The sequence below is a fragment of the Acidicapsa ligni genome, from assembly GCF_025685655.1.
Classification (GTDB): Bacteria; Acidobacteriota; Terriglobia; order Terriglobales; family Acidobacteriaceae; genus Acidicapsa; species Acidicapsa ligni.
On record NZ_JAGSYG010000009.1, the window covers coordinates 114,023 to 227,100 of the forward strand.

The following is a 113,078-nucleotide window of genomic DNA, read 5'->3' on the forward strand; positions in this document are numbered from 1 at the left end:
ATCCAGCCGCAGGTTCTCCTACGGCTACCTTGTTACGACTTCACCCCAATCATGAATTACACCTTGGACGGCTGCCTCCTTGCGGTTAGCCCACCGGCTTCTAGTGCAACCCACTTTCGTGATGTGACGGGCGGTGTGTACAAGGCCCGGGAACGTATTCACCGCGGCATTCTGATCCGCGATTACTAGCGATTCCAGCTTCACGCAGTCGAGTTGCAGACTGCGATCCGAACTGAGGCCGGCTTTTTCCGATTAGCTCCCCCTCGCGGGTTTGCAACGGTTTGTACCGACCATTGTAGCACGTGTGTAGCCCTGGACATAAAGGCCATGAGGACTTGACGTCATCCCCACCTTCCTCCCCGTTATCCGAGGCGGTTCCGCCAGAGTGCCCAACTTAATGATGGCAACTGGAGGTAAGGGTTGCGCTCGTTGCGGGACTTAACCCAACATCTCACGACACGAGCTGACGACAGCCATGCAGCACCTATATACAGGTCTCTTGCGAGACGCCAATGTTTCCACTGGATTCCTGTACATTTCGAGCCCAGGTAAGGTTCTTCGCGTTGCGTCGAATTAAACCACATGCTCCACCGCTTGTGCGGGCCCCCGTCAATTCCTTTGAGTTTCAGCCTTGCGACCGTACTCCCCAGGCGGACTGCTTAACGCGTTAGCTACGGCACGGCGGGATTGGGTACCCGCCACACCAAGCAGTCATCGTTTAGGGCTAGGACTACCAGGGTATCTAATCCTGTTTGCTCCCCTAGCTTTCGAGCCTCAGCGTCAGTTATGGTCCAGTGAGCCGCTTTCGCCACAGGTGTTCCTCCTGATATCTACGCATTTCACCGCTACACCAGGAATTCCACTCACCTCTCCCATACTCAAGCCCGGCAGTTTCTAGTGCAGACTTCGGGTTGAGCCCGAAGATTTCACACAAGACTTACCAAACCGCCTACGCTCCCTTTACGCCCAATAATTCCGAACAACGCTTGCCCCCCTCGTATTACCGCGGCTGCTGGCACGAAGTTAGCCGGGGCTTCTTCTTCCGGTACCGTCATAATCGTCCCGATCGAAAGGAGTTTACATCCCAAGGGATTTCATCCTCCACGCGGCGTTGCTGCGTCAGGGTTTCCCCCATTGCGCAAAATTCCCCACTGCTGCCTCCCGTAGGAGTCTGGACCGTGTTTCAGTTCCAGTGTGTCCGTGCGCCCTCTCAGGCCGGATACCGATCACTGTCTTGGTGGGCCATTACCCCGCCAACTAACTAATCGGCCGCGACCCCCTCCCGAAGCGAATTGCTCCTTTGACCCGTAGGTATTATGCGGTATTAGCAAAGGTTTCCCTTTGTTATTCCCCACTCCAGGGTAGGTTAGTCACGTGTTACTCACCCGTGCGCCACTGTACTCAGGACCGAAGCCCCTTTCTCGTTCGACTTGCATGTGTTAGGCACGCCGCCAGCGTTGATTCTGAGCCAGGATCAAACTCTCGTTTGAAGCTGTTCACCAGTCCTAGGCGACGGAGGTCGACCTGGATCTGGCAGCACCATGCATGAATGCATGATGACTTATGTTGTGAGAATGATCAAGCCAAAGCTGCTTGTCATTTCACGACTGGCACGTTCAACCTATTGTCAAAGATCCTTGCGACCCTCCGCCTAAGCGGTGCCGTTTGGATCGAGGCTTAAGAACTAGTCTTAAGTGTCCTCGAACTTGTGCGCCGATTCAGTCCCGATTCGCTTTCGCGTCATCGTTTCGTCCTCGTTAGCGCCTTTCCCAGTTTACCGTTTGTTCATCGTTCTGTCAACCGCTTTGTTTTCACTCGTTTGCGTTTAGCTTTATGCTCGAGCCGCACATCGTCATTGATCGCGGTTGAAACTCGAAAAACTATACGCCCGAGAGAAAACAGAGGGGACCGATGGATCGGCTTCCGTGAAATCGCTACTGCGCAAAAATTTGAAAGATCAACCAGCATTTCGCCCGAGCCAATATTGGCTCGCGAGGATTTCTCCTCGGGTCTTGCAATGGTAATGTTCTCTGGAGGATTCCCTACAGGGGCTCAGGGAATTTACATCACCTGACCCAACGAACCGGCTTTTCAAATCCCTTTCGGGCGGGCATTTAAGCCACTTGAAAAGCTCCACTGCTCATAAGCAACTTTCTGAGATTATCACTACTTGATCTCATTTGCAAGCCCGTGTCCAAACTTTCTGAAACACTCTGTAAACCGCTTGCGTTGCCTTGATTCTTAATTGTCTTACTGACTACTTCCGTTCGCCCTGTCTTGCTTGGCACCCGGTTGCAACTTTCTGAGAATATCAACCAACCCCAGGGAACGCAAGGCTTTTTCTGTTGAAAACCTGGCCTTTAATGTGGAAATACGAGGAACGTTCAATGTTGATAGGGGTTTCCCTAGTTGCATCTAATTTTCATATAGGCATTTATGGCGTCTGATGAGCGATAACACCCAGATCTGTGAGCCCATTTACGAAGAATTGCATAGCCAGGGCCATCAATAGCATGCCCATGATGCGCACGAGGATGCGAATACCTGTCTCCCCCATAAACTTACGCACCCGGCTGGCCCCTGCGAGTACCCAATAGCTGACAAGGGCGGTAAATGCGATACATCCCAGGATTGCGCCCATTTGCCAGATTGTTGTCACCTGGCCAGCCAGAACCATGACGCTTGAAATCGCACCGGGTCCCGCCAGCATCGGAATTCCCAGCGGGACGACGCCTGCGTCCTCTTTGCTGGCAGCCTCTTCCGTATCGCCACTTGCTTCCTGCGTGGGAGAACGCTTGGCCTCCAGCATATCCAGGCCAATCAGCAACAGAATCAGGCCGCCCGCAATTTCAAACGCCGGCAGCGTAATCCCAAACATAGTGAAGATGTATTTCCCGACCAGGGCAAAAGTCGCCAGCACGATGAAGCAGGTGATCGCTCCCTTGCGAGCCATCCGCGTGCGGCGTGCCTGGTCTGCGCCATTTGTAATAGCCAGAAACGACGGAATTGCGGCAAAAGGATCGACCAGGAAGAAGATGGAACTGATGGCCAGCAGTGAGAAGCGGAAATAGGGCGTCGTCCGCAGTTCATTCAACATGCCCGTCGCTCGGTTATCGATGATCACAATTGGAGGCTACCCCAGGGCAGTGGGAAACACCAGCATCCCACCGAAGTGTCTTTACAAAAGTTCCTCAAACGATGCGGCCGCGATATGACCATTCCTGTCCGAAACCGGCTGATTCCCTTCCCGGAGGCTCAGAGCTGCTTGGCAACCGGCTTCACGCGCCGGACCCAGCTCTCGAACTACATCGGAAACGAAAAGAATCTCTCCTGTTTCCACTCCCAGGCAATTCGCAATCACCCGATAACTCTCGGGCGAAGTCTTGGGCCCGCTGCGCGTATCAAAGTAGGCGGAGATATACGGCCTGAGATCTCCTGCGCTCGAATGCCCAAACAACAGTTGCTGAGCTTCAACGCTTCCGGAAGAGTAGATAGCGACCCTGGCCTTCTTGCTCCAGCGCGCGAAAGCAGGCGCTACGTCTGGAAACACCGTCCCGATCAATTCGCCGGACAAAAAGCCGGAGTTCCATACCTGGCCTTGAATTTTCTTCAATAGAGGGTCTTTGACGTCGCGATCCATCAGATCCAGTAGATGATGCATGGCAGTTGCAATCCTCTGTTCGGGGTCGGCATCGGCTTCTCCGAACGCCGCCAGATCTGCCCGCAACCCCGGCTCATCTATATGGGAGCGAAGAAATGACTCTATATGCTTCCGCGCATAGGGAAAAAGCTGCTCATACACCAGGGAAATGGGCGACGTCGTTCCCTCAACATCTAATAGATAGACCTTAGGAGGCGGAAAGCCCATTCACTCGTCCTTTTAAGCGTTGATGGCTCTTTATGCGCTGATGGTCGTGTTTGCGCGAGCCCCAAGGTACTCCGGACCGAAGCAGATGGGCTGATACCCGGCATCGACACCACTCTCCGTATACTCCGGAGTCCAGCCTTTCGTGTCCTGAAACCAACGGATCGCCCGAATGCGCCGGTCGTTGCACAAGGTAAACCAGTGCGCCGTCCCACTCGGCACGCGGATCATATCCCCTGGCCTGACCTCGACCGATAGCACTCGACCATCTTTCGCGTTCAGGAAAAAGACTCCGCTCCCGGCTAGAATGAACCGAACCTCATCCTCAGAGTGCGTATGCTCGCGGTCGAACTTGCTCAGCATCGCATCCAGCCCCGGAGTTTCAGGATTCACATCGATCACGTCCGCCGTCCGATAGCCGCCAGACCGCTTCATGTCATCGATCTCAACCGCATAAGCTGCCAGGACCTCTTCTGCCGAGGCATCTGCCGAGACGCGGGAAAGATCCCAGCGCTCGTAATCCACGCCCACCGTTGCCAGTTCAGCGCGAATGCCCCGTTCATCGTGAATCGACTTGTCTTCAGCGGGAATAAAAACAATAGCCATAGGAAAAATCCTCCACAAGCAGCAGATGCCCTCAAAACTACAACAGATTCATCTGCACGATACAGAAAAGCAGCTCACAAAGAAGGACTCATCAGCCGTCGAGCCTCAACTTCAAAGAGAAATTCGAGCGCATCGAGATGACGCCGAGCCTCTGCGACCGATTCTCCCCAGGTATACAGTCCATGCCGCCGCAACAAAACCCCATGCGTTCCGGGATGCCGCAACAGCACGGCCTCCAGTTCTGCAGCCAGCCCGACATACTCCTGCGAATTCTCCAGAACCGGTACAAGCTCACGATGCTCATGCGTCCTGACGCCGGAAAGCGCCTTGAGCAGCTCGTAACCTTCCAGAGAAACAGTCCCGGCCGCCGCAAACCGATCCGAGAGCAGCGTATTCCAGACAGTATGAACGTGCAGAATGACTCCAGCCTCGGGCCGTTCGCGATAAATCACACCATGCAACAGTGTTTCCGCTGAAGGCTTGCCCGCACCAGCCAGCACATTGCACTCGGCATCCACCTCCAGAAAATCCGAAGGAGTGATTGCGCCCTTGTCCATGCCACTCGCGGTAATGAATATCCGTCCATGCTCGCGAAAGCTGAAATTTCCCGCCGTCGCCGGAACCCAGCTTCGTGCATGGCACTCATGCGCCACGCGACAGAGAGCATGTGCCTGTTGAATCGAGTCGTTCCATTCCACTGCGATCATTGACTACCTTTGCTATTCCACAAAAACTTCTGCGCACATTCTCTCAGACGGAGAGGCATAGCCGCCGAATTCTCCTATACTTGGCCGGAAGCTAATCTGGAGCACCCTCTCATGTTCAAGCGAAAATCCTGCCTTGCTCTCCTTTTTATTTGCCTCATCTGTTTCACAACGAACAACTTAAGAGCCGATCAGAATCCGGACTGGACCACTCCGATGGCTCCTTACCGGATCGCAGGCAATCTGTATTATGTCGGCAGCCGCGATTTGGCCAGCTATCTGGTCACTACGCCACAGGGGCTCATTCTCATCAACAGCAATCTCACCAGCTCTGGCCCGCAGATCCGGAGAAGTGTCGAAAAGCTTGGCTTCCGCTTCAGCGATATCAAAATCCTGCTGATCAGCCATGCCCACTACGACCATTGTGCTGGCAGCTCCGCTATCAAGAAACTTACCGGCGCAAAGTACATGGTCATGGACGCCGACGTTCCGGTAATCGAATCGGGCGGCAAGGGAGATTTCCAGTACGGCGCCCACAAAGAAATGCTCTATCCTGCCACAAAAGTCGATCGCATTCTGCACGATGGCGAGGAAGTTCGTCTGGGTAATGTAGTACTGGTGGCTCATAGAACCGCTGGACACACCAAGGGCTGCACCACGTGGACACTCAAAGTCCTCCAAAACGGCAAAAACGACAGCGGCAAAACCTACAATGTAGTCATCGTCGGCAGCCCCAACGTCAACCCGGGCTATAAATTAGTCAATAATCCCAAATATCCCAAGATGGCTGCCGACTTTGCGCACCAGTTTCGCATCCTGAAAGCTTTACCCTGCGACATCTTTCTCGGGGCTCACGGCAGTTATTACGACATGCTTGCCAAGTACGCTCGCCTTCAGGCTGGAGACGCAATGGCGTTTGTGGACCCCTCTGGCTACCAGGGATTCGTCGCCGAACGTCAGAAGGCCTTTGAAGCAGAACTAGCCAGACAAAAACAAACTGAACGTAAGTGATAGCCGCGAGAAATAAATAGTCGGCAACTATTGAATCTATACCTACTAGTAGGTAGTCTTATTGTCATGCAACCGAATACTGCAGATCGGATTCTACAAACCGCACACTCCCTGATAGCCAACCTAGGTTACTCGGCGTTCAGCTACGCCGACATTTCTGAGGCGGTCGAAATCCGGAAGGCAAGCGTTCATCACCATTTTGCAACCAAAGCCGACCTGGTTGTGGAGGTTCTAAAGGCACATCGCGAACGGCTTGTAGCGGCGACTGAGTTTCTCGATGAACAAATCGAAGATCCTCTGGCTCGTTTGCAGGCATATGTGCAGCACTGGGAGCGCTGTATTTTAGGCAAAACGGAGCCCTTCTGCGTTGCGGCCCTACTTGCTGCTGAACTCCCAGGTCTGCCTCAAGAGGTACGGGAAGAAGTTCATTTGCATTTCGAATGCCTGAGTGCTTGGATACAGCGGACGATGGAAGCTGGTGTAGAAAAGCATGTCCTCAAGCTTCAACAGCCTGCTGAAAATGAGGCGCAAGTATTCATGGCGCTAGTCCACGGAGCCATGCTTTCGGCACGGGTATACGGAACACTTGAGGTTTTTCACACAGTTACGTCGTCAGCCCTGCAACGAATTTCCGCAATTTAACTCTTAGGGATAAGCATCCAGAGCTATTTCCCTGCTACTTTAACCTACCAACTAGAAGATAGAGGAGATATCATGTCTGAATCCATTTCGCCCGACTTGCTCGTTACCCTGCGTTTGCGCAACCTGTACTTCACCCGCACTGCTGTTCAATTGCTCTGGGCTGGCGTCGTCCTGGCCACGGCTGTCACTAACCCTCCCGTGGCTGCGGCACTCCTCATTGCGTACCCACTCTGGGATGTCGCCTGCACCATTCATGATCTGAAGTCCGCTGCCTCAAACGCCAGGACGGTACAGTACCTGAACGTCGCGCTTGGAATCGCTACAGCGATCGGGCTTGGTTTCACCGCGTTTTCGCAGCCAGCTTATGCCGTGGCGATCTTCGGTGGATGGGCGTTGACGGCTGGATTTCTCCAACTCGTGGTCGGTATCCTTCGCAAAAAACAATTTGGAGGACAGTGGGCGATGATTCTGAGCGGAATTCAATCCGCAGTTGCCGGTGTCGCCTTCATCCTGGGCGGTCTGGGCGGCAAGTTGCATATCAAAGACTTGGGGGGATATGCCATCTTCGGCGGCCTTTACTTCCTCATCGCCGGCATTCTACTGAATCGCAAACTTTCTTCCTTCGCGCGGAAGTAGCCCTCGCTTGCGAACTGCTTGCTGCTCTAAAGGAACGATGGGCCACGGACTTCCTTCGGAAGATCGTGGCCTTGTTGTTTCCGAGGGTGACGACCAGCCAGGCGCTCCGCAAATGCCCTAAAATCAAGACTTGCTGACTCCACAACAATGCGAACAGTTGGAAGTAGTTCTCGTCTCCCCGCGTAACCCGCTCAATATTGGCGCAGCAGCGCGGGCCATGGCTAACTTCGGCTTCCGCAGGCTCACTATCGTCGCGCCTTTTGCCACCAACTGGACCGAAGCCAAATCAGCCGTAGGCGCACCCGACCTGCTTCGCGAAGCCCGGGTCCTCGAAACTCTAGCCGAAGCTGTCGCCGACTGCACTTTCGTTCTCGGCACCGGTTCGCTTGATCGCCGCCGTCCGGAGCAAACTATCCTCGGGCTCCCCGACGCAGCAGCGCAGGTTCGGCAGGCGCTTTTTCCGGGGCATACACTTTCCCCAGATCGAAGCAACGGCCGGGTCGCTCTGCTCTTCGGCTCAGAAAAACACGGCCTCACCAGCGAAGACCTTTCCTGGTGCCACGCCATCACCGTTATAGATACCTGCGACACACAGCCCTCGATGAATCTCGGCCAGGCTGTAGCCGTATGCCTCTACGAGATTTCGCGCAGCGGTGAAGCAACACCCGGCAACGTTAATCTGGTGACCGGCGAGAGCGACCGCCATCTGCCCGACTCCGAACAACTCGACCGGCTGGCCAGCCTGATCGAAGAAACTATGGCCAGCGTCAACTACGCAACCCGCGGAATGCGCTCTGCCAATGGCGAAGCCCTGCGGGTTCTGTTGCGCCGCCTGATGCCGAACGACGCCGATCTGCGGCGCATGATGGGTCTTTTTCGCCGCATTCTCTGGCAGCTTCGACACAGTGGCAACAGGAGCTGACAGATTTCCTCGATAAATCACACGGAGATCGCCTAGAACCCTGCTAAAGTTTGGCGCAAGGCCTTTATGCAATTTCTTGCGAAATCATCCCATACCTCCCTTAATAAAGCCGCCGGAACACTCCGGCAAGATCGCCTTCAGTTCCAGGCGTCCACCGTTCTGCTCGGGGTTTTCTTCCTCGGGGTTCTTTTTGTAGTCCCAGTGGCATTTGCCGGACAAGCACCCTCCCCTGCGCCACAGCCCGCTGCCGCACCGGCATCCCAACCAGCAGCTACGCCTGCGCCCCAACCTGCCCAGCCAGTCGCCGAAACACCGGCTACCAACAATCCCAAAGAATCTTCTGCGCTCAGCGAAGAAGAACTCAAGCGCGAACTGGTCGGCAAACCGCTCTTCCTGCGCAATAGCCTTCTCGGCGATTCGCTCAGCTTCAATGAACATGGCGACGTGCTTGGGCATCCGACTGTCGGATCCTTTACACTCAGCGCCGTAGAGATCGAAAAAATCCGCCTGACTAAGCATAAAGTCGAGTTGGAGGGTACGCGCTATGCACTCCACTTTCTCGGAGCAACTCCATACGAAGACGGCTCCAATGCTATCGATCGCGTGAGGATTACTCCGAAAAAGAAAGTCCTGAAGATCACCATCGACCGCGAACAACTGATTAAAGAGAAGAAATCCAAAGAAGAAAAGAAGAAGGGTAAGACGGCAACCGGAACCGTCCAGCCGGGCAGTACTGCACCCGGTGCAGGCCCAGTCGCCTCTTCAGAAACAGACACTGCCGCACCTGAACTCCAGGCAGAAACAGCCACTGCATCGGAAGAGAAGCCTACACCGGAGGCCGAAAAAGCCGCCGACCCGGCCAGCCAGACGAGCACCACCTCGCCAGCCCACGCTGTCCAGGTGCTTCGAGATGCACTGAGTCGCATATTCGCCGCAGAGATCGATCCACAGATGCGCTCGAAAATGCCCCAGTTCTGGCAGCTCTACTACCAGGCCAAGAGCGCTGGCGTCGAATATCGCCCTTCCGATCCGAATGTGCTTCGTTCAAACGCGGTCGATCAGCAAGCTAAAGTCATCACGTTCATCAAGCCAGAGTCGAATGAATTCGCCCAGGCCAACGGCATCGCGGGCAGTGCTCTCTATCGCACTGTCGTAGGCGCAGACGGCAAACCGGCCGAGATCGCCGTAGTTCGCCCCATCGGCTTCGGACTCGATGAAAACGCAGTAGCCGCCATCCGCAAAGCCTCCTTTAACCCTGCAATCAAAGCTGGTCAGCCTGTCGCCGAATCACTCGATCTGGCGGTGATCTTCCGCATATATTCCAAACTCACCTCGGGCACTGCGCCTGAAACCCCAGCGCAGGCGCCGCAGCCAATCAAACCCGGGCCTTATAGTGTTAAACAGCCCTGACGGTTGTCGCGGGCTCTTTAGCAATTCGAGGTTTGGCAGGAATGAGTCAGCAATACCTGAAATGGATTCAACGCGGGGCGTCGGTTGAAGTAGCCGACGCCGTTGTCGCAGACCCCTCGCTCATCACATGGCGAGATGTGCAGGGAGTTTCTGCCCTGATGTGGGCCATCTACAGCGGACAAACGCTGATTCGCGATTACCTGCTCTTCCAACTGGCGCAGGCCGGTGGGTCGTTGGACGTCTTTGAAGCCTCTGCCGTAGGCGAAGCTGAATTGCTGGAAGAAGGGCTCAAACGCTCTCCCGCCCACGCAAATGCCTTGTCCGGCGATGGTTGGACACCGCTGCACCTGGCCGCCGCTTTCGGTACTCCGGAAACCGTCCAGGTATTGCTGGCCAACGGAGCGTCCGTTGCCACCGTCTCGAAGAACGCACAGAAAAATCAGCCACTCCACGCAGCCCTGGCCCTCGGTCGCAATGCCGAAACCGTCCGCCTTCTACTCGAAGCTGGTGCCGATCCAAATGCCACGCAGACCGGCGGCTACACCGCGCTGTTCTCCGCCGCCGGCGCAAATCGCACCGACCTCGTCGAACTTCTTACCGCCCACGGAGCGGACCCGTCCATTCGCAACGACTTCGGTCAATCCCCAGCCGAACTGGCCCGCGAACGCGGCTACAGCGAGTTGGCCGACCGTCTAAGCATTGTGACTGCCGCTACGAAACCTTCGTAAACAACAGTTTCTGGTGAGTGATCGAGGCATCGGGATTGGTGATGGTGTAAACCCACACCCCATCCGTCCCTTTTGCCGACCGCGTAAAGCTGCCCTTGGTGATCGTGCCGTCGGGATCTTTCTGTGTCTCGATCAGGATTCCATTTTCAACCGAGTAGGCGTACGTAGACGCGCTCCCACTCAACTGATGCGGCTGTCCGTCCGCAGGAGCCTTGTAGCCATAGGTTCCCTGCGAACCGCTGTCGTAGGTCACAGTCGCGGTGAACTCGATCAGTTCCGGCGTAGCGCTGGTGAACTTGATGGTCATGTCTCTCAGCTTGGCGCCGTCGCCAAAATCGCTCTTGGCCGCGTTCAGCTTCCATTCGCCAAGTACGGGAAATTGCTGCGTGGTCGCACTCGCTGGCGCGGCTTGAACAGCCTGTCCATTAAGAACCTGAGGCATGGCAGCTGACAGGTGAGTGGCCAGGACCACGCAACTGCATAAAACAATCTTTCTCATGGGGTGACTCCGGAGAGCAACTATAGTCCAATCCGAGCCACTCTGCCGAGAGGATTTTTCAAGCATGTCTGCAATTTTTCAATAGCTGATCGGAACCGCCCTTAAACCGCCTATAGGAATGATTGTCCGTTCCTGTTTTTAAATTCATTTACAAAAACTATACGTCCGTCTCGATAAGCTGCTCCAGAGAAGGCTTGTGCTTGCTCTCGCGGCCCTCCGGTTTGGGCTTATCGTCGAGCACTCGCCCTGGCTTCGGCTGGCCCACCTGTTCGCGTGCGTTTGCCTTTACAGCCTTGGTTACGGAGAACTTCTCGGTTTTTCGTTTCGTCATGACAATGTGAGTATGGAATACTTTTGAGCGGAACGATAGCTGGAATGGAGTTGGAAATGGAAGAACGCGAATTTTTTACTGAAACCAACGAGCAACGGACCCATACGCTCGTCTGTCCTCACTGCGGTCAACCAAGCGACCATAAGATCAACTGGGTCGTCCGGCGCAAACGCGCGCAGTTGCCGCGCAATGCAGATGAACGTGACCGGGCAAAATTCGCCAAAGCACAACCCTACATGGTGCGTAAAGACGATCAGGTCATGTGCGGTAATATTCGCTGCCGCAAGCGCTTTGAAATCACGTCGCTACAGACGCTCGCCTTTTTATAGATCGCGAACAGCCCGTTTTGGGATCAGGTTATGAGACAGGTGCGGGGAGAACAGACAACTTTCAGCCGAAGGAGTTGCAACCAGCCCCCGCACCCCGTTTACAATCACAGTGCAATTACGAACGAACTATTTAGGAGAGATATCGTCCATGGCCAATATGCTGCTGCCCCTGGAAGAACGCAACCTGACCCCCGACCAGGTCGAAGCGTTGGATAAGCGCCGTGACCTGGGGCTGACGCTCCAGGTAGTCGCAGGACAATTTTCCGTGGTCTGTGTCCTGCTTCTTTTGTGGGTTGGCCAGGATCTGACGTACTCTCCGGGCTGGGCGCACCCGATGGCTTTCTACATGGCGATTGCGCTGGGTATCGTCTTTGTCTGCGGACTTACCGGCACACTCATGCGCCGTGGCGTTCCCCAGCTCGACTAGTCCTCGAACTGAATTCAAAACACGCCTGGGATTGCTGTGCCGTAGTCACGCCCAGTCCCAGGGGGTGTAGCAGCGCTGTCGCCAATGCGATAGCCTGATAACAGCAATGGCAACCGTTCCCGAGATCGTTCCCCAAAACATCCCCGGAAATCTTCCGCACGCAACAAGCGCGTCTTCCGCATCCTCGTCGATCGGCCGGCTTCTGGACGGCCACGGCCGCACCATTACCGACCTCCGCGTCTCCATCACTGATCGCTGCAACTACAAATGTGTCTACTGCCGCACCGGCGAAGTGGGCGCGCAATACGCTGAGCTCTCGACCGAAGAATATCTGCGGCTGATCCGCAACTTCGTCTCCCTCGGCATTGAAAAAGTGCGACTCACCGGCGGCGAACCCCTGCTGCGACGCGACCTCACCGAGATGGTGCGCGAACTGGCTACGTGGCGAACTCCCACTGGTCAGCCGCTCGACATTGCAATCACCACCAACGGCCACCTGCTTGAAAAACTAGCCGCGCCCCTCAAAGCTGCCGGCCTCAGCCGCGTCACTGTCAGCATGGACGCAGTCGAACAAGCCACATTCGAGCGGGTGACGCGCGTTCCCGGAAGTTTCCCCGCCGTCGTGCGCGGCATTCGCGCAGCACAAAACGCTGGCCTCGGCCCCGTCAAGATCAACTGCGTTCTACTGCGCGGCTTCAACGATGACCAGGTAGAAGGCTTCGGCCGGTTCGCTCGTGAACAGAACGTCATCGTCCGCTTTATCGAGTTCATGCCTCTCGAAGAGGGCCGCCTGTGGAGCCCTGAAATGGTCATCCCACTCACCGAAATCGTTGCGCGTCTCAACACCGTATTCCCGCTGCAAAGATTAGCCGCCAACGCGCCCAGCGAAACAGCAAGGCGCTTTGGATTCACCGACGGCATCGGCGAAATCGGCATTATCGCTCCAGTCACGCAGGCTTTCTGCGGAGCGTGCAGCCGCATCCGCCTCACCTCCGACGGTAAGATACGCACTTGCCTCTTCTCGCAAGAGGATCACGATCTTTATGGCCAAATGCGCGCCGGTGCATCCGATTTAAACCTGCAAGAATATATTCTTCGTATAGTTCAAAAGAAGGAAGCGCGACATCACATAGGGGAACCCGGTTTCCTCAAGCCATCCAGATCGATGGTTCACATAGGCGGCTAGCTTGCCAATGCGGATGCAAGTTCGCATTCCTGAAGACAAACCTGGCAATGCGATAGCTTTCTCAATCCTTGCCTCAGAAAATAGTTGGACTACGAGAAAGATCAGCCTATCCAGCCCATGCCAAATGAGAATGAAAATCGAGGCCCGCTGAAAGATCTACTGGTCTTTCACGAACTGGCGCGTGCCCTCACCTCAAGCCTCGACCTGAACGCTATTCCATACACCATGCTCGAATACATGGAACGCTTCATCGACGCTGAGCTGTGGGCGCTCCTGATGGTAGACCACGAGCGCCAGGAACTCTACTACGTTACCGCCGCCGGAGATAAACTATCCGGACTACGCGACCTTCGCGTCAAAATCGGCGAAGGCCTTGCCGGTTGGGTCGCGGAGCACGGCGAGACCCTCATCATTCCTGAAGCCGCCTCGGATCAACGCCTCACCGCAGTATCCCAAAGCCATACATTTTCTGTGCATTCAGCTATTGGCATGCCTATCCGCGGACGCAAAGGAACCCACGGCGTACTCGAAATCTTTAACCCCAATCTGGACGAAAACTCCGACTACACCATAGCCTTCCTGCATATCCTGGTGGACTACGCCGCCATCGCTATCGAAAACGCGCAGGAAGTAGCCCGCGCACAGCTCCTCACCATCACTGACGATGTAACCGGCCTCTTCAATGCGCGCCATCTCTACGAAGCATTGGAATCGGAGCTTGCTACCAGCAAACGCGAATCGAGCAGCCTGAGCCTGATGTTCCTCGACCTTGATCGCTTCAAGATGATCAATGACAACTACGGACACCTGGTGGGCAGCAACCTGCTGGGGCGTGTAGGGAAACGTTTGCGAGAACTTTGCCGCATCAACGATATCTGCTTCCGCTATGGCGGAGACGAATTCGTAGTCCTGATGCCCGACACTTCAAAAAACGAAGCAGCAAGACTCGCAAAGGATGTCCACGCAAGCCTGTCCAATAGCCTGTTCGTAATCAAAGAAGGACTCGAACTCAACATCGGCTCCAGCATCGGCGTAGCCACCTATCCAAACGATGGCAAAACCAGCCACGAGATCCTGGGCACAGCAGACAAGCGAATGTACTCGGTAAAAAGCAGCGGCCGCGGCCGCGTCATGGTCTAAACGTTGTAGCCTTCTGCAAAATTGCGATGAAAGCTTGCATGGACTACTCCGTTCGCAGCGCCTTCATTGGATCGATGGACGCGGCGCGACGGGCAGGCAGCCACGCTGCCACTGCGGATACCACACAGAGAAAAAGAGCTGCCGCCGCATAAACGAGCGGATCCTTAGCGCTGCCGCCCATAAGGCTGGCGTGTGTGCCCATGCCGGAATTTGTAAAGGACACACCTGCCAGGGTACGCGCTAACGCCAGAGCCAGCGCTGCTCCGGCAGCGAGACCCATCGCGGTAAGCGCGAGCCCATGACCTATCACCATGCGCAGTACGCTCGCGGGCTGCGCTCCCAAAGCCATGCGCACGCCGATCTCATGAGTTCGCTGCACTACCGAGTAGGCCATGACGCTATAGAGCCCTATCGTTGCCAGCAGAAGAGCCACCACGCCAAGCACTGTCATCAGGCTCGCTGCTACCTTCTGCGGATAAAGCGACGCCCCAATGAATTCCTTGAGCGGAGCAGCATCGAACACCGTTACATTGGGGTCGATAGCACGCGCCTGCGTGCGAAGCGTCGAGAGCATGTCGTCCGGATCGCCTGCGCTGCGTATATAGAAAGCGAGGTTCATATCCTCGCGATATATCTGCCGGAACGGCACATAGAAATAGGGAGTCGCGGGCTCGCCAAGGTAGTGATACTTGCTGTCCGCCACCACACCAACGACGCGAAACCAATCTCCCCATCCGTGAATTTTGTGCCCGATTGGGTCGCGATCCGCAAAGAAATGGCGCGCAAAGGACTGGTTCACGATCATGACTGGTTCGGTAGAGTTCTCATTGTCCTCGTCGGTGAAGTTGCGCCCTTCGAGAATTGGAATATGCATCAACGGTAGATAGCCGGGCGAGACAACATTGCGAAAGATGTTCATGTTTTCGTTCGGGCGCGGTGCGTAGCCGTCAATGCGAAGTTCTTCCCACCAGCTCGGTTCAAAGCCCAGCGGCACGCCATCCGAATAGGCCACGTCGGTGACTCCAGGCGTGCTTCCCATGCGCTCGGCAAGCCTGCGACAGAACTCCTTGCGCTGAGCAAGGCTGTAACCGTTCGTGGAGAGATAGAACTGACTTAGCAATACATGATTCGGGTCGAAGCCTGGCTCGATGCGCAGAGTTTGCTGGAAGCCGCGTGCAAAGAGGCCTGCGCCCACCAGTGCGACCAGAGCCAGTGCCACTTCGGAAGCAACCAGCGCTGAGCGTAGCCGGTTGCGGCTGCGGCCTGCCCCTCCATTACGGCCATTCGCATTGAGCTGGGAGTTCAGTTGCAGCTGGCCTACCTGCAATGCGGGAGCGATGCCTGCCGCTAGTGCTGCCAGCACACAGACTCCTGCGGTGAAAGCCAGAACGGCGAAATTCGGCCGTTGGTCCATCGATACCAGCAGTTGCAAGTTGCCGGGCGGCATGAGGTATTTGAGTGCGTGGCTCAGCCACGGCGTCAGAGCAAGTCCCAGGACGGCGCCGCTTCCGGTGAGCAACAGGCACTCAGTCAACACTTGCCGCGCAAGCCGTACACGTCCAGCACCCAGAGCGATTCGTGCGCTGAACTCCTTCTCTCGCACGGTGGCGCGTGCCAGCAGAAGATTGGCGACGTTGGCACACACAATCAGCAGCACCAGTACGCATACGCCCATGAGGATACGCAGTGGCCCAACCAGCAGGCCCTGCGGCCCATGCGGCGACTTCCACAGCGGCAGCAGGGTTGCGCTCATGCCCTCGCTCACGTCGGCATTCGCCACTGCCATGCGATCGGCCAGCACTTTGAGCTCCTGCCGTGCCTGGTCAAAAGTCACACCTGGCTTTAGCCGCGCGATGCCCAGCATGTTGCGGTTATGACGGTCACGCAGCATCCACTCCTTCACGCCATTGAGCACGGGCTGCTGCATATAGGGAATCCATAGATCAAACGCGGTGACAGGAATCGATCCGTGGAAGGCTGGCTCCACGACACCCACAATCGTCAGCTCATGCTGGTTTATGCGGATCGTCCTGCCCACAACCGATGGGTCGGCTCCGTAATGGGAGCGCCAGTAACGATCGCTCATAACAGCGATGGGAAACTTGCCCGGTGTATCGCTGAATTCGGCGGGGAGAAACAGCCGTCCAATCTCGGGCCTCACGCCCAGCACACTAAAAAAGTTGCCGCTGACCATCTCACCCCATACCCGCTCGGCGTGATCTTCCTTACCCACGCTAAAAGCCGCTATGTGCGTGACAGCAATTCCATCGAAAAGCTTGAGATGATCGCGGAAATCCTGATAGTCAGGATAGGAATTTGGCACCCAGCTTCCATTGGACATAACGGTCTCAACCGTCACCAGGCGGTTCGGGTCTGCAACTCCACCAAGCGGTTGCAGGAGTACGGCGTTGATCCACGTAAAAGCCGTGGTGCTGGCTCCGATACCGATAGCCAGGGTGAGCACCGTTACCGCTGTGAAGGCACGATTCCGCATCATCATCCGGAGGCCGAAGCGCACATCCTGGAGCAGGTGTTCCAGCCACATTGCGCGGCCTCGCAGATTGAAGCGCTCCTGCGCCGCCACGGTATTTCCAAAGGCAACCCGCGCCAATCTCTCCGCCTCTCGCGTGTTCACACCTGAGGCCTCCAGGTCATCCGCTTCAAGTTGAAGATGAGCACGGATTTCTTCCGCGAAGTCTTTTGGGTCACGCCGCCGTCGCCAGATCATTCAGACCTCCTCGTTCACCGGCGAGAGAATCAACTCCATCGCCCTGGTCAATCGATTCCACCATGTAGTTTTTGCGATGAGCTGGGCGCGGCCACGCTCTGTCAGCAAGTAAAACCTCGCCTTGCGATTGTTCTCCGAGACTCCCCATTTCGCACAAATCAAACCGCTGTCTTCAAGCCGCTGAAGTGCCAGGTAGAGCGAGCCGTGATCCACAAAAAATACTTCTTCCGACTGGCGTTGAATAGCCTTGGCAATTCCCTGGCCGTGGCAGGTGCCAAGCAGCAGCACTCTCAGAATCAGCAGATCGAGAGTGCCTTGCAGCAGCGTGATGCGCTCGTTATCGTCCTTTGGGGTCGGCATACGACCTGAGTATCCTACCGTTTGGGTCGGATGTCAACCCAAGTCGCCAACTTCCCTCGAAAAGTTAAATGGCAGAGATTCCAGATCCGCTCCCCTTGACAACTAGGGTTGGTCGCACCTACGCTGATCTTGCCCTCGACATCTAGGGGAACAGCCTATGGCAAAAAACGATCTTCAAGGCGCACTCGATCTTCTGATTCTTAAGAGCCTTTCCCAACTCGGCTCGATGCACGGCTTTGGCATCATCCTCCACATCGAGCGAGTCTCCGATGAGCTGCTTAACGTGGAAGAAGGTTCGCTCTATCCCGCGCTGCACCGCATGGAGCAAAGTGGATGGGTGCGTTCGGAGTGGGCTATGACCGAGAGCAGCCGCAAAGCCAAGTTCTACACCGTGACTGCGGCAGGCGAAAAGCAACTCGCAGCGAGAGAGAAGAACTGGGAGCAGGTAGTCAAAGGTGTTCAGGCAATTCTGCGCTTCGCGTGAGGTGAACTATGGGTATCTTCCGTCGTATTTTGGCCCTGGGCAAGCGTTCAGAACTTGACCGCGAGAATGAGGATGAGCTTCGCGACCACGTACAGATGCGTACCGAAGCCAATCTTGCAAAAGGTATGAGCCTAGAGCAGGCTGCCCGTGCTGCACGCCTTCGATTCGGCAATCCAACCGTGCTGAAAGAGCGTGTCGGGGCGGAGGATGCGGCTCTGAATCTGGAAAGTCTGTTCCGCGATGTACGTTACGCTCTGCGCGGATTCTCCAGGAGTCCCGGCTTCACCACGGTAGCGATTCTCACGCTGGCGCTCGGTATCGGCGCAAATACCGCCGTCTTTCAACTACTGGATGCCGTACGCCTCCGCAGTCTTCCTATCCAGAAGCCGGAGGAACTGGCGGAACTGCGCATTGTCGGCGGGAATAGGGGTATCGGGATCACAGACAGTGCTTATGCGAATTTCACCATTCCTATGTGGCAGGAGATTCGGCTCCATCACGATCCATTTTCCGGCGTTTTTGCATGGCGTCAAGCGGATATGGCAGTCGGTCCGCCCAACGAAGAAAAACACGTAAACGGGCTTGAGGTCAGTAGAGAGTTTTTCAACGTGCTCGGCGTTTTGCCTCTGCAAGGCAGGCTTATCGAGCCGCAGGACGAAGGCGGCTGTGAACTATCGAAAGTCGTCGCCAGTTATCCGTTTTGGAAGACTCAGATGGGCGGCCAGCCGATTACGCCAAGCACGACCATCCTCGTCGAAGGGCACGCGGTCCAGGTGCTCGGGGTAACGCCTCCATCCTTCTTTGGCGTCGTCGTGGGAGACAGGTTCGACCTCGCTTATCCAACATGTACGCCACCGAATCCTCGTCGAGAAGCGTTTAACTTTTCAGTCATGGGGCGGCTCAAGCCGGGCTGGGATATGGATCGAGCTTCAGGATATTTCAACTCCCTCAGTCCTGGCGTCTTCGAGAGCTCTGCTCCCACGAACTACAGCCCGGAGACGATCAAGACTTTTAAATCCTTCCGGCTCGCTGCCTACCCAGCAGGTGCGGGCGTGAGCAGACTACGCGATGCTTATGACTCCTCGCTGCAGTTACTCCTCGCCATCACGGGACTTGTGCTTCTCATTGCCTGCGCCAACCTGGCCAACCTGATGCTCGCTCGCGCCACAGCGCGTCAGCGGGAGATGGCTATTCGTATGGCCCTTGGTGCCTCGCGACGGCGCATGTTGAGGCAGTTGCTGATTGAGAGCAGTCTGCTCGCAATCAGCGGCGCATCGCTCGGTATTGCGCTTGCACAGCCTCTTAGCCGTCTACTCGTTGCATCGCTCGGTACCAGTCAATACTCGATCCATCTGGCGATCAGCACGGACTGGCGGGTACTGCTCTTCGCTGCAGTTGTGGCTGCTCTCACCTGCGTAATATTCGGCACTGTTCCAGCCATGCGTGGCGCGAACGCGGATCCTATCGCCTCACTCAAATCGGGTGAGCGCGGAGTCATTGGCAGCCGCGAACGCTTCTCGATCCAGCGCCTCATGGTCATCATGCAGATCGCGGTCTCCATGGTGCTGCTGGTTGGCGCTCTCCTGTTTGTCCGCAGCTATCGAAATCTGATGACCCTCAACCTTGGCATGCGTGAAAACGGAATCACGATCGCCTATTTCGGTTTTCCAGCATTGAATATCAAGCCGGAGAATCAGGCAGAGTTCAAACGGCAGTTAATGAACGATGTTCGCAGCATCCCTGGCATTCAGGACGCGGCTGCTACCACCAACATCCCGATGAGCGGAACCACCTGGGGTCATGAAGTCCATGTTGGCGCAATCGAGGGTGGAAGCAGATTCACGTATGCCGATCCGCACTATTTCTCCACTATGGGCATTCCGCTTCTCACCGGGCGAGCCTTCACGGATGCGGACACCAACTCTTCTCAGTTTGTCCTGATCGTCAATCAGGCCTTTCTTCGAAAATATCTCTCCACAACCCAACCCCTTGGCCAGCTTGTGCATGTCATGCCTGAGCCGCATTACCCCGAGCGAACGTATCAAATCATCGGCACCATTCCCGACACCCGGTACAGCGAGATGCGCGAAGACTCGCAGCCCATTGCCTACGTTCCGGCTGCTCAGCTTCCATTGGATGCACAGGATCCGAGAGTTTCAGCGATGATTGCTACCAGCATCGGACCGGATGCAATCGTTGCCCTGAGACATAACATCGAGGCCAAATATCCAAACATGAGTTTGCAGTTTTTCGACTTTCAACAGGAGATTCGTGACGGCCTCGTCGGAGACCGCATGATGGCCATGCTCTCCGGATTCTTTGGCGTGCTCGCCGCCCTGCTTGTAGCCGTCGGTCTCTATGGTGTGCTGTCGTACTTCATTACGCGGCGTCGTAACGAGATTGGCATCCGCATTGCGCTCGGCGCCAAACGAGGGCAGGTCATCGCCCTAATTATGCGGGACACAGCAGCCATGCTGCTGGTCGGAATCGTCCTCGGAACGGGACTGGCGCTTCTCGCCGGCCGCGCTGCCACAGCCATGCTCTTTGGCCTTAAGGCCTACGACCTTGCAACCCTGGCCTTCGCCATCGTGCTGCTAGCGTTCATCGCCGTCCTGGCCAGTTGGCTGCCCGCGCTCAAAGCGTCCAACCTGGATCCAGTCGCAGCATTACGTTCCGAGTGATAGAAGGCACTTGCCGAAAGAGTGTGAAGCTCTTAGCTGAGAAACTCGAACAAGAGAGGCGTCCCGAGACGCCTTACTCTTCGGATGGTTCGACATCCTGATCAGCGGCCTCATCAACAGCCTGATCGACAGCTTGCCGGGTCGCCATATCTTCCAACTGCTTCCGCCAATCGAGCGTGTCGATAAATCCGCGCGACTCACGCCAGCCCGGCTCGACAATCACATGCAACTCCAGGTAAACCCGCGTCCCCAGCAACGACTCAATCTCCTTGCGCGCGCTCGTCCCGATAGCCTTGAGCTTCACTCCACCCTTGCCAATCAGAATCGCCTTCTGCCCATCGCGCTCGCAGTAGATCACCGCTGAAATACTCGTCACCGGCAGCTTTACCTCTGCTACACCACCACCCTTGATCGGACGAGGCTTCTTCGCCTTGAGCGGCTGTGGTGGCGGCTCCTCAAACTTCTCAATCACCACCGCCGCAGCATAAGGAACTTCTTCGCCCGTCTCCATCAGGATGCGCTCGCGTATCAGCTCCGCCACCAGAAAACGCTCCGGCTGATCCGTAAACTGCTCCGGCGGAAAATACCTCTCACCTTGCGGCAAAGTCTCGACCAGCTTTTCAACCAGACGATCCAGCCCATCGCGCTTGCGAGCACTGATCGGAAAAACCTCCGCAAAGGAATACTGCTTCATCAGCCGATCGATCAAAGGCAAAAGCTGCTCGCGCTGGATAAGGTCAATCTTGTTAATCACCAGAAAAACAGGGCAATCCAGCTTGCGTACCAGCCCAAAGATGAACTCGTCTTCACTACGCCAGTTAGGCCGATGCTCCGTCTTCTTGGCCGCGTCGACTTCAGCAACCGCTTCACTGGGATCGCCTTCACCATTGGGTTGAAGTGGCAAAACTTCCTCGGCCCTAATTTTGCCCTCAACTTCGCTCTCAAGCTGCAACTCGCGGCTGGCGTCTACCAGGAGCATCACCACGTCGCGCGTCTCAAGCGCATCGTAGACCTCCTGCATCATGCGGCGGTCAAGCTGCGTGCCCGGCTTATGAACACCTGGTGTATCCACAAAAACAATCTGCGCAGCCGGACGCTTCACGCCCTTGCTGCTGCTCGCCGCCACCTCAAGCACACCCGTAATCCGATTGCGCGTAGTCTGCGGCTTGCTCGTGACGATCGCCACTTTTTCGCCAACCAGTGCATTCAACAGCGTGCTTTTACCGGCATTCGGCCGGCCTAAAATTGAAACAAATCCTGAACGCAATTCTTACTCCACTTCTGTTCCGTTACTGCCGTTGCCGTTACTTCTATTGCCAGTTCGTGAGCGAATACTCCGCTCATCATTCTCATCCTCTGCTTGAGCTGCAAACTCATCGGGCGTAACAAAAATGCGCACCTTCTCCACACGGCGATCTGAAGAAGCCACAACCTCAATGCGCACCGAGCCAATCTCTACGACCTCACCTGCGTGAGGAATTCGCCCCTCAGCCTCGCTGACCAACCCGCCAACCGTCTGCGCCTCATAATCCTCTTCTTCAGGATGCCAATCCGGCCCGGCCAGCTCGTCCAGTCGATCTACCGGAAACCCTCCCGGCACTTCCCACACGCCTTCAGAGATGCGCTGCGGATCATCCACCCGCGCATCCTCTTCATCCTCGTGCTCATCGCCAATATTACCCACAATCTGTTCCAGCAAATCTTCAATCGTGACCAACCCAGCCACTTCGCCGTACTCGTCAATCACGATGCGCATATGCTGCTTCTCGCGCTGCATATCGCGTAGCAGTTCATAGCCCTTCTTCGTTTCAGGCACCAGCGCCACCGGACGTCGAATCGTCGCCACCGTGCGAACCCGCGCTTCCTCATCCGTAATCTGCAACAGATCATGCGCAAAAGCGATACCGGTAACGGCATCCAGCGTCCCGGCATAAACAGGTACACGCGAATAATTGTGCTCCCGCAGTTCTTCCAGGAACTCCACCAGCGTAATCGACTCAGGCACTGCGAAAATCTGCGGCCGCGGCGTCATGATATCCCGCACCAGCAAGTCGCCAAACTCCACCGCCGAGCGCACCAACTCGCGGTCGCTCTCTTCCAGAATTCCCTCTTCTTCGCCTGCTTCCAGCAGCGCTTCTACATCGCCTGCCGTCTCTTCCTCCGCCGTAACCGGCTCCTCTGCGAGCGTAGCTATCGACAGCAGAAAACTGATCAGCAGCGTAACAGGAAAAACAACCAGCAACAGCAGCCGCACTGCCCACAAGAGCCGCACAACCCAAAGCCCCTTCGTACGCTGAAAAAGCAAAAACGGCACAACCTGCGTGCAGAAAACCACGATCAAAATAATGATCAGAACAGCTTGAAAAATCTCCTCCGTCGACGGCCTGCCTGCATTTGCCGCACGATCGAACAAAACTCTCCCAAGCTCAAGCGCCAGCATTCCCATCGAGAGATGCATGAGCACGGAAGCAGCCAGCGCTCCCCGTTCCCGTGAGATCCACAATCGGCTCTCAATATGCTCTTCCCATGCATCCAGATTGTCCTGAACCTCACGCGAAAGGATCTTTCCAAATTCGTAATGAACTCGCGTCACATACGCTGCAATCGTCAAAATACCAGCCAGCAAAATGAGAATGCATAACGAACCGATACTCATCGCGTGCTCCCGAATTGAGAGCTGCCTTCGACCCGCTCAATCAATCCCAACGGAAGCTTCAACTTTGCCCGCAGCCTGCGTTCTTTCTTAGCCATCTGCCCCTCATCGACCTCGTGATCGTATCCAGCCAGATGCAACATCCCATGCAACATCAGCACCCGCAGCTCTACTGCCAGCTTGTGCCCCTGCTGCGCAGCCTGCCGCGACGCCGTCTCTACAGAAATGGCCAGATCTCCAGCCGACCCAAATCGCGGGTCATCGACTGGAAACGAAAGCACATCCGTAGCCTTGTTTTTCTTGCGAAACCGTCGGTTCAGATTGCGTATGCCCGTATCTGTAGTCAGCAGAACAGTGACCTCGCCCTTCAAACCCACGGCGGTTTGCGCCTCGCGCAGATAGCGCGTGAGCGTTCTTTGGGATGGAAGCGGATGCCGCGTACGCCGCGTGCTCGCCACCGTAACGGCTGGAGCAAGCTGCGGAAAGCCGTCGGCCGCTTCCGGCTGGTCTGGGTCTAAGAGGATCATCGTGCTCCGGAGCAGCTACCTGAGCTGCCCCGGATAGTTTGATGATACGGTATTCCGAAATTTACTGCGTCTTTACGCGTTTCAGGTTATTGAGGTTTCGTCGAAGACTGCCCCGGAATGCTCGTTCTGGAACCCGGCTTCTGCTCCTGTGCATCCCCCAGCCCAAGCGGCAACTCCCGCTGCTGCGACTTTCCTTCGTACGCGCGAATGATCCGCTGCACCAGGCTATGCCGCACCACATCCCCATCCTCGAAGTGGCAGAACTTGATCCCTTCCACCCCTCCAAGCAGGTTGATCGCCTCCACCAATCCCGATTTCTTCGGATTCGGCAGATCGATCTGCGTAATGTCGCCCGTAATAACCGCCTTTGAATTGTTCCCCAAGCGCGTCAGGAACATCTTCATCTGCTCAGTCGTCGTATTCTGCGCCTCATCCATGATGATGAAAGCATCGCTCAAAGTCCGCCCACGCATAAACGCCAGCGGAGCAACTTCGATGATGTTCTTTTCCAGCATCTTGTCGACCTTTTCCGGCTCGCAAAGGTCATAAAGCGCGTCATACAACGGCCTCAAATACGGATCGACCTTCTCCTGCAAACTGCCAGGCAAAAAACCAAGCCGCTCACCAGCCTCAACCGCAGGCCTCACCAGAATGATGCGGCTGACTTTCTTCGCATTCATCGCGGCAACCGCCATGGCTACAGCAAGATAAGTCTTGCCCGTACCCGCCGGTCCAACGCCGAAGATCATGTCGTTCTGTTCAATCGCCTCGACATACTTCGCCTGGTTGATCGACCTCGGCGTAACCGCCCGCTGAACGCCCGCCTTGACGCCCGTTGTCCGCTGCTTCGCAGAGTCCATCAACGACTTCAACGTCACCGCCGGATCAGCCACCACCAGCTTTAGCATGGCGTGAAGTTCGCCATTGAAAGGATGCACGCCCGCACGGCGCAGCGACTCAAAATCCGAGAAGATGCGCTTAACCCTGCCCACGCTATCCTCCGGCCCTTGTACGTGAACTGCATCGGAGCGCAGATCAATCCGCACGCCGAGCGAATCTTCCATCAGTCTCAGGTTTTCGTCGCGGGTCCCGAACAGGGGCTCAAGGTTGGGCGTAATCTCCAGAGCGATCTTCAATGGATTAGAGAGCCTCCGTGGCTGCAAGCAAAGCCGACAGCGGTTGAGAGTTAGGTTGAGTTGGGATTGAGGTGTTGAGCAAAATGCCGTCGATCAATATGTCATACATGTCAAACAATAAACAGACGCGAAGAGGGCCGCTAACGGCCAGTCTGCGATGCGGGATGGCATAGGCGACCAAATCCTGTATCTGACACAGAGAGTACCCCTACAGGCAGTGGTAGTCAACCCTAATTATGTAAATTTGCACTACCAATATTGATTGGCCATCACTATCCAAAGCTCGCTCCAGATCTTTTTTAATTATGAGATCCATTCAATTCCTGCTAACTCGTTTCTCCTTGCATGTTTTAGCCTGTTAGGGATATCTTCCCTCTGAGTAGCCCCAATACTTAACTATGTGAAAGATAATTTCGCAACTGGAATAGCCGCTTTGCGGCTTCGCCTTGTCTGCACTCTGTTAACGCCCATTCAGGAGCACCGATGCACTTCCGCTGGTCTTCAGCTTTCTCTGCCTTGATTTTCCTCGCCGTACCCGCCTCATTCCAGATGGCGGCTGCTCAGACACCTACCGCAACCCCGAACTTCGGTGGTTTTTACGCAGCTCCAGTCGTGAGTGCAGGATCTACGGAAAGCGCCACAATCGTCACTGGCGACTTCAATAAGGATGGCAAACCGGATTTAGTAACAGTGAACTCCAGCGGACAGCTCGAAATTCTACTGAATAATGGCAGCGGTGGCTTTGAAACGCCTTCCATCATTGCGGCACCAAAACTATCCGGGATCAACTCATACACCCTCAATGCAGCGATAGCCCTGGATCTAAATGGAGATGGCTACTCAGATCTTGTTCTGGGAACGTCACCCAATTCGTCTTTGCATCCGGCCCTCGTTGTTCTTCTTAATCAAAAGAACGGCTCCTTCGGAGCCCCTGTAACCTTGTCGTTGCCAAATCCAACGGGGTATCCAATCGATACCTATTCCTATGGCCTCGCTCAAACAACGACCTCTGGTCATAACGATATTGTTGCAGTCGAGTGGCTCAACACTGACCAAATATTGCTGCAAGTCTTAACCAATGATGGATCTGGGAATTTTTCTCCCCAGACTGCACAGACCATTAACGTCCCTGTCGCGCAACAGCCCTACTCCTCTGCCCACGTGATGCCTGCATTTGCAGATGTTAACCACGATGGCAAACAGGATCTTTTATTGGAGCGAGAAGATGATCGGTTGCTTACCGACTACGTGGACGTGCTACTAGGCAACGGTAACGGCACCTTCCAGCTTCCCTCCCCAAATACCACCGTCACATTTCCGTCATCCAACGCCGGACTTGTGCCCTATACAGTACTGACGGCGCAGAGCCTGACTACCGATGCCTCAAAAGCTGATCTCATTTTGATCAATTACGCAGGCGTATACACCGCGTTGGGCAATGGTGACGGAACGTTTCAAACACCCAATTTACTTCTGAATAAAACACAGACGCCAAATCAATCACTGCAGACGGGATGTGTCTTGCAGGTTCAGGCCGTGGATCTAAACGGGGATAGCAAACCTGACCTAGTTGCCGTCGGATGCGGTGCGCTGGTCACGTATCTCGGTAACGGCGACGGTACCTTTAACGGAATCACAGGCACAGCAGTAGGGTTTGATGACGGAGGATATGGCTCTGTAAATTTGATCGTTACAGCAGACTTCAACGGCGACGGTAAGGTAGACTTCGCCAACAGCGATGCAAGCGGCAATGTCGAACTTGGCATTGGCAACGGCGATGGAACTTTTGTAGCTACACCGCTGCTGTACTCTGCCAACTCCCCGATTCTGCCACCTCAAGCAGTTGGGGTTGGAGCTGTCGCCGACTTGAACGGGGATGGTTTTACGGACTTGATTGCATTGGGGCCGAACTCCCTAGTTACAGGCCTCGCCAACGCCAAAGGTGGATTCTCATATCAAACAACTTTGCCGTACTCTACCTACGGCACGGTCTACGTGGAACTCTCGACTGGTGACTTCAATGGAGATGGCAGACAGGACATCGTTCTTGTTGGAGATGACGGAACGGCCGCAGTAGCTTTATCCAATGGCGATGGGACATTTAGAACTCCCGTCAACCCCATCACTCCTTCGATGGCTCTGGCGTGTGCACTTTATTACAGCGCAGTCGGCGACATCAATGGAGATGGGAAGCTGGACCTGGTATTTGCCTATCCCGGTGACGTTGGCTGTGGCGGCAGTACTGTTCCATCGGGCTATTTCACAGTGCTGGGCAATGGCGACGGAACATTCAAGACTCCAACCTTCTACGCCTCAGGAACGGACTTATATACCGTTACACTTGCAAGTTTCCATGGGAAAAATAATCCCCTTGACCTTATCCTCGGCTCATCTGGTCTCTTCACCCTATCCGGTAGCGCCAGCATACTAAAGGGCAACGGTGACGGAACATTCGAAGCTCCCACCGTCGTGTACACCGGAAACTCCGTTCAACAGATTCTCACCGATGACTTCAACCAGGATGGCAGCCCAGATCTCACCCTGGTCACCCTGGATTCAGGAACCGGTGGCGAAGCAATGTTATACGCAGGTAATGGAGATGGAACCTTCAAGAAGAGTACCGGCTTAGGCGCAAACACCATCAACAATTCTGCTATCTATGCCGACGTAAACGGTGACGGTATTCCAGATTTGATCGGCGATGATAGGTACGGTTTGATGTTTGTAAATCTGGGTACAGGGCAAGGTAGCTTTGCCCCATCTATCAATTACTTTTTTTCGGGAATTACCACCCCTCTCTTTGCGGGCAACTTTCTTGGCGACAATACACAAAGTATCGTGGGGTTCAGCGAATACCTCGGTGGAACAGCATTCTTCATGAATCAGGGTGGAACCTCACTCACCGTAACCGCATCACCCAGTCCCGTCGCGGGCGGCACAAGCGTAGTCTTGACTGCAAATCTGGCAGCAACGCTGTCCCATCAGCCAGAACCCATAGGGACCATTAAGTTTTATGACAACAGTTCGACGCTGCTGGGAAGCAGCCCAGTGGGAACTCCGTTTTCCTTTACAGGATTGCAACCTGGGGTGCATAGCATCACGGCCGTCTACTCCGGTGATGCTCATTTCAATCCCAATACCTCGACACCTTTCACAGTCACGATATCAGCGCCTCCACCGCCTGATCCTGATTTCACATTCACATCCAGCGCTGTGACCCTTACCTTGGCAGCAGGTCTATCGGGAACCCTGAACTTAACCATCGCAGATAACGCCAGTCTCACTTCTAAAACCACGTTCCAATGCAGCGGATTACCTGCTGAGTCCTCCTGTTCCTTCACTCCATCAACCCTCAGTGTGTCTGCAGGGAACTCGGGAACAACTACGCTAAGCATCAGCACCAAAGCTGCCTCAACAAATATCCGGTTAAAAGTAGGCTCTCAGGCCCATCTGGCAGGCCTTGGAGTAATTGCTGCCGGAGGGCTGCTTTTCCTTATCCTGCCGAGAAAACGCGCAGGATGGTTTCTATTGGTTGCCGTAGTGACCTTGGGAAGTCTGATCCCCCTGAGCGGATGCGGTGGTGGATCAAGCCCATCGACCCCAACCGGCTCTTCCGATCCTGGAACTCCCACCGGGACCAGCAATATAACGGTAACTGCAACCGCAACCTCCGGAAGTACAACGATCACTCACACCGCAACCATCGCGCTGACCGTGCAGTGACCTGCTTCTTTCGAGTTGCAGACTGGCCCTCCAAACCAGTCTGCAACTCGAAAGAAGTAATTCCGGAAATGTTTGTTCCTGCTCATGCCTTCGCCTAACACGAGAGGCCAACTTCATTTTGGGCGAGCTGACCCTGTTGGATAAGGTTAACGTTGCCTGGCGCCAATACCGGCAGAATGCATGCGAGCTCATGCGTGCAGGAATGGCGGGCGGAACCGGGGCAGGCGCAACCAAGACCGAATGCGAATACAAGATGGACCGTCAATATGTCCAACAAATCGCCGATGCCGTTATCTAAAGATTCTCGCCAAATAAAGAGTATGGGCTGGACCCCTTGCTGATCGACTGGCGCCTGACCTGAAATCCGATCCTTCGGCGTTCCCTCTTCGGCGCCACGCTCCAGAGAATGACAATTCTCCGCAAACAGATCTGCTGTCCAAGCCGGGTTTCCATTGACCCAAAACCGACCTTCGCGTAGACTAGGAAATTGCAAGGGATGCGGCTGAATCTGCATTCTGGCCAGCATTCCGCCCCAAAATCGGGGACAAAGATAAGGATCAGCGAAATACCATGGCAAATCATGTTTCGTCACTCAAGCGCGCCCGTCAAACGGTCGTAAAGACTGAAGTTAACCGCGCCAACCGCACCCGCGTTCGCGGCAGCCTACGCCTGATGCGCGAAAGCCTCGCCAAGGGCGACGTGAAAGCAGCCCAGGAGCAGTTCAAGGCCACCGTCTCCGCTCTCGACAAGAGCGTACAAAAGGGTGTCCTGCACAAGAACACCGTCTCCCGTTACAAGAGCCGGTTGAATGCTCGCCTGAAGGCTCTCGTTCTGGCTCCAGCCAAGGCCTAGCTCTTAGAGGCAGCAAAATTATGAGGCAGGACGCGCAAGCATCCTGCCTTTTTCCATTGCATCTGAGTTCTCTTCGTTCTTTATCCGACGCTTTTTATAGAAAACCACGCACGCACCGTAATGCTGCAGTCTGCTTAATTCAGCAGCTCAAAAATCCCCGCAGCTCCCATGCCGCCGCCGACGCACATCGTCACCATGCCGTAGCGAACCTGTCGGCGACGCATCTCCGCAAGAATTGAAGCTGTAAGTTTTGCCCCTGTACATCCCAGGGGATGCCCTAACGCAATCGCTCCCCCGTTCACATTTACTTGCTCCGGATCGAGCCCGAGCTCACGAATCACCGCCAACGCCTGCGCCGCAAACGCCTCATTCAATTCAATTAAGCCAATATCTTCAAGCCTTAAGCCTGCCTGCGCCAACACCTTTGGGATAGCAAAAATCGGTCCCGCACCCATCTCCTCCGGCAAACAACCGGCAGTCGCATAAGCAACGAAGCGGGCCAGCGGCTTGATGCCAAGCTCAGCGGCCCGGTTCGCACTCATAATCACCGCAGCAGCAGCTCCATCCGAAGTCTGTGAAGAGTTGCCGGCAGTCACGCTTCCCTCGGCATGGAAGGCGGGTTTGAGCCTGGCCAACGCCGCCAGTGAAGTGTCGGCTCGCGGACCTTCATCGGCTAAGACCATTGTTTCTTGCGGTTTAGATCCGACTGCGGTATTGCTTACCGGATATGGAATAATCTCATCCGAGAATCGTCCGGCAGCCTGCGCGGCAATCGCTTTTTCATGGCTGGCGAGCGAAAAAGCATCCTGATCTTCTCGGGAAACGCCGTAATGGCGGGCGACGCGTTCTGCAGTCAGGCCCATCGTAAGCAGCGCGGTGGGATAATGTTCGGCCAGCCAGGGGTTGGGGCTGGGCTTGTTACCGCTCATGGGAATCATGCTCATAGATTCCGCCCCGCCTGCGATAACTACTTTAGAAATACCGGTTTGCACACGCATCGCTGCTTGAGCGATCGCTTCCAATCCCGATGCGCAGAGGCGATTGACGGTCATGCCGCTGATGGAGACTGGCAGTTCCGAGCGCAGAACCACGGTCCGCGCAAGGTTCCAGCCCTGTTCCCCTTCAGGCATAGCGCAACCCAGGATGAGGTCGTCGATCTCGTTAACATTGAGTTCATGTACGCGGGCCAGAGCGCCACGGATGGCGGCGGCGGCTAGGTCGTCGGGGCGAGCGGTGGCGAAGGCGCCTTTTCCTGCGCGGCCGACTGGGGTGCGAACGGCGCTGACGATGACGGCTTCTTCCACTGGAAACTCCTTTTGAACGAACAATAGACGCTTAAAGAGATTGGTCTACTACGACTCGTTCCCATGCGCCATTGCGGTACAGATGATAGACGGTTTTGATGTCGAGAATGCTGTCGGCCAGGGCGTCATGGTCGAGTGGAGCTGGACGCTTATCCATACCGGCCAGGGCGTCGTGCACATGCTGGGGAGAGGCTGCGTCGATACCCCAGTTGAAGCCGAGTTCGTGGCTGGGATCGTGCTGCTGCAGGCGATCTGTTTCCGGTTGCGTCGCCAGAACGATGGGTTGTGCAGCCGTGGCTGTCGAGAAGAACACCAGCAAAGAGACTTGCCCGTTTACGGAGCAAAGGACGGCCCAGTCGTTTGACCCGGAATGCTCCAGGCTACCGTGGATTACGTTCTCGGGACGACGCGCTTGATAAGTCTGCGGAATCAGGCAACCGCGGGTTGCCAGCTCAGCAGCGATGGGGGCTGGAAGATCGGGAAATGAACTGACCGGGAGGTGGCGAACGCGGTACGCGACCTGGCGGCCATCGACCTCAACCTGGCCAGTTGCGGTGAGTTGCGACGGGGATGGAGTTGCGATTTGTGCGAGCAATACATTTGCACAGAGAGCCAGTCCGCTCAAGGCGGCAATTGAAACGAAAGTCGATCTATCCGGTCTTGATTCCGGCATGGTTAGTTCCTTAGGGGCTTGCCGGTTTTGAGTGTAAAGGAGATGCGCTCCTGGGTTTTGCGCTCGCCACAGAGGGACAGAAATGCTTCGCGCTCCAGATCGAGCAGGTATTGTTCGGTGACCAGTGTGCCGGGCGTCAGGCGTCCTCCACAGAGAACGTAGGCAGCTTTGGCGGCGACCTTTTGATCGTGCACCGAAGCGAAGCCTGCCTCGCCCATGAGAAAGATACCGGTTTCAAGCATTGAGAGTGCCGCCAGTCCGGCTGCGGGAATCTGCGCACGCGAAACGGGAGCGACGTATCCGGCATTTGCCAGCGTGAGCGACTGCGCCTTGGCGTCGAGCAGCAGGCGTTCGCGGTTGAGAGTAACGCGGTCGGCTGCGGAGAGCAGGCCCAGAGCGCGGGCCTCGGCAGCGGATGTTGAGACCTTGGCCATAGCTATGGTTTCGAGCGAACGCTTGAGGGCAGTAGCGTATTCGCCTGATTGGGCGAACTTTGACGGTGGGTCGCGGGGCTCAGGAGGTGCGATGGTCACGGCCAGATCCATTGCGCGGAGAGCCATTTCCTTGGTACCTCCGCCGCCGGGAATCAAGCCTACTCCGGCTTCTACGAGACCCATGTAGGTTTCGGCGTGGAGCTGGCGCTGCGCGGCGTGGAGGCTGATTTCAGCGCCGCCGCCGAGGCACAATCCAAACGGAGCGACAACGACGGGGCGCGGGCAGAACTTGATGGCTGAGGTCATCTGCTGGAAGCCGCGAATGGCGAGGTTAATTTCGTCCCACTCGCCCTCCTGCATACCGAGCAGGAGTTGCATGAGATTGGCGCCGACGGAGAAGTTCTCCGCATCGCTGCTGATGACGAAGCCTTGAAAGTTACGAACCGCCTCGCTGGCAGGAGCCAGTACCGAGTTAAGCAGCGAGACAACATCGCCACCGATGGCGGATTTAACGGAGTGAAGTTCGAGGCAGGCGATGCCGTCGCCCAGATCGACCAGCGATGCTCCAGGATTCCTGCGAATGACGCCTTTGCTGTTCGCCGAGGCAGTGCGATAGTCGGCAATGCGAGCGTGGCCGGGAATGGCGGCAATCGGCTCCATCTGATTGGTGATGGGCGAAAAGCAGCTCTTGCCATCGGAGGAATACCAACTGCCATGCCCCGCTGCGAGCAGAGATTCCACACGCGGGCTGACGGGCAGGGACAGTTCTTTCATGCGGGCGACAGTGCTTGCGGCGCCTGCTGCATCCCATAGGGCAAATGGTCCCAGCTCCCAATTGAACCCGGCGCAGATGGCGCGATCGATCGAGGGTGCGTCGTCGGTTACCTCGTCGATGCGGTCTGCGGAGTAGTTCCAGAGATTCGCCAGCAGGGGCCATAGGTAGGCTGACGCTTTGTCCTTCTTAGGATCGTTGGCGAGCAGCAGGCGCAGGCGTTCGGGCAGGCTGGCGGCGTTCTTTGCCATTTCGAGGGCTGGAATTTTGGCCTTGGCCAGCGGACGATATTCGAGCGTTTGTGTATCGAGGGCGAAGCGCTGTTCCTGGCCTGCTGCATCGCGCGTTTTTTTGTAGAATCCTTGGCCGGATTTGTCGCCCAGCCAGCGGTGCTCGACCATCGCATTGATGAGATTTAATGGGCCGTCATTGGTGGAGCCGTCACTGGTAACGCCTTCACTAAAGTTGGAGGCTACATGGGCGAGAACGTCGATGCCGATCATGTCGGCCAGGCGGAAGGTGCCGGTTCGCGGCCAGCCGATGGCCGTGCCGGTCAGGGCGTCGACTTCTTCGACGGTAAGCCCTTGCTGCTTCATAAGGCTCAGCGCGGTGAACATATTGGCGACGCCGATGCGGTTGGCGATGAAGTTTGGCGTATCGTGCGCCAGGACCACCTGCTTGCCGAGGATGCGATCGGCAAATGCGGAAAAGGCGGCGACTACTGCGGAATCGGTATCCGGGGTGGGAATCACTTCCAGCAGGCGCATGTAGCGAGGCGGATTGAAGAAGTGAGTTCCGAACCAGCGCTTGCGTGCGGAGGGGCTGAGTGCATCGCCGAGGCTGTCTGCGATCTGCACTATCGGCAGGCCAGAGGTGTTGGTGGTGAGGATCGCTTCAGAGCCTAGATGCGGGAGGATACGAGTTAGCAGGGTTTGCTTGACTGCGAGGTTTTCGGTGACGGCCTCGATGACCCAATCACAGTTTGCAAGTTTGGAGAGATCGTCTTCGAAGTTGCCGGCTGTGATGAAACGGGCAGCGGATAGTTCATAGAAGGCTGCAGGCCTGGCTTTGAACAGAGATTCGAGGGCAGACGAGGCCAGGCGATTTCGCGATTTTGTTTCGCCATCGGGAACTATGTCCAGGAGGAGAACGGGAATTCCGGCGTTGGCGAGATGGGCTGCGATACGGGAGCCCATAGTGCCGGCTCCGAGGACTGCGGCGCGGCGGATGAGCATAGGTTGCGCGAGCGCGGAGATTGATTCGCGGGCTGTATTTTGGGGAGCTGCGGGTAACGATGGATTGGTCATGCTACTCCCTTGACGGCGCTACTGTTGCGGAGCGCCTGAACTTGCCGGAACGATCCCGAGCATACGGGCAGGTGCGGGTTGGGGTCAAGAAGCGACTGCGGATGTAGAGCAGGCCTCCTGCTGAGCATACGCATTCGGGTCGGCAATCTTGATCAAAGATGCGCTAAAACCGATGGGTGGCTGGAAGGGCAAAGGCTGGCAGCAGATTCCCTTCGGGAATGACAGCCAGAAAGGCAAGGGCAACGGCAAGGACAAAGACAACCGCAACGGCTGGGCAACGGCTGCGCCTGTGGAACTTCGTGGATTGACTCGCGGATGCGCGGCGCTTAGCTTCTTAGATGGCTGAGTAAAAACATCTAGGAGTGCAAAGAATGGGTCTGGCAATTGTAATCATGGCGGCGGGTAAAGGGACACGTTTGAAATCGCGGCGACCGAAGGTGCTGCATGCGATTGGCGGCAAGCCGTTGCTGGAGCATGTGATTGCCGCGGCGAGCCGGATCGTTGCGCCTGCCGATATCTATGCCGTGGTGGGACACGAAGCGGCAAGCGTGGAAGCTGCGGTTGCCGGTACCGGAGTGGGGTTCGTGCTGCAGGCGGAGCAGTTGGGGACGGGGCACGCGATTCAGTGCGCGCAGGAGGCGATTCGCGGATACGATAACGTGCTAGTGCTGTCTGGCGATGTGCCGCTGATTCGACCGGAGACCATTGGGCTGCTTTGGGAATTTCACCAGGCACAGGATGCGGCGATGACGATTCTGACGGCGAGGCCGGAGAATCCTTTTGGATACGGGCGCGTGGTGCGTAGAGGTTCCGATTCGGCGGAGGTCGAGGCGATTGTGGAGCAGAAGTCGTTGAGCGCCGGGCAGGAAGAAATTGGCGAGATCAATTCCGGGATTTACGCATTCAAGACGGCGGCACTGCTGCAGTATTTGAGCAGGATTGAAGCGGGGAATTCGGCTGGAGAGTATTACCTGACGGACCTTGCGGGGATACTGGTAGCGGCGGGCGAGCGGGTGGTGGCGGTCGAAGCTGCTGATCCTGAGGAAGTGCTGGGCGCGAACACAATTGCCGAGCTGGTGTCGTTGGATGCGACTTTGCGCGCGCAGAATGCAGAGCGGCTGATGGCGCAGGGAGTTACGATTTTTCGGCCGGAGACCAGTGTGATTGACGCGGACGTCGAGGTCGGGCCGGATACAGTCATCGAGCCGTTTGTGCAATTGCTGGGCAAAACGCGGATTGGGTCGGATTGCCTGATTCGGTCGAGCACGGTGATTGAAAATTCTACGATTGAAGACGGAGTGATTGTTCGCCAGAGCTGCGTGATTGCTGAATCTACGATCGGGAGCGGCGCGAGGATTGGGCCTTTTGCCCACATCCGGCCGGGGAGCGAGATCGGCGAGGATGCGCATGTCGGGAACTTTGTCGAGACGAAGAAAGCACGGCTCGGCAAAGGCGCAAAGGCCAATCACCTGACCTATCTGGGCGACGCCGAAGTTGGAGCAGGCTCGAATATCGGCGCGGGTGTGATCACCTGCAATTATGACGGGGTGAACAAGCACACTACCAAAATCGGAGCTGGCGTGTTTGTGGGAAGCGACTCGACCCTGGTTGCTCCGATCACTCTCGGCGACGGATGCTACGTCGGAGCGGGCTCATGTATTACAAAGGATGTACCGGAAGATGCCCTGGCTGTGGGCCGTTCAAAACAAGTGATTAAAGAAGGTTGGGCTGTGGCGAAACGAAAGCGCCTGCGCGGTGAGTGTTAACTGGGCGCGAACTCTGGCAAAAGAATGCGCCACCGCTTTTCGAATTTGCATCGTAATATAGACAGGCCCTTGGGCGGAGACAATTTACGATGCAAACCCGGAGTGCTGGCGATCGTTCGATGAGATAATTTTCAGTACTTTTGTTTCTCTTTCAAGGTTATTCCTTGTGATGTAAATCCTGCGAAATATGTTTTTTGAGTCGGATTTGCGTAGTATTTGGCCAGCGGTAAGGACGGGGGAATCATGGGCGCACCGGCAAGAATTCTGATTGTGGATGACGAACCCCACGTGCGGTCAATGCTGGCTGCCACCCTGGACCGGCAGAGCTACCAGACAGTGCAGGCAGGTAGCAACGCAGAAGCTTTTGAACTGATCGACCGGCAGCATTTTGACCTGGTGCTGACTGACATTGTGATGCGGGATGGCAATGGCATCAGCCTGCTGGAGCGGGTGCACGTCGATCATCCGCAGACACCGGTGATTATGGTGACTGCCATCCAGGATGCAAGTGTGGCGATCAGCGCCATGCGCAAGGGCGCTTACGACTACCTGCTGAAGCCGTTTGAGCGCGATCAGTTACTGATCACCGTGCGGCGGGCACTCGAACACCGCAACGCACTTCGCGAGAGTGAGAATTATCAGCAGAATCTTGAGCAGATTGTGGATGCCCGAACAGAATTGCTGCACCAGGCAATCGAGGATCTGGAGCGCTCGTACGACATCACGCTCGAAGCGCTGGGCGACGCGCTGGATTTGAAAGACTCCGAGACGGAAGGCCACTCCAAACGGGTGACAGCCTATACGATTGCCCTGGCGAGAGCGATGGGGATTGGCTCTGACGGCATCAAGGTGATTGCCCGGGGCGCGTTCCTGCACGATATCGGCAAAATGGCGATTCCAGATGCGATTCTGCGCAAGCCGGGCAAACTAACCGCGGAAGAGCAGCATATCATGCGTGAGCATTGCGCGCGCGGATATAACATCCTGCGCAAGATTCCCTATCTGAGTGAGGCTGCGGAGATCGTGTACTCGCACCAGGAGCATTATGACGGCAGCGGTTATCCGCGAGGCATTCACGGGAACGCTATCCCAATCGGGGCACGCATCTTTGCCATTGCCGACACGCTGGACGCGATTACCAGCGATCGCCCGTACCGCGGGGCAAAGAGTTTTGACGTAGCCCGGCTGGAGATCCTTCGCTGCTCGGGGACGCAGTTCGATCCTGCCGCGGTCGAAGTATTCCTCAAGATTCCCAATGAGCTGTGGATCGAGTTGCGGAACGAGATTACCGGTCACAGCAAACCATTTACTTCCGAAGAAATCGCCCGAGCTACAGCAACCCGCTAAAATCATCTTGAAATTTGACCCAGGAGCCTATGACTGTTCTTACGCCTGCAGAGATTACGCAATCGCTCAAAGCGGTTCCCGATTGGCATATTGAAAACGGAGAGTTACGGCGCGGTTTTTCATTTTTGGATTTTCGCGAGGCAATGAGTTTTGTGAACTCAGTGGCGGCGGTGGCGGAACAGGCCGGGCATCATCCCTATATCGATATTCGCTACAACAAGGTACGACTGACGCTGGTAAGCCATGATGCAGGTGGGATTACGGAGAAGGATTTTTCGCTGGCTAATAGGATAGGGATCATTCTTTAGTCTTCCCGCCCGGCAAATGCTCCATTCCGCTATTCAGGTTGGATCTTCTTCTTCCATGCCAAGTTCTTCCCCGTAGGAAGATTCTGGATTCTGTAGATTGGAAGAAAGTATGGGATTCTGGAGTTTTGTCAGGGTCTTGCGATGCCACCAGGCTACAGCCAATCCGCCGGCGAAGGCTGAGGCTGCCGCGACCATCCCTACCTGGAGAATGAGCGCAGGTCGCTTTACGCTCTTTTTATCTTTACTGTAACTGTCTTCTTTACTATCACTTGTCAAGATTTTAGCCCTGAACTTTCTAGGTATTGTGATGGCTGATTCTCCTTATTATTTTAGCCCTGTGCGCATGGCGCCTCTGTCTTCTTTCGAACAAGTATCACATTACGAAATATTTTGATTTTTGTATTTGCATTCCTGCGAATCTATAGTAAGGTGTATATATTGCTGCTGAGGGATGGTACTGAGTCTCCCGTCCTCCAATAGCAAGTAAGTTGCGTCACTGGCCTCCCGCCACGAACAGATTACCGTTCGTGGCGCCTTTTTTTGTTCTGAACTTTTATCTTCGCTTAAGTCTTGAACTTTTATTCGCGACGGAGCTCTGCCTAGTTTGGCGTTCCTGCCTGTCAGATTAGAATGGAAATCACTGAGGAGTGCATGATGAAGAGCTTTCATTCTCGACGCTGGGCAGTAGCGCTGGTTCTTGCTGCGGCAACCGCGATCAGCTATGCGCAGTGGACCAACCCCGCAGATGATATTCCGGCGTACCATCCATCTGCGCCGCTCAAGATCAGTTCCCTGCCTCCGATTATGAGTGGAGCAAAGTTGACCGGGGAGCATTTCCAGTATCCGTGGCAGGTTCACGTGTATCAGCAGGCGGCGAAGGTTTCGAACGTGCTGTATCAGTTGCCGTGCAACTGCCGCTGCGATCGCGCGCTGGGTCACACCAGCCTGCGTAGCTGCTTCGAGGGCGTGCATGGGACAGAATGCTCCACTTGCGCCAAGGAAGGCCTGTTTGCATACCAGCAGACGAAGCTGGGAAAGACGCCGGCGCAGATTCGGGCGGCGATTGCACGCCATGACTACGAACAGGTCTCGCTGGAGTAGGCTATCGCGCCGGAGTGAGCGGAAGCTGTAAATGGCGTACAATGTTTAAGTGCAGCACGAGCCACCAGGGACGAGCTGACGAGTTCCACAGATGTGGGGGCGTCACGGTTTCGACGGGATCGCAAGCGACAGAGAGGCATGCCGGGGGGTGGGCACCCGTAATCGCTTACAAAAACACAATTGCCAACAACAATCTGGCACTTGCTGCTTAATTAAATAAGCAGCCGTCCTCCTCATCTTTGCCTGTGGGCTGAGAGCGGGCGTCGCACAGCAGGCTGGTTGTTCCCGCTCGGTCCGTGTGGGAATGACAAGATCATCGGACTAGCTTCAAGCGTTTCTTGTCTATTCTGAGCGCCTGGAGCGAAATTACTGAATAGACTACGCATGGAGTCTCTCGGTTGACTACGATTTCGGACGCGGGTTCGACTCCCGCCGCCTCCACCAATTACTTCTACTGACTTCCATTCATCTATCGAGAAGTCAGATCTCCGGTACAGACCTTAAATTACTTGCGGGAAAGTTTCGCCTTCCCTTCCTGCTCCAAGGCACAAGCGTGCATGATGAAGAATGGCGGCGCGGGCCGGACTCGAACCGGCGCATCAGGGTAGAGAACCCCTCCCTTACCCCTTGGGTACCGCGCCTTGCTTCAATAGAAAGATCGTCCATACAAAACCGACGGCAATCATGGGAATTGTCAGGAGTTGCCCCTTGCTCATCCATCCCCAATAGATGGGTTGCCCCAGATCGGGCTGACGCCAGAACTCGTCGATGAAGCGGCCTGCTCCATAGGTGATGCATACCGCTGCAGTCGTCATCCCCGGCCGCGCGGATCGGTGATAAACCACCTGGGCAACGAGAAAAACAAGCAGGCCTTCAGCAACCGCGGCATAGAGCTGACTGGGGTGACGCGGTACGTTGACGCCGTTGATAACTGGCGCGTCAGGAAAGATTACCGCCCACGGAACGGTCGAAGGTCTGCCCCATAACTCCGCATTCATAAAATTAGCGATGCGCCCGAAAGCTATTCCCAGGGGTCCAACGGCTGCCGCAGCATCGAGGAGCGGCCAGGGGCTGAGGTTTCGTTGACGGGAGAAAAGAAAGATTGCCAAAACAAGACCGAGGATGCCGCCGTGACTGGCCATCCCACCATGCCAGATGGCGAAGACCTCCATCGGGGATTCCATCACCGCTGGCAGGTTATAGAAGAGGCAGTAACCCAATCTGCCACCGACTAATACTCCTGTAGAGGTATAGAGAATGAGCACCGAAACTTCTTCATCGCGGATAGTCAGACGGCCTTGTCTTGCCCACCGGGAAAAGAGCCATGCTGCGAAAAGAATGCCTGCGATATACGAGAGTCCATACCAGCGAATACCGAAGCCGCCTGCAAAATGAATTGCCCAGGGATCAAGGTTGTCTACCCAGTATCGTTGCTGCATTACTCCGGACAATTGTCGATACATAGAGAACCTCAGTTATCCGTAATACAAAGTTATGAAGAGTTATGGAAGTCTTAAGATATCTTCGGATTGCCTGCTGACATTGCAGCGACGGATGCCGCATGCAAAGGGTCGCGCGAACTCCAGATACGAAGAGCAATCAGGCCCACAAAGAGAGCGCAACCCATCGGCATAGCCACTCTATCTATATCTATTCGTAATAACTCCGCACCACCCAGGCTGAAGGAAAAGATAACAACAAATACTCCCAGGACCTGGGATGCGCGCAGGGCACGTCTGCCGCCGGAAATAGCCTGGCTTTGTGTTCGCGAAGCAAGGTATCCGTCTGTGCCGTCTACGATGATCATTCCTGCTGAAAACATGAGGCCGAGAATCCATGGATTCATGTCGGCAGCGAGTACGAGTGCCGAGAGTTGGCTGGCAGTTTCAAAACCCGCACCAAAGATAATGCCAATGACGAGCGGACTCGTGATCTTAATTCGAGAGAGTGCAAGATGACGGTGCTCAATTGGTCTTCTCAGGCGCCATAAGTTAAGCGCGCCGAGCGAGATCAGCAACCAGGGAGCATAAGGCTCAAATGCGCGAGCGAGAAGACCGCCTACTCCAACTGCGAGGATAGTAACCAGTGTGCCGTGTCCTATTGCGAACAAGATGCCGTTCCATCGAGATGGGCGTATACGCGAGAGGCCGTCAATCGCAGCCAGATGATCTGGATCAACTCCATGGCGCAAACCGAGAGCTACTGCGAGAGTTAGAAGCGTTGAGTGTGTCATTGCAAATCCTTTGTAATTTGGCTCTCGACAGTTGAGCGTGCTGACACTATCGCCCGTTGGATGCCGTGTCGCGAAAGGCAGCCAGGCGATGCGTATCGAACTCTTTCGGCAGGGGGAGTAACTCGTCAGAGATTTTGGATTGCTCCGCCCAGTCGGCCAGCATTTCATACTGTCTTCGCTGGGTAATCTGCGCGAGCCATTGCGTTCCTTCGGCGCTGGTGATCATGATGACGTTCGGCACGTCGCAAGGACCAAGACATCCACTGATGGATAGATGAACTCGCTTGAGTAATCCTCGATATTTCCACTCCTGCTTTAGCCACTCGACAGGAACCTCTGGATGTCCTTTGTGCGTCTGGCCGCAGCAGCATCCGTTGCAAACGCTGATCTGTCCCAGCATTGGACGCTTGGTCGAAACAACGGGTGGAGGTTGAGGGCGTGGAGATGTCCTTGACATAACGACAATGATAACTCATTATCGTTAAGGAGGGCGATGTCGATGGATTTATTTGTTTTGAAAAACCCGCCGAATTCTACACGGACAAATGAGATCAAGGTACAGGTCGCAGCAGAGCTGGGGCTGGCCGAAGATACGATTGTCATGGTCACAGAGTTGACATGCATGGAGGAGGGATGTCCTCCGATAGAGACGGTAATTGCGGTCTTTACGTCCTCTGGCAACAAGTTTCAATTCAAGCTACATCAGCCTATCGCAGAGATTACTGCCGAAGATATTCATCGTATTTGCAAGCAACGGATCGACTCATCCCTGGAGATACATCATGGAAGCAACTGCAGCTAATAAAGACACACGCGTTCCCGTAACTGTTCTTACTGGATTTCTTGGTTCAGGAAAAACCACGCTCTTGAATCGCATTCTTACCGAAGAGCATGGCAAGCGTATTGCCGTTATCGAGAATGAGTTCGGCGAAGTGGGTGTGGATCAGGAACTTGTGATCGGCGCCGAAGAAGAGATCTTCGAGATGAATAATGGTTGCATCTGCTGCACGGTACGCGGCGACTTGATTCGGATTCTGGGCAACCTGATGAAGCGGCGCGAAAAGTTCGATTACATCCTCGTAGAAACGACAGGAATGGCGGACCCTGGTCCCGTTGCGCAAACGTTCTTCGTCGATGATGAGATGCAGGCAAAGCTGCGACTCGATGGCATCGTAACTCTGATTGATGCGAAGCATGTGTGGCAACACATCGATGATTCGGATGAAGTGAAAGAACAGATTGCCTTTGCCGACGTTATTCTTCTCAACAAGATTGACCTGGTGGCTCCGGCAGATTTGAATAAGCTGGAAGCGCGCATTCACTCGATGAATGCCGCAGCAAAGATCTATCGAACGCAGAATGCAGCTGCAGAGATCGATACGGTTCTCAACGTTGGAGGTTTCAATCTTGACCGTGCGCTTGAAGTCGATCCCCTGTTTATGGAGCCCGAATACCCATTCGAATGGGGTGGCATCTATTCTCTTTCGGCTGGGTCTTACCGGTTTCGCTTTGACGTAGGCCCCGATCCAACTATGTCCCTCGTCATTCTTCCAATCAAGAACACAAGCGAAAATCCATCCCGTGAGATGCTTGCGTCAGTTGAGATGGATGCCGTGCTTCTCTTCTCCGACGTTGAACAATCAGTTGCTGCGGGAAGTCCCATTGCTCCTGCCAAAGTGCATTACAGGCTTATGCTCGATGGAAATATTTCCGAGTTTCAAATAAATATTCCGAGCGATGGCTGCTATGCGTTATTCACTGAGCATCGTCCGGAAGAGTTTCATGCAGCACTCTATCATCGCGATGCTCCGATCGCGCCCTTGTTTGAGCGCGAATACAAGCCAGATCATGAGCACGATGAAGAAGTCTCATCCGTGGGCATCACGATTCCAGGGGATCTAGATAAGCGCAAATTCAATCAATGGATGAGCGGGCTTCTGCAGACGCAGGGCACGGATATCTTTCGCATGAAGGGTGTACTGAGCCTCAAGGGCGAGAAATATCGCTTCGTATTTCAAGGGGTTCATATGCTTTTCGATGGCCGTCCGGATCGCCCATGGAAAGAGGCAGAACGACACAATCAACTCATTTTCATTGGTCGCAACCTCGACCGGCATCAGCTGAATGAGGGGTTCAAGGCATGCCTGGCATAATCGAAAGACATTTCGCCTCCAAGCAAAAGGTGCAAGATATTTCGCCTTTGTGGCGAACGCTCCTAGATGAATCTGTTGTCTCGACGGCATGGTCTGCAACGGGCAATCTGCTTGCGGCGGCATCAGCCAGAGGCACGATATATATCTTCGACATTCCAAATCAACGATGCATGCGCGAGGGTCAGGGACATCAACTAGGGGCGACTCAGGTTGCGTGGAATCCGAAAGATCCGGTGCTTGCGAGCGCTGGGCTGGACGGGAAAGTATGCCTGTGGAGACCAGCAGAAGAAGGCCCGTTCAAAACATTGGAATGCGGAGACGAGTGGGTCGAACACATCGCATGGTCTCCCTCTGGGCAATATCTCGCAACTGCCGCAGGACGAAAACTGAGGTTGTGGAACAACGATGGTGAGTTAGTCCGAGATTATCCAGACCACCCCAACACGATTGCTGCAATTGCATGGAAGCAAGATGCAGATGAGATTGCCTCGGCTTGTTACGGACAGGTACAGTTCTGGCAGCCACGGCAAGATAAAGTTCATCAAACCTTCTTATGGAAAGGATCAATGCTTTCGCTTGCGTGGAGTCCGGATGGTCGCTATCTTTGCCATGGCAATCAGGATGCGACTGTACACTTCTGGATCGTGAAGTCTGGAAAGGAACTCCAGATGTGGGGTTATCCAACCAAGGTACGTGAGTTAGCGTGGAATCGATATTCTCGCTATCTTGCCACCGGTGGCGGCCCTTCGATTACGGTTTGGGATTGCTCCGGCAAAGGGCCTGCCGATACAAAGCCAATCGAACTCAGGCACCACAGATCGCCTGTAACCAGGCTCACGTACCAGCGATCAGGGCCTCTACTTGCATCTGGATGTTCGCAGGGGCTGCTTGCTTTTTGGAAGCCAGGTAAGCAAAAGGGACCTGATAGCACAAGCTCTCTTTCGGCTTCGATTACGGATCTCGCATGGTCTCCTGATGACCGCCTACTGGCCGCGGCCGCCGAGGATGGGAGTCTGGTTATTTACTCCAGTGCGGAATTACAGATACTCACAACGTCCACAGATTGATACCATGCTATTGAGGTCTTAATCAGTACGACAATGGAAAAACGAAACACAAGACAAAAGGCAGCCATCAGAGACGCATTCACTGAAGCGGATAGGCCCCTTTCGCCAGAGGAGGCGCTGAGCGGCGCTCAGCAATTCTATCCGGCTCTTGGTGTCGCGACGGTCTACCGCAACATTCAGGCGCTGATCGAGGAGGGCTGGCTGCAAGAGGTTGCAATTCCCGGTGACTCCACGCGATATGAGGTCGCAGGAAAAGCGCACCATCATCATTTCCAATGTAACGAGTGCCGCAAATTATATGAGCTTGAGGGATGCGTCCCAAAATTCAAGCCGAGACTTCCACGCGGCTTTCGAGTTACCGGCCATGAGTTCTTTCTCTATGGAACATGCGCGAGTTGCCGAATTGAATCCCCTGAAGCTCAGGCTTAAAATCACTTGCGGTTGACGAAACGATTCGCACCCAGAATGTCTTCTCGCATAGTTTTGACCATTTCTTCATATAGCGCGAGTGGGCATCCCCGTTATGCTAGAAAATGGTCTTTCTACAATGAATGTACTGGTCATCGAAGATGACAATAGAATTGCGAGCCTCGTCGAACGCGCACTGACAGAAGAGGGGCATCGTGTCACCGTGTCAGACAACGGACGGCAGGGTGCAGCCATGCTTCTCTCGGGGAGATTCGACGCTACCCTGCTCGATATACTTCTTCCCGAGATGGATGGGTTTGAGGTTCTGGAACAGGTGCGCGCCAGGCACTGCAAAACTCCGATATTGGTTTTGACGGCTGTCGATGCAGTCCCCAAGATTTTGCGTGCGTTCGATCTAGGCGCGGATGACTATCTCGTAAAACCTTTCATCCTGGAGATTCTCCTGGCGCGTGTTAGTGCCATTGCGCGACGCGTTGCAACGATAGATCTGCCTCCGGTGACCGCTGCAGGCGTTACGCTTGATCGTGGTCGTCGACTGGCTATACGTCATGGCAAAGAGATTGCCCTCACACGAAAGCAATTTGAGCTGCTTGAAACACTCATCCGGCATAAGGGCCTGATTACCACTCGCGAACAATTGATCGAAGCAGGATGGGGACTTAGCGCAGACGTGAAGGAAAACACCCTGGATGTTTACATCCACGGCCTGCGATCAAAGCTGGAAGATCAGTCCGATAAAGGGCAGCCGCTTATCAGAACTGTTCACGGATCCGGTTATATGTTCGTGGCGGTTTAGCATGGGTAGCCTTTCTGTTCGTGCGAAGCTTATGCTTTTCTATTTCCTGGTCACCCTGACCGGGCTTTTGATCTTTGGACTTATGTCCTTTGGAGCTCTTCAATATGCGCTGCTGCAAGGGAAAAAGACACACCTACAGGGCCGTGAAGATCGCTTGATTGCTCTACTCAAGGAAAATAAAGCAAAGGGCGTTAAAGAGTCTCTGGGCGAGCAACTTCGCAACTACGCACTCGTAACTCACGAAGGAAACTTATTTCACATACACAATCTGGATGGCAGTGTTTTCTTCCCTACGGAGGGGATCAGGCAGGACTGGACGCTGTCTATTAAAAACGATTGCTCGCGTCCGGTATTTAGTTCGGTAGTTCTCGACAAACAGCCCGCCCTGGTTATGTGCCATATGATTTTGATGGACGGTCGCATGGTCCGCTTACATATAGGTGGCTCTCTGGATGAAGAGACTTACATTTTGCGGGAGTACCGCGATGCACTTCTTCTGCTAATGCCCGCGCTGTTATTTCTCTCGTCAGTGAGTGGATACTTTCTGAGCCGACACGCATTGAAGCCTGTCGATCGAATGACTCGTGCGGCGCTTGAAATCGGAATCGGAAATCTATCGCAGCGGCTCCCAGTCCCAGCAGCAAAGGATGAAATTCAACACCTCGCTGTAGCTTGGAACCAACTTCTCGCCAGGCTTGACGCGGCTGTTTCTCGCCTTAGCCAATTTTCTGCGGATGCTTCGCATGACCTCAGAACATCGATCACAGTCATGCTTGCTACCGCCCAGTTATCTCTACATCGGCATCGCTCCGAAGAAGAATATCGTGATGCACTCGGGAAGATTGTTACAGAGTGCAGGACCGCTTCCACACTGCTGGATGCGCTTCTCTCACTTGCTCAGAGCGATAACTTCGTCCACGAAGTTGCATTCAAGAAGATTGATCTTTGCGAGTTAGTAGTAAGTGGCTGCAGGCGTGTCGAGGATCTCGCTGAATCGAGTGGAATCCTTTTGGATTGGCATCTGCCACCCGAGACGATCTACATCGAAGGGGATGAATTACTACTACAGCGTCTGCTGGGAATACTACTGGATAACGCGATTCGCTATACGCCAGGATCGGGTGAGATTCGCGCAGAAGTCTCGCTCGCTGCGAATAACGCATTGGTGACGGTACGTGATACGGGTGTTGGTATGTCAGAGGATATACGCTTGCACGTCTTCGATCGCTTCTATCAGGCCGATCTGCGGGAAAGAAAATCAAAAGCCGGCAACGGCCTTGGCTTGTCGATTGGCAGATGGATCGCAGATGCTCATGGTGCGGAACTGACGGTAGAGAGTACTCCACAAGAGGGCTCCGTCTTCCAGATCAAGTTTCCTATTAAAGCGACGTTATCGCCGATGGAACCGGCATTTGTAAAGAAGTGAAGATTAAACTTAAGGTTGCTGAAATAAACCTTAAATCCACCTTAAGATCAAGTCTTATTTTGAAAAATCCACACTCAAATCTCAATATTCACATTGCAGTAACTTAGCAGACTTCCGGTATTCACAATACGACCTTACGCTCAGTTTCACTATGAGACAAAAATGCCTCACAGCGAGCCTGGCCATTCTGATGATCAGCACTTGCTTATACGGACAGACGTCGTCTGCGACTTCTCCGGCAACGAAAGCAACTTCCAAAGCATCGTCGATTCATTCGGCTTACTATCTCCAATCCCTCTCACTTCACCTCGATCTAATTCTGCCTCTGCCTCCCGCCAAGAGCTCAGATACAACCACCACTGAACTTGCGGAGCTGCACCGTATCGAAGCCAGCCGTACGCCGGAGCAGGTAGCGCAGGCGCAGGCAGATGATCACGAACAGGACATCTTCATCTTCAGGACAGTGATGGGACCAGACTTCTCTGCTGAGTCTCTGCCTATCACTGCCGCACTATCTGCTCATGTTCACCAAGATGAAGGTGCAGCAGCCGATCCGCTCAAGAGTATCTATCGTCGCTCTCGCCCATATCAGGTGGATAACACTCTGCATCCGGTATGCGCGCTAACTTCAGAGCCGACTTCTTATCCAAGCGGACATTCACTATCCGGCTATCTGCTTGCCTTCACTCTTGTGCAGATTGTCCCCGAGAAACGTCAGCAGATCTTTGACCGTGCTGATGAGTATGCGCACAACCGCCTGGTGTGCGGGGTTCACTATGCCAGCGATACCGAGGCAAGCCGCAAGACGGCCTACGCCGTATTTGGTTCATTGATGGCTTCACCCCGATTTCAACAAGACCTTGCAGCAGCACGTGAAGAGACGCGCCGCAAGCTCGGTCTTTCTCCGTCAGCGCCTCTGCAATAAAGCAGAGAACGAGGAATTGTCTCTCGCACTTCGCTGACAATATCGCCTTTAACTTAGTTACTTGATTGATTTCCTACAGGAGGAATTTGTGACTCGAACCAAACTCTACCGCTGGAGCGCACCGCTATTGCTCAGCATATGCGCTCTTTTATTTTCCATCGTGCCAGTATCGCTGCATGCTCAGAGCAGCGACGCCAGCCTCGCTGGAACCGTCACGGACGCTAAAGGCGGTGCGCTTCCGAATGCAACCGTAAATGTGAAGAAGGATTCAACCAGCGATGTTCGCACAGTAAAAGCTGATGCCCAGGGACACTTCTCCATCAGCGGCATAGCCTCAGGCCGCTACACGATTGAGATCACAGCCCCGGGGTTTAGCGTCAACAGCCGCGTTGTGCAACTCGTCGCAGGGCAGGATCAGGATATCTCTATCGCTCTGACCGTAGGCGATGTATCGCAGCAGGTGCTGGTTGAGGCTAACTCCGTTGGTTCTGTTGCTGCGGCATTGGCACCTATGGACGCGTTGCTAGAGGCTCGTTCTGCGCGCACTGAGATCACTCAGGCTTTCATTCAGAACTTTACTTCTCCCGTGTCTGACTTCGGTGAAGCGGTAGAAATGGCTCCGGGCACATTTACCACGAACGGCAATGGCGTCGGCCTTGGCCAATCTGCTACGTTCTTCCGTGGATTTCCCGATGGTAACTACGACATCGATTTTGACGGTATCCCGTTCTATGACACCAACACTCCTACGCACCATTCCTGGGCTTTTTTCCCATCGCAATTTTTAGGTGGAATCGACTTTGATCGCAGCCCGGGCACTGCATCCACGATCGGACCTACGCCATTCGGAGGTTCCATTCACCTACTCTCCAAGGATCTTTCCCCTGTTAAGAATGTCCGTGGACAATTCGCTTATGGTTCGTTCAATACGTATCTTTACGATGGCGAATACGATTCCGGCAATGTTCTGCCGAATCATAAACTGAATTACCAAATTGACGTGCATCATCTGCAATCCGATGGCTATCAGACTTTCAACCATCAGACACGGAATGCCGGAGCCATCAAGGTTCAATACAAGCTGTCAGATAAGACCATGATTACTGGCTTTTCCGGCGTTATCTGGCTCGATGCCAACACGCCTAACTTTTCTGCTACGCGCTGCCAGATGTTCGGTGCGACCAGCGCATATACCTGCACAGGAACACTGGCTCCATTCGCAGGGTCAGGTCTGAACTTCCTGCTTACGAACAATTCTGACCCGGTCAACTATCTCGATAACAAGTACAACTCCTACCATGTACCGACCGATTTTGAATATGTTGGTCTGCATACCGAGCTGCCGCATAACATCACTGTCGACGTGAAGCCATACACCTATAACTACGACAACTCAGAGCTATATTCAAACGCGACTCCAATCACGGAACAGGCTACCATCAATGGCTCAAAGACTTACATGGGTCTGAACATTGCTCCATGCAATATCCCTGTCACGAAAAAAGGCGTTACTGCGATCCCTTGCGCTGTGGATAAGTACAACAGCTATCGCAAGTACGGCGAAACATCGACTGTCAGCCAGACCTCGCGATTCGGCGTGTTTCGCGCTGGCATGTGGTATGAGTGGGCAGATACCAACCGTCACCAATTCCCTACCGACCCGCTTAACAATTGGGCAGATCAACCTCTGTCAAATTTCAACGAGCAGTTCTGGACTAACTCTTACCAGCCCTATGTCGAGTATGAGTTCCACGTTACGAAGGCTCTGAACATCACTGCCGGCACCAAATTTTCTCACTACAACATCGCCACTAAACAGTTTGCTGACGACGGCAAGACCATTGGCGGCCTTGGCACGAACGACCCATCTACCTTCATCACCAATAGCGGCAGCTACTCTGCCTGGTTGCCATCTCTCGATGCAAACTACCGCATTCGGAGCAACTGGTCTGCATACGGTCAGGTTGCCACGGGCAGCGTAGTGCCGCCCAGCAGTGTTTTCGATTATGCCCAGAACGCAGCGGGTATTCCGGTCAAAACACTCCCCAAGCAACAGCGCTCAACCACCTACCAGACAGGTACGGTGTTCAAGCTCAAGCGTGTTACATTCGATGCGGATTTTTATCACATCCGTTTCCAGAACAGCTACTCTTCAGTAGACGATGCCAGCGGCGAGCCGATCTACTATCTGCAGCCCAGTTCCATCACCAAGGGCTTTGAGGCTGAGAGCAATATCTATATTGGCCGCGGTCTCAGCGCCTATCTCAACGCATCGGTTGGACGCGCCACTTACACGGGAACGCTGAGCGTTAACTGCGCTCCGTCTAAGTGCACCGGCGCACCGATCACTGTTACCGCGCCCTCTGGTCTATGGGTCGCGAATACGCCATCCGACGTTGAGACAGAGGGTGTTACGTATCAGCACAAGGGTTGGGATGTCGCCGTGTTCAACAAGCGCGTTGGCACTCTCTACCAGGACAACGCGGCTTATCACAATCAGGCCACTATCGATCCATTCACACTTACGAACGTTTACTTCAACTACACGCTTCGGACTGGTGGACACTTCGACCAGACCAAGTTTCGTCTGAGCTTCAATAACCTGTTCGATGAGCACAACATTACTGGTGTAAAGATTGCCGGTTCTGCGCTCACTCAAACGATCTCCGCGAATGGCACGACATACACCGATCCATTCAACACCACTGGCCCCACGCCGATCTCCGGTGGCGACAACGTGAGCATACTCCCGGGACGCAGCGTCATGCTTGCGGTAACCTTCGGATTTTCTCCGAAGAAATAAGCGTCATGCAACGATGGGCCGTGTCACCGGATTACTCCGGGGCCGGCCCATCGTTCATGGCAAATTATCATCAGAAGCAAGAGAGGCATCCGATGCGATCCAAGTTTATTCTCGCCATTCTAGCCTTATGCGCCATTTACTCCACATCTGGGTGGGCACAATCAGCACAGAACTATCTTGCGAATAATACGGTGCTTATCGTTCGCCATGCAGAAAAGCCTGTAGAAGGCACGGGGCTGACTCCAATGGGAGAGGCACGCGCACAGCTTTACGCAAAGTACTTCGTACCGTTCCAGGAGGATGGGCTCTCTATCTCCGTCGATTGCCTGTATGCGGGGGCCGACTCGAAGAAGAGTATGCGTCCGCGATTAACGCTTGAGCCGCTAAGCAAAGCTACGGGACTACCTCTTCATCATGAGGTGGGCACAAAAGATCCCGAAGCGCTTGTACTTGAACTGACAAAGGAAGCGCACGGCCAGCATCCGCTCATTGCATGGCGACATAGTGAGATACCGGCACTACTGACTGCATTTGGAGTTGTGCCTGAGACCGTTTTGCCAAACAGCAAATGGCCAGACGATATCTTTGACTGGGTGATCTTACTTAGCATTGGTCCGGACGGCAAGGTGACGTCGGCGAAACTTATCCATGAGCACCTGACAGTTCCGGTATCAACACCTTAGATCCAATGCTGATAACAGAACAGGGCAGGCCGATGTAGAAGGCCTGCCCTCAATTTTTTTGAATAAGATGGATACTGATAAAGTGGCAAAGACAGCATTTTAGACTCTATATTCCTTTTCTCGAATCAATAGTTTATAAACTCCACAGAGACTGGCAGGATTTAACTCTCGTCTATACGCCATCCGTCGAGGAGATTACTGAATGGGGTTGAACCTTGTCGATCTTGCGGTGATCGTTGCTTACCTTACGGGCGTTACACTTTTCGGTCTACGATTTCGCAAGAAACAACGAACGCTCAAAGATTATTTCCTCGCAGACAATACGATCCCCTGGTGGGCGATTTCACTTTCTATTGTCGCGGCAGAAACAAGTACACTCACCATCATCAGCGTGCCAGGCCTGGCTTACGAAAAGGACTTTCGCTTTCTGCAACTCGTGATCGGCTATCTTATCGGTCGCGCCGTTGTTAGTTTTTTATTTATTCCACAATATTTTTGCGGCGAACTGGTTACGGCGTATCAACTGATAGAGAGTCGCTTTGGGGAGCGACTTAGATCGCTTACTGCGGGGCTTTTTCTTGTAACACGTGCTGCGGCTGAAGGCGTGCGAGTTTTTGCCGTAGCCATTGTGGTGGGGATCGCTCTCTCAAGTCTTCTTGCCGGGCTTACCAGCTTTGAAAGAGACATTACAGCGATTGCTATCGTTACGCTGCTGACGCTGGTGTATACATTCGAAGGCGGCATGGCGGCCGTGATCTGGACCGATGTCATTCAACTGAGTATCTATGTGACAGGCACGATTGTGGGCTTCTTCACGATACTGCATCTCGTGCCAGGCGGATGGGGAACGGTGCATACGATTGCTGTGAATGCGCATAAGTTCCAAGTCTTTGATTTTTCCTGGAGCTTATTCACTACCTATACGCTGTGGTCTGGAGTTATCGGCGGCGCATTTTTAACGATGGCGAGTCATGGTACGGATCAGTTGATTGTGCAACGATTGCTATCGGCGCGCAGTGAGCGCGAATCCAAGATGGCGCTGCTTTCAAGTGGAGTTGCGATCCTGTTTCAGTTCTCTTTATTTCTGCTGATAGGCGCGATGTTATTTGCATTTTATAAGCTCTTTCCTCCGCAGGTTCCGTTTACTCGTACGGATACGATCTTTCCGGTCTTTGTTGTTACGCACATGCCACATGGAATCAGCGGCCTACTGATTGCTGCTATCCTTGCGGCAGCAATGTCTAACCTGAGCGCCGCATTGAACTCCCTTTCCTCTACAACGATAGTGGACTTTTATGTAAAGCTTCGTCCGAAGTCTACAGAGTTACGGCGCGTACAGCTATCGCGTATCGTCACTGTTGGTTGGGGTGTTCTGCTGTTTGCGCTGGCTATATTCGCACGCAATGGAGGCAAGGTGCTTGAGGTTGGCTTGTCCATTGCCTCGGTCGCGTATGGAGCGTTGCTTGGTGTGTTTCTTCTTGGAGTGCTCACCAGGAGAGCTTCTGAAAGCGGCGCGATGATAGGCATGCTTTGCGGTTTTCTGCTGAGCATGTATCTATGGCTCTTTACTGGCGTTTCATTTACCTGGTATGTAGTGCTTGGAAGTGCCGCTACTTTCGCTATCGGATATGCTGCCAGTATGGCAATGCCCCGTACAAACACGATATAAGACTTCTAAAAATTGAGGATATGCATGAAACTGAAAGCGCTTGGGACAGAACGTCGTAATCCAGCTACTGAAAATCTCGATACAATGTCGACGATTGAGTTTGTTACTGCGATGAACCACGAGGATGCAGTGGTTCCACGAGCTATTAAAAAAGTGCTGCCTGAGATTGCACGGGCTGTCGATGTGGTCGCACAGTGTCTCGCGAAGGGCGGTCGATTGATCTATGTCGGGACAGGCACGAGCGGTCGCATTGGAGCTTTGGATGCATCCGAATGCCCACCTACATTCAATACAGATCCGGAGATGGTTCAGTTTTTGATTGCCGGGGGTGAGGACGCACTTGTTCGGCCAACAGAGGCCAGTGAAGACTCCCTTGAACTCGGGCGCAAAGATATGGCTTCGAGAAAACCAGGTAAGCGCGATGCAGTGGTGGGCATTGCGGCGAGTGGGCGTACGCCTTATACGATTGCGGCTCTAGAGTATGCGCGGAGCAAGGGGGCGAAAACAATTGCAATAGCGTGCAATAAAGGATCTGCTCTTGGCAAAGCTGCGGAATTTCCTATCGAGATCGAAGTAGGCCCCGAGGCGCTGACTGGATCATCCAGGCTAAAGGCTGGAACGGCGCAGAAGTTGGTCTGTAATATGTTGACTACCGGCAGCATGACGCAGCTTGGATATGTGTACGGCAATCTTATGGTCAATCTGCAGTTGAAGAATGAAAAGCTTGTCGAACGCGGCATTTTGATTTTGGAGTATTTGACAGGCGCGGACCGTACAACAGCATTGAAGGCTCTCGACACAGCTAGCATGAGCGTACCGCTTGCGCTGGTGATGTTGAAGGCCGATGTGAGTAAGGCGCAGGCGGAAAAGAGACTTCGCAAGGCGAAGGGAAATGTTCGCAAGGCACTGGAGGGTTGATTTGCGGAAGGCTTTGAGAAGTGGGCTTATCTGTTCACGGCTATGCTGCTTTGCCCTGTGTTTAAGCATGTTAGGCCAGCATGAATCTCTTGCCGAAGCGCGAGTGAAGACCGCGCACGCAGAGCGCGCCACGAGGTCTGACTTTGGTGCGATTGACTCCATCGTTACGCAGGCTGTCGCGGACGGGAATATTCCGGGGGCTGTAGTACTCGTCGGACATAACGGTAAGATCGTCTACCGCAAGGCCTTCGGCATGCGATCACTGGAGCCAACGCGAGAGCCGATGACGATGGATACGATCTTCGATCTTGCCTCGTTAACCAAGTGCATCGCAACGACTACTTCGATAATGAAACTACTGCAAGATGGGCGCATACGACTCAATGATCCAGTGGCAAAGTATCTTCCGGAGTTCGCTCAGAACGGCAAGGAAGATATTACGATTCGCGAGTTGATGACACACTTCTCAGGGCTTGGTCCTGATCTCGATCTTAAGCAGCCATGGAGCGGGCGTGACGCTGCGTATGCAATGGCAATGCGGGAGACGCCAGCCTATCCGCCAGGATCGCGTTTTCTCTATAGCGATATCAACTTCGAGACGCTTGGCTTTCTCGTCGAGAAGATCTCTGGCATGTCGCTCAATGAGTTTGCGAAGCAAAATGTCTTCATTCCGCTGGGCATGATGGATACCGATTTTCTTCCCCCGGCAAGCTTGTCTTCGCGCATTGCGCCTACGCAATATGACGAGAATCGCAAGATGCTGCGAGGCGTGGTGCATGACCCGACAGCACGACGCATGGGCGGTGTCGCTGGTCATGCCGGACTGTTTTCGACTGCGGATGATCTTGCAAAGTTTGCGCAGGATCTACTGAGTGGGCATCGGGTTTTGAGTGAGTTGGCTGTAGAGAAAATGGCTACGCCACAGCAGCCTGCAATGGCTGCGAGCCAGCGCGGATTGGGGTGGGATATAGATTCTCCGTTTGCTACAAATCGTGGCGAGCTATTGCCGATTGGTTCGTTTGGTCATACTGGGTTTACGGGCACGTCGTTATGGATCGATCCGATCACGGACACTTACGTTATCTTGCTGACCAATGCAGTTCATCCGGAGGGCAAAGGTACAGTGGTATCTCTGCGCACGCGCGTGGCAACGTCGGTTGTTCAGTCGCTTGATCTGACGGCTGGTGAAGAAGAGAAGCTGCGGCTTGCGCGCATTACAGGTTATAACGAATCGCTGATGGCTTCGCGTCGAATGACAGCGCGCAATGGCGATGTGAAGGTCGGAATCGATGTGCTTGAGGCACATGCGTTTCGAGAGATTCATGCGGACGCTGCGCATCCTGTTCGCGTGGGGCTTGTGACGAATCAGACTGCGGTCGATGCACAAGGGCGTGTTGTATCCGATGTGCTGGCGCAAGCGCCGGGCGTACAACTGACAGCGATTTTCAGTCCTGAGCATGGAGCAACTGGAGCGCTCGACACAGACAACATTGGCAACGCAAGAGATGCGAAGACTGGCGTTCCGATCTATAGCGTATACGGCGATAGCGATGCAAAGAAGCGACCTGCGGAATCTGTTCTCGCAGGGCTGGATGTGATTGTTTATGACATTCAGGATGTAGGTGTGCGCTACTACACATACGAGAGTACGTTGGGATATTTTCTCGAAGCGGCAGCGAAGTCCGGCAAAGAAATCGTAGTACTGGATCGACCCAATCCGGTGAATGGCGTGTATGTGCAGGGGCCGGTTGCGGATGCAGGCAGAGAGGCTTTTGTAAGTTATTGGCAGACTCCGATACGACACGGTATGACGATTGCGGAGCTCGCGAGGATGTTCAATCAAGAGCGTTCGATTGGGGCAAAGTTGACGGTCGTTCCAATGGACGGATGGATGCGCGGTGACTGGTTTGATTCGACGGGACGCGTATGGATCGATCCTTCACCCAATATGCGCAGCGTCACAGAATCGATTCTGTATACAGGGATTGGCATGATTGAAGCGAGTAATATTTCTGTGGGCCGTGGAACAGATACTCCGTTTGAAGTAGTCGGTGCGCCGTGGATCGACGCAGTGGTATTAGCTCGCTATCTCAATGCCAGGGAGATCAGCGGAATTCGGTTCGTGCCTGTGAACTTTACGCCTGCGACTTCAAAATATACCGATGAGAAATGCGGCGGAGTAAATCTATTGATGACGGATCGCAATGCGCTGGATGGTCCTGAGCTTGGATTGGAGATTGCTTCAGCGTTGCAGCATCTTTATCCAGATCAATACAAGATTGCCGGAGTGGATACGCTCATGCGGCACAAGGCTTCGCTGGACGCTATCGCTGCGGGAGAAGATCCTCGCCGTGTTGCGGATGATTGGCGCGATGGGCTGGACGGCTTTACAAAGATACGAGCCAGGTATCTTCTCTACTGATTTTTTTGATCTACGATTGTTGCTTACGGAGGCGTGCGCGTGAACTATATCTCGTCAAAACGATTTTTGTGTTTGTCTCTGCTGATGATTTTCCTTACTGCTCTCAACAGTGTTGATGCGCATGGAACGGGGCCTGTTCATCTCGATCACAAGGGTGAACTATGGGCTAAATCGACACTGCGAAAGATGTCGCTGGAAGAGAAGATTGGTCAGTTGATCATGGTGTGGGCCAAGGTGGAATACCTGAACATCGACAGCCCTGCATTTGTGCAGTTACACGACGAGATGCAGAAGTATCACGTGGGCGGCTTTGGCGTAACTGTGCATGTGGATGGTGCGCGCCTGATCAAGAGCGAGCCATTTGAAGCTGCTGCTCTCACCAATGAATTGCAGAAGGAATCGAAGTATCCACTGATTTTTGCTGCCGATTTCGAACGTGGACTTGCTGTGCGATTGAACGGCGCAACATCCTTTCCATCGGCGATGGCCTTTGGCGCGACGGGTGACAAAGACCTGGTGCGACAGTTTGGAGAAATCTCTGCTGAAGAGTCGCGCGCTGTTGGCATTCATTGGAACTGGTTTCCAGTAGCAGATGTAAATTCAAATCCGGCGAACCCCATCATTAACACTCGATCCTTTAGCGAAAATCCTGCGGTGGTCGGCGATATGGTTGCTGCATATATCGATGGCGCACGCAGCGAAGGACTACTGACAACGGTCAAGCACTTCCCTGGGCACGGTGATACGGATACGGATTCGCATCTATCACTCGCACGTGTGACCGGAAATATGGATCGACTGAATTCGGTAGAGCTTATTCCGTTTCGTAAGGCAATCGCTGCTGGCGTGGATACGGTGATGATGGGCCACATCACGGTGCCTGCAATCGAGCCTGATCCAAATCTTCCTGCAAGCGTATCGAAGCGCGTTGTTACCGGGCTATTGAAGGATAAGCTCGGGTTTCGTGGACTTGTAGTTACGGACGCGTTGGATATGGGCGCATTGATGCATGCTTTCACTGGAACGGATGCGGAGATCTCCGGCAAGGAAGCAGTGCAGGCGTTGCTTGCGGGTAACGATATGGTCATCATTCCGGCAGATTTGGATGGCGCTTATAGTGGTCTGATACAGGCCGCAAAAAGTGGCGTCCTCTCGGAGAAGCGTATCGATGAAAGTGTGCTGAAGATCCTGCGATTGAAGGCTTCGGTCGGCTTGAATGTTGATCGCTATGTGGACATGTCTGATGTAAGCCGCGTGGTTGCCAGGCCTGCCAGCGTAGCGCTTGCACAAACTATCTCGGACCGTGCGATTACTTTGGCAACTGATACTAACAATCTGCTGCCGCTGCATGTCTCCGCAGACGCCGGTCAGGCTACCGCTTCGAGTGCTGTAGCTGTCATCTTTACCAATGATGCGCGGGCGAGCGAAGGAGTGGGCGCGTTTATTGCGCAGCTTCGTCGACGAGTGCCGAATGCATCGGTGTTTCTTGTCGACAACTCCAGCTCTGCCACGGTTAGCCAGGATGTGTTGGCAGCGGTCGCGAGCGCATCTACAGTGATTGCGGTGGCCGAGGCTTTTCCCAGTGCACGACGCATGATGCGCGTTGCCGGCCAGCAGAAAGGCTCTGCCGGACTTGATCAGAGTGCCACCGAGCTGTTGTCGAGCATCGTGAAGACAGCGGGAGCAAAAACTGTGGTTGCGGCTTTTGGCAACCCTTACATTGGATCGGATGTACCGGGTATTTCAACGTATGTTTGCACATTCTCCGATACTGCAGATTCAGCTTTGAGCCTGGTGAGTGCGCTGTTCGGCGAGAATGCAATTCATGGTCGACTGCCGGTGACGATTCCTAATATTGCCAGGATAGGCGCGGGGTTAGACAGGGCCGCTACCGCTCCTGTTGTTCACTAAAACTATTACGTATAGAGGCAAACACGAAGCGCCTGTGAGCTACACAGGCGCTTCGTGTTTGCATACAGATTGACACGATAGGCAAATGCTCCGCCACTAGACAGTGAATGGGAATGCGCCGCCTTCTCCATACCAATCGTAGTGGAGTTTACGGTCCGATTCTTTTGATTGGCCCGCAAGCCCGGTGATCCATGTTTGCGGTGTGGATTCTTGTACGGGACTCGCTGGTCGCGCACCATCTCCACCACTTGCAGCAAGTTTGAACGCCCGCTTGATTGCCTCGGCATGTTCGGGGATGCGCGAGCCTTCGCCCGGCGAGATTAAAACTGCGGTTCCGCTGTGGGCAAGCAGGTCAAGCCATTGACGATTGAGCTCCCATGGAACGTCGGCTGAAATACCCACGCAGTCCGCGTCTTGTACGAAGAAGGTTTCGTGCTGCGGCAGGCGGAAGGCGAGCGTGTTGATGCCCATACGACGCGTGCGCTCCCAAATGCGTCCGCTGGTGTCGTCGCCGGTACGCTGTATGTCGAAGATACTTTGCCCAAGATGGCCCATGGTATTGCAGCCGAGGATGAGAGTTTCAGGCTTGCAGGTGGCGCGAATCTGTTGATAAAAATTGCGAATGATTTCCGCATTGGTGCGGCTCTGATCATGCAGAGACCAGCTGGAGATCGTGGGTTCTGCGCCCATCCCCGATCCCCAGCGACCGAGCAGATCGTAGGTGGAGAAGTCGTGCTTAACCAGCTCGTATCCCCAGTCGACTACCTGTTTTACTTTTGCCAGGACTCTTTCCAGCGCCTCAGGAACGGTAGGGTCGTAAGCCAACTGAGATGCGTCCGCACTGTTTTCGAAGCGACGGTCGGAGATCAGCAGGCCACGATCAGTATTTGCAGGCGCTTCGAGGGGGCGAATCCAGATGCCCGGACGTGCTCTGCGTTCGCGAATCTGATTGGCAAGCTGCGGCATACTGGGGAATTTCGGTGCACCGACGGACCAGCCCATATCGATCACCGAGAATGGACGAATCGCATTATTTACGGAGAGATTGGCGATGAAATCGGTGTCGTTCAAAATCTGTTCAGCGGTGTTTTTGCCATAGGCGTAGTACCAATCATTGGTGCCGTAGACGGGCTGCGATGGCCGCGACGGCTGGGAGCACATCTGCCTGCAGAAGGCGCGGATGGCGCTGGTTGGCTCCTCGCCGGGATTGCCTTTACGGGTCACGACAGTAGCTGCTTCGAGTACACGCTGGCCCAGCTTGACGCCGGAACCGCCGTTGCTGAGGTTGAGCCACAGCGATACGCCGTCCGGATCGAGCTGCCAGAAGCAGAGCGAACCTGCGCCCGTCTTGACTCCGTAGGTGTTGCATGAGCGGCCATCCCACGTGGCAAAGTACCAGGGCATCACGCGTTCCGAGACGATCGAACGCCAGCCCAGGTCACCATAGCTGCGTTCCCAGTGATCGCCGAGGACATGCGGAATCGCAGCTACCTTCATCGTCCATCGCACATGTATATAGCGGATGGCCATGCTCGGTGCATGGACGCGGAGTGCGAGTTGCGTCGCGTCGGCGCTGCTCTCAACACCGATACCCTTGCCCTGCCATTGGCTGCCGGAACGCGAGAGCGGCACTGGATCGCTCAGTCGCTCATAGGCGGTGATGCTGTCGGGAGTTCGCAGCAGATCAAAGAAGACTTCTCCTGACGCGGTTGCCGAAGTCGATGACGACTGCGCGACTCTGCTTGCAGGAACGCCTGCGAGCAGAGTCGCCGCGCTTGCTGCACCCAAACCTGCTACTCCCAGACTTGCCGCGCCTAAAAACGAACGGCGGGAAACAGGGGTGGATGATAACTGAGAGTCTGGCCTCTGATCAGAGATATTCCGGCTTTCGTCCATCGACTTTGCAAGCTCCTCAAAAATGCTTCTTGAGGATACATGACAGGGATAACGGTTTTCGACGAGATTCGTAAACGTATTCAAAGCAGGTGTGCCGCACATAAAACAAGCCCCAGATCAGCACTGAATTTCTCTGCTGGATCTGGGGCTTTAGATTGTGTCCACAGCGGAGTTTTATTCGACCGAGTGAAGCTGAGGATTGACCCACGGACCGTCGTTGCCGATGAGTTGATCGGCCTCTACCGGACCCCACGTGCCGGGGGCATAGGTATAGAACGGCGTGACGTTGCCAAGGATAGGCTCGACGATGCGCCACTGGGCTTCGATCAGATCCTGGCGGGCGAACTGTTCGCTGTTGCCGCGAATAGCGTCCCCCAGCAGGCGCTCGTAGGGCGGCATGTCGGTTGTGCTCTGACGATGCATCTCCAGCTCGACGTCACGGCCAACCATACGCTCGCCGGGAGTCTTGACGCGTACTCCGAGGCCAATCGTCATATCCGGGCTGAGACGAATGCGCATGTGTGCGGAGCCGTTGGAAACCAGTTCGCCGAAAGTCTCCTTGGGCGGGCGCTTGAACTCCACCAAAGCTTCAGTGCAGGTGACAGGCAGCATTTTGCCTGCGCGTACAAAGATGGGCACACCGGCCCAGCGCCAGCTATCGATTTCGAGTTTGATGGCGACAAAGGTCTCAACGGATGTGCCCGGAGCGACACCAACGACCGAACGGTAACCGTCATACTGTCCACGCACGACGGCATCGGGAGTGAGCGGCTTTATGGCGCGAAGAAGCTCGCTCTTGCGATCGCGCAATGCGTCGTGATCCTGGCCGGTTGGGGGGTCCATGGTGAGGTTGGCGACAACCTGCATCATGTGGTTCTGCACGACGTCGAGCAGCGCGCCTACTTCATCGTAGAATTTGCCGCGGTCTTCGACACCGAAGTCTTCAGCCATGGTGATCTGGATGCTACGGACATGATCGCGATTCCAGATGGGATCGAAGATCGGGTTGGCGAAGCGGGTGTAGACGATATTCTGCACCGGCTCTTTGCCGAGATAGTGGTCAATGCGGAAGATGTTTTCTTCAGGAAAAAACTTGTGCAGCGTTTCGCCCAGTTCTTTAGCCGATTCAAGATCGCGTCCGAAGGGCTTTTCAACGACGACGCGCGCATTGGTTGCGCAGCCGGAGTTCGCGAGATGTTCCGCGACGGTTGCGAACAAGCTGGGAGGAATGGCGAGGTAGTGCAGCGGCCTCTGGGATGTACCAAGTTCCTGGCGAAGCTGCTCAAAGGTGCTGGCATCGCTGTAGTCGCCATCGACATAGCGCAACAGGCTCAAGAGCTTTTCAAAGGCCGGTTGATTGATGCCGCCGTGTTTTTCGAGACTGTCTTTGGCACGGGCTTTGAGCTGATCGAGGTTCCAGCCTGCCTTGGCAACGCCGATGATTGGGAGATTAAAGGCTTCGTCACGGATCAGGCCTTGCAGAGCAGGAAATATCTGCTTATAAGCGAGGTCGCCGGTAGCGCCGAGGAATACGAATGCGTCGGAATAGAAAGAGTTCATCGATTTTTAGCCTTCCAGATCAGGTAAAGTCCCCAGGCTGACAGGGTACAGTTATCGCGGATCGTGCCGTCAAGCATCATCTGCTCAAACTCGGCAATAGTTACGGAGTGGACGATGAGGTCGTGCTCTTCTGGATCGGGTTCTTTTTCCGTAGGAGTCAGACCCGTGGCCAGAAAGACATGTTGCTTTTGATTGGCAAATCCATAGGCAATCCAAAGCCATCCCAGATAAATCATCGATTCGGCATGCATGCCGATCTCTTCTTTCAGTTCCCCACGGGCAAGTTCTTCCGGGTCGATTTCACCCATCTCCCATCCGCCCTGCGGAAGCTCAAGGCAGCGCTGCTGGACGGTGTAACGAAATTGCTCCACCAGCCACACACGGCCCTCCCCATCCGCGCCCACATCGAGCGGCAGGATGATTGCGGCATCGTCTTTATCGACGACGCCGTAGATGCCGGGCTTGCCGTTGGAGCGGAGAATCTGGTCCTCGCGCAAACGCATCCAGGGATTACTGTAGACTTCACGCGTACTGATGGTGGTGATGCTCTTGGCTTCTGGCGAATGCTCAGGCGAAGGCTGCACAGGATTCATGGCTGGCGTGTCTCGATATGTTCGGGGATAGGCGTCACATCCTTATATTCCATGAGCGCCTTGTTCCCATTCATCAAAAATTGGAGCTGTCCAAAGAAAATCGGAATTTGCTGCAGATGCGAGTGAAAGCCGTAGAGCAGGAGCGTTGTCCACGAAGCAGGCTTCCAGCGATACTGCCGCGCAGTGCGAACAGCCAGCGCGAAGAGCAGCAAGATCCAGAGCATGAACGGCCAGAGCGACAGCAAAATCGCAGAGAGAATGAGTGCGACGATTGGCGAGAGCAGCCAGAACAGGCCACGCTGACGGTTGCGGCGGGCCTCATCTGACCAGAACGGGTCGGAGGTGCCACGAAAGCGCGACGAGACGGAGGCAAAGGCATAGCCCGCGCGCTGCGAACGGCGCCAGTATTGCGAGAAACGCGTGATGGCCAGATCGTGCAAAGTCATCTGCACATCGATGTGTTGAATATGCCAGCCAAGGTTGCGCATGCGGCGGCACATCTCCGGTTCTTCCCCGGCGATGAGCGTTTCGTCGAAGCCATTCACGGCCTCAAGAGCGGCACGGCGAACCAGGACGTCTCCACCGAAGAAGAGCGTTTCCCCTGGAGGATAAACCCAATCCAGATCGAGTACACGCACATAGATGGACAGGCATTCGCATAACTCGCGGCGATGGCCCCATGCTGCAGCATTCGTGGCGTTTTTTTCAAGCTCCGCGAGAGCCGCTACGGGGAAATCCGCATTCAAAATTGTGTCGCCGTCGAGAAAAAGAATCAGCTTGCCGGTAGCACTTTGCCAGCCCATATTGCGGGCGCGGGCGGCGGTAAAGGGGCCGGGCGGCAGAGGCAGAACGCGAGCGCCAAGCTTTGCCGCCAGCTCCAGGCTGCCGTCGGTTGAACCGGAGTCTACATAAAGGATTTCTTTTGCCGACCAGCCCTCAATGGATTGCGCCGACAGGATGCAACGCTCCAGACGTTCGCCCTCATTACGGCCGATGATCACGACGGAAAGATCTGGCTGAATTAGCTCAATCGTTGTTGCGGGCGTGCTCATGAATGAATCTCCGCGACAGCAGGCGTGGGCATCTTGCGTTGGAGGGGGACGGCTGGTACTCCGGCCACGATCGCCCCTGCTGGAACGTCCCGCGTTACGACTGCGTTAGCTCCGACGGTTGCTCCATCCCCAATGGTTACGCCGCTCAGAACGGCGACACCGCGACCGATCCATACCTGACTGCCGATCTCGATAGGTCTGGCCATGTGACTGGAGTCGCGCAAGTTCTGTCCCTCTTCGCGTGTGTGGTTAGCATCGCGAATACTGGTGTACTCCCCAATCATACTGCCCTTACCGATGCGGATTCCGGCGTAGGCCACCAGGTGCACTCCGCTGGAGAGGACAACCCCGTCGCCGAGAACAATCTCCGCGTCTCCCTCCGTCTCCATATATTGATTCGGATAAAGGAGCAGTCCCTGCCCGCAGCGCACCCGGCCCGTGCCGTAGATATATGTCCTGCCGAGCACGACGGTGCTGACAGGGAGAGGAAGACTCAGCCTGGCTCGCAGAGCCGCAAAAGCGTTTACACGCCTCCACACCCGCAGGATGGGCGCAAATGTTCGATAACACAGAACAAGCGGAGCAGCCAACGCAGATTTCATCTTCCCTGAAGGCATTTGCTCTTTCCTTGCTGGATAACTTCTCTTACTGGATTTCTTGTTCAGACCCTTGTTCGTGTTCAGACCTTAATTCGGAGCCGTCTGGAGAAATCAAGATTATCGATGACGGCACTCTGTCTGACGCTTGGAATACGGCCCAGGTTGGACCAATATCGTTGTTCTTTTTCACGCGGTGATGACCGCACAGGATCACCGTAGTTAACGATTACAAAATTTCGCGCCTGCGTATATCCCCGATTTGCGTCACAGGTTTTGCATCGAAGCGGATTTTCCTATTTGGAACCCCGCTCCTTTCCCGAACTGGCGAGTGTTCTTCAAAAAGAGTCAGGCGAGCCGCCGCCTCCAGGTATTTGCAAGCTGGTCCAGGTTTCGAGAAAGATTGTACTGTTCCTCAACCGTCGCTCGCGCTGCCAGTCCAAGCCGGTGGCGTAAATCAGGATCGCTTGCCAGCCGTTCCAGCGCAATGCGAAGAGCATACGGGTTAGCCGGAGGTGCAAGCAGCCCGTTTTGGCCATCCAGGATTAGCTCTGGAATCGCCGCAATTGTCGTACTGACGCAGGGAACGCCCAGCGCCATTGCTTCCATGAGAGCGACGGGCAGCCCTTCCGCGAAGCTGGCGAGGACGAAGATATCCGCCTGCGCAACCTCTGCAAGCGTCGGCTGATGCGCCATCGCTCCCAGAAAACGGACGTAAGAGGCGATTCCCTGCTGCCTGCATTGCGCTTCGAGAGACGGGCGCTCAGGTCCGTCGCCGATGAGCACCAGAGATAGCTCGGCTCCGGCTGCAACCATCGCAGCTACAGCCTCAAGCAGTATGCGGTGCCCTTTGGCTGCGACCATGCGCCCCGTGCAGACAATGCGAACTCCGTTTGCCGATATAGATGTACTCGCCGGTATAGATGTGCGTTGCCGTGGCTGGAGCGTAGTGCAGTCCACTCCCAGACGAACCACTTCAAGGCGGCTATCCGTCGTGGCCGGCGATACGCGGAGAACCTGGCTGCGGCAAAAATCGCTGATACAGATAACGAAAGCGGCCGACTCGATTTTCTGGCGAAGATAGAACGCGTCCTGATCGAAAAACTCATCTGGACCATGCAGCGTTACCGACCAGGGAATCTGCCAGGCGGCCGCCGTCAGCATGCCCACAGTTGCAACGGGACCGCCGAAATGTACATGAAGATGCTCAAGCGAGTTGCGCCGGAGCCACCTGCCCACCAGCAAGGCCTCGGCCAGGTAGAACAAGGCGAAGGCTCGGCCTTTTAAGTCCCAGCCTCCAAGCTGAAAGGCAGCGCGCAAACCGCGCAGGGCGACAGCAGGGTGCTGCACCACAATTGCGAGCAGCTTGCATACCAGCGAGAGTTTTCCGCCCGCTTTGACGTAGAAAGTCGTTTCAGCTTCCCTTGCTTCTACTTTGGGCAGATCCTCTATGCGGCGGTCAGGGGGATTGATAGAAGCAGTCTCAACGACCAGTCCGCGATCACGAACGCCCAGGACTTCTTTCAGAAAAAAGGTATGGGAAACCGCTGGATACCGGCTAAGCAGGTATCCGATACGCAGGGCAGAGTCGGCGGCGCGATCAGCCGGGGAATGGATAGGTGTCGACAATGTTTTTCAAGTATACGAGGGGAACGTCAAACTACGTGTCCAAAACGGTCGAAGGCAGACGAGCTCGATATTTTCCATAAATTATTGCGTTCAAATCGACCGTATTGGGACGAGACTCCAGTTGCGAGCACTACCAGATTCTCCTAACAGGCTCCCAATGGAAGACGATGGTAACCACCGAAAGGCACCCTCACATCAGGGCGGTAACGGACAGATTTATGCCCCCTGCTTTTGCACTCAAATTGGAGCAAAGTGCCTGAGGTATCCGCCAGTGGCTCATTTACTCCTTTTTGATCCCAGCCCAACAACGATAGGCGAAAGCGCGAGCCATGAGGAGCGGGATTACCGGAATGGTTTTCCCCTCAGAGTGGTAACCATTGGGAGTTACCTAACCCCTTTTAGGGGAGTACCTAAATGTTATAGCGACGGGACTAAATGGCACACCTTTTCGCCATTGTTTGAGCGGCCTGCAGCTTATAAGTTGAAAGAGTCACAACGACTCCCAGTCGCACTCAGGCACATTGGCACCAACGCCAACGAGACGGGGCAGTATGAGTGAAACGAAATCTCTTTACCCGCACCATCCATCAGGTTCGGCGGCACATGAAGACCGGGCCAATGAGAATGCGGGAAACAGGCCAAGACGCAGTCCGCAGCAGAAGAGCTATTGCAGATAACGATCACACAAGCAATGTGAAATCAGTTACGGATAGCAGCTTCACACAGAGAGCAGGACAGAAATGAACAGCAAATTGCAAAATTCTGTAGCAGTGATGGGGTTGCCTTTAGCGAACGTTACAGCCGACGAGGCTGTAGAGCAGATTGAGAACCTGATTCTATCGGGAGGCACCCACCAGGTTGCCACCGCGAATCTCGATTTCTGGGTCAACTCGCTCAACGACGTTCACTTGCACCGCATCATTGCAGGCTGCAGTCTCGTATTAGCAGATGGAATGCCCCTGGTATGGATCTCGCGTATTCTTGGAAACCCTCTGAAAGAGCGCGTCTCCGGTGTAGATATGGTTCCCCGCCTCGCTGAGCTCTCAGCGAAAAAGGGATACAGCATCTATCTGCTCGGTGGTCGCGAAGGCGTTGCAGGACGCGCCAAGAAAGTGCTCGAAGAGCGTTATCCCGGAGTCAATATCGTTGGCCATTATGCTCCTCCGCTCGCCGATCTGGAGCGCATGGATCACGGCGACACTCTTGAGCGGATTCGCATTGCCAAGCCCGATATTCTGCTGGTTGCATTCGGCAATCCGAAGCAGGAAAAATGGATTCGCATGCACGCCAAGCGCCTCGGTGTACCTGTTTCAATTGGCATCGGCGGCAGCATGGACATGCTCATTGGCGATGTACATCGCGCGCCGGTCTGGATGCAGCGTTGTGGTCTTGAGTGGCTGGGCCGCGCAGTTCAGGAGCCAACCCGGCTCGTGCCTCGCTACACGAAGAACTTTCTCGGACTTGCAACAAAGCTTCCGTTTGCTTTGGCTGCCTCATTCCTGCAGCGCCAGTATCGTGGTGCTTCAGCGGCAACCCGTACCGGTGACTCGGGCATCGTTCACCTGCATCTGCAGGGCGGGCTGGTAGCTGAAACTGCAGCCGCGCTGGAGCGCACTGCAACCAGCTGCATCGATGGCGGACAACTGCTCGTGGTTCACTTGCAGGATCTGCAATACGCAAGCCCAGAGGGATTGGGAGCGCTTCTCGCCGCACGGCAGCGTCTGTTGGCAACTGGATTGTCGCTTTCGTTGGCCGGTGTTCCGGCCCGTATCAAGCTGCTGTTTTCGGCATGGTGCCTTGAGCCGCTCTTCGATGAGTTCAAGTTCGAGACTGAGCGCTTCGCAATGGCCAGCAAGCCAAAGCAGAGCACTTCCTTTGCGAATCTCGTTGGATCTGATGCCGTAGCTTCGGTCAAGATCGAAGCATAAACAAACTGGAATATAAGTAGAAAAGCTCAGGAGCTATGCTCCTGAGCCTTTTTATCATGCCCGTTACTTATCCAGATATGATTTCTTTAACTATGAATCCAATACTTAGAGCATTTTCTCGATTGCAATGCACATGCAGGACACGCGAAGCGTGGCTCTTCATCATGAAAAGCCACGCAATCAGACACCGCGCAGAAGATACCGATAGGAGAAATACTTAGCGCGCAGCCTTGAGATGGTTCGCGATATGTTTGGCAGTAAACTTTGCTCCATAAGCAAAGCGGGTAAGCGGGCCAAAGCTATTGGCAGAGGCTACTCCGACCAGATACAACCCCGGTACTGAACTCTCAAAGTTTGTTGAAAGCACCGGCGTATCATCGACCGCGCGAATGGCTTTGCGCATGGAATCATCCAGGAATTGAAGTCGCTCGATGGAAACGCGGAACCCGGTTGCACCGATAACATGGTCAAATATCAGCTCGGTTGGAGTACCGTCCTGCTCAATGATATCGAGATGAACCTTGCCATTCTGAACAGAGGCGCCCTTGATTTGCGAGCCCAGGTGCATAGGAAAACGTCCCATGACCTTATCGCGAACAAACCAACCCGGGGCTGGCCCAAGGTGACGTTGCACTGCGCGAACTCGCAGCTTCCTCGGCATGGCGTGAAAGAGCAGTGGAGCATCGGTGCATAACCTCGATCGCCATCCCAGTCCTAATCCCGAGCGAGGATTCTTGATTCGCTGCAACAGCGGACGAGGCTCCTGCGACGGCGCATGAAACGCAATCTGCTTGCGCCTGGCCACCAGTTCGACCTTGGCTCCTGCTTCGTTGAGAAGCGCCGCTATGTCAACAGCAGATGCGCCGGCTCCAATTACAGCAACCCTTTGCCCGGCAAAGATTGAGAGGTCATGATGCTGCGCGCTATGTGAGACGTATTCCCGTGGCAGGTCGGTCAGAAAAGGAGGCAGATACCTGAAATGCGTAATACCCGCAGCGACAATGACCTTTCGTGCGCGCACCGTTTGTCCATCTGTAGTTTGCAGTTCAAAACCACCATCGATGCGTTTCACTGAACCGATATTGGTTTGCTCCAGAGTAGGAACCAGGCGCTTCTGAAACTCCAATCCATAGGCGATGAAAGTTTCGCATGGGACGGGAATTCCTACGTCGGCGTAAGGCAGGTTCTGTTCCGCGCAATAATGGGCAAGAGTAAATTCAGAATCGGGATCGTAAAGACTGGAGGCGAAGCCATCCGATTTCAGCAGCATGCCTTTGGGCATTAGCTGCTGCCAGCTTTGCATTGGCGTTCCAAATATCCGAAACGTCAGCGGTGACTTGCGCAGATGCGCAGCAACTGACAATCCGTATGGACCCGCGCCGATAATGGCGATATCAGTAATAGGGGAAGTCATTACGCACTCCTGGAGTCAGATCTGGTCTTCATGGTAAGTGTATCTACTTGCGTGTTCGAATCAAATAACACAAGCAGGCCATTGCAAAGGTATCTTTAGAACGGAGTAGCATGTTTACTATGATTCATGCGCTGTGACAATTTCTCGAAATGGATGACGGGAATCTGAAAGAAGAGACACAGCCGAAAGTATTGCTGTCCGCAACAATGTGGTGGCCTTTATCTGCCCGGCTTGCGATAGCCTTTCTGCGTCATGGATGCAGAGTGTCGGCAGTATGCCCTCCTGGGCATCCGTTGCGGTTTGTGCATGGAGTCGACCCGCTCTATCTGTATCAAGGCTTGGACTCAGTTGGATCACTTAAAAAGGCCATCGTTGACGCACAGCCGGATTTGATCGTGCCATGCGACGATGGAGTCGTCTGGCAGCTTCATGAATTGCACGCCAGAAATCCGGAACTACGATCTTTAATCGAACGGTCCCTTGGATCGCCCAACGCTTTCCCTGCCATTCGCAGCCGTGCTGCTACGCTGGAAACCGCCGTAGCACTGGGCATTCGCGTACCTGAAACGCAGACGATAACATCGGACGCAGATCTGATGCAGTGGTGCATCGACAATCCCGGAGTTCTCAAACTGGATGGGACATGGGGCGGTTCGGGTGTTGCAATCGCGACCACGCAGGCAGAGGCTATCGCTGCGTTTCATAAGCTCTCGCAGCCTATGGGAGCCAGCGTGGCCTGGAAACGCTGGCTGATCAATCACGATCCACTCGCGCTGTGGTCATGGCGAAGACGCGAGATTCCGCGCGTAACGATTCAGGAATTCATTCCCGGTCGTCCCGCGAACACGATGTTCGCATGCTGGAAAGGCGAAGTGCTGGGACTCGTTACAGTTGAAGTTCTGACAGCGCAGGGGAAAACTGGCGCAGCGACCGTTGTCCGGCTGATCGAGAATTCCGAGATTGAAAATGCTGCCCGTCTACTGGCCCGACATTTCAGCCTCAGTGGATTTCACGGCCTGGACTTTATCCTCGAACAATCGACTGGCGCAGCATATCTGATCGAATTGAATCCAAGAAGCACGCAGCTCGGTCATCTCAGGCTTCCAATACAGGGCGATCTGGTGGGGATGCTCGCTGCGAAACTCAAAGATCAACCGCGTCCGCCTGCCGAGGATTTCATCCAGGATGAAACCATTGCATTCTTCCCGCAAGCAATTACGTGGAATCCCAAGAGCGAATTTTTACGCCAGGGATATCACGATGTGCCGGTCGGTGAGCCTGAGCTTCATCGCGAACTCCTGCGCAAATCATGGCCCGAACGCCAACTGCTGTCTCGTATTTATCACTCCTTCCGCACGGTCAGCCATCAGGAAGAAGTAAGGTTCTAAAAAGAGAAAGCCCCGATACCGAGACCTTCATACGGTCCTGGTGATCGGGGCAAAAAAGTAGATGCTTCTATTTTCTCTTGAGTTTCTGGATCAGATTTTTCCCTGCAAATCCAGTGGCTACGGCGATCCGCTTGGTGTTATCCAGCAGCCCTGATTTTCCAGGAGGCGTAGGTTCAATACCCATGCGGCGAAGATAGTAGTTCGCCTGGTAGACATATTTCCGGCGCGTGTCTTTGTACTGATAGCTGATGCTGAAAGAGATGGAGACATTGTTGCGAGTCTTCAACCAGTGCGGAGAGTTGACCGGAATGTGAACTCCGGTTCCGGGACGCATCTCATAAACATACGCATGATCCTGAAACTGGGGCTTGTAGATCCCAGCATCCGTACCCTTAGCCCAGAACTTCTCCAGCTCTGATTCCGGCGTAACGTCACGATCGTTGCGATCGAAGATGTTCATTTCCTTGTTGCCCGCTACCTGCATAAGGAAGTTGCACTCGCGATCGATGTGATAAGAAGTGACACGATTGGGCGAGGCAAAGAAGATAATTGCTTCCTGGCTCTTCTTATCCTGATCGATGCTGCGACCAGTCAAGTGCTGCACCTCTTTCAGGCATTGCTCCAGGAGTTCGTTGTACTCCGGATCCTTTTCGAGATGGCGCATCATCATCCAGCCGCTGGCGATCTCGATACGATCGAAGACCTCGTCGGCAGTTAGCTTTCTCTCCGGGATCGTCTCCCAGCGCTGGTCGATGGCAATCGCACCGTGATCGTAGTAAGCATGCGGGCGCAGCGTAGGATTCTCGAGAATCTTGCGTATCCGCGGCAGCTTGAACATCGGGTGATCCGACGTGAAGCAGTGATTGAACTCGAATGGCTTCTCGTCAAAATCATTATGGAAGCCAGGATTGCTGGCATCAAAGATCGAGGAGAGCGCGGGCGTTTTCGCAGGTGCATCGACAACGGCTGTAGCGTGCATAAATCCTCCCTGGGTATCGGGATACGAGTACTGTACAGCAGGCCCCTATCGGGAACAATCAATTTCTGCCGTGAATTACTTCAACTCAAACGCTAATACATTCTTAGTTTCAACGGTAGTCTTCTTCGATAACTAAAGTGTCATTTTTTCTACATCGAAAGTATGTTTTGTATTCGATTTGCGTCTCACGCCGGCAGCAAATTCGAACTTACCCCACCGGTCTCAAACGCCCATCGATCCTGACGCTAACAAGGCTTGCCGCCAGGATGCAAATGCTACGACCACCGACTTCGTTTCTAATTGGAAAATTCACGATACAACTTCCGGGGCAGCATAGGTCTTGCTGAAGAAAACGCAGGATATACTTGGGTAAGTTCGCTTCCATGCTTGCTAATTCAGGAACTTGTTCGATCTGCGTTTCAGCGCTTGCGTATCTCTTTTGAATAACTGCTGCTGAGCAACTTTAAACAGCCAGGCCACGAGCTTTGCTGATGTTTGGGGGAAACACCCTCTTGACCGCTCCAGGTGAATTGAAGCAATGACGCTTGATACTCAAATCGACGAGTTAACGACAGACGACCAGGAAGCAGTACACCATCGCTCGCTTGAGTCCCGCGCGCTCAAGGGCACTTACTTCATCGTTATCTATTACGGATTTGCATTAGGCCTCCGCATGTTGAGCAGCGTGGTTCTGACGCATCTTTTTGCGCCGGAACTATTCGGGCTCATTACGCTCACGACCACCGTCATCATTGGGCTCAATCTCTTTTCACACCTCGGGCTGGAAGACAGCATCATTCAGAACCCACGCGGCGATGACGAAGTTTTTGTCAACACGGCCTGGACAGTACAAGTGCTGCGCGGACTAGGGCTCTGGCTGCTTACGATCGTGCTGGCGTGGCCTGTAGCGCATTTCTATAACGAACCGCGCATGCTTTGGCTACTACCCATTCTTGGATTAAGTTGCGTTATCACAGGCTTTGGCTCTCCCGCACAGTTGCAGCTTTCGCGCAACATGGACGTGGCCAAGATGTCCGTGCTGGAGCTTGCTCCGCAGCTTCTGTCTTTTCTCATTGCCTTGGCATGGGCGATGCATCATGCCAGCATCTGGGCTTTACTCGTCGGCCGCATCGTCTCGGAAACCCTGCGCCTGGCGATGAGTTACAAGATCCTCGGCAAGGGTATTCGGCCGAGGTTTGTACTGGATAAAGATTCACTGCATTCGCTGATGAACTTTGGCCGCTGGATTCTGATTGGTACGGCGCTGACCTTCATGGCGTCGCAGTCGGACAAGATGATCCTGGGCAAGTTGACGACGTTGCAGGAGCTGGGAATTTACGGCATTGCTTTTTCCCTCTCCGACCTGCCACGTCAGATCATCCAGATGTTCTCAGCCAAGGTTGGATTTCCATTCATCGCCAAGTTCTCCCACCATCCTCGTCCGGAGTTTCGCCGCGTTCTGGTGAAGTATCGTGCGATGGTGCTGGCGGTAGGCGCTGTGATGCTGACAATCACGATCTGCACAGGCGACATCTTCATTCAGCACGTGTATGACAAGCGCTATCACGATGCGGCCTGGATGATTGGTATTTTCGCGATTGGACTGTGGCACACACTGTTGTACAACACCATTACGCCAGCCATCATGTCTTTGCAAAAGGCGCATTACAACGCGCTAGGCAACCTGTTCTATTGCATAGCTTTGTTCGTGCTTTTGCCGCTCGGCTATAGCTATCTTGGCCTGGGAATGATTGGTGCAGTAGTTGCAGTGGCCGTCAGCGATCTTCCGGTTTACTTCGTGAATGTGTACGCATCGTACCGCCAGGGATTGGGTGTACTACGCCAGGATGGGCTTATGACTCTCTTCTTCCTGGCAACATTGGTCGCCGGTCTCGCCATTCGCCATGCTTTCGGGCTTGCTCTTCCCTTTCCGTCCTGGCCCCGTTAAATCAGGCAGAGCATGTGGTTCCGTGCTCAACTACAAATTTGGATTTTGCAGAAAAGTTGATGCAGTTATGCAACCCCCATTCAGTTTTTTTGGGGTTACAATCCCATCAGCTTGAGAAATACTATGGTGATCCGACTAGGAGCAAAAATTCTGTGCGCTGAAGCGCCAGAATCTCTCTTAGGAATCGCCTTAGTCCAGATACCATCTTTGAGCATGTTTTTGTGCATCTCATGTTAGATGGCGCAATTGTTGGAAGTAACCGGCCATGAATTATGGCTCACCCTGCTTAGGCAATGTCAGGCAACCCGGTTTCGCAACAATAGGACAACGATAGGACGGCACCCAAGAATCTGAGGATACTAAGCTATTGCTATTGACCCCTCAAAGGCGAACCGCTGACGCTCCACTGACCCGGTTTATTCCGGCAGATGGTCAGGCCTCGCCTTCTGTTCCATCCACGGGAACGCGAGCCACTTTAGATGTGTCGAGCACCGACATGCAGGCCTTGACCGACGCTGCCTGCCGCCTGCAAATCCCATCGGAGTGCCTCTTCCTTTCCGGCTTTGCCAGTCTCCTGGCCCGGCTGACGCATCAGGATTTAATTCCTGTTGCCTTGGGTACGAACGAGTCGGCGATCTTCAATGTCGAGGGAGAGTCTTCATTCCGCCAGATCACGCAACAGGGCCTGTCGCGAAAACGGGATACGGATTTTCAACCTGGAACAGAAACAGTTCATTTTGAGTTTCTTACTGGCCTGGCGAGTCGGTCGCAAGAGCCTCCATGTGGCTTACGGCTTGTTGTGTCAAACGGTTCGGAAGGCAAGGCGCAGATCGAGTTAGCTAGCCCCGTCGGATTATGGAGTGACAATACGCTCCGTGCATGGCTGGGATATTTGCTGGTGCTTCTACATGCGGGCGGCAAAAATCCCGAGACGCGCGTCGACCAGTTGCCGCTGTGGGAGGACTCTGCCGCTCGGCGCTTTTATGAAGCAATGAATCAGACCGGGACTGAGTTTTCTGTTGAACCCTCAGTTCCTGCGCTGTTTGCGGTTCAGGCCCGGCGAAGATCGGAAGAGATTGCTGTCATTGCGGGCAACGCCCGATACACCTACCGGGAATTGGATCAACGCAGCACGGCGTTGGCACGGCAACTCATTCTGGCTGGTGCGGGTGCCAACCGCGCAATTGCTGTGTGCATGGAGCGGACGGTCGATCTGCCAATGGCGCTGCTCGCGGTACTGAAATCCGGCTCCTTCTACGTGCCGCTCGATCCGAAAAATCCTGCCCAACGTCTGCGTGGAATCCTGGAGGAATGCGAGCCGGTCGCAATTCTCACGGACAGCACGGTTGCCAGCACGCTCACCAAATCGGTTGACGGCGAGAGCTTTCCGTGGGGTTTTCCGCTGATCCGAGTGGATGCTTTAACGCCCGATTCCTCTGGCTCTGTTGCGCTGCCGGAGCTTCCGCTTGCGATGCAACCGCTGGATCTGGCTTACACGATTTACACCTCGGGAACGACGGGCAAACCCAAGGGAGTGCGAATCACGCACCGCGCGCTGCTGAATCTCCTCTGCTCCATGGGCCGCGAACCGGGTATCAGCGAGACGGACCGGACGCTTGCTGTCGCGCCAATCTCCTTTGATATCGCCACGATGGATATGTTCCTTCCACTCTGCACCGGGGGGCAACTCGTACTCGCCAGTCGGCAGGACGCAGTGGATCCGTACCGGCTTGCGCAGTTATTGCTGGAGCATCGAATCACATTGATGCAGGCCACGCCTGCGACCTGGCGCATGATGGTTGCATCCGGCTGGGACGGCGTACGCCACCTGAAGATGATCGCAGGAGGCGAGGCCCTGCCCCGAGAGCTGGCCAACGACCTCATTCGACTCGGCGGCGAACTTTGGAACTGCTATGGCCCGACGGAAACAACGATCTATTCAGCAGTAATACGCATTCAGCCTGAAACAGGAATCGTGCCCGTTGGACCGCCGATGCCCAATACAAGTTTTTACGTGATGGACACGGCTGGGCATCCGGTGCCTCCAGGAATTCCCGGCGAATTATACATAGGGGGGGTGGGGGTAAGCCCAGGATACGTAGCCCGCCCCGAACTAACCGCGCAGCGTTTTGTGCCGGACGTGTTTGGGGCTGATACTGACGGGCTTTTGTTCTGTACTGGAGATCTGGTCAGGCTGGTTTCAGGCGACAGGTTTGAGTTTTTTGGAAGACTCGATCATCAGGTGAAGCTGCGCGGATTTCGCATCGAGTTGGGAGAGATTGAATCGGTACTGCGGTCGCATCCTTCTATCAGCGATGCGGTGGTGATTCTGCGGGAGGACATTCCTGGCGAGCCACGGCTGGCCGCGTATCTCATCTCCGCCGGTTCATCCGTGGATGCTGAGGCTTTGCGCCAGTATGCCGCGCAAACTCTGCCCGAATACATGCTGCCTTCCGTCTTCGTCTCGATGGAGCAGTTTCCACTATCGACGAGCGGCAAGATCGATCGCCGGGCGCTTCCTGTGCCGGAATCTGTACTCGGCCCATTAACCGTCAACAAGCCTGAATCCACAGAAGCTGCGAGTGCGATCGAGGCAAATCTGTTAAGAATTTTTCGCGAAGTGTTGCGCAATAATTCGATCGGGGTCACGGACAGCTTCTTCCGCTATGGAGGCTACTCGCTCCTGACAGTGCGTCTGTTCTCCCGCATCGATCGCGAGCTTCAGGTCAGACTCCCTATTTCGTTGCTGTTCGATGCCCCAACGGTGCGGGACCTGGCCCATGTAATTGAGACTGGGATTTCTCCCCCGGTGATTGTTCCGATTCGCCCACATGGAGAGTCAGCGCCGATTTTTCTGATTCAGTCCTACCTGCTTTACGACGCAATGCTGGAGATTATTGAGCCGGATCGCCCCATCTACGGAGTAAGAGAAATGGGCGATGAGCGCGAGCCGCAAAGTGTCGATGAGCGCGCGCGTAAATACGCCAGCGAGATTCTGCAGGTGTATTCCGATGGCCCTTTTTATCTGGCTGGCTGGTGTGCCGCTGGCACGCTCACGGTCGAGATTGCCCGTCAACTTCACGAGGCTGGGCACCGGGTGGGGCTTGTCGCACTTTTTGACGCGGATCGCCCCGGATACGCTCCTCCCAAGAGCATTCGTATTTTCTTTGCGCGAGCAGGAAAGAAGATCTTGTATCACTCCGGGCGAATTCGGCGCATCCCCTGGCGAAAGCGCTGGACGTATCTTTATGAGGCACTGGGCCGTAACTGGGATACCGCTATTGAATCCTTCTACACGGCCAATCAGCGCATCATGCTATGGCTGCATCGAAAGTTCGGTATTTCCCTTTCTGTGGCAGCGTATAACAATGTGTATTCGACATTGGATAGCCTCAATGACGCATCGTTACGTACTTATCCGGGAAGGTTGAATCTCTTCCGAGCTGCGGATGTTCCGAAATATCCCGGCATGGATGAGACCCTGGGCTGGAGCACGATTGCTTCCGATGGAGTGCAGGTGACCTTCGTTCCGGGAGATCACGTCTCCATGTTCAAGAAGCCGCATGTAACAAGCCTTGCCTGGCATCTTCAGCAGGAATTGCAGAAATCGGAACCGAACAAGTATTAGCCACAGGGATCGCATATGGGCATAACCCGTTCGTCACTTCGGCGTCGGAGTCGAAATCAGAGTCGGCCGCGGAAAGCGATGAAATTCCACTTCACTGAACGGGTCTGATTTGCCCACCAGCAACGGTTGTTCCGTTCCATCAAGAACATGCGAGAAGAATGCCAGGGTGTAGGCGTTGAGTATTGCATGTACGCGAGGCGGAGCGACACTACCTCTGCCGGACATTTTGGCCCACGACCAGAAGAGCGATCGGTCGGTGAAGTCCACATGATTTGTTCCCGCGATAAAGAGCAGATAGCCACCATTCTCCTGCATTGACCTAGTGACCTGGCCGTAATCCTGGGCGGACATCTGCCAGTAGAGTTGTTCCGGTCTGGAGCCGGTGGTGAGTTGATCGGGCGCAGGTACCGTCTGGCTTTTGTCCTCATAGATCACCATGAAAGGCTTGGATAATCCATGCGGTCCGACATCGCCAAAGGTCCAGCCATCGAGATTGATCGCGGCCTTGACGCGAGGATCCTGATAAGCAGTTTGCGCCGCGGCCGCTCCACCAATGGAAAAGCCCATCACGCCGACTCGCGAGAGATCCAGCCGATGAAACCACGGGCTCGATACATCCTGGTTCATAGCCTGCAACTGGTCGAGGACAAAGATGTTGTCCTGGGCCTCTATCTTGACGTATTTACCGCCGAGCGCCCATTGCTCCTCGATGGTGGAGTGCAGGAAGCTGCCAATCTCCGGTGCATTGCCTGAGTCGGCCACGCGCCCATCGGGAAACTCAACCAGCCCTCCGAAAAACGTATGGTCGATGGCCACGACGATGAAGCCGTGACTAGCCAGTTCTTCCATCTGGAAGGTACTTTCGGTTCGTTCGCCCTGCCAGCCGGGATTGTAGAGCAGGACCGGATAGGGCGCACCGGAGTGTACTGCGGCGTCCAAAAACGAGTTGGTGAGGAGAACCGAACGGTAGGATGCGCGCGCTGTGACTTCCTTACGGCGTTGGTAAAAAGCCCGCTGAGTATGCCGTGTGATAAAGCCGGTCGGCGGCTGTGCCGGATACCAGGCCTGCACCATCAGTTCGCGTTTACCGCTGGGCGACGGGCCATTATCCTCGACGCGGCTGGTATCGACCAGATGGAAGATACGGGTGCCGACGGCGTATTGTCCGGTTGGCTGAGGTAACTGGAACATGGGAGCCAGCCACGACAAAAACACCGTTGCGCCAACCAGCAGAATGCAGAGAACTCCTGCAAGTATGGAGGCAAATCTCGGCAGACGAAGCAGTGCCGCGGCCCAGACAAGCAGGAATCCAAAGGCAAGATAAAGCGAGTACATCTGCCAGTGCTGCCCTTCCCAGACGAAGTGCGCAGTCAACGCTACGGCAGGCACGAGGCAGCAGAGCAGGAACGTACGCCGCGATGGGGCGGCAAAAAACAACAACACGATGGGAGGAAGTACGAAGAGGCAACTCAGAATTTCAAAGAGTCGCATGCGCTATATCAATCCTGCCGCCCCTGCCGCTGAAGTGGCGGGTGAGGTAGCGGGTGAGGAGGAAGATGAAGTGTTCGTATCGCCGTCGTGTGGCTGAACCGGCGCGGGCTTTCTAGGGCGAATTTTGGCCGGCACGCCCACGGCAATGCAGTTGGCAGGAACATCGGTGATGACAACGGCGTTGGCTCCGATGGCTACATCGTTGCCAATCCGGATATTGCCCAGAACTTTAGCTCCTGCGCCAATGTCGACGCGGTCGCCGATGATTGGGGCTCCGCGCTGGCCGGTATGGCGCAGGCCGACCGTCACTCCGTTGCGGATGACGCAGTCGTCGCCAAAAACCGCATCGCCGCTGATGACGATTCCGCCGAAATGATCGATTCGAAAGCGCCTGCCCAGCCTGACTTCACATGGCATGTCTATGCCAGTCATGATGTCCATAGCAAGTTTGAGGAATTTATAAACGATCGAGAATGGCAGGCGAAGCCAGCGCTGAGAGATTCGATAGCGCCAGTTGCCGAAACGGTAGACGACCATGATCCAGAGCCCCTGCCGGTTCCACTGGCGATCATACGTACGCCAGTCCTCGCGGATATTGTCGAACACGCAGCGTCTCCTTTTCAGCGATAGCCCGGCTGTCGATCAGAAAAAGCTGGGGTCGTCTGGATTCTAACTGATATCAGGCGCTGATTTCGCGGCGCTTTCCCTTGGATTCCACGATGCCGTACTTTTGCAACTTGTAGAGAAAGGCTTTGTACTCGATCTGTAGGGACTCGGCTGCCTGCCGCCGGTTCCAGCGACTGGCCTTGAGTGCGGTCAAAAGCAGCTCGATCTCGGCCGTGCGGGATGCTTCGGCGAGGCGATCCAACCGGCCACCAGGTGGTGCGTGGCTGGACTTGCCAACCGTATTATCAACCTGTTCATTCGCATTCAGTGCATGGTTTGACCCGGAAAACGCAGCCGCGCTGTTCACTGGACCATTCACCGGAACGCTCACAGGAATGCCTGAAGACGTCTCGCTGGCAGCATTGCGCAACTCATGGATGAGCATCTTTGCGTCCTGATATACGAGGAAGCGGCGCATCACATTTTCCAGCTCGCGGATATTGCCCGGCCAGCTATATTCCAGCAGGAAGCGCTTCAAATCTCCCTTGATTGCAGGCCGCTTGAATCCTGGCGGAGAGTGGCGTGTGAGCAGAGCTTCCGCGAGCGGCAGTATTTCATCCCTCCTGTCTCGCAGGGGTGGAATGACGATCCGAATTACGTTGAGGCGGTAATAGAGATCTTCGCGAAAGGTGCCTTCTTGAATTGCCCTGGTCAGATCGCGATGCGTCGCGGCCATCACCCGCACATTGACCTGAATCGTGCGATTGCTGCCCAGGGGCTGAATCTCACCATCCTGTAAGACATGTAGCAATTTCGTCTGCAGGCGCAGATCCATGTCGCCAATCTCATCCAACAGAATGGTGCCGCCGTGCGCAGTTTCGAAACGGCCTGGTCGATCGACCAGCGCGCCGGTGAAAGCTCCCTTGGTTGAACCGAAAAGCTCGCTCTCGGCCAGTTCCGCGGGTAGAGCGGCGCAATTGAGCTTCAGGAACGGCTTGGCGGCCCGAGAGGAATACGCACATAGCCGCCGGGCCATCACTTCTTTGCCTACTCCGGTTTCGCCGCTCAACAGAACAGGCACTTCCGCCATGCCGACGCGGCGCAGAAACTCCTCGGAGTAGGGCGTAATGCTGCCAGCCTGTGCGGTTTCCGTATCCAAAGAAATGTCAGTAGAAATCTCGGCCGCAACGATTGCTGCCGATGTGAGAATCTTGCGCAGGATCAGGCCGGACTCGGGATGGTTGAGCGGCTTTTCCAGCATCCAGATGGCGCGATTCGCGTTCGTCAGCTTGTCGAGTAGAGGATTCGGCTGCTGCCCGGCAAAGAGAATTTGCAGTTCCGGGCGTTGCTGGCTCAACTGGGCGACCGCGGCAAGATCGTTCTGGCGGCGCATGGGAATATTGAAAACCGCAACGTAGGCCGGGCAATTGCGTTCGCCGAGATAGGCCGTAGCCTCTTCAACCGAATGAAAACACAGGGCGCAATATCCATCGGAAGCAAGCCCCTGGATCAGAGGAGCGTGCATCTCCGGGTTCTCAACTACAAGAACGATATGTCCACCCATCCCATGTCACCTGCGAGGCACACTTATCCTGCGCCAAGATAGAGCTGCAACAACAATTTGTTTTCTGCTGAGGGAGATTTGCCCGCCAACCCCATTCCCGGCCCCGAAGCTAACGCGCAATGAGATTGTGATAGCTGGAGTATACGGTTTTCGAATTGGGTGGCGCAATGCAATTCATCGACGGAACCTATCTATAGATAGGAAGAGATAGGAAGTGCGATTCAAGCCTTACCGTGTAGAAGTAACAATCTTAAGTAACTTAACTATCGAAGCCATCATGATTACTTATTGCTACACTTCACGGCTAACATTATTACTTATTGGTGATATTTCTATAACTTAAAACCGCCCTTCAACTTACCTTAGAACGGTCTGTTCTCTAGTTGGTTTTGCATAATTTTGCACAGTTTGGGAAGTTTGACGAATTTTTCGGGTACATACAGGTTCGCGGCTAACAACAATATGTTGACTGCTATATAACTAGTCCCTTTGGCACATGAATTGCTTTCAAGGTTGCTGGTAACAGCTCTTTCTGCCCCCACAGGATGCTGGTGCATGACTCAACCAAGAGAGAGATCGTGACCATGAACCGAGACATCTATCCAAACCTGAAGCTCCGGATGTACACCACCGGAATCCGGCAAAATCGCCTGGCCCGCATGCTCGGTATTCACGAAGCATCCCTGAGCAGGATCATGAACGGCTTTCGTGAACCGACTGGAGATATTCGCGTTCACCTGGCCGAGATACTGCGCAGCGATCCTGACTGGCTTTTTTACAAAATGCAGATCAGCGATGACTTAGCTCCCGCTGACGGCCCGGCACCAGTTCATACAGTACCGGTCCACACACCAGCCCACACATAGGTTACGGCAAAAGGTTTCGGCAGAGAGTTCTGACCTGACAAACCTGAGCCCCACCCTGCTCAAAAACACCGACAAGACATTGTAGCTTCGGAGCCCATTCCGGCCCTTTTTGCCTGTAGATCCCCCGCAAACCACCTAAGTCAATCAATGCATTGGAGTTATCAGTGTTGAACGTTTGCTGTGAGACTGTAGCTATCCTTGGTGTTCCGTTCCATAACGTCACGATGGATGAGACGCTTGCCCTGATCGAAGAGCAGATTCGAGAGGGAGGCTTTCACCAGGTGGCGACGGCTAATGTCGATTTTTTAAAGAATGCCATGCGCGACAAAAAACTGCAGTCGATCCTGTGTTCCTGCGATATGGTCGTTCCGGATGGGATGCCGGTGGTGTGGATGTCTCGCCTGATGGGCGCCCCGCTCAAGGAACGGGTAAGTGGGATCGACCTGGTGGAGCGTCTCGCGGAGCTCTCCGCAAAGCGTGGCTATGGCATTTTTCTCCTGGGCGCGAGTGAAAACCGCTCCCGGCTGGCGGCGCGAATGCTGAGGCAGCGCCACCCAAATCTACGTATCGTAGGCCGATATTCGCCGGAGCAGCGTCCGCTGGACGACATGGATCACGAAGAGATCCTGCACCGGATCGAGGAAGCGCGGCCCGATATCCTGCTGGTTGCTTTTGGAAATCCCAAGCAGGAGCAATGGCTGGCGATGCATCGGGATCGGCTGAAGGTTCCAGTCTGTATCGGTGTCGGCGGTACGCTGGATTTCCTGTCCGGGACGGTTTCGCGTGCTCCATCCTGGGTCCAGAGGATGGGATTTGAGTGGTTCTATCGGATGCTCCAGGAACCACAGCGACTGGCTGCGCGCTATGCCATCGACGCACTTTGCCTCATTCGGCACATCCCGGCCTATCTCGCGGCGATCCTGACACAGCCTAAACACCCTGCGCAATCCAGTGTTGAGGTGCGGCAAATTGGCAATACCAAGCTTATTTCCATGATCGGCAACCTTACCGGCGCGGCGTTGGATGAGTTCAACGCGTATAGCCGGGACGCTTGTGCCGAGGGCATGAATATTGTCCTGGATATGTCCAAGACCTGTTACATGGGGCCGGAATCGCTGGGCTCTCTGATCCAGTTAGAGAGCAGGATGCGGCAGCGGGAGAACCTATGGCTGGCCGAATTACCCTCCCATCTGTCACGAATCCTGCGCACTGGACGATTGCATAACTACTTCATGACGACTACGATGGTCAGTGACGCTCTCTACCGTACGGCTAAAGCTGAACAAAGGCTGCTCACCAGCTTTGCGCCTGACTGGGAACAGATTCAACAGAACAATGTATACGTGGATGTCCGCGTGGAGCTGCTGCAAGGCATCTGTCGGCAGATCATAGCGGTGAACGAAACCGAGGACTCGGCCCTCGTACCAGATGTTTTTGCCAGCGCGGGCACGTAGAGCGCCACCAGGTCGTGGCGCACTCAACCGGTACCAGGATCGGCGTTTGCTGCTATGACACATCTCCTTTTCATCTTGCTTGGTCTGGCACTCATGGCGGTAACTCTGCCGCTAGTCCTAGAGCTGCTGCTCGTAACTTCGGCAAACCTGCTGCCTGCCTCACGGCGGCGTACTGCCGATTCGGGCAAGCTTCCTGATGTAGCGATCATTGTGCCGGCTCACAATGAAGAGCAGCTCGTTCCTCTCTGCGTCCAGAGCCTGCGAGCCGCGGGCGGCCCGGCGCTCAAGATTTATGTCATCGCGCACAATTGCTCAGACGGTACCGCGGAGCGAGCGCGGCTTGCCGGTGCGGATGCCGTGGTTTACAACGATCCGAACGCTGTCGGCAAAGGATTTGCGTTGCGGTACGGCTTTCAATATGCCCTGGATCGAGGCGCTGACGCAGTGATGGTCGTGGATGCAGACTCCGTTGTTTCCTTGAACACGGTGACTGCGGTTCAAAATGCTTTTGCTTCCGGAGCACGGGTCATCCAATGCCGCTACGAGATGTTCAGCACGACGGACCGTTCCAGTACACGCCTCGCAGCCCTTGCCTTTCGCGGATTTAATGTGGTCCGCCCGCGTGGCCGTGACCGGCTGGGACTCTCTGCCGGCATTCTCGGAAATGGTTTTGCCATCGACCGGGAGGTATTGCAGAGAGTGCCGTATGACGCCTTTTCGCTGGTGGAAGACCTGGAATACCATCTCCACCTGGTCATGGCAGGCGAACGCGTGCGGTATCTCGATCATGCATTCATTTCTGCGGATTTTCCCGAGTCGGGAACAGGGGAATCCGTCCAGCGCTCACGCTGGGAAGGCGGTCGGCTCCATACAGCCAGGACGCTGTTTCTCCCCATGCTCAACAAGCTTCTGCGCGGACGACCCCGCCTGATCGAGCCGCTGTGCGATCTGGTGGGTATGCCCATGGCTTTTGGTGTATTTGCCTTATTGGTGACAGTATGTCTCCCGGTCTCGTGGATACGATGGTATGCTGCGGCATCTTTGGCGGTTGTAGCCGCTCATGTACTTACTGCGGCGTGGGCTGGACCCGATTTCTTCAAAACACTGCAGTTACTTGCGCTGTCGCCGATTTATATCCTGCGAAAGCTCTGGATGATCCCCGGAGTCTTACGCGGCTCCAGTGGTAAAGCGGCCTGGGTGCGTACTGAGCGGAATAACACCTTGTAGGGATTGAAGCGACCGAATGCCTCCTCGATACTTACGAGTTAGAAGGCAGGGTCGGCTATCTCGGGTGAAGACCACGCGAAAGTTGTACGCTCCTTCGGAGGATTGAAATGAAGTCTGCATTCTCATTTACTCACCTCGCCTGCGCAACTCTGACCCTGGTCCTGAGTACAGCCTCGCTTGTTGCACAACAACCGGCCAGCGCTACGGCGACCCAGCAGCCCAAGCCCGCCCTTCCGCAGTTGGGCGAGCAACAGACCCCTGAGCCGACTCTCAAGCTGAGCCCGCAGAAGACGCTGGAAAGCTTTGAGCCTCCGGCGAATGCCGAGTACGAGCTTGGTGCGGGCGACGTAATCAGCCTGGATTTTCCGGGCCGCCCGGAATTGGACGTCAAGCAAATGGCAGTCGGTCCTGACGGACGCATCACATTGCCGCTGGCGGGCGCAATTCATGTAGCCGATCTCAGCCGTACTGGTGCCGCGAAGGCGATCACCGATTCGCTGGCAACCTACTACACCGATTTGAGCGTCACGGTCAGCATCGACAAGTACAGTTCCAACCGCGTTCGTGTGATGGGCTACGTTCAGCATCCTGGAGAAATCTACTTCGAGGACACACCGACGCTGCTGGATGCAATTGGCCGCGCCGGGCTGATTCCAGGAGCAGTGACCAAGGACGGAGCCCCGGTGAGTGGCAACAACATCCCTGAGACCTGCATGATCTATCGCGGCAACCACGATGTGGTGACAGTCGAGCTGCGGACCGCGCTGACGACTGGCAGCGGCCTGGCCGATATGCGTTTGCGCCGGAATGACATCGTGTACGTGCCTTCACCGAAAGAGTCTTTTGTCTCTGTACTGGGGCAGGTTGCTCGTCCTGGCACGGTGGCGCTCACGCCTGCGACAACACTGGTTTCCGTACTTGCCGAGGCTGGCTGCTGCACTGACGCAGCGGGTGGAATCAAGGTTCACATCATCCAGCCATCGACAGGGCAGGATATCGTCGTGCAGTACAAGCAATTGATGACACTCGGCGGAGTGCAGGAATACAAGCTCCATTCGGGCGATGTCATCCTGATTCCCAAATCGGCGTTCTATAAAGCGACAGACGTTCTGCAACGAATCAGTCCCGTCGCCACCATGGTAAGCATCGCCGCGCTGGTAGGTATGGGCGGCTGATATCGCATTCGTCATTGCAGGCAGGACCGAATGACTTTCCCCTGAGGATTAAACATGTACATCGCACCGACCAACAATCCGGAACCGCAGAATCCGATCTCGTCGCAGTATCCTCTTCGTCCGGCATCGAGAACGAGCCCTATTCGGATCAATGTGCTCAAGAGTCTGCGTCTGCACCCGGTCACGTCCATTCTGGTTGCGCTGGTGACTCTGAGCCTCGGACTGGCTGTGATTGCTCGTCACCGGGCAACGTATTCGGCCACGAGTTTTGTATATGTATCGCCCACATTCCCCAAAACCCTGACAGATGACAGCGAACAATCGCGCCCTTACGACGCGTATGTTCAGCAGCAGATTCACGCAATTGTTCGATACGACATCCTGGCGGACGCAATTCGGCGCATGAGCCCCGGTCTCTGGCGCGGAGCCCACGAAAGCGAGCAGTCTGCCGTTGAACGCCTGCAACGCTCTCTGGATATCGACCGTGTTGGTGGAACCTTTCAGATCTCCATTTCTCTCATTGGGCAGCGTCCTGAGCATCTTGCCGAGATCGTAAATTCTGTTACGCAGGCCTATCTCGATAAGGCCAAGTCCGAAGAGTTCTACGGACGTGATGACCGCGTGGCTACGCTCAAGGAAGAGAAAGCTCGCATTCAGGGGCAGATCGATCAGGATATTCAGGAGCAATCCACGATCAATCAGTCTCTTGGGGTTGCATCCGTCAATGGCGAGGGAAACAACGCCTTGGACGACCAGACTTCGAAACTACAGTCCGACCTGACAACAGCGCGAGAATCGCGAATCCAGGCCGAAGCACAGCTCGGCGCGCTTAAGCGGAATGATCCATCTGCCCCCAATGCGGCGCTGAATGCGGCTGCGGATGAGGCCCTGGCCAGCGACGTCAGCTTGACGGCATTGAAGTCATCCCTCAATCAGAAGCGCGGCACATTGCTCGTCCAGCTTATCGGCATGGCCCCCAACAGCCCTGCTCGCAAGCCCATTGAAAATGACCTGGCGCAAATCGACGCCCAGTTACAGAAGCTGCAGGAAGGCATGCGGGCCAAGGCGGCCAATCAGCTTGAGCAGAAGTACCGTACTCAGTTGAACCAGGCATCCATCGTCGAGTCCAGGCTGATGACCGATCTCCAGAAGGGCACGAAGATGGCTACTGCAGCATCTTCAAAGATTCAACGCGCGGCTGAGCTCAAGGCCGATTTCGATCGCCAGCAGGCACGTTACACCGCCGTCGATGATCGTCTCAGCAATCTTGAATTGGAAAGCAGCTCGCCCGGGTCCATACACCTGTTCTCTCCGGCCATGACCCCGCTCGGCCCGGAGCAGAGCAAGATCGTGAAACTCATCATCGGCATCGTGCCTTTCTCGATTCTGCTGGGAATCCTTGCAGCAGTCATTCTTGATCTGCTCGACAAGCACATTTACACAGCTACGGATGTGGAAGCAGTTCTGGGCTTTGCACCTATCGGCATGCTCTTCGATGAGCGCGAAGTCACACAGGTGATATTCGATGAGTGCGCTTTGCGTTTGGCTGCAGGTGTCGATCACGCAGCTCGCATGTCAGGAGCACGCACCTTTGTTGTTACATCTGTAAATTCGGGCGCTGGAACCACGTCTATCGTGGACAATCTCGGCAGTATGCTCGCACGGATCGGTCGCAAGACGCTGATCATTGACGCCGCTGGTGGAAACGAGCCTGTAGCTTACGTCACCTTTGGCAACCATCTGCAGAAGCAGCCCGTGAACATCTCGGGAGAAGTTCCAAATCCGGCCATGACGAAGGGCGAGCTTGCGGCAACAACAACTTCTGGCTCATCCCAATCGCTGCCCGCGCGCGTATCTCCGCTGAGCAGCTTTGTCTTTCAAAGCTTCCAGAATCTGACCTCGGCATACGAAATTGTGATCATTGATGCCGCTCCGATTCTTCTCTCTGCGGAGACCGAATATCTGGCACGCCAGGCGGACGTCACCATTCTCGTATCCGAAGCAGGAAAGACCAAGAAGGCATGGCTGACTCGCGCTGCCCGTCTGTTGGAGCGGCTCGGTGTTGCTGGTGCCGCCGCAGTCGTGAACAAAGTCAATCCCTCGCGAGCAGAAGAAGCGCTCAAACATGACCTGCGTGAATTCGAACTTCGCACCGATAGAGTCAATCTCAAAGATTGGTGGCGGACACCGAAGAAGGCACCTCGAACAGCATCCAGCGCTCCCTTCGAGACAGCCCAGAAACATTCGGCCGAAGAAGAAGAGATCTTCGCACGCGATATCTAAACCCACAGCTTGAAACTCAAATTGATCTGGGACAGGAAGCAGAATGGACCGCCACGGCACCAACATTTCGAACGGCACTCCACCTCCCACGGATAGCGCGGATGTCTCATCGCGGCCTGTCGCCGGAATGGGCGATACGAATGTTGAGTCCGGTATTGCGAAGATATGGAGTGACCTGCTGGGTCTGCCACAGATCAGCATCGACGACAACTTCTTCGAGATGGGCGGAACATCGCTGCTGGCAACGCGCCTGCACAAGCGCATCAATGAGCAATTCCAGCAAACACTCTCGATCGCTGTAGTCTTCGAATATCCCACGATTCGCCTGCAGGCAAAGATCGTGCGCGGCGAATCTGTACATGTTGCCGAGGCGCCTGCGGAGTCAAAGTATCCGAAAGAAAATGTAGCCGAGGCCACACCATCGTCCTCGATCGCAATCATTGGCATGACCGGCCGCTTTCCCGGCGCTGAATCGGTTGAGGAGTTCTGGAAGAATCTTTGTGATGGCGTCGAGTCCATCACCTTCTTCGACAAGAGCGAACTGGAGCCCAGCGAAAGAAGCATCGCCGAACAGAACGAAGGCTATGTTGCGGCGCGGCCTCTGCTGAAAAATCCAGACCTCTTCGATGCGGAGTTCTTCGGCGTTTATCCCAAGGAAGCCGCGCAGATGGACCCACAACATCGCATTCTGCTGGAGTGCGCATGGGAGGTGCTGGAGCGCGCAGGCTACGACCCCAGCCACGTACGCGAGTCCGTTGGCGTCTTTGCGGGTTGCAGTATGAACACCTATTTTTTGCGTAACCTTGCGGACCAACGCAGCTTCGTTGAAGAGTTCACCGGCGGCTATCAGGTCGCGAACTACGCTGCAATGATGGGCAATGACAAGGACTTTTTGCCCACGCGCATCTCCTACAAACTTAATTTGCATGGACCCAGCATGTCCGTGCAGTCAGCCTGCTCCACCGCGCTGGTTGCGGTTGCGCAAGCTTGCCAGAGCCTGTTGACGCAGGGATGCGACATGGCGCTGGCCGGTGCAGTTTCTATCACCTTCCCCCTGCATCGCGGATACATCGCACAGGAAGGTGGGCTCGCTTCGCTCGACGGCCACTGCCGCCCTTTTGACCAGCACGCCAGCGGAACGGTCTTTGGCCACGGCGCAGGAATCGTGCTGCTCAAGCGCCTTGATGATGCTCTGGTCGATGGCGATCAGGTTCTCGCCGTGATTCGCGGATTCGCCCTCAACAATGACGGCTCCACCAAAGCCGGCTACACTGCGCCAAGCGTTGAAGGGCAAGCCCAGGTAATCGCCCGCGCTCAGAAGATGGCTGGCGTTTCCGCTGACTCCATCAGTTACATCGAGGCCCACGGCACAGGGACGCCACTCGGCGATCCGATTGAAGTGGCCGCTCTAACTCGCGCATTCCGCTCGACAACAGCGGCGACGCAGTTCTGCTCGCTGGGTACCGCCAAGGCTAACGTCGGCCACCTGGATGTAGCCTCCGGCGCAACCGGCCTGATCAAAACCGTCCTGCAGATTGAGAACCGCACGATCCCCGGCCTGCTGCATTTCACACAGCCCAACCCTCATCTCGATCTGGACAACAGCCCGTTCTTCATCGATCGAGATCTGCGCCCCTGGAAGACGACCGGCGCACCGTTACGCGCAGGTGTAAGCGCCTTCGGAGTAGGCGGTACAAACGCGCACATCATCGTGGAAGAACCTCCAGTCACGCGCATTTCCGACGCTGGACGCGAACACCAGTTGTTCGTGTGGTCAGCAAAAACACCAACCGCTCTGGCCAATATCTCGAATGCTCTCGGCCAGCATTTTTCAAAACACACGGACGCAAATCTCGCCGACGCAGCTTACACCTTGCAGGTTGGTCGCAGCGCTCACAAACTTCGTCGCGCGGCAATCGTCAGCAGCGCAGCAGAAGCAGAGAATCTGGCAAACATTGCCGCAGCCGATCTCATCTCAAACGACAAGCCGCTTGAAAACCCTCGCCTCATCTTCTGCTTTCCAGGGCAGGGAGTGCAGATGGTCGGCATGGCGCGTCGCCTGTATGACACGGAGCCTGTATTCCGCCAGCATCTGGATGCCTGTGACGCAAAGTTACTGCCTCTGCTCGGCACCAGCCTGCTCAGCGTGATCTATCCGCAAGAGAACACGGCGGAAGCAAGCGAGCGTCTGAATCAAACTCTCTATGCGCAGCCCGCAATCTTTGCAATCGAATACGCATTGGCTCAGCTATGGCTCTCATGGAGCATCGCTCCAGCCGCCATGGTTGGACACAGCGTTGGAGAATATGTAGCCGCATGCCTGTCGGGAGTCGTTTCGCTCGACGATGCACTGACACTGATCGCCGCACGCGCGCGTCTGATGCAAGCTCTGCCACGCGGCGGAATGCTCGCCATCCGGGGCAGCGAGGATGTCGTGACAGAGCTTCTGGCAGCAAGCCACTCCGACCTCGATATAGCCGCCGTTAACAGCCCTAAACTCTGCGTTGTCTCTGGCGCAGATGCAGAGATCGAAGCCTTTATACAGCGGCTGGATGCGGACAAGATCGCACACCGCAAGCTCGTTACATCGCATGCCTTCCATAGCCGGATGCTAGATCCCATGCTGGAAGAGTTTGCTGCGCATGTGCGTAAAGTCACATTTCATGCGCCTTCGATTCCTTATGTCTCTTCGCTCACCGGTACCTGGATCACATCTGAAGAAGTTGCGAAGCCCGATTATTGGACCAGCCATCTTCGCCAGACGGTTCGCTTTGCAGACGCAATTAAAACCGTTGCCGATGCGCCTGAAACAGTCCTGCTCGAAGCAGGCCCATCCGAAACACTGGTGCAGATAATTCGTCAGATCACCGGCGTCGGACCGAATGCGCCGCTTGTTATCGCTTCTCAATCTGCCGCAAAAGATGGCGTTACAGGGGATAAGGCGATTCTTACGGCGCTGGGCAGGCTGTGGGCCTCTGGCATTCAACCTAATTGGCAGAAGTTTCATGCAGGACATACGCGCAAGCGCATGCTGCTGCCGACATATCCTTTTGACCGCAAGCGATTCTGGATCGAGCCTGCTCAAACGACGCAGGCTGTAACGATCTCAGCCTATTCATCACTATCGTTAACGCCCGATCCGTCTTCCACAGCGGAGACACCAATTTTTGCAGCAGCTTCCCCATCCCTTATCGAGGACTCATCCATGGCCACCTCTACCCCTGCCGTGACCGAAGACGCAGCAATGCTAAACGACCTCAAGGCGTTGATCACCGACCTCTCCGGCACCGACCTCGCCGAAGCAGAATCAGATGCATCCTTCCTCGAACTCGGCTTCGACTCTTTGTTCCTGACGCAGTTGACGCAGGGCATTCAGAGCAAGTATCGCGTCAAGCTAACCTTCCGGCAGATCATGGAGAGCTATCCGACATTGGCTTCGCTCGCAGATCATCTGAAGGAAACAGTAGCTCCAAATTTGCAGCCCGCGAGTGCGGCACCTGCCCCTGCGCCAGTCGCTGTGACAGCACCCACGTATGCTGTCCCGACAAGTGCAGCACCCGCATTTGCCCCGGCACCAGCAGCTGCTCCTGGTTCTTACGAAGCTCTATTCGCCAACCAGATGCAGGCGATGGCTGGGCTTTTCCAGCAGCAACTAAGTCTCTTAGGTGGACAAGCGCGGCCTGTCGTTCCTCAGCCCGCTGCTGCTCCCATACCTGTCTCCGCTCAGCCTGCGCCAGTCGCAAAACCAGTTGCGCCTGCGGCATCCGCGTCTACTGAAGCAAAGCCGGCCAAGCCGACGTTTACGCCCTTCAAGCCATTGCAGCGTGGCGAGTCCGGCGGTCTCAACGCGGTGCAGGAAAGCTATCTTGAGGAGTTCATCAAGACTTACAACGAGAAGACCGGCAAGTCGAAGACATTCACGCAGGAGCATCGCTCTGTCTTCGCCGATGGCCGTGTTGTCTCCGGCTTCAATGCACAGTTGAAAGAGATTGTTTATCCCATTGTTGTCGAACGCGCAAAAGGCGCTTATCTATGGGATAAGGATGGCAACAAGTACATCGATATCCTCAATGGCTACGGTGCGATTCTTTATGGCCACTCTCCTGACTTCATTGTCGATGCACTGCGGGCACAGCTTGAGCTGGGCTTCCCCATCGGACCACAGACCGAGTTAGCCGGCGAGTGCTCTGAGCTAATCCGCGAGTTCACTGGAATGGAGCGCGTGACCTTCTGCAACACCGGCTCTGAAGCTGTAATGGGCGCGATGCGTCTGGCCCGCACCGTCACTGGCCGCAACCTGGTTGTACTCTTCTCCGGTGACTATCACGGCAGCTTTGATGAGGTGCTGGTCAAGTCGGTGGGCAATCAGCGCTCCATGCCAGTGGCCCCTGGTATCCCGCGTGAAAGTGTCGCCAACATCCTCGTACTGGATTACGGCACTCCGGAAGCACTTGAGATCATTCGCTCACGCGCTGATGAAATTGCCGCAGTGCTGGTCGAGCCAGTACAGAGCCGTCATCCAGAGTTGCGCCCGATTGAGTTCCTGCGTGAAGTACGTTCCATCACGGAGAAGTCCGGCTCCGCATTGATCTTCGATGAAGTTGTAACCGGCTTCCGTACACATATCGGCGGTATGCAGGCTGTCTTCGGCATCAAAGCTGACCTTGCAACCTACGGTAAGGTGGTAGCTGGCGGTATGCCGATGGGCATCCTTGCTGGAACACCCACATTCATGGATGCGCTCGACGGTGGTCAGTGGAAATTTGGCGATGACTCCTTTCCGCAAGTCGGCGTCACCTTCTACGCTGGAACCTTTATGCGTCATCCGCTGGCGATGGCCGCAGTTCGTGCCAGCCTGCTGCACCTCAAGCAAGCTGGTCCGGAGTTGCAGCGCTCAGTCGCTGCCAAAACTGCCGCCCTGGTTGCGGATCTCAATGCTGTGCTGGCCGAGTTTAACTATCCGTCGCAGCTCGAAACCTTTTCATCGTGGTTCTACTTCCCTGTCCCCGGCGATCCAAAGCTGGCGCGCATGTTGCACTTTCACCTGCGCGAACAAGGCATTCACATCCAGGAAGGCTTCCCATGCTTCCTCACTACGGCACATACCGATGCCGATCTCGACCAGGTGCGCGCTGCCTTCCGCAAGGGTCTTGAGAAGATGCAGGCAGGGCAGGTGCTACTGTCCTCTGATCTCAATCTCGCGGCTCCTGCTGCGGCGAAGGTTGCTCTCGTTGTTGAAGCCGTTCCTGTGGCTCGTGATTTCCCCATCACTGAACAGCAGCGTGAAATCTTCCTCGGCACACAGCTTGGCGATGAGGCCAACTGCGCCTTTAATGAATCAACATCCCTCGTGCTGAATGGCACGTTGAATCTCGACGTACTCACATCCAGCCTGGAAAAGCTTGTCGCGCGGCATGAGTCTCTTCGCTCTACTATCGATGTCAACGGTGACGTTGTTCATGTATCCGCCGATGTAAAAATCAATCTTGCCATCGATGACCTGAGCACTCTCCCGGCCAGCGAAAAAGATATACATCGCGATGATGTGCTGTACGCCGAAGCATCGACGGCCTTCGATCTGATCAGCGGTCCGCTCTTCCGCACACGGCTCATCCGTCTTGCTCCGCAGGAACATGTTCTGGTTCTCACCGCGCATCACATCATCTTCGATGGCTGGTCCACGAACGTCCTCTACAGCGAATTAAGCGAGCTCTACAATGCTGCTCTTAAAGGGCAGTCTGCCTCGCTGCCCACGCCGCTGAACTTTAGCGAGTACGCCAATGCCCAGCACGAGCAATTGAATTCGCCGGATCGAGCTGTCACCGAACAGTTCTGGCTCGAACAGTTCAAGACATTGCCCACAGCATTGCAGATCCCCATCGATCATCCGCGGCCTGCTCTGCGCGAGAACGCCGGAGCGACCAAGCGCTTCGTCTTCCCTGCTGAAGTATTGAAGGCAGTAAAGAAAGCCGGAGCCAGGCAGGGCAGCACACTTTTCGCCACGCTGCTCGCAGGATTTTCTCTGCTCATTCACCGGCTCTCTCAGCAGGACGATGTAGTCATCGGCATTCCCGTCGCAGGCCAGGCGCAGCAGGAAAATGGCGGCACACTCGTCGGGCATGGCGTCAACTTCCTGCCTATCCGCAGCCACCTGCAACCGAGCCAGAAGTTCTCCGAGTTTCTCAAGCAGACGCGCAAGACGCTGCTCGATGCACAGGACCATCAGGATTACACCTACGGAACGTTGCTGCACAAACTTAAGATTCCGTCGGATCCATCGCGGCTCCAGCTTGTCGAGGTGCAGTTCAACGTAGAGCAAGTTGGAGCAGGGCTGAAGTTTGACGGGCTTACCGTTGATCTCAGTGCTAATCCCAAAACTCACGTCAACATGGACATGTTCTTCAACTTCATTGATCGCGGAAATGAACTCTGGCTCGATTGCGACTACAACACGGGCCTCTTCGATGCGGAGACTATCGACCGCTGGTTCGGTCATCTGAATGCAATCCTGCAAGCCTTTGTCGCGGATGCTGAACAGCCTGCATCGCAGGTGCTCCTGCTTACCGCTGAGCAGACGCAGCAGATTCTCGTGACCTGGAATCAAACGGACACCACTTATCCTCGCGAGCTACCGATTCAGCGAGTGTTCGAGCAGCAGGTTGAGCTCACTCCGGATGCAGTCGCAGTCATTGGAGCCACGAGTTCACTTACCTACTTCGAACTGAACGAAAAATCCAACCAGGTCGCGCACTTCCTGCAGAAGTCAGGCATTAAGCCCGGCGACCGCGTTGCTGTCTGCCTGCATCGTTCAATGGAAGTCATCGTCAGTCTGCTGGCAATCCTCAAGGCGGGTGCGGCTTATGTCCCTGTCGATCCGAGCTATCCTGCGTCCCGTCTATCCTTCCTTATTCAGGACTCGCAGGCCAAGGTGCTCATCACGCAGCGCTCAATAGCCTCTGACCTGCCAACACTCAACACGCAAGTCATCTCGCTCGATCAGGAATGGCCGATTGTCGCCCTGGAGTCGAACACAAATCTCGTTGTTCCCCATCAGCCGGAGCAGCTTGCGTATGTCATGTACACATCCGGTTCGACGGGCAATCCCAAGGGCGTTTTGATTCCACATCGCGCTGTCCTCCGGTTGGTCAAAAACAATTCCTTCGCAAGCTTCAGCGCCGACGAAGTCTTCCTGCAACTCGCACCTGTTTCCTTCGACGCCGCCACCTTTGAAATCTGGGGTGCGTTGCTGAACGGCGGCAAGCTCGTTCTTGGACCAACCGATCGCGTCACCCCTGAAGAGATCGGACAACTGATCGCCGCCAACGGTGTAACGACCGTCTGGCTGACGGCTGCGCTCTTCCACCTCATTGTGACTGAGCATCTGGAGATTCTTCGTCCCCTGCGCCAGCTATTGGCCGGAGGCGATGTGCTCTCTGTTGCCCACACACGCAAGGTCTGCGAAGAACTGCCACACCTCAAGCTGGTCAATGGTTACGGCCCGACGGAGAACACGACCTTCACCTGCTGCCACACCATCACCGTGGATAGCCTGGTTGGAGGAACAGTACCCATCGGCAAACCTATCGCCAACACGCGCGTTTACATCCTCGACGCAAACCGCAAGCCTGTACCTCCCGGCGTTACCGGTGAGTTGTATGCGGCTGGAGATGGACTCGCACTCGGCTACTTGAATTCGCCCGAACTCACTGCGGAAAAATTCCTAGATCACACATTTGAAACTGCCCCCGGTACAACGCGTACAGAGCGGCTGTATCGCACCGGCGATCTCTCTCGCTATCGTGCAGACGGAACAGTGGAGTTCCTTGGCCGCGCAGATACGCAGGTCAAAATTCGCGGCTACCGCATCGAGTTATCCGAGATTGAAAATGCGCTTGAGCGTTCGCCTCTCGTCCGTGCTGCCGTTGTTGCCGTCCGCACGGATTGGGTCTCGGCCAACGATGCACCGGGCGACAAGCGCCTTGCGGCATATGTCATTCCTACTCAGAAAAGCGATGCTGCCGCACTCACATCTCAGTTGCGCAAGCATCTTCAGGACGAGCTGCCGGATTACATGCAGCCCGCTGCCGTCATGCTGCTTGAGAGTTTTCCGCGCACCATCAATGGCAAAGTTGATCGACGTGCATTGCCCGCGCCTGTTCCGGAACAGTTGATGCGTGCACGATCAATCGTCTATCCTCGAACACCGATGCAGGAGACTCTGGCTGGAATCTGGTCCAAGGTTCTGGGCGTGAAGGAAGTAAGCATCGACGATACGATTTTCGAACTTGGCGGCGATTCGCTGCTAATCTTTAGGATAATTACTCTGGCGAATCAAGCAGGTCTCAAGCTCACGGCCAGACATGTATTTCAGCACCGAACAGTTGCGGCAATCTGTGAACAATTTGAAGGGGACACCAATCTTCAAGCGGCACAGACAGAGGTAAGCGCGATACAAGCGATTCCGCGCTCACTCCACCGTAGACCACAAACAGCTCTGAAGTAATTTCTGTCATTGAGTAGCGATGCCTTGGAGCAGTATGCGACCGACCTCTACGAGTGAACTAATGCAAATACCGGCTGAAGAATCGCAACAGGCACTATCTGGCGAACCGAACTCCTCCGAGTTTCAAGACGAAAGCGGAGTCTTCGTTTTTCCAGCCAGCCTGGAGCAGATTCGTTATTGGACCCTAGACCAGTTGGACGGCACTTCGACCGCGTCCAACATGGCTATTGCGGCGCGCCTTGAAGGCGAAGTAAACGATCATATCGTCGAGCAGTCGATTCAAGCGATTGTCGAGCGCCACGAGGCTCTGCGCACCACTTTCCGCGTGGTTGACGGCCTCCTTAGCCAGATCATTTCAGAGGAAGCGCGATACAGTTTTGCTGTCACCGATCTGCGCTCTCTTCCTGAAGCGGATCGCGCCCAGGCGGCCGAAGCGGCCGTTGAAGAACACAGCCACGCTCGTGCGGATCTCGCCACCGGTCCGGCATTTTTCGTTCGCCTGATCCATCTCACGGATCGCTTGCACTTCCTCGCATTCACCATGCATCACATCGTTTGCGATGGCTGGTCGAACGGGATCCTGATTCGTGATTTCACCGATTTCTACGCGGCTTTTTCGCAGCATCGCGAGCCCGCACTGCCTGCGCTTCCCTTCCAGTTTGCCGACTTCACTGTCTGGCAGCAGAACTGGCTGGAGAGTGATGCAGCCAGGTCCGCGCTGGACTATTGGCGCACCCATATTCGTCGCGGAATGCCGGCTGTCGATCTGCCTACGGATCGCCCCCGCTTGCCGCAGAAGAGCTATCCGGGCCATATCGAATCCAGCCTGCTGCAACCGGCTCTGACCGAACGCCTCAAGGCTTATTGCCGTTCGCACGGGGCTACCATGCACCAGGTGCTCCTGGCTGCATTTGAAGCGCTCATCGCGCGCTACGCCAATCAGAGTGAGTTCCTGCTGGGTTCGACAATCGCCAACCGCACCCAGCCTGGGATGGAAAATGTCGTTGGCCGTTTTGCCAACCCGCAGGTGATTCTCGCGGATGTCAACGGAGACCCCAGCTACCGCACACTTGTCGATCGCGTAGTGGCATGGAGCACGGAATCCTACGCTCACCAGGATCTGCCTTTTTCCCGCTTGATGGAAGAGTTTCAGCTCGATCAGGCAGGCGCTACTTCGCAGTTCCTGCAGGTCTACTTTGTCTATCAAAAAGCTTTCATGCAACCCCAGGAAGCCCAGGGGCTGAGAGTTGTTCCTCGCCCATCGGTGAGCGGCGGCGTCAACTTTGATCTGCTGGTAAGCATCGTCGAGCGAGCAGAGGGTCCGCGTCTGCAGATGGAGTACAACACTGTACTCTTTCGCAAAGAGCGCATCGTCAGCCTTATTGAGATGTACATCCGCGTGCTCGAAGCCGTCATGGCAAACGACTCGGTGACCGTATCGCAACTGCCGCTGGTCGAACAGGCAGAGCAGCAGACGCTCAGTGCATCCAGTAATTCATCGGTCCCATCGCAATTCCCTGCCGTTTCCCTGGCCGAATGGATCGACCGCCAGATTGAAGCCCTCGGCGATGCGCAGGCCGTTCTAGCCGGTACGGAAAAGCTAAGTTGGAAAGAGCTTCACGCGCGCAGTCTATCAATCGCATCTTCTCTTCGTGAGCGCGCAATTGCGCCGGGGCAAACTGTCGCCGTGCGCCTTGAATCCGGCATCAACACTGCCGCGATCTGCCTGGCTCTTCTGCGTATTGGCGCGATCGTTCTACCGATTCCATCTGCGGCCAGTGCTCGCGAATGGGCCCAGATTCTCGCGTCGCAACAACCGGCACTCGCGCTGGCATCCTCGGTCTTCTCCTCCACAACCCCGGGCCTGACGGCGTATGAAGAACTTCTGACCTCCGCTGAGACGCCTCTTCCAGCACTGTTTCCGCAAGCATCAAGTACGGCATGGCTGGGGATCGAAGCATCTTCTGACGATTCAAGCAATACGTTCACCGCCATTCCGAGCTCTCATGCTGCTACTTTGCAGCATCTGCTTGCCGCTGCACGCGAGATCGGTCTTCGGCAGAATGACGTTGTACTGATCACGCCTGCGCAGTCCGCAACGGATGCATGGGTTGACCTGATGCTTCCGCTGGTCGCTGGTGCGACTGTTCTCTATCCAGAGGAGTATGTGCCGGAGCAGTTCCAGCAACTGCTCAACAAGTATCAGGTTGCATTCGCCTTTGCCTCTCCGTCAGACCTGCTTACCGCGCTGCATCATCTCTGGGCAGGCGACCGCAGATTGAGTATCGTGGTGCGCGGCGGACTCGTCAGCAATGGACTGGTAAAGCGTCTATCGGGAACGCCTTTGCGCCTCTCTTCTCTGATTTCGACTCCGCTCAACGCGGGTCCGCTGGCGGTTGCGCGAGTTTCAGTCGGCAGCGATGGAGTCGGAGACTTCACGTTCCATGCACTCGTAGGTCAGCAGCTCCTGGTCGTCGATGAAAATGGCGAGCGTGCGCCTTCCGGTGTCTATGGAGAACTGGCGATTGCAGGCGATTCAACCCTGCATTCAACGCCTATTCGAACCGGCTATCTTGCCCGCTTCTCCGCTGAAATTCCACCCAGGCCGGGGCGAACCGCCGGTATCGAGATCATCGACAAGGCTAGCCGCGTAGTTCGTTTACATGGGTATCGATTGCGTCTTGGAGAACTCGAAGATCTGGTATGGCAACATCCTTCCGTCTCCGATGTGCTCGCAGCTTTGTTGCCGGTAAATGATGCACCGACGCTGGTTGCTTACTTTCGTCCTTTCGAGTCGGGACCGGATGCAAGCCGTATCGTGCGCGAGCACTTCCGATCTATCGCTCCGGGACATGTCGCGGCCGCCGAAATCATCGCAGTCGATTCTTTCCCTCGCCGCGTCGACGGTTCAATCGACTTCTCTCTGCTTCCCGCACCTGGGTCGTCACAGTCCGCAGAAGAAGTAACCGAGGAATATGTAGCCGCTCGCGATGAGCTTGAGTCCAACCTGGTTTCGATCTGGGAAGAAGTGCTCGGAGTACAGCCGATCGGCATCCGAAGCCCGTTCTTCAAGCTCGGCGGATACTCACTCATGATCGTGCGCCTCTTCGCGCGCATTAACAAAGTGATGGGCACATCGCTGCCGATCACCACCATTTTCAATGCGCCAACAGTAGAACAACTGGCAGATATCATCCGTGGCCGCGCCTACTATTCTTCCCTCGTTCCAGTACAGACCAAGGGATCGCGTTCTCCATTCTTCATGATTCACTCTTACCTGCTTTATCAGGGCATCCCCAGGGTACTTGGCGAGGACTATCCCTTCTACGGTCTGCGTGAGTTGGATACAGACGCCGAGAACATGAGCGTCGAACAGCGTGCCGCCTCCTATCTCGACGCCATACGTTCGGTGCAGCCGCACGGCCCCTACTACATCGGAGGCTGGTGCGCGGCAGGTCCACTTGCAGTTGAAACTGCTCGCCAGATCACCGCCTCTGGCGAAGATGTCGGGATACTTGTCCTCTTTGACTCCTGGAGACCTGGCTATGCTGCAGAACTGGCCCGCGATCAGGCAGGCTCCCCTGAGATGAGCCTGCGCGCACGTCTTCGTCGCAAGTATCTCTTTCACAAGACTCGCTGGAACACGCTTTCATACGCCGGACGCATTCGCTATCTCACCGGAGTTATCGGCAGCAAGTCTGCCTCGGTACGCGATCGTTTTTATCTCAAGAACTGGGCCGTCGCAGAGTGGCTCTGCAAGCGTTTTGGATTGTCCCTGCCACACTTCATGCATAACGTCAGTCTTACTACGCTGAATTCGCTCAAGGAGTACAAAGGCATTGAACCCTACCCCGGCCTGTTGACCCTGATTCGCGCCAAGGAAGCACCTTACTTTCCTGGCGCACAGGAAGCCTGTGGATGGGATGCAATCGTGACAGGCGGGGTCAAAGTTCTATGGGCTCCCGGAGACCACGAATCGATGTTCCTGCCGCCGCACCTGCAAAAGGTGGGAACCTTATTGCACGAGAGCCTCACAGAAGCCTATGCGCAGCAGTCCTGAACCGGGGATGTGATGGAAGCGGGCATGGTTTTCAATTACCCGCTCCCATCCCCACTTCCGGGCTATATACCTTGTTGCGCGTCATGCCCCTGACTGCGCAGTTTAGGGTAACCCCTTGCAACTCTTGGGTAGTTGGCATTTCGTAGCGCATGCCCCAAGATGGAGATATGAAAATGTCATCCCCGAAGATCAACACACCGAATAACTTCGATTCGCTGCGTCTGATATTCGCCGTGCTGGTGATTTTCTCGCATAGTTTCCCAATGGTTCGCGGCTCGAACGCTACGGAGCCATTATCCCTGCTCACCAATGGACAGGTTAACTTCGGCAATATCAGTGTCTGGGCCTTCTTTGTAATCAGCGGCTTTTTGATCACGCAAAGCTGGCAGCGCTCGCCGAATGTCGTCAAGTTCCTCAAGCGCAGAATAGCGCGCATTTATCCGGCCTTTATCGTGACGGCTGTATTGAGCGCGTTTATCTTCGTTCCGCTTGTCGCGGATTCGGCTACCTATCATCACGTAAGCATCCAGAATTTTGTCTTCAATACATTGCGGCTGCGAATCTTCGACAGCCCGCCAATTTTTGTACACAATGCGTTGCCCAATGAACTCAACGGTTCCCTCTGGTCTGTGGCCTATGAGTTCTGGTGCTACCTCGGTGTGATGACGCTTGGTCTTGTCGGTCTGCTTCGTCGCCGTTCAGTGGTTGTGCTCCTGTTCGTTGCCGTGATCGGCTTGCATCTCTACATGAACATGACCGGCTGGGCTCCAAGTGGTTCTATCTTGGGACAAATTGTTGGCTACCCTCCATTCTGGGCAACCGTTCTGCCTTTCTATCTTGCCGGTACCCTCTTTCATCTTTTCGGCGGTCACACACTTTTGCGGCGGCCATGGATCATGCTCGCGGCGGTAGTGCTGATCGCTTCCAACTTTGTTCCGCATGGGCTCATTGTGACGATGCCCATCTGCGGATCCTACCTGCTGATGGCCCTCGCCTATCTGCCTCTTCTGCATCCTCTGAACCTGGGCAGATTCGGCGACTTCTCCTACGGAACTTATCTCTATGCTTTCCCCATCCAGCAGTTGCTGGTGCAGCGCGCGCATGGACAGATTTCGCCACTGCTGCTGTTTGCTGAGGCTGCGCCGATCACACTCATCGCGGGAGCGCTCTCATGGTTACTGGTGGAGCGGCACTTCCTCAAACGAAGCTCCGTGCTGAAGCATGAGGGGCTTTTGCCTGCGGCAAACACATCGCCACAAGCCACGGAGTCCTCGGTCGCATCCTCCAAAGACCTGCTCTCCAAAGCAACTACCGAGGATCCCATGAGCCGCACTGAAGGAGAGGCGTATGCCCAGCAATAGCCTCAATCAAGATCCGTTTTCAACCACCATGCGTACTATATCGAGGATGCATCTCGGGTATTTTTACGCGAATGCTTCTGCAAGGATGCTCTAAACATGAATCGCATCGAGCCCCTCCCCTCGACTTCAGCCAATCCACTGCCCACATCGTATCGCCGTGTCTTCCTCGTCCTGTCCCCTTCGACATTGGGCTATGCCACGTTCGCCCTTGAAAGCCTTTTTCGCAATTGCGCCGAGCCGATCCATCTGCACCTCATCACCGACTCCGTAGCAGACAAGGAAAAGTTGACTGAGGAACTCACTCTGCGTCAGAAGACCGCCGGGCATCTCTGGTCGGTATACGCAGAAGAAGAATTGGCGGAGCGGGAGGCATCGCTTTTCGGGCCGTATCCCAACCTGCGGCTCTTTCGTCATGGGCACCCATGCTGGCGCAAAATCACGGACCCCGTCCTGCTCAGCAACGACGGCGAAGAGATGGTGCTGCTCGATCCTGACCTCTACTTCCCCAACAAATTTTGCTTTGAACCAACGCCGGAAACAGGCGTCCTGCTGATGTGGCAAAAGCCTAGCTGCCTGGTGCCTGCAAAGGTTGTCAGCTCAGGAATGGAGCAGGGAATTCGCTTCGCGCATCACGTCGATATTGGCGTCGGTGGCTGGCGCGCTCCCGTCGATCTGGAATGGATGGACTGGCTGCTGGCCCGGCTTGATTGCACCAATCTCACTCGCGTCATGCACATTGAAGCAATCGTATGGGCCGCGCTTGCAATGCGCATCGGCGGCGGATACCTGAATCCCAATCTCTGGCACTGCTGGCACCGCAATCAGCCCAAGCGAATCCTGCGCAAGATGGGTGTGCCTGGTATCGAATTGCTGCGCGTTGAGGACTTCTCTGCCATCAAGTGCTTCCACGCAGGCGGCGAAGCAAAGTGGTGGCTGGCCGAGGCCAAGCAACGAGGCATGCTGGATCAGTCGAAAGACCTCACAGCAAACGGCGAGATTCTCCCCTATGAAGAACTGATGCCCGCCACGTACTATCGCGAACAACGCATGAAGACCACGCTTGCCAGACTGGGCTATTACACCGTCTTCCGAACCTGACTCATCCAAACCAGCTTTAGTCGCGGCTCAGACTTGGCGCACTCGATCTCATGCAAACTTCACTTCAATGCGTAATTGCGTCATTGCAAAATACACAGGGATGCAAGGCACACAGGAAAATGCTGGCATGAAGAAGTCTATTCTCCTCTCAATTGTGGCTCTATGTACAGGATTGTTTTGTACTTCCCTCACCTTTGAGAGCCTGTCCTCACTGGCAGCGCAAGAACCTCTGGCCGCAAAAAAGAAGTCCGACAACGCGCTCACTATTGAGCGTGTAAGCGCCGAGCCTGATTCCAACGAACAACCATCACTGCGCTGGAATAGCACCGGAACAGAGATCGCATGGATGCATCTCGTGCCCCCCGCTGCAAATGCCAGGGACAAGACACCGCAACGCGAGATCCTGGCCGCCAGGGGTAGTTCCACTGATCAGGATCATCCGCAAAGCAGGCCGATCGTGCTTGTATCTGCTGCGAAAGTTACATCTGCTATCTGCGGTAATTCCCCGCCCATCGCGCCAAAATTCAATGACGACGATAACAACACCAATCCATATATGCTCATTGACTTTGCCTGGTTTCCTGAATCGGAATCAGGTGGATCATCCACGGCTGCGCTGCTCCTGATTGGGACAAAGTCTCTCGCATGGCTTGATCCGGCATCCGGAAAATCCCGCACTCTCATCTCAGGAGATGAGCCGCTGTCCAACGCGACAATCGCACCCGATGGCCACTCCGTAATCTTCGTGCGCGATCATACGCTCTGGCAGGTCAGCGCCAACGGCAATGGCAATGGCAATGGCAATGGAGGGGACGCTCATCGCATCACTCCATCTCCGCACGCAGACATTCTTGAAGGAGAACCGGACTGGCCCTATCGCAATGAACTACAGATGTCTCGCGCCTATTGGTGGTCGCCTGACTCCTCACGTATTGCGTGGCTTGAAACCGATGATCGCGCCGTAGCGAAGTATTCCCTGCGCGCCAGCGACGGCTCATCACGCCAGATCACTTACCCCAAGCCCGGCGGTGAACTGCCAGCCGTGCGCATCTTCACCAAACTAACGAATGGCAGCGGGAGCAACCCCGTAGCCATCGACTTGATGCCTCAAAAACAACTCTCCGGAGAGTTCTATCTTCCTCGCATTACCTGGCTTCCCGATGGACGCCATCTTGCTATCGAACGCGTCGATCGCCGCCAGCGTGTTCTCGATCTCTTTCTCGCCGACGCTCTGACAGGAAAATCGCGTCTGATCTTTACTGAAAAGGACAGCTACTGGATCAATCTCTCAGATGACCTGCGCTTTCTCAAGGATGGCAAGCGCTTTCTCTGGACCAGCGAACGTTCTGGCTTTCGTCACATCTATCTCTATGACCTACAGGGCAAGCAACTCGCGCAACTGACCAATGGTAACTGGGAAGTAACTCGAATCGATGCCGTAGACGAAACTCAAGGCCGCATCTATTTCACCGCGACGAAAGATAGGCCGCTCGAACGCCATCTGTATAGCGTTGCATTGGATGGCGGAGACATCACCCGCATAAGCCACCGTCCCGGCACACATCAGGCTATCTTCGCCACGGATGGAACGCACTACGCCAATGTCTTTTCCAGCATCACGGAGCAGCCGACGCTCAGCATACGCAGCATTGGCGAGACCAATGCAGAGCACGCGGAAGCCGCATCCATTGAACTCGCAGACCAGGCTGCCCCGGCCGCATTGCAGCCCGTTGAATTTCTCAAGGTAAAGCTCCACATGGCTTCGGAGGTGAATGCATTCCTCATTCGACCACCGAACTTCGATGCCAGCAAGAAGTATCCAGTCATCGTCTACATGGCCGGGGGGCCACGGGAACAACTTGTGCGCAACGCATGGGGCGCTGGCGCAGGCGGCGCAACAGGCCTGTGGATGCAACTCATGGCACAGAAAGGCTTCGTGGTATTCGCGCTCGACAACCATGGAACCGCGGGCCAGGGACACTTCTTTGAAGAACCGATTCATCTTCGTCTGAGCGCACAGGAACTCGCCGACCAGAGAGATGGCGTGCTTTATCTCAAGAGCCTGCCCTATGTCGATTCAACGCGCATCGGTGCGTGCGGATGGGGATACGGTGGCTTCCTCGTGATCCATGCCATGCTCGATCGCCCGATTCTCTTTCATGCAGGCTTTGCCGGTGCTCCGATTACCGATTGGCACTTCTATGATGCCGTCTTTGGCGAACGTTATCTCGACAATCCCACAACGCATGCCGATGGCTGGGATGCATCGACCGCCCTCGAAAATGCCCGCTATTTGAACGCCAGATTACTCGTTGCCCAGGGCACGGACGACGAGTTCGTACACATGGAAAACCTGCTTACCCTCCAGGATGAATTGCTGGACGGAGGCAAAACCGCCGATACTCTACTGCTATCAGACAGGGGCCACATCCTCGATGATCAGCTCACAAGAAACGTAATTTTCACCCAGATGACGGATTTTTTCATAAGGAACATGTAAGTAATTCGGTCAATTTTCGGCAGTGGTATCAATACCATTCCGAACAGACTGGGCAACCTCTATATCCAGACTGAAATTTCCTGGGATTTAATGCCATTTTGGTCTTAAATGCCTGACTGCAACCTTAGCGCTATCGTGGGAATTCCGCTCACGATTTAGTATCAATCATGATAGTTTCAGGTTAAGGTTTACACCAGACACCGTACCCTATTGGCTATCTCTCCTACCTATGTAGGCCGAGAGATGGCGAATAGCGTCAAAGTATCACGCTCCTGTTGAGAAAGGTTCCTGTGCAATGTCAGTAGACCGGTTGTCGAAGTCGGAGAACAGACTCAGAATTGGGTTCGTGCACCGTTTCGACGCGCGCAGCGTACGCTCCTGGTCCGGGACTTTTCACTTCATGGCCAAGGCACTCCAGGCGCATGTAGGGGACGTCGTTTATCTCGGTCCGGATAAGTCGTTAGCGACCAAGTTCATCATTGACAATACGGCTCGGGCCAATCGCTTCTGGTTTCGGCTCACGCGCAAAGTTTTGATTACCGACCACAATCGCATCCTGTCCCATCGCCTGGCTCGTTTCTTCCTCGCGCGCATGGCAGCAGAACACTGCGACATTCTCTTCGCTCCAGCCGCTTCAGTCGAGATCGCATCTCTCAAGACATCCCTGCCCATCGTGTATTCCTCCGACACAACCTGGGCCGACGTAGTCAATTATTATCCTGAATTTTCTTCCCTCTCATCTCTGTCCAGGCATGAGGGCGAATGGATCGAAGCGGCTGCGATACGACGCGCCGACGCTATCGCCTATCCGTCGGAATGGGCAGCGCGTTCCGCTCGCGAACATTACAAGGCCGATCCGGCAAAGATCCATCGCTTGCCTTTCGGAGCCAATCTCGAAAGTGTTCCAAGCCGCGAGGCCGCACTCAGGCATCCGCTGAATGGCCGCATCCAACTCCTGATGATTGGAGTCGATTGGGAGCGCAAGGGCGGCGCAATCGCGCTAGAGTGCCTCAAAACGCTCCTCGACAATGGCGTCGATGCCCACCTCACCCTTTGCGGCTGCGTGCCGCCTCCGGGCTTTGAACATCCGCGCATGCACGTCATCCCATTCCTCAATAAGAATCAGCCTGAAGATCGGTTGAATATCTCCAGGCTTTTTCTCGATGCGCATTTTCTGCTGTTGCCCACACGCGCAGAGGCCATGGGCATTGTGACCTGCGAGGCCAGCGCTCATGGACTGCCCGCCCTGGTTACCGACACGGGCGGAACGCGGGGCGCTCTTAATCCCGGCATCAATGGATTCCTTTTACCTCTGGATGCGCGCGGCGATGCCTACGCAGAGAAGATTCTCGACATCGTTGCAACTCCTACGCGATACGCAGCCCTGGTCGCCTCCAGCAGGGACGAGTTTGAGCGATCCTTGAATTGGGATACATGGGGACGTTCCATGCACTCGCTGATGGAGCAAATCCTGAATCGCAAAATTGAGCGTCCTGAATTTTCAGAGAGTGTTTCCGCTATCGCGCTCGACGAACCGGACAGCGACGAGAGCATCTCCACCCTCACCGTAGCTCATACCTGATTCTCTCAATGCAAATGCCATCCCATTCCTCTACCGTGCGGGCCGAATGCAGAGCGACAGCATGAAAAGATGAGTTGATCTGCGATTTGTGACCATGCCAGCGACGATCAATCTGGCCTATAGCGCCTTCTTCAGCCGCAAATAATGGGGAGAAACAGCAAGACGATGCCTGCAAATTCACACCATATCGAGAACAATTCCGAGAGTAATTCCGAGAATGGGCTTTTGCGCATTTGCATCGTGGCCGAAAATGCATCCTTTCGCTTCGGCGGAGAAGCATCGCTGCCCCTGCATTACTTTTCGCGCCTGCGTGCCCGCGGCATCGAAGCGTGGCTCATCATTCACGGCCGCACACGCCCTGAACTCGAAGCGCTGTTTCCGAACGAACAAGACCGCATCCAGTACATTTCCGATAAGTGGTTCCATAAGCTGATCTGGAATCTGAGCCGCCCTTTGCCTCGCCGCGTCTCTGAAGCGACCTTTGGAACTCTGATGGTACTCATCAATCAACTCATCCAGCGCAGCATGGTGCGGCAGTTGATTCGGGATAAGGGAATCGATGTCGTTCATCAGCCGATTCCGGTATCGCCCAAGGCCCCATCGTTCATCTCCGGCCTTGGCGTTCCCGTCATCATTGGCCCCATGAACGGCGGCATGGACTATCCTGCGGCCTTTCGAGGCGCAGAGTCGCTCTTCACACGCCTCACAGTTGCACTCGGCAGAAGCAGTGCCAACCTGGTCAACAGCATCATTCCCGGCAAAAAGAATGCTGGCATCCTGCTGGTAGCCAACGAACGAACCCGTATCGCGCTGCCCACCTGCGTCAAGGGCAAAGTCATTGAGATTCCAGAGAACGGTGTCGACCTCAGCATCTGGAAGCCGCCTGTTTCTTCCGTAACAACCACAACACCATCTCGTTTTCTTTTCGTTGGCCGCCTCGTGGACTGGAAGCGCCTGGACTTCGTCCTGCAAGCTTTGGCGCAAATTCCTGGAGCCCAGCTTGAGGTCATCGGTGATGGTGTGATGCGCCCAGCCTGGACAGCCCTGGCGCAATCCCTCGGCATCGCAGACCGCGTCCGCTTCCTCGGCTGGCTGCCTCAGCCCGAATGCGCACAGCTTTTGCATGGCACGACAGCCCTGCTGTTGCCCAGCATCTACGAGTGCGGAGGGGCGGTCGTTCTCGAAGCGATGGCCACTGCCACACCCGTCGTCGCTACTGCCTGGGGCGGCCCGGCCGACTACATCAATGCAAGCTGCGGAATCCTCGTCAACCCATCCAACCCGGCAGTGATTACCCAGGGATTCGTTGATGCGATGCGCAAACTGATTGCCGATCCGGATCTTCGAACACAACTGGGCAACGCAGGCCGACAACGCGTGCAGGATCACTTCGACTGGAACCGCAAGATTGATCGAATCCTCGAGATTTATCAGCAGGCTATCCATGAGCATCGTCCCTAAGATCCACTGGAAGAACATCACGGCCGTCCTACGCCTGCCCGTCCTTCACCTACCTGTCCTCGGCCTGCTTGTCTGCCTGCCTGCAATTGTGCCTGCTCGAACACCTGCCCAGACACCTGCGCGCAGCCCACAGCCCGCTCAAACAGTTCCTCCGGCAGGCGTCACCAACATTGCCATTGGGACGAAAGTGATTCGTACCGATGTAAAGCGCATGGGCATGAATCTGAGCGGTCAGTCCTTTTACGACTCAGCTCAAATGCTGCGCAACATCACCTTTCGCAACCCCGGCTTTGAAGGCCAGATTTGGCAAACCGTTCTGCAATGCAAGTTCATCAAAGGCGACTCCTGCGCCGACACAGACGAGTGGAGTGGATGGCCGGAGAATTTTGCCAAGGGCGGCACCTTTGAATTTTTCTACGGCGCAGCCAAAGGAGAAAGCGGCATCGTAGCCGCCAGCTCCGTAGCTGCTAGTTCCGCGCACCAGGGAGTATGGGTTAACTTTGGCAAGCTCGCCGTCGCTCCCAAGGTCGGTGATTTCTACATTCTGCGCATGAAGATTCCCGGTACAGCCGATGCGGGATGGCGCTCCGCAACACATGGTGGTGCAACCATGAGTACGGAATTTCACGATCTCCCGCCAAACTCACCAGGCAAGCAGGCCCTGCGCCTGAGCGCCTCCGGGGCGGGACAGTCTATCGCCATGACCTCCGATGTCGATACCTGGGGTGGCCGCTCGTTTCTCCAGCTCAAGGGTGTCTACACGCTCAACTTCCGCGCCAAGGCCCTCGGCGGCTCAGCCGCGATCAATGCCGCCGTCACCCGGCTCACCCAGCAGCACGGAAATATTTCTTATCTCGCCCGCGATATCGAACTTACCAACGCCTGGAAGAACTACAGCTATACCTTCAGCGCCAACGAAGACGGTACGTTCATCGGTCCAATTCTCGTCTCGCTTGAGATTCGCAATGCCTCGGCCCTGCTCGATGATTTCTCTCTAACCGAGTCCGCTGCGCCCGATAACCCAACGGCTTTTCGCAACGCGGTAGTCAGCCGCCTGCGCCAGTTGCATCCAGGCGTGCTGCGCTATATGGATAACGGCACGGACTTCGGCAGCACCATCGACAATCTCATCGCGCCGCCCTTTGCCCGCGAACGGTCCGGCTTCAGTGAAGGCGACAAACTCCAGTTGGAGATTCCCATTGGTCTGCATGAGTTTCTTGTCCTCTGCCACGCAATCGGTGCGGACCCGTGGTTCGTCATGCCCGTGGGCACATCTCCGGTAGAGATGAAGCACCTGATCGAGTATCTATCCGGCCCAGCCACCAGTCCCTATGGAGGCAAACGCGCGGCCCTTGGCCAGTCCGCCCCGTGGAGCAGCGTCTTCTCGACGATCCATCTCGAATTGGGCAATGAAACCTGGAACTCCAGCTTCGCGGGCGAAGTAGTCGCCGACCCGTTGGCATATGCCACTCTGACATCCAACATCTTCGCAGCGGCAAAGACGTCTCCCCTCTACAACGCAGCAAAGTATGACCTGATCATGGATGGCTGGAATGGTGTGCCATGGTGGAACGAACAGGAACTCTCCATCAAACCCCATGCTGACACCATCGATATTGCGCCCTATACCTTCAACCCGTTCAACGACGCCTCCAGCACTGAGGCTATCTTCGGCCCTATGTTCGCCGAACCGGAATCCCTTGATAGCCGCCCGACTGGTATCGTAGCCCAGCAGGCCAAAGTCGCAGCCAAAGGTGGCGTTAAACTGGCCGTGTACGAGGTCAATCTAGGCACGACCCTGGGCCAGGTCAACCAGCAGGCGGTGGACTCATCCGTCCCGTCTCTCGGAGCAGCTCTCTCGGTGGCTGATCACATGCTGCTCATGCTTCGCGATGATGGCATAACCAACCAGGCACTCTTTTCTCTTCCTGAATACCTCAATGGATTTAGCGATCCCGACCATCCCGGCCACAACGGCACGGTCAAGCTCTGGGGCTCCGTCGTCGACATGGGCGGCCAGACCAACCGCGTACGTCCCACCTTTGAAGCGGAAGAACTCATCAACACCGCCATCGCCGACAAGATGATCGAAACCATCCATTCAGGAGCAAATCCCACATGGGATCAGCCGGAGAGCCGCAACGCCAAAATCAAACTAACCGGCGCGCACTACCTGCAAACCTTTGCCTTTACCAATGGCACGCATTGCAGCCTGGTGGTCTTCAATCTCAGTCGGAATGCCACGCTTCCCGTGACCTTTTCCGGGCCGGTGGCTCCTCGCGGAGCGGTAAAGGTAAGCCGCCTGACCTCGCCGCACATCACCGATAGCAACGAATACACACTGACCGTCGCCACAGCCCACAAATCGGAACCCAACTTCGACCCGGCGAAGAGCTACGAACTGCCGCCCTACTCCATGACTGTGCTGGAATGGAACGTTACCGGCGTACATTTCTAATTTTAAAACCGGTAGCGGGATCGAGTTCTGCCATTCTAATCTCCGGCATCTCGACTCCTTCGCAGCAGATCGATGCCGAGAAGATCGACGCCGAGAAGCCCGCAGGCACAGTCACATCGGATACCATCCAGTTCGCATCGTCGGACAAATCTCGCACACGCTCTCCGCCCGTCTGCATCTCCGGTGAGACGGATACAGTGACCTGCTGCAGGCTGCGATAAAGCCCCAGCCCTATCGCCTTCAGATAAGACTCCTTGCGCGTCCACAAGCGATAAAACGCCAGTTCCTGCGCGCCTGTTTCAACTTCAAGCCAACGATCAAACTCCTCCATCGACATCACGCTGCGCGCCATAGCCTCCAGATCCGCCATTGGACGCAATCGCTCGATGTCCACTCCGAGTTCCCAGTCCAATGTCACGCCAATCAAAGCCGCTCCTGCCGTGTGACTAAGATTGAACCGCACATCTGGCTTATCGCCTGCGATCAGGAGGTGCGGCTTTGCCCCGGCATCTCGACCGTCGTCAAAGATTACATCCGCAGGTGCAATGCCAAGACACTCTCCCAGAACCACACGCAACGCAGCATGAGAGGTTATGTATTCGCGGCGATGCTGTTCCGCCCGAAAGATATCGGCCTTCGCGCGTTCCATAACGGACAGCCACTCCCGCCATCGCGCAAGCTGAGATTCATCCGCCTTCACATCCAGTCGGATCAGCCAGGCGTGTACTGTATCGGGAGCAAGCATCTCTAAGAGGACACTCTAGCAGGAAGCGCTTCTCGATGTGGAGCAGTGGTGGTGTTTTAAATCTACGTTGAGTGGTTTGGCGCTTACTGTTTTGTGGTCCTTGGATTCAGACTTTGCTCGGTGCGCGTACTCTCACGATGAACTTTCGCTGCTCAAAAAAATTGAGTACCCATACGGAACTCAGGTCTACATCGTCATGCTTCTGGTGCCAGTACAAACAAATGTCGAGTTCGCAATGATAAAAAGTTCCGGAATCCCAAAAATTATCTGGAACTGGATATGTGAGAACCTCTACTTCTATTCTCTCTTCTTCAAGCCCATGTTCGACATTGTGATAATAAGAGAGGCCACGGATAATTTTCTTAATGATCCGAATCACCCGTGCATCTCTGCCGGGGTAAATCAGATTGCGATCTCGCCCCTCGAATACCACCGGAACCAATTGCTTGGCTATATCCCGCCTACGCCGTTCTCCATCCGGTTGGTAGAAACTCGGTCTTGCTTTTGTTTTCCAGAGCTCTCGGACCACATCATTTGGCTCTCCGGCAAGTAAGAGAACCGTTCGAAAATGCGCTTCATCGTCCGACCATCCTCGATTACAGGATGCGCACTCCCATACCGTAATTCGTTGAACACGCGATGTTTTCTTCGACGCAGGATATAGACACCTTGGAATCACATGCCCGCGTTCCAGGGTAGTGCCTTCAAAACCGCAATAAACGCATTTTTGTGTTCTCTTTGGCATTAGTTTGCAGAATAGACAAGCCAATTATCTACTTTTTTACCAACGCACTTTTAAGACACCACCCGTAGCAGATATAGCTACTCCTAGAAAAGCGGATAGCGATTGTTGAATCGCTATCCGCATCTGTTGAACGCAAGCCTGCGCCGCAGATTAATTCGACGTGTAAGTCCAGGTCAGAACATTCTGAGTAGAGACCGATCCGCCCGTTGCGCCGGTAAACCCGACGTATGCGTTTGTCCCTCCCACGACTGAGGGTATATTCACTACCCAACTCGTGGTGTAAGTCTTCAGCGTTGTCTTGTCCGTGAGAGTCATCGTCAATGTTGTGCCGTCATAGACGAAATGTGCCGCCATAACGTGCCCGCTTCGCAAGGTGATTCCCGTCGAACTCAGATCTACAAATGGCGTCGTCGGAACTGCGCCGTTCAGGTAAAGACCCGTTGAATCTGTACCTTCACCAGCATTGCTGTAAATATCAAACTTCACAGCAACGCTTTTAGCAATGCCTCCATATCCCAGCGAAGCACCGTTTCCGCCCAATGCGTTGACGTTCTGTGCGGCATTTTGAATCGCAAAGGTCATGCCGTCTCCAACAGCATTGACCTGCTGAAAGGTAAAGTCTGTCGTGAAAGCAGTGATGTTCATGGGAGTCTTGTACCAGACACTACCTGCCTGTGCAGCCACCCCACTAGTCAGACTGACGGCACTCCCGGTCAGCTTTGCGTTTCCGTTAGTCATCACGTTGCTGGATGACGAAATGCCCGATGGCAGGCTGATCGTTGTAGTCGGCAAATGGATCGTATATGCCGACGTAACAACAGCACTCGATAGATAGCCGGTCGCCGAGACAATGGCCTGCATACTCTCCGTCGAGTTCACCGTGAGCGGCCCAGTATAGATAACCGGAGTGGCTCCATTGATTGCGTAGTAGATTACGGCTCCAGGAGTACTGTCCTTGATCGTTACTGTCTGCGCACTCGTGTAAGTTCCCGCAGCGGGTGAAAACGTTGGGGCCGCGGCCGTTGGGGTGATGTTGATGGTGAAGGCAGCCGTTGCCACCGAACTCGTCACCACAGTTGCTGATGTAGAGATTGCTTTCGCACTTGCAGCCGCTGTCAAAACAGCAATCGCCTTCAGGGTTGCAGTCGAATTTACCTTAACAGGAGCCGTATACCTGGTAGATGCGGTGTTTGGTGTTGTGCCGTTTGTTGTGTAGTAGATTACGGCTCCTGCTGTGGTGTCGCTGATGGTTACGGTCTGA

Annotated in this window: 83 protein-coding genes, 1 tRNA gene, 1 rRNA gene and 1 other RNA gene (1 of these 86 cut by a window edge); 51 read left to right on the forward strand and 35 right to left on the reverse strand. The window is 55.0% G+C overall.

Going from position 1 to position 113,078, the window contains the following annotated elements:
* The 5 genes from OHL19_RS22085 to mtnB all read right to left on the reverse strand — a co-directional run.
* Positions 1-1,490, reverse strand: a 16S ribosomal RNA gene (locus tag OHL19_RS22085) (it extends 10 nt beyond the left edge of the window).
* A gap of 944 nt (positions 1,491-2,434) precedes the next feature.
* Positions 2,435-3,124, reverse strand: a complete 690-nt coding sequence (locus OHL19_RS22090; RefSeq protein WP_263360011.1) for a MarC family protein — start codon at positions 3,122-3,124, stop codon at positions 2,435-2,437.
* Between the two features lie 54 nt (positions 3,125-3,178).
* Positions 3,179-3,868 carry an acireductone synthase gene (gene mtnC / locus OHL19_RS22095; RefSeq protein ID WP_263360012.1) on the reverse strand — a complete coding sequence of 230 codons (690 nt, stop codon included), beginning with the start codon at positions 3,866-3,868 and terminating at the stop codon, positions 3,179-3,181.
* 30 nt (positions 3,869-3,898) lie between these two features.
* The gene (locus OHL19_RS22100; RefSeq protein ID WP_263360013.1) at positions 3,899-4,471 is read right to left on the reverse strand and encodes a 1,2-dihydroxy-3-keto-5-methylthiopentene dioxygenase; all 573 of its coding nucleotides are present in this window, start codon (positions 4,469-4,471) and stop codon (positions 3,899-3,901) included.
* 74 nt (positions 4,472-4,545) lie between these two features.
* Positions 4,546-5,178, reverse strand: coding sequence for a methylthioribulose 1-phosphate dehydratase (gene mtnB, locus OHL19_RS22105; RefSeq protein WP_263360014.1), 633 nt, complete (start codon positions 5,176-5,178; stop codon positions 4,546-4,548).
* A gap of 111 nt (positions 5,179-5,289) precedes the next feature.
* On the opposite strand from mtnB, the gene bla reads away from it, so the two are divergent.
* From bla to OHL19_RS22135, 6 genes are all read left to right on the forward strand, one after another.
* Positions 5,290-6,186, forward strand: a complete 897-nt coding sequence (gene bla, locus OHL19_RS22110) for a subclass B3 metallo-beta-lactamase (RefSeq protein WP_263360015.1) — start codon at positions 5,290-5,292, stop codon at positions 6,184-6,186.
* 66 nt (positions 6,187-6,252) lie between these two features.
* A complete protein-coding gene (locus OHL19_RS22115; protein WP_263360016.1) occupies positions 6,253-6,828 on the forward strand; it encodes a TetR/AcrR family transcriptional regulator in 576 nt (191 codons plus the stop codon).
* A 72-nt stretch (positions 6,829-6,900) separates the two neighbouring features.
* Positions 6,901-7,464, forward strand: coding sequence for a hypothetical protein (locus tag OHL19_RS22120; protein WP_263360017.1), 564 nt, complete (start codon positions 6,901-6,903; stop codon positions 7,462-7,464).
* Between the two features lie 157 nt (positions 7,465-7,621).
* On the forward strand, positions 7,622-8,386 hold the full coding sequence (locus tag OHL19_RS22125; protein WP_263360018.1) for an RNA methyltransferase: 765 nt from the start codon (positions 7,622-7,624) through the stop codon (positions 8,384-8,386).
* Between the two features lie 66 nt (positions 8,387-8,452).
* Positions 8,453-9,796: an energy transducer TonB gene (locus OHL19_RS22130; protein ID WP_263360019.1), complete on the forward strand. Its 1,344-nt coding sequence runs from the start codon at positions 8,453-8,455 to the stop codon at positions 9,794-9,796.
* 41 nt (positions 9,797-9,837) lie between these two features.
* Complete coding sequence (locus OHL19_RS22135) at positions 9,838-10,524, forward strand: ankyrin repeat domain-containing protein (protein WP_263360020.1); 687 nt, start codon at positions 9,838-9,840, stop codon at positions 10,522-10,524.
* On the opposite strand, the gene OHL19_RS22140 is transcribed toward OHL19_RS22135, so the two are convergent.
* Positions 10,508-11,023, reverse strand: a complete 516-nt coding sequence (locus OHL19_RS22140; protein ID WP_263360021.1) for a hypothetical protein — start codon at positions 11,021-11,023, stop codon at positions 10,508-10,510. The two genes, OHL19_RS22135 and OHL19_RS22140, sit on opposite strands and share 17 nt — an antisense overlap.
* 157 nt (positions 11,024-11,180) lie before the next feature.
* The gene (locus OHL19_RS22145; protein ID WP_263360022.1) at positions 11,181-11,354 is read right to left on the reverse strand and encodes a hypothetical protein; all 174 of its coding nucleotides are present in this window, start codon (positions 11,352-11,354) and stop codon (positions 11,181-11,183) included.
* 56 nt (positions 11,355-11,410) lie between these two features.
* Here OHL19_RS22145 and OHL19_RS22150 point away from each other — a divergent pair, with 56 nt between their 5' ends.
* The 4 genes from OHL19_RS22150 (at position 11,411) to OHL19_RS22165 (ending at position 14,436) form a co-directional block, all read left to right on the forward strand.
* Positions 11,411-11,683, forward strand: a complete 273-nt coding sequence (locus OHL19_RS22150) for a hypothetical protein (RefSeq protein WP_263360023.1) — start codon at positions 11,411-11,413, stop codon at positions 11,681-11,683.
* A 148-nt stretch (positions 11,684-11,831) separates the two neighbouring features.
* The gene (locus OHL19_RS22155) at positions 11,832-12,110 is read left to right on the forward strand and encodes a hypothetical protein (protein ID WP_263360024.1); all 279 of its coding nucleotides are present in this window, start codon (positions 11,832-11,834) and stop codon (positions 12,108-12,110) included.
* 106 nt (positions 12,111-12,216) lie between these two features.
* Positions 12,217-13,296, forward strand: a complete 1,080-nt coding sequence (gene moaA, locus OHL19_RS22160) for a GTP 3',8-cyclase MoaA (protein WP_263360025.1) — start codon at positions 12,217-12,219, stop codon at positions 13,294-13,296.
* Positions 13,297-13,380: 84 nt separating this feature from the next.
* Positions 13,381-14,436: a GGDEF domain-containing protein gene (locus OHL19_RS22165; RefSeq protein ID WP_263360026.1), complete on the forward strand. Its 1,056-nt coding sequence runs from the start codon at positions 13,381-13,383 to the stop codon at positions 14,434-14,436.
* A 43-nt stretch (positions 14,437-14,479) separates the two neighbouring features.
* On the opposite strand, the gene OHL19_RS22170 is transcribed toward OHL19_RS22165, so the two are convergent.
* Positions 14,480-17,164, reverse strand: coding sequence for an ABC transporter permease (locus OHL19_RS22170; protein WP_263360027.1), 2,685 nt, complete (start codon positions 17,162-17,164; stop codon positions 14,480-14,482).
* The gene (locus OHL19_RS22175) at positions 17,165-17,524 is read right to left on the reverse strand and encodes a PadR family transcriptional regulator (RefSeq protein ID WP_263360028.1); all 360 of its coding nucleotides are present in this window, start codon (positions 17,522-17,524) and stop codon (positions 17,165-17,167) included. It lies immediately after the preceding gene.
* Positions 17,525-17,681: 157 nt separating this feature from the next.
* Between OHL19_RS22175 and OHL19_RS22180 the strand changes: the two genes are divergently transcribed.
* Both OHL19_RS22180 and OHL19_RS22185 read left to right on the forward strand, forming a co-directional pair.
* On the forward strand, positions 17,682-18,008 hold the full coding sequence (locus tag OHL19_RS22180; RefSeq protein ID WP_263360029.1) for a PadR family transcriptional regulator: 327 nt from the start codon (positions 17,682-17,684) through the stop codon (positions 18,006-18,008).
* Positions 18,009-18,016: 8 nt separating this feature from the next.
* Positions 18,017-20,689, forward strand: a complete 2,673-nt coding sequence (locus tag OHL19_RS22185; RefSeq protein WP_263360030.1) for an ABC transporter permease — start codon at positions 18,017-18,019, stop codon at positions 20,687-20,689.
* Positions 20,690-20,762: 73 nt separating this feature from the next.
* Here the strand turns inward: OHL19_RS22185 and OHL19_RS22190 are convergent, their stop codons facing one another.
* From OHL19_RS22190 to OHL19_RS22205, 4 genes are all read right to left on the reverse strand, one after another.
* Complete coding sequence (locus OHL19_RS22190) at positions 20,763-21,956, reverse strand: GTPase Era (protein WP_263360031.1); 1,194 nt, start codon at positions 21,954-21,956, stop codon at positions 20,763-20,765.
* Positions 21,957-21,959: 3 nt separating this feature from the next.
* On the reverse strand, positions 21,960-23,345 hold the full coding sequence (locus OHL19_RS22195) for a hemolysin family protein (RefSeq protein WP_263360032.1): 1,386 nt from the start codon (positions 23,343-23,345) through the stop codon (positions 21,960-21,962).
* The gene (gene ybeY, locus OHL19_RS22200; protein ID WP_263360033.1) at positions 23,342-23,869 is read right to left on the reverse strand and encodes an rRNA maturation RNase YbeY; all 528 of its coding nucleotides are present in this window, start codon (positions 23,867-23,869) and stop codon (positions 23,342-23,344) included. Before ybeY ends, OHL19_RS22195 begins: the two co-directional genes overlap by 4 nt.
* An 86-nt stretch (positions 23,870-23,955) precedes the next feature.
* Positions 23,956-25,005 (reverse strand): PhoH family protein, encoded by a 1,050-nt coding sequence (locus OHL19_RS22205; RefSeq protein WP_263360034.1) that lies wholly within the window; start codon positions 25,003-25,005, stop codon positions 23,956-23,958.
* Between the two features lie 483 nt (positions 25,006-25,488).
* On the opposite strand from OHL19_RS22205, the gene OHL19_RS22210 reads away from it, so the two are divergent.
* The 3 genes from OHL19_RS22210 (at position 25,489) to rpsT (ending at position 29,580) form a co-directional block, all read left to right on the forward strand.
* Complete coding sequence (locus tag OHL19_RS22210; RefSeq protein ID WP_263360035.1) at positions 25,489-28,728, forward strand: FG-GAP-like repeat-containing protein; 3,240 nt, start codon at positions 25,489-25,491, stop codon at positions 28,726-28,728.
* A gap of 118 nt (positions 28,729-28,846) precedes the next feature.
* A complete protein-coding gene (locus tag OHL19_RS22215) occupies positions 28,847-29,026 on the forward strand; it encodes a hypothetical protein (RefSeq protein WP_263360036.1) in 180 nt (59 codons plus the stop codon).
* A gap of 272 nt (positions 29,027-29,298) precedes the next feature.
* Complete coding sequence (gene rpsT / locus OHL19_RS22220; protein ID WP_263360037.1) at positions 29,299-29,580, forward strand: 30S ribosomal protein S20; 282 nt, start codon at positions 29,299-29,301, stop codon at positions 29,578-29,580.
* 134 nt (positions 29,581-29,714) lie between these two features.
* Here rpsT and OHL19_RS22225 read toward each other — a convergent pair whose 3' ends face one another.
* The 3 genes from OHL19_RS22225 to OHL19_RS22235 are packed head-to-tail and all read right to left on the reverse strand — an operon-like array spanning position 29,715 to position 34,070.
* On the reverse strand, positions 29,715-30,884 hold the full coding sequence (locus tag OHL19_RS22225) for a thiolase family protein (protein WP_263360038.1): 1,170 nt from the start codon (positions 30,882-30,884) through the stop codon (positions 29,715-29,717).
* Positions 30,885-30,915: 31 nt separating this feature from the next.
* Complete coding sequence (locus OHL19_RS22230; protein ID WP_263360039.1) at positions 30,916-31,557, reverse strand: hypothetical protein; 642 nt, start codon at positions 31,555-31,557, stop codon at positions 30,916-30,918.
* 2 nt (positions 31,558-31,559) lie between these two features.
* Positions 31,560-34,070 (reverse strand): 3-hydroxyacyl-CoA dehydrogenase/enoyl-CoA hydratase family protein, encoded by a 2,511-nt coding sequence (locus tag OHL19_RS22235; RefSeq protein WP_263360040.1) that lies wholly within the window; start codon positions 34,068-34,070, stop codon positions 31,560-31,562.
* A gap of 172 nt (positions 34,071-34,242) precedes the next feature.
* On the opposite strand from OHL19_RS22235, the gene OHL19_RS22240 reads away from it, so the two are divergent.
* The 4 genes from OHL19_RS22240 (at position 34,243) to OHL19_RS22255 (ending at position 37,491) form a co-directional block, all read left to right on the forward strand.
* Positions 34,243-34,416 carry a hypothetical protein gene (locus tag OHL19_RS22240; RefSeq protein WP_263360041.1) on the forward strand — a complete coding sequence of 58 codons (174 nt, stop codon included), beginning with the start codon at positions 34,243-34,245 and terminating at the stop codon, positions 34,414-34,416.
* A gap of 25 nt (positions 34,417-34,441) precedes the next feature.
* Positions 34,442-35,836 (forward strand): bifunctional UDP-N-acetylglucosamine diphosphorylase/glucosamine-1-phosphate N-acetyltransferase GlmU, encoded by a 1,395-nt coding sequence (gene glmU, locus OHL19_RS22245; protein ID WP_263360042.1) that lies wholly within the window; start codon positions 34,442-34,444, stop codon positions 35,834-35,836.
* A 216-nt stretch (positions 35,837-36,052) separates the two neighbouring features.
* Positions 36,053-37,183, forward strand: a complete 1,131-nt coding sequence (locus tag OHL19_RS22250; protein WP_263360043.1) for an HD domain-containing phosphohydrolase — start codon at positions 36,053-36,055, stop codon at positions 37,181-37,183.
* 29 nt (positions 37,184-37,212) lie between these two features.
* Entirely contained in the window at positions 37,213-37,491 is a 279-nt protein-coding gene (locus OHL19_RS22255; RefSeq protein WP_263360044.1) for a 4a-hydroxytetrahydrobiopterin dehydratase, read from the forward strand.
* Between the two features lie 33 nt (positions 37,492-37,524).
* Here the strand turns inward: OHL19_RS22255 and OHL19_RS22260 are convergent, their stop codons facing one another.
* Entirely contained in the window at positions 37,525-37,767 is a 243-nt protein-coding gene (locus OHL19_RS22260; RefSeq protein ID WP_263360045.1) for a hypothetical protein, read from the reverse strand.
* A gap of 375 nt (positions 37,768-38,142) precedes the next feature.
* Here OHL19_RS22260 and OHL19_RS22265 point away from each other — a divergent pair, with 375 nt between their 5' ends.
* Positions 38,143-38,592, forward strand: a complete 450-nt coding sequence (locus tag OHL19_RS22265) for a PCYCGC domain-containing protein (protein WP_263360046.1) — start codon at positions 38,143-38,145, stop codon at positions 38,590-38,592.
* A gap of 95 nt (positions 38,593-38,687) precedes the next feature.
* Positions 38,688-39,036, forward strand: a transfer-messenger RNA (tmRNA) gene (gene ssrA, locus OHL19_RS22270).
* 124 nt (positions 39,037-39,160) lie between these two features.
* On the opposite strand, the gene OHL19_RS22275 is transcribed toward ssrA, so the two are convergent.
* The 4 genes from OHL19_RS22275 to OHL19_RS22290 form a co-directional block, all read right to left on the reverse strand.
* A tRNA-OTHER gene (locus OHL19_RS22275) sits at positions 39,161-39,233 on the reverse strand.
* A complete protein-coding gene (lgt, locus tag OHL19_RS22280; protein WP_263360047.1) occupies positions 39,213-40,055 on the reverse strand; it encodes a prolipoprotein diacylglyceryl transferase in 843 nt (280 codons plus the stop codon). Before lgt ends, OHL19_RS22275 begins: the two co-directional genes overlap by 21 nt.
* Positions 40,056-40,105: 50 nt before the next feature.
* The gene (locus OHL19_RS22285; protein WP_263360048.1) at positions 40,106-40,825 is read right to left on the reverse strand and encodes a HoxN/HupN/NixA family nickel/cobalt transporter; all 720 of its coding nucleotides are present in this window, start codon (positions 40,823-40,825) and stop codon (positions 40,106-40,108) included.
* A gap of 46 nt (positions 40,826-40,871) precedes the next feature.
* Entirely contained in the window at positions 40,872-41,282 is a 411-nt protein-coding gene (locus OHL19_RS22290) for a (2Fe-2S) ferredoxin domain-containing protein (protein WP_263360049.1), read from the reverse strand.
* 36 nt (positions 41,283-41,318) lie between these two features.
* Between OHL19_RS22290 and OHL19_RS22295 the strand changes: the two genes are divergently transcribed.
* The 13 genes from OHL19_RS22295 (at position 41,319) to OHL19_RS22355 (ending at position 58,027) form a co-directional block, all read left to right on the forward strand.
* Complete coding sequence (locus OHL19_RS22295) at positions 41,319-41,627, forward strand: hypothetical protein (protein ID WP_263360050.1); 309 nt, start codon at positions 41,319-41,321, stop codon at positions 41,625-41,627.
* Positions 41,608-42,978, forward strand: a complete 1,371-nt coding sequence (locus tag OHL19_RS22300; protein WP_263360051.1) for a CobW family GTP-binding protein — start codon at positions 41,608-41,610, stop codon at positions 42,976-42,978. The genes OHL19_RS22295 and OHL19_RS22300 overlap by 20 nt, the downstream gene beginning before the upstream one ends.
* Positions 42,966-44,045 carry a WD40 repeat domain-containing protein gene (locus OHL19_RS22305; RefSeq protein ID WP_263360052.1) on the forward strand — a complete coding sequence of 360 codons (1,080 nt, stop codon included), beginning with the start codon at positions 42,966-42,968 and terminating at the stop codon, positions 44,043-44,045. Before OHL19_RS22300 ends, OHL19_RS22305 begins: the two co-directional genes overlap by 13 nt.
* 33 nt (positions 44,046-44,078) lie before the next feature.
* Positions 44,079-44,474: a Fur family transcriptional regulator gene (locus OHL19_RS22310; RefSeq protein ID WP_263360053.1), complete on the forward strand. Its 396-nt coding sequence runs from the start codon at positions 44,079-44,081 to the stop codon at positions 44,472-44,474.
* Between the two features lie 118 nt (positions 44,475-44,592).
* Positions 44,593-45,270 (forward strand): response regulator transcription factor, encoded by a 678-nt coding sequence (locus OHL19_RS22315; protein ID WP_263360054.1) that lies wholly within the window; start codon positions 44,593-44,595, stop codon positions 45,268-45,270.
* A gap of 1 nt (position 45,271) precedes the next feature.
* Positions 45,272-46,696 (forward strand): HAMP domain-containing histidine kinase, encoded by a 1,425-nt coding sequence (locus tag OHL19_RS22320; protein ID WP_263360055.1) that lies wholly within the window; start codon positions 45,272-45,274, stop codon positions 46,694-46,696.
* A 151-nt stretch (positions 46,697-46,847) separates the two neighbouring features.
* Positions 46,848-47,621 carry an acid phosphatase gene (locus tag OHL19_RS22325; RefSeq protein ID WP_263360056.1) on the forward strand — a complete coding sequence of 258 codons (774 nt, stop codon included), beginning with the start codon at positions 46,848-46,850 and terminating at the stop codon, positions 47,619-47,621.
* Between the two features lie 88 nt (positions 47,622-47,709).
* On the forward strand, positions 47,710-50,424 hold the full coding sequence (locus tag OHL19_RS22330) for a TonB-dependent receptor (protein WP_263360057.1): 2,715 nt from the start codon (positions 47,710-47,712) through the stop codon (positions 50,422-50,424).
* Positions 50,425-50,516: 92 nt separating this feature from the next.
* Positions 50,517-51,107: a hypothetical protein gene (locus OHL19_RS22335; protein ID WP_263360058.1), complete on the forward strand. Its 591-nt coding sequence runs from the start codon at positions 50,517-50,519 to the stop codon at positions 51,105-51,107.
* A 202-nt stretch (positions 51,108-51,309) separates the two neighbouring features.
* Positions 51,310-52,776 carry a sodium:solute symporter gene (locus tag OHL19_RS22340; RefSeq protein WP_263360059.1) on the forward strand — a complete coding sequence of 489 codons (1,467 nt, stop codon included), beginning with the start codon at positions 51,310-51,312 and terminating at the stop codon, positions 52,774-52,776.
* Between the two features lie 24 nt (positions 52,777-52,800).
* On the forward strand, positions 52,801-53,694 hold the full coding sequence (gene murQ, locus OHL19_RS22345; protein WP_263360060.1) for an N-acetylmuramic acid 6-phosphate etherase: 894 nt from the start codon (positions 52,801-52,803) through the stop codon (positions 53,692-53,694).
* Positions 53,695-53,797: 103 nt separating this feature from the next.
* Complete coding sequence (locus OHL19_RS22350; protein WP_263360061.1) at positions 53,798-56,116, forward strand: serine hydrolase; 2,319 nt, start codon at positions 53,798-53,800, stop codon at positions 56,114-56,116.
* 39 nt (positions 56,117-56,155) lie between these two features.
* On the forward strand, positions 56,156-58,027 hold the full coding sequence (locus OHL19_RS22355) for a glycoside hydrolase family 3 protein (RefSeq protein WP_263360062.1): 1,872 nt from the start codon (positions 56,156-56,158) through the stop codon (positions 58,025-58,027).
* 96 nt (positions 58,028-58,123) lie between these two features.
* Here the strand turns inward: OHL19_RS22355 and OHL19_RS22360 are convergent, their stop codons facing one another.
* From OHL19_RS22360 to OHL19_RS22385, 6 genes are all read right to left on the reverse strand, one after another.
* Positions 58,124-59,923, reverse strand: coding sequence for an alpha-amylase family protein (locus tag OHL19_RS22360; protein ID WP_263360063.1), 1,800 nt, complete (start codon positions 59,921-59,923; stop codon positions 58,124-58,126).
* Positions 59,924-60,097: 174 nt separating this feature from the next.
* A complete protein-coding gene (gene zwf, locus OHL19_RS22365) occupies positions 60,098-61,483 on the reverse strand; it encodes a glucose-6-phosphate dehydrogenase (protein WP_263360064.1) in 1,386 nt (461 codons plus the stop codon).
* Positions 61,480-62,076 carry an NUDIX domain-containing protein gene (locus OHL19_RS22370; protein ID WP_263360065.1) on the reverse strand — a complete coding sequence of 199 codons (597 nt, stop codon included), beginning with the start codon at positions 62,074-62,076 and terminating at the stop codon, positions 61,480-61,482. The genes zwf and OHL19_RS22370 overlap by 4 nt, the downstream gene beginning before the upstream one ends.
* On the reverse strand, positions 62,073-63,128 hold the full coding sequence (locus tag OHL19_RS22375; protein WP_263360066.1) for a glycosyltransferase family 2 protein: 1,056 nt from the start codon (positions 63,126-63,128) through the stop codon (positions 62,073-62,075). Before OHL19_RS22375 ends, OHL19_RS22370 begins: the two co-directional genes overlap by 4 nt.
* Positions 63,125-63,745, reverse strand: a complete 621-nt coding sequence (locus tag OHL19_RS22380) for an acyltransferase (protein WP_263360067.1) — start codon at positions 63,743-63,745, stop codon at positions 63,125-63,127. The genes OHL19_RS22375 and OHL19_RS22380 overlap by 4 nt, the downstream gene beginning before the upstream one ends.
* A gap of 327 nt (positions 63,746-64,072) precedes the next feature.
* A complete protein-coding gene (locus tag OHL19_RS22385) occupies positions 64,073-65,353 on the reverse strand; it encodes a glycosyltransferase family 4 protein (protein WP_263360068.1) in 1,281 nt (426 codons plus the stop codon).
* Positions 65,354-66,093: 740 nt separating this feature from the next.
* On the opposite strand from OHL19_RS22385, the gene OHL19_RS22390 reads away from it, so the two are divergent.
* On the forward strand, positions 66,094-67,281 hold the full coding sequence (locus tag OHL19_RS22390) for a WecB/TagA/CpsF family glycosyltransferase (protein ID WP_263360069.1): 1,188 nt from the start codon (positions 66,094-66,096) through the stop codon (positions 67,279-67,281).
* 217 nt (positions 67,282-67,498) lie between these two features.
* Here OHL19_RS22390 and OHL19_RS22395 read toward each other — a convergent pair whose 3' ends face one another.
* Positions 67,499-68,695, reverse strand: coding sequence for an NAD(P)-binding domain-containing protein (locus tag OHL19_RS22395; protein ID WP_263360070.1), 1,197 nt, complete (start codon positions 68,693-68,695; stop codon positions 67,499-67,501).
* Between the two features lie 263 nt (positions 68,696-68,958).
* Between OHL19_RS22395 and OHL19_RS22400 the strand changes: the two genes are divergently transcribed.
* On the forward strand, positions 68,959-70,083 hold the full coding sequence (locus OHL19_RS22400; RefSeq protein ID WP_263360071.1) for an ATP-grasp domain-containing protein: 1,125 nt from the start codon (positions 68,959-68,961) through the stop codon (positions 70,081-70,083).
* Positions 70,084-70,150: 67 nt separating this feature from the next.
* Here OHL19_RS22400 and OHL19_RS22405 read toward each other — a convergent pair whose 3' ends face one another.
* Positions 70,151-71,062, reverse strand: a complete 912-nt coding sequence (locus OHL19_RS22405) for a hypothetical protein (protein WP_263360072.1) — start codon at positions 71,060-71,062, stop codon at positions 70,151-70,153.
* 538 nt (positions 71,063-71,600) lie between these two features.
* Here OHL19_RS22405 and OHL19_RS22410 point away from each other — a divergent pair.
* Together OHL19_RS22410 and OHL19_RS22415 are read left to right on the forward strand one after the other, a co-directional pair.
* The gene (locus OHL19_RS22410; RefSeq protein WP_263360073.1) at positions 71,601-73,010 is read left to right on the forward strand and encodes an oligosaccharide flippase family protein; all 1,410 of its coding nucleotides are present in this window, start codon (positions 71,601-71,603) and stop codon (positions 73,008-73,010) included.
* Positions 73,011-73,377: 367 nt separating this feature from the next.
* Entirely contained in the window at positions 73,378-76,638 is a 3,261-nt protein-coding gene (locus tag OHL19_RS22415) for a non-ribosomal peptide synthetase (protein WP_263360074.1), read from the forward strand.
* Positions 76,639-76,671: 33 nt separating this feature from the next.
* On the opposite strand, the gene OHL19_RS22420 is transcribed toward OHL19_RS22415, so the two are convergent.
* The 3 genes from OHL19_RS22420 to OHL19_RS22430 all read right to left on the reverse strand — a co-directional run bounded on the left by OHL19_RS22420 (position 76,672) and on the right by OHL19_RS22430 (position 80,299).
* Positions 76,672-78,129, reverse strand: a complete 1,458-nt coding sequence (locus OHL19_RS22420) for an alpha/beta hydrolase family protein (protein WP_263360075.1) — start codon at positions 78,127-78,129, stop codon at positions 76,672-76,674.
* 3 nt (positions 78,130-78,132) lie between these two features.
* Positions 78,133-78,735, reverse strand: a complete 603-nt coding sequence (locus tag OHL19_RS22425) for a serine O-acetyltransferase (RefSeq protein ID WP_263360076.1) — start codon at positions 78,733-78,735, stop codon at positions 78,133-78,135.
* A 73-nt stretch (positions 78,736-78,808) separates the two neighbouring features.
* Positions 78,809-80,299 (reverse strand): sigma-54 interaction domain-containing protein, encoded by a 1,491-nt coding sequence (locus OHL19_RS22430; protein ID WP_263360077.1) that lies wholly within the window; start codon positions 80,297-80,299, stop codon positions 78,809-78,811.
* Positions 80,300-80,883: 584 nt separating this feature from the next.
* On the opposite strand from OHL19_RS22430, the gene OHL19_RS22435 reads away from it, so the two are divergent.
* The 13 genes from OHL19_RS22435 (at position 80,884) to OHL19_RS22495 (ending at position 110,327) form a co-directional block, all read left to right on the forward strand.
* Positions 80,884-81,165 carry a helix-turn-helix domain-containing protein gene (locus tag OHL19_RS22435; RefSeq protein ID WP_263360095.1) on the forward strand — a complete coding sequence of 94 codons (282 nt, stop codon included), beginning with the start codon at positions 80,884-80,886 and terminating at the stop codon, positions 81,163-81,165.
* Positions 81,166-81,332: 167 nt separating this feature from the next.
* Positions 81,333-82,619, forward strand: a complete 1,287-nt coding sequence (locus tag OHL19_RS22440; protein WP_263360078.1) for a WecB/TagA/CpsF family glycosyltransferase — start codon at positions 81,333-81,335, stop codon at positions 82,617-82,619.
* 54 nt (positions 82,620-82,673) lie between these two features.
* Positions 82,674-83,846 (forward strand): glycosyltransferase family 2 protein, encoded by a 1,173-nt coding sequence (locus tag OHL19_RS22445; RefSeq protein WP_263360079.1) that lies wholly within the window; start codon positions 82,674-82,676, stop codon positions 83,844-83,846.
* A 107-nt stretch (positions 83,847-83,953) separates the two neighbouring features.
* The gene (locus OHL19_RS22450) at positions 83,954-85,021 is read left to right on the forward strand and encodes a polysaccharide biosynthesis/export family protein (RefSeq protein WP_263360080.1); all 1,068 of its coding nucleotides are present in this window, start codon (positions 83,954-83,956) and stop codon (positions 85,019-85,021) included.
* A gap of 54 nt (positions 85,022-85,075) precedes the next feature.
* Positions 85,076-87,304 carry a GumC family protein gene (locus tag OHL19_RS22455; protein WP_263360081.1) on the forward strand — a complete coding sequence of 743 codons (2,229 nt, stop codon included), beginning with the start codon at positions 85,076-85,078 and terminating at the stop codon, positions 87,302-87,304.
* A 43-nt stretch (positions 87,305-87,347) separates the two neighbouring features.
* Positions 87,348-95,807, forward strand: a complete 8,460-nt coding sequence (locus tag OHL19_RS22460; protein WP_263360082.1) for a non-ribosomal peptide synthetase/type I polyketide synthase — start codon at positions 87,348-87,350, stop codon at positions 95,805-95,807.
* Positions 95,808-95,841: 34 nt separating this feature from the next.
* A complete protein-coding gene (locus OHL19_RS22465; RefSeq protein ID WP_263360083.1) occupies positions 95,842-99,867 on the forward strand; it encodes a condensation domain-containing protein in 4,026 nt (1,341 codons plus the stop codon).
* 173 nt (positions 99,868-100,040) lie between these two features.
* Positions 100,041-101,228 (forward strand): acyltransferase family protein, encoded by a 1,188-nt coding sequence (locus tag OHL19_RS22470; RefSeq protein WP_263360084.1) that lies wholly within the window; start codon positions 100,041-100,043, stop codon positions 101,226-101,228.
* Positions 101,229-101,324: 96 nt separating this feature from the next.
* Positions 101,325-102,326: a hypothetical protein gene (locus OHL19_RS22475; RefSeq protein ID WP_263360085.1), complete on the forward strand. Its 1,002-nt coding sequence runs from the start codon at positions 101,325-101,327 to the stop codon at positions 102,324-102,326.
* A 127-nt stretch (positions 102,327-102,453) separates the two neighbouring features.
* Positions 102,454-104,826 (forward strand): S9 family peptidase, encoded by a 2,373-nt coding sequence (locus OHL19_RS22480; RefSeq protein WP_263360086.1) that lies wholly within the window; start codon positions 102,454-102,456, stop codon positions 104,824-104,826.
* Positions 104,827-105,172: 346 nt separating this feature from the next.
* Positions 105,173-106,408, forward strand: coding sequence for a glycosyltransferase family 4 protein (locus tag OHL19_RS22485; RefSeq protein ID WP_263360087.1), 1,236 nt, complete (start codon positions 105,173-105,175; stop codon positions 106,406-106,408).
* 165 nt (positions 106,409-106,573) lie between these two features.
* Positions 106,574-107,869 (forward strand): glycosyltransferase family 4 protein, encoded by a 1,296-nt coding sequence (locus OHL19_RS22490; RefSeq protein WP_263360088.1) that lies wholly within the window; start codon positions 106,574-106,576, stop codon positions 107,867-107,869.
* Entirely contained in the window at positions 107,853-110,327 is a 2,475-nt protein-coding gene (locus tag OHL19_RS22495) for a hypothetical protein (RefSeq protein ID WP_263360089.1), read from the forward strand. The genes OHL19_RS22490 and OHL19_RS22495 overlap by 17 nt, the downstream gene beginning before the upstream one ends.
* Here OHL19_RS22495 and OHL19_RS22500 read toward each other — a convergent pair.
* The 3 genes from OHL19_RS22500 to OHL19_RS22510 form a co-directional block, all read right to left on the reverse strand.
* Positions 110,308-111,072: a 4'-phosphopantetheinyl transferase family protein gene (locus tag OHL19_RS22500; RefSeq protein ID WP_263360090.1), complete on the reverse strand. Its 765-nt coding sequence runs from the start codon at positions 111,070-111,072 to the stop codon at positions 110,308-110,310. The two genes, OHL19_RS22495 and OHL19_RS22500, sit on opposite strands and share 20 nt — an antisense overlap.
* Before the next feature lie 106 nt (positions 111,073-111,178).
* Positions 111,179-111,601, reverse strand: a complete 423-nt coding sequence (locus OHL19_RS22505; RefSeq protein ID WP_263360091.1) for a hypothetical protein — start codon at positions 111,599-111,601, stop codon at positions 111,179-111,181.
* A 366-nt stretch (positions 111,602-111,967) separates the two neighbouring features.
* Positions 111,968-113,078: chitobiase/beta-hexosaminidase C-terminal domain-containing protein (locus OHL19_RS22510; protein ID WP_263360092.1), on the reverse strand; the 1,111-nt coding region annotated here is incomplete at its 5' end.

Excerpts from the sequence above, each read along its gene's own strand:
- mtnC (WP_263360012.1), bottom strand. The coding sequence starts at position 3,868 with ATGGGCTTTCCGCCTCCTAAGGTCTATCTATTAGATGTTGAGGGAACG.
- OHL19_RS22100 (WP_263360013.1), bottom strand. The coding sequence starts at position 4,471 with ATGGCTATTGTTTTTATTCCCGCTGAAGACAAGTCGATTCACGATGAA.
- mtnB (WP_263360014.1), bottom strand. The coding sequence starts at position 5,178 with ATGATCGCAGTGGAATGGAACGACTCGATTCAACAGGCACATGCTCTC.
- bla (WP_263360015.1), top strand. The coding sequence starts at position 5,290 with ATGTTCAAGCGAAAATCCTGCCTTGCTCTCCTTTTTATTTGCCTCATC.
- OHL19_RS22115 (WP_263360016.1), top strand. The coding sequence starts at position 6,253 with ATGCAACCGAATACTGCAGATCGGATTCTACAAACCGCACACTCCCTG.
- OHL19_RS22120 (WP_263360017.1), top strand. The coding sequence starts at position 6,901 with ATGTCTGAATCCATTTCGCCCGACTTGCTCGTTACCCTGCGTTTGCGC.
- OHL19_RS22130 (WP_263360019.1), top strand. The coding sequence starts at position 8,453 with ATGCAATTTCTTGCGAAATCATCCCATACCTCCCTTAATAAAGCCGCC.
- OHL19_RS22135 (WP_263360020.1), top strand. The coding sequence starts at position 9,838 with ATGAGTCAGCAATACCTGAAATGGATTCAACGCGGGGCGTCGGTTGAA.
- OHL19_RS22140 (WP_263360021.1), bottom strand. The coding sequence starts at position 11,023 with ATGAGAAAGATTGTTTTATGCAGTTGCGTGGTCCTGGCCACTCACCTG.
- OHL19_RS22145 (WP_263360022.1), bottom strand. The coding sequence starts at position 11,354 with ATGACGAAACGAAAAACCGAGAAGTTCTCCGTAACCAAGGCTGTAAAG.
- OHL19_RS22150 (WP_263360023.1), top strand. The coding sequence starts at position 11,411 with ATGGAAGAACGCGAATTTTTTACTGAAACCAACGAGCAACGGACCCAT.
- OHL19_RS22155 (WP_263360024.1), top strand. The coding sequence starts at position 11,832 with ATGGCCAATATGCTGCTGCCCCTGGAAGAACGCAACCTGACCCCCGAC.
- moaA (WP_263360025.1), top strand. The coding sequence starts at position 12,217 with ATGGCAACCGTTCCCGAGATCGTTCCCCAAAACATCCCCGGAAATCTT.
- OHL19_RS22170 (WP_263360027.1), bottom strand. The coding sequence starts at position 17,164 with ATGATCTGGCGACGGCGGCGTGACCCAAAAGACTTCGCGGAAGAAATC.
- OHL19_RS22175 (WP_263360028.1), bottom strand. The coding sequence starts at position 17,524 with ATGCCGACCCCAAAGGACGATAACGAGCGCATCACGCTGCTGCAAGGC.
- OHL19_RS22180 (WP_263360029.1), top strand. The coding sequence starts at position 17,682 with ATGGCAAAAAACGATCTTCAAGGCGCACTCGATCTTCTGATTCTTAAG.
- OHL19_RS22185 (WP_263360030.1), top strand. The coding sequence starts at position 18,017 with ATGGGTATCTTCCGTCGTATTTTGGCCCTGGGCAAGCGTTCAGAACTT.
- OHL19_RS22195 (WP_263360032.1), bottom strand. The coding sequence starts at position 23,345 with ATGAGTATCGGTTCGTTATGCATTCTCATTTTGCTGGCTGGTATTTTG.
- ybeY (WP_263360033.1), bottom strand. The coding sequence starts at position 23,869 with ATGATCCTCTTAGACCCAGACCAGCCGGAAGCGGCCGACGGCTTTCCG.
- OHL19_RS22210 (WP_263360035.1), top strand. The coding sequence starts at position 25,489 with ATGCACTTCCGCTGGTCTTCAGCTTTCTCTGCCTTGATTTTCCTCGCC.
- rpsT (WP_263360037.1), top strand. The coding sequence starts at position 29,299 with ATGGCAAATCATGTTTCGTCACTCAAGCGCGCCCGTCAAACGGTCGTA.
- OHL19_RS22230 (WP_263360039.1), bottom strand. The coding sequence starts at position 31,557 with ATGCCGGAATCAAGACCGGATAGATCGACTTTCGTTTCAATTGCCGCC.
- OHL19_RS22235 (WP_263360040.1), bottom strand. The coding sequence starts at position 34,070 with ATGACCAATCCATCGTTACCCGCAGCTCCCCAAAATACAGCCCGCGAA.
- OHL19_RS22240 (WP_263360041.1), top strand. The coding sequence starts at position 34,243 with ATGGGTGGCTGGAAGGGCAAAGGCTGGCAGCAGATTCCCTTCGGGAAT.
- glmU (WP_263360042.1), top strand. The coding sequence starts at position 34,442 with ATGGGTCTGGCAATTGTAATCATGGCGGCGGGTAAAGGGACACGTTTG.
- OHL19_RS22255 (WP_263360044.1), top strand. The coding sequence starts at position 37,213 with ATGACTGTTCTTACGCCTGCAGAGATTACGCAATCGCTCAAAGCGGTT.
- OHL19_RS22265 (WP_263360046.1), top strand. The coding sequence starts at position 38,143 with ATGATGAAGAGCTTTCATTCTCGACGCTGGGCAGTAGCGCTGGTTCTT.
- lgt (WP_263360047.1), bottom strand. The coding sequence starts at position 40,055 with ATGTATCGACAATTGTCCGGAGTAATGCAGCAACGATACTGGGTAGAC.
- OHL19_RS22285 (WP_263360048.1), bottom strand. The coding sequence starts at position 40,825 with ATGACACACTCAACGCTTCTAACTCTCGCAGTAGCTCTCGGTTTGCGC.
- OHL19_RS22290 (WP_263360049.1), bottom strand. The coding sequence starts at position 41,282 with ATGTCAAGGACATCTCCACGCCCTCAACCTCCACCCGTTGTTTCGACC.
- OHL19_RS22295 (WP_263360050.1), top strand. The coding sequence starts at position 41,319 with ATGTCGATGGATTTATTTGTTTTGAAAAACCCGCCGAATTCTACACGG.
- OHL19_RS22300 (WP_263360051.1), top strand. The coding sequence starts at position 41,608 with ATGGAAGCAACTGCAGCTAATAAAGACACACGCGTTCCCGTAACTGTT.
- OHL19_RS22305 (WP_263360052.1), top strand. The coding sequence starts at position 42,966 with ATGCCTGGCATAATCGAAAGACATTTCGCCTCCAAGCAAAAGGTGCAA.
- OHL19_RS22310 (WP_263360053.1), top strand. The coding sequence starts at position 44,079 with ATGGAAAAACGAAACACAAGACAAAAGGCAGCCATCAGAGACGCATTC.
- OHL19_RS22315 (WP_263360054.1), top strand. The coding sequence starts at position 44,593 with ATGAATGTACTGGTCATCGAAGATGACAATAGAATTGCGAGCCTCGTC.
- OHL19_RS22320 (WP_263360055.1), top strand. The coding sequence starts at position 45,272 with ATGGGTAGCCTTTCTGTTCGTGCGAAGCTTATGCTTTTCTATTTCCTG.
- OHL19_RS22325 (WP_263360056.1), top strand. The coding sequence starts at position 46,848 with ATGAGACAAAAATGCCTCACAGCGAGCCTGGCCATTCTGATGATCAGC.
- OHL19_RS22335 (WP_263360058.1), top strand. The coding sequence starts at position 50,517 with ATGCGATCCAAGTTTATTCTCGCCATTCTAGCCTTATGCGCCATTTAC.
- OHL19_RS22340 (WP_263360059.1), top strand. The coding sequence starts at position 51,310 with ATGGGGTTGAACCTTGTCGATCTTGCGGTGATCGTTGCTTACCTTACG.
- murQ (WP_263360060.1), top strand. The coding sequence starts at position 52,801 with ATGAAACTGAAAGCGCTTGGGACAGAACGTCGTAATCCAGCTACTGAA.
- OHL19_RS22360 (WP_263360063.1), bottom strand. The coding sequence starts at position 59,923 with ATGGACGAAAGCCGGAATATCTCTGATCAGAGGCCAGACTCTCAGTTA.
- zwf (WP_263360064.1), bottom strand. The coding sequence starts at position 61,483 with ATGAACTCTTTCTATTCCGACGCATTCGTATTCCTCGGCGCTACCGGC.
- OHL19_RS22370 (WP_263360065.1), bottom strand. The coding sequence starts at position 62,076 with ATGAATCCTGTGCAGCCTTCGCCTGAGCATTCGCCAGAAGCCAAGAGC.
- OHL19_RS22375 (WP_263360066.1), bottom strand. The coding sequence starts at position 63,128 with ATGAGCACGCCCGCAACAACGATTGAGCTAATTCAGCCAGATCTTTCC.
- OHL19_RS22380 (WP_263360067.1), bottom strand. The coding sequence starts at position 63,745 with ATGCCTTCAGGGAAGATGAAATCTGCGTTGGCTGCTCCGCTTGTTCTG.
- OHL19_RS22390 (WP_263360069.1), top strand. The coding sequence starts at position 66,094 with ATGAACAGCAAATTGCAAAATTCTGTAGCAGTGATGGGGTTGCCTTTA.
- OHL19_RS22395 (WP_263360070.1), bottom strand. The coding sequence starts at position 68,695 with ATGACTTCCCCTATTACTGATATCGCCATTATCGGCGCGGGTCCATAC.
- OHL19_RS22405 (WP_263360072.1), bottom strand. The coding sequence starts at position 71,062 with ATGCACGCTACAGCCGTTGTCGATGCACCTGCGAAAACGCCCGCGCTC.
- OHL19_RS22410 (WP_263360073.1), top strand. The coding sequence starts at position 71,601 with ATGACGCTTGATACTCAAATCGACGAGTTAACGACAGACGACCAGGAA.
- OHL19_RS22420 (WP_263360075.1), bottom strand. The coding sequence starts at position 78,129 with ATGCGACTCTTTGAAATTCTGAGTTGCCTCTTCGTACTTCCTCCCATC.
- OHL19_RS22430 (WP_263360077.1), bottom strand. The coding sequence starts at position 80,299 with ATGGGTGGACATATCGTTCTTGTAGTTGAGAACCCGGAGATGCACGCT.
- OHL19_RS22435 (WP_263360095.1), top strand. The coding sequence starts at position 80,884 with ATGAACCGAGACATCTATCCAAACCTGAAGCTCCGGATGTACACCACC.
- OHL19_RS22445 (WP_263360079.1), top strand. The coding sequence starts at position 82,674 with ATGACACATCTCCTTTTCATCTTGCTTGGTCTGGCACTCATGGCGGTA.
- OHL19_RS22450 (WP_263360080.1), top strand. The coding sequence starts at position 83,954 with ATGAAGTCTGCATTCTCATTTACTCACCTCGCCTGCGCAACTCTGACC.
- OHL19_RS22455 (WP_263360081.1), top strand. The coding sequence starts at position 85,076 with ATGTACATCGCACCGACCAACAATCCGGAACCGCAGAATCCGATCTCG.
- OHL19_RS22460 (WP_263360082.1), top strand. The coding sequence starts at position 87,348 with ATGGACCGCCACGGCACCAACATTTCGAACGGCACTCCACCTCCCACG.
- OHL19_RS22465 (WP_263360083.1), top strand. The coding sequence starts at position 95,842 with ATGCGACCGACCTCTACGAGTGAACTAATGCAAATACCGGCTGAAGAA.
- OHL19_RS22470 (WP_263360084.1), top strand. The coding sequence starts at position 100,041 with ATGTCATCCCCGAAGATCAACACACCGAATAACTTCGATTCGCTGCGT.
- OHL19_RS22475 (WP_263360085.1), top strand. The coding sequence starts at position 101,325 with ATGAATCGCATCGAGCCCCTCCCCTCGACTTCAGCCAATCCACTGCCC.
- OHL19_RS22480 (WP_263360086.1), top strand. The coding sequence starts at position 102,454 with ATGAAGAAGTCTATTCTCCTCTCAATTGTGGCTCTATGTACAGGATTG.
- OHL19_RS22490 (WP_263360088.1), top strand. The coding sequence starts at position 106,574 with ATGCCTGCAAATTCACACCATATCGAGAACAATTCCGAGAGTAATTCC.
- OHL19_RS22495 (WP_263360089.1), top strand. The coding sequence starts at position 107,853 with ATGAGCATCGTCCCTAAGATCCACTGGAAGAACATCACGGCCGTCCTA.
- OHL19_RS22500 (WP_263360090.1), bottom strand. The coding sequence starts at position 111,072 with ATGCTTGCTCCCGATACAGTACACGCCTGGCTGATCCGACTGGATGTG.